Source organism: Niastella sp. OAS944 (genome assembly GCA_024809215.1).
Lineage (GTDB): Bacteria > Bacteroidota > Bacteroidia > Chitinophagales > Chitinophagaceae > Niastella.
In genome coordinates this window covers 692,059-807,401 of the sequence record JANUBW010000002.1, presented here as the reverse complement: position 1 = coordinate 807,401, position 115,343 = coordinate 692,059, and the positions used below count along the sequence as shown (strand labels likewise).

100 protein-coding genes and 1 tRNA gene (2 of these 101 only partly in view) are annotated in these 115,343 nt (G+C 43.3%); 50 read left to right on the top strand and 51 right to left on the bottom strand.

Annotated features, from left to right (window positions below; all coding sequences use genetic code 11):
- Window positions 1-3,332, top strand: the 3' portion of a protein-coding gene (gene smc, locus GGD38_RS13900; protein ID WP_375300230.1) for a chromosome segregation protein SMC. It extends 193 nt beyond the left edge of the window; only the last 3,332 of its 3,525 coding nucleotides appear in the window; the start codon falls outside the window, past its left edge; the stop codon is at window positions 3,330-3,332.
- 72 nt (window positions 3,333-3,404) lie between these two features.
- Window positions 3,405-3,848: a tetratricopeptide repeat protein gene (locus tag GGD38_RS13895; protein WP_375300231.1), complete on the top strand. Its 444-nt coding sequence runs from the start codon at window positions 3,405-3,407 to the stop codon at window positions 3,846-3,848.
- Between the two features lie 281 nt (window positions 3,849-4,129).
- On the opposite strand, the gene GGD38_RS13890 is transcribed toward GGD38_RS13895, so the two are convergent.
- On the bottom strand, window positions 4,130-4,660 hold the full coding sequence (locus tag GGD38_RS13890) for a ferritin (protein ID WP_375300232.1): 531 nt from the start codon (window positions 4,658-4,660) through the stop codon (window positions 4,130-4,132).
- Window positions 4,661-4,735: 75 nt separating this feature from the next.
- On the opposite strand from GGD38_RS13890, the gene GGD38_RS13885 reads away from it, so the two are divergent.
- Window positions 4,736-5,065: a DMT family protein gene (locus GGD38_RS13885; RefSeq protein ID WP_375300233.1), complete on the top strand. Its 330-nt coding sequence runs from the start codon at window positions 4,736-4,738 to the stop codon at window positions 5,063-5,065.
- A 16-nt stretch (window positions 5,066-5,081) separates the two neighbouring features.
- On the opposite strand, the gene GGD38_RS13880 is transcribed toward GGD38_RS13885, so the two are convergent.
- The gene (locus tag GGD38_RS13880; protein ID WP_375300234.1) at window positions 5,082-6,095 is read right to left on the bottom strand and encodes a WD40/YVTN/BNR-like repeat-containing protein; all 1,014 of its coding nucleotides are present in this window, start codon (window positions 6,093-6,095) and stop codon (window positions 5,082-5,084) included.
- Between the two features lie 361 nt (window positions 6,096-6,456).
- Window positions 6,457-7,146 carry a rhodanese-like domain-containing protein gene (locus tag GGD38_RS13875; protein WP_375300235.1) on the bottom strand — a complete coding sequence of 230 codons (690 nt, stop codon included), beginning with the start codon at window positions 7,144-7,146 and terminating at the stop codon, window positions 6,457-6,459.
- A 972-nt stretch (window positions 7,147-8,118) separates the two neighbouring features.
- Between GGD38_RS13875 and GGD38_RS13870 the strand changes: the two genes are divergently transcribed.
- Window positions 8,119-8,820, top strand: coding sequence for a hypothetical protein (locus tag GGD38_RS13870; RefSeq protein WP_375300236.1), 702 nt, complete (start codon window positions 8,119-8,121; stop codon window positions 8,818-8,820).
- 228 nt (window positions 8,821-9,048) lie between these two features.
- On the opposite strand, the gene GGD38_RS13865 is transcribed toward GGD38_RS13870, so the two are convergent.
- Window positions 9,049-9,954, bottom strand: a complete 906-nt coding sequence (locus GGD38_RS13865) for a transglutaminase domain-containing protein (protein ID WP_375300237.1) — start codon at window positions 9,952-9,954, stop codon at window positions 9,049-9,051.
- Between the two features lie 358 nt (window positions 9,955-10,312).
- Window positions 10,313-10,582, bottom strand: a complete 270-nt coding sequence (locus GGD38_RS13860; protein ID WP_375300238.1) for a hypothetical protein — start codon at window positions 10,580-10,582, stop codon at window positions 10,313-10,315.
- Between the two features lie 636 nt (window positions 10,583-11,218).
- Between GGD38_RS13860 and GGD38_RS13855 the strand changes: the two genes are divergently transcribed.
- Window positions 11,219-11,515 carry a DUF6266 family protein gene (locus GGD38_RS13855; protein ID WP_375300239.1) on the top strand — a complete coding sequence of 99 codons (297 nt, stop codon included), beginning with the start codon at window positions 11,219-11,221 and terminating at the stop codon, window positions 11,513-11,515.
- Complete coding sequence (locus tag GGD38_RS13850) at window positions 11,512-11,853, top strand: DUF6266 family protein (RefSeq protein ID WP_375300240.1); 342 nt, start codon at window positions 11,512-11,514, stop codon at window positions 11,851-11,853. Before GGD38_RS13855 ends, GGD38_RS13850 begins: the two co-directional genes overlap by 4 nt.
- Before the next feature lie 61 nt (window positions 11,854-11,914).
- Here GGD38_RS13850 and GGD38_RS13845 read toward each other — a convergent pair whose 3' ends face one another.
- On the bottom strand, window positions 11,915-13,615 hold the full coding sequence (locus tag GGD38_RS13845; RefSeq protein ID WP_375300241.1) for an HAD-IIB family hydrolase: 1,701 nt from the start codon (window positions 13,613-13,615) through the stop codon (window positions 11,915-11,917).
- Window positions 13,616-13,819: 204 nt separating this feature from the next.
- On the opposite strand from GGD38_RS13845, the gene GGD38_RS13840 reads away from it, so the two are divergent.
- A complete protein-coding gene (locus GGD38_RS13840) occupies window positions 13,820-14,608 on the top strand; it encodes a Ku protein (RefSeq protein WP_375300242.1) in 789 nt (262 codons plus the stop codon).
- 174 nt (window positions 14,609-14,782) lie between these two features.
- On the top strand, window positions 14,783-15,283 hold the full coding sequence (locus GGD38_RS13835; protein WP_375300243.1) for a hypothetical protein: 501 nt from the start codon (window positions 14,783-14,785) through the stop codon (window positions 15,281-15,283).
- A 7-nt stretch (window positions 15,284-15,290) separates the two neighbouring features.
- Here GGD38_RS13835 and ligD read toward each other — a convergent pair whose 3' ends face one another.
- The 4 genes from ligD to GGD38_RS13815 form a co-directional block, all read right to left on the bottom strand.
- Window positions 15,291-18,050, bottom strand: a complete 2,760-nt coding sequence (gene ligD / locus GGD38_RS13830; protein WP_375300244.1) for a DNA ligase D — start codon at window positions 18,048-18,050, stop codon at window positions 15,291-15,293.
- A 275-nt stretch (window positions 18,051-18,325) separates the two neighbouring features.
- A complete protein-coding gene (locus GGD38_RS13825) occupies window positions 18,326-19,258 on the bottom strand; it encodes an alpha/beta fold hydrolase (RefSeq protein ID WP_375300245.1) in 933 nt (310 codons plus the stop codon).
- Window positions 19,259-19,375: 117 nt separating this feature from the next.
- A complete protein-coding gene (locus GGD38_RS13820) occupies window positions 19,376-19,642 on the bottom strand; it encodes a hypothetical protein (RefSeq protein WP_375300246.1) in 267 nt (88 codons plus the stop codon).
- A gap of 39 nt (window positions 19,643-19,681) precedes the next feature.
- Window positions 19,682-20,041 carry a hypothetical protein gene (locus GGD38_RS13815; RefSeq protein ID WP_375300247.1) on the bottom strand — a complete coding sequence of 120 codons (360 nt, stop codon included), beginning with the start codon at window positions 20,039-20,041 and terminating at the stop codon, window positions 19,682-19,684.
- 461 nt (window positions 20,042-20,502) lie between these two features.
- On the opposite strand from GGD38_RS13815, the gene GGD38_RS13810 reads away from it, so the two are divergent.
- Together GGD38_RS13810 and GGD38_RS13805 are read left to right on the top strand one after the other, a co-directional pair.
- Window positions 20,503-20,877: a DUF3175 domain-containing protein gene (locus tag GGD38_RS13810; protein WP_375300248.1), complete on the top strand. Its 375-nt coding sequence runs from the start codon at window positions 20,503-20,505 to the stop codon at window positions 20,875-20,877.
- Window positions 20,878-21,270: 393 nt separating this feature from the next.
- Window positions 21,271-22,455 carry an acetyl-CoA C-acyltransferase gene (locus tag GGD38_RS13805; protein ID WP_375300249.1) on the top strand — a complete coding sequence of 395 codons (1,185 nt, stop codon included), beginning with the start codon at window positions 21,271-21,273 and terminating at the stop codon, window positions 22,453-22,455.
- A gap of 50 nt (window positions 22,456-22,505) precedes the next feature.
- Here GGD38_RS13805 and GGD38_RS13800 read toward each other — a convergent pair whose 3' ends face one another.
- Window positions 22,506-23,225, bottom strand: coding sequence for a hypothetical protein (locus GGD38_RS13800; protein WP_375300250.1), 720 nt, complete (start codon window positions 23,223-23,225; stop codon window positions 22,506-22,508).
- A gap of 161 nt (window positions 23,226-23,386) precedes the next feature.
- Here GGD38_RS13800 and GGD38_RS13795 point away from each other — a divergent pair, with 161 nt between their 5' ends.
- Complete coding sequence (locus tag GGD38_RS13795) at window positions 23,387-23,905, top strand: GNAT family N-acetyltransferase (RefSeq protein ID WP_375300251.1); 519 nt, start codon at window positions 23,387-23,389, stop codon at window positions 23,903-23,905.
- Window positions 23,906-24,318: 413 nt separating this feature from the next.
- Here the strand turns inward: GGD38_RS13795 and GGD38_RS13790 are convergent, their stop codons facing one another.
- Window positions 24,319-24,726: a single-stranded DNA-binding protein gene (locus tag GGD38_RS13790; protein ID WP_375300252.1), complete on the bottom strand. Its 408-nt coding sequence runs from the start codon at window positions 24,724-24,726 to the stop codon at window positions 24,319-24,321.
- A 216-nt stretch (window positions 24,727-24,942) separates the two neighbouring features.
- Here GGD38_RS13790 and GGD38_RS13785 point away from each other — a divergent pair, with 216 nt between their 5' ends.
- A complete protein-coding gene (locus tag GGD38_RS13785) occupies window positions 24,943-25,356 on the top strand; it encodes a hypothetical protein (protein ID WP_375300253.1) in 414 nt (137 codons plus the stop codon).
- 239 nt (window positions 25,357-25,595) lie between these two features.
- Here GGD38_RS13785 and GGD38_RS13780 read toward each other — a convergent pair whose 3' ends face one another.
- Genes GGD38_RS13780 through GGD38_RS13770 form a run of 3 tightly spaced genes read right to left on the bottom strand, consistent with a single transcriptional unit; the run spans window position 25,596 to window position 28,541 of the window.
- On the bottom strand, window positions 25,596-26,306 hold the full coding sequence (locus GGD38_RS13780) for a LytR/AlgR family response regulator transcription factor (protein ID WP_375300254.1): 711 nt from the start codon (window positions 26,304-26,306) through the stop codon (window positions 25,596-25,598).
- Entirely contained in the window at window positions 26,303-27,346 is a 1,044-nt protein-coding gene (locus GGD38_RS13775) for a sensor histidine kinase (RefSeq protein WP_375300255.1), read from the bottom strand. The genes GGD38_RS13780 and GGD38_RS13775 overlap by 4 nt, the downstream gene beginning before the upstream one ends.
- Window positions 27,347-27,356: 10 nt before the next feature.
- On the bottom strand, window positions 27,357-28,541 hold the full coding sequence (locus tag GGD38_RS13770) for an acyltransferase family protein (protein WP_375300256.1): 1,185 nt from the start codon (window positions 28,539-28,541) through the stop codon (window positions 27,357-27,359).
- 273 nt (window positions 28,542-28,814) lie between these two features.
- Here GGD38_RS13770 and GGD38_RS13765 point away from each other — a divergent pair, with 273 nt between their 5' ends.
- The 6 genes from GGD38_RS13765 (at window position 28,815) to GGD38_RS13740 (ending at window position 35,831) form a co-directional block, all read left to right on the top strand.
- Complete coding sequence (locus tag GGD38_RS13765; RefSeq protein WP_375300257.1) at window positions 28,815-29,801, top strand: pyruvate dehydrogenase complex E1 component subunit beta; 987 nt, start codon at window positions 28,815-28,817, stop codon at window positions 29,799-29,801.
- Window positions 29,802-29,953: 152 nt separating this feature from the next.
- Window positions 29,954-30,526 carry a TetR/AcrR family transcriptional regulator gene (locus tag GGD38_RS13760; RefSeq protein WP_375300258.1) on the top strand — a complete coding sequence of 191 codons (573 nt, stop codon included), beginning with the start codon at window positions 29,954-29,956 and terminating at the stop codon, window positions 30,524-30,526.
- Between the two features lie 381 nt (window positions 30,527-30,907).
- Window positions 30,908-32,239 (top strand): TolC family protein, encoded by a 1,332-nt coding sequence (locus GGD38_RS13755; protein ID WP_375300259.1) that lies wholly within the window; start codon window positions 30,908-30,910, stop codon window positions 32,237-32,239.
- A 39-nt stretch (window positions 32,240-32,278) separates the two neighbouring features.
- Window positions 32,279-33,385 (top strand): HlyD family secretion protein, encoded by a 1,107-nt coding sequence (locus GGD38_RS13750; RefSeq protein WP_375300260.1) that lies wholly within the window; start codon window positions 32,279-32,281, stop codon window positions 33,383-33,385.
- A 13-nt stretch (window positions 33,386-33,398) separates the two neighbouring features.
- Complete coding sequence (locus GGD38_RS13745) at window positions 33,399-34,979, top strand: DHA2 family efflux MFS transporter permease subunit (protein WP_375300261.1); 1,581 nt, start codon at window positions 33,399-33,401, stop codon at window positions 34,977-34,979.
- A gap of 15 nt (window positions 34,980-34,994) precedes the next feature.
- Window positions 34,995-35,831: a universal stress protein gene (locus tag GGD38_RS13740; protein WP_375300262.1), complete on the top strand. Its 837-nt coding sequence runs from the start codon at window positions 34,995-34,997 to the stop codon at window positions 35,829-35,831.
- Between the two features lie 65 nt (window positions 35,832-35,896).
- Here the strand turns inward: GGD38_RS13740 and GGD38_RS13735 are convergent, their stop codons facing one another.
- Both GGD38_RS13735 and GGD38_RS13730 read right to left on the bottom strand, forming a co-directional pair.
- Window positions 35,897-36,031 carry a hypothetical protein gene (locus GGD38_RS13735; protein WP_375300263.1) on the bottom strand — a complete coding sequence of 45 codons (135 nt, stop codon included), beginning with the start codon at window positions 36,029-36,031 and terminating at the stop codon, window positions 35,897-35,899.
- Window positions 36,032-36,138: 107 nt separating this feature from the next.
- Complete coding sequence (locus tag GGD38_RS13730; protein ID WP_375300264.1) at window positions 36,139-36,951, bottom strand: DUF4846 domain-containing protein; 813 nt, start codon at window positions 36,949-36,951, stop codon at window positions 36,139-36,141.
- 69 nt (window positions 36,952-37,020) lie between these two features.
- On the opposite strand from GGD38_RS13730, the gene GGD38_RS13725 reads away from it, so the two are divergent.
- Window positions 37,021-38,184 (top strand): sigma-54-dependent transcriptional regulator, encoded by a 1,164-nt coding sequence (locus tag GGD38_RS13725; protein WP_375300265.1) that lies wholly within the window; start codon window positions 37,021-37,023, stop codon window positions 38,182-38,184.
- Window positions 38,185-38,233: 49 nt separating this feature from the next.
- On the opposite strand, the gene GGD38_RS13720 is transcribed toward GGD38_RS13725, so the two are convergent.
- Entirely contained in the window at window positions 38,234-39,157 is a 924-nt protein-coding gene (locus tag GGD38_RS13720; RefSeq protein ID WP_375300266.1) for a MerR family transcriptional regulator, read from the bottom strand.
- A 178-nt stretch (window positions 39,158-39,335) separates the two neighbouring features.
- On the opposite strand from GGD38_RS13720, the gene GGD38_RS13715 reads away from it, so the two are divergent.
- The 3 genes from GGD38_RS13715 (at window position 39,336) to GGD38_RS13705 (ending at window position 42,098) form a co-directional block, all read left to right on the top strand.
- On the top strand, window positions 39,336-40,925 hold the full coding sequence (locus GGD38_RS13715; protein ID WP_375300267.1) for a S26 family signal peptidase: 1,590 nt from the start codon (window positions 39,336-39,338) through the stop codon (window positions 40,923-40,925).
- Between the two features lie 91 nt (window positions 40,926-41,016).
- Window positions 41,017-41,502, top strand: a complete 486-nt coding sequence (locus GGD38_RS13710) for a cytidine deaminase (RefSeq protein ID WP_375300268.1) — start codon at window positions 41,017-41,019, stop codon at window positions 41,500-41,502.
- Window positions 41,499-42,098: a suppressor of fused domain protein gene (locus GGD38_RS13705; RefSeq protein WP_375300269.1), complete on the top strand. Its 600-nt coding sequence runs from the start codon at window positions 41,499-41,501 to the stop codon at window positions 42,096-42,098. Before GGD38_RS13710 ends, GGD38_RS13705 begins: the two co-directional genes overlap by 4 nt.
- On the opposite strand, the gene GGD38_RS13700 is transcribed toward GGD38_RS13705, so the two are convergent.
- The 5 genes from GGD38_RS13700 to GGD38_RS13680 form a co-directional block, all read right to left on the bottom strand.
- Window positions 42,099-43,133 carry a flavin reductase family protein gene (locus GGD38_RS13700; RefSeq protein ID WP_375300270.1) on the bottom strand — a complete coding sequence of 345 codons (1,035 nt, stop codon included), beginning with the start codon at window positions 43,131-43,133 and terminating at the stop codon, window positions 42,099-42,101.
- A 2-nt stretch (window positions 43,134-43,135) separates the two neighbouring features.
- Window positions 43,136-44,137 (bottom strand): YhdH/YhfP family quinone oxidoreductase, encoded by a 1,002-nt coding sequence (locus GGD38_RS13695; RefSeq protein ID WP_375300271.1) that lies wholly within the window; start codon window positions 44,135-44,137, stop codon window positions 43,136-43,138.
- A 9-nt stretch (window positions 44,138-44,146) separates the two neighbouring features.
- Entirely contained in the window at window positions 44,147-44,653 is a 507-nt protein-coding gene (locus GGD38_RS13690) for an O-acetyl-ADP-ribose deacetylase (protein WP_375300272.1), read from the bottom strand.
- Window positions 44,654-44,818: 165 nt separating this feature from the next.
- Window positions 44,819-45,319 (bottom strand): methylated-DNA--[protein]-cysteine S-methyltransferase, encoded by a 501-nt coding sequence (locus GGD38_RS13685; protein WP_375300273.1) that lies wholly within the window; start codon window positions 45,317-45,319, stop codon window positions 44,819-44,821.
- A gap of 83 nt (window positions 45,320-45,402) precedes the next feature.
- Entirely contained in the window at window positions 45,403-45,735 is a 333-nt protein-coding gene (locus GGD38_RS13680; protein ID WP_375300274.1) for a tRNA-binding protein, read from the bottom strand.
- Window positions 45,736-45,771: 36 nt separating this feature from the next.
- On the opposite strand from GGD38_RS13680, the gene GGD38_RS13675 reads away from it, so the two are divergent.
- The 3 genes from GGD38_RS13675 to GGD38_RS13665 all read left to right on the top strand — a co-directional run bounded on the left by GGD38_RS13675 (window position 45,772) and on the right by GGD38_RS13665 (window position 49,580).
- Window positions 45,772-46,182, top strand: a complete 411-nt coding sequence (locus GGD38_RS13675; protein WP_375300275.1) for an OsmC family protein — start codon at window positions 45,772-45,774, stop codon at window positions 46,180-46,182.
- Window positions 46,183-46,340: 158 nt separating this feature from the next.
- Window positions 46,341-47,765 (top strand): Gfo/Idh/MocA family protein, encoded by a 1,425-nt coding sequence (locus GGD38_RS13670; RefSeq protein WP_375300276.1) that lies wholly within the window; start codon window positions 46,341-46,343, stop codon window positions 47,763-47,765.
- Between the two features lie 375 nt (window positions 47,766-48,140).
- Window positions 48,141-49,580: a Gfo/Idh/MocA family protein gene (locus tag GGD38_RS13665; RefSeq protein WP_375300277.1), complete on the top strand. Its 1,440-nt coding sequence runs from the start codon at window positions 48,141-48,143 to the stop codon at window positions 49,578-49,580.
- Window positions 49,581-49,658: 78 nt separating this feature from the next.
- Here GGD38_RS13665 and GGD38_RS13660 read toward each other — a convergent pair whose 3' ends face one another.
- The 3 genes from GGD38_RS13660 to topA form a co-directional block, all read right to left on the bottom strand.
- On the bottom strand, window positions 49,659-50,567 hold the full coding sequence (locus tag GGD38_RS13660) for a transglutaminase family protein (RefSeq protein ID WP_375303833.1): 909 nt from the start codon (window positions 50,565-50,567) through the stop codon (window positions 49,659-49,661).
- A 90-nt stretch (window positions 50,568-50,657) separates the two neighbouring features.
- Window positions 50,658-51,206, bottom strand: a complete 549-nt coding sequence (locus tag GGD38_RS13655) for a YcxB family protein (protein WP_375300279.1) — start codon at window positions 51,204-51,206, stop codon at window positions 50,658-50,660.
- A 239-nt stretch (window positions 51,207-51,445) separates the two neighbouring features.
- Window positions 51,446-54,046: a type I DNA topoisomerase gene (topA, locus tag GGD38_RS13650; protein WP_375300280.1), complete on the bottom strand. Its 2,601-nt coding sequence runs from the start codon at window positions 54,044-54,046 to the stop codon at window positions 51,446-51,448.
- A 335-nt stretch (window positions 54,047-54,381) separates the two neighbouring features.
- Between topA and pxpB the strand changes: the two genes are divergently transcribed.
- The 5 genes from pxpB (at window position 54,382) to GGD38_RS13625 (ending at window position 59,929) form a co-directional block, all read left to right on the top strand.
- Window positions 54,382-55,128, top strand: coding sequence for a 5-oxoprolinase subunit PxpB (gene pxpB, locus GGD38_RS13645; RefSeq protein ID WP_375300281.1), 747 nt, complete (start codon window positions 54,382-54,384; stop codon window positions 55,126-55,128).
- Between the two features lie 156 nt (window positions 55,129-55,284).
- Window positions 55,285-56,277, top strand: a complete 993-nt coding sequence (locus tag GGD38_RS13640; protein ID WP_375300282.1) for a biotin-dependent carboxyltransferase family protein — start codon at window positions 55,285-55,287, stop codon at window positions 56,275-56,277.
- Entirely contained in the window at window positions 56,271-57,029 is a 759-nt protein-coding gene (locus tag GGD38_RS13635; protein ID WP_375300283.1) for a 5-oxoprolinase subunit PxpA, read from the top strand. Before GGD38_RS13640 ends, GGD38_RS13635 begins: the two co-directional genes overlap by 7 nt.
- A gap of 171 nt (window positions 57,030-57,200) precedes the next feature.
- Complete coding sequence (locus GGD38_RS13630) at window positions 57,201-58,400, top strand: NRAMP family divalent metal transporter (RefSeq protein ID WP_375300284.1); 1,200 nt, start codon at window positions 57,201-57,203, stop codon at window positions 58,398-58,400.
- Between the two features lie 263 nt (window positions 58,401-58,663).
- Window positions 58,664-59,929 carry a DUF4407 domain-containing protein gene (locus GGD38_RS13625; protein WP_375300285.1) on the top strand — a complete coding sequence of 422 codons (1,266 nt, stop codon included), beginning with the start codon at window positions 58,664-58,666 and terminating at the stop codon, window positions 59,927-59,929.
- Here the strand turns inward: GGD38_RS13625 and GGD38_RS13620 are convergent.
- The 5 genes from GGD38_RS13620 to GGD38_RS13600 all read right to left on the bottom strand — a co-directional run bounded on the left by GGD38_RS13620 (window position 59,921) and on the right by GGD38_RS13600 (window position 65,681).
- Window positions 59,921-60,412: a hypothetical protein gene (locus GGD38_RS13620; RefSeq protein ID WP_375300286.1), complete on the bottom strand. Its 492-nt coding sequence runs from the start codon at window positions 60,410-60,412 to the stop codon at window positions 59,921-59,923. The two genes, GGD38_RS13625 and GGD38_RS13620, sit on opposite strands and share 9 nt — an antisense overlap.
- Before the next feature lie 143 nt (window positions 60,413-60,555).
- Window positions 60,556-61,170 carry an SGNH/GDSL hydrolase family protein gene (locus GGD38_RS13615; protein ID WP_375300287.1) on the bottom strand — a complete coding sequence of 205 codons (615 nt, stop codon included), beginning with the start codon at window positions 61,168-61,170 and terminating at the stop codon, window positions 60,556-60,558.
- Between the two features lie 374 nt (window positions 61,171-61,544).
- Complete coding sequence (locus tag GGD38_RS13610; RefSeq protein ID WP_375300288.1) at window positions 61,545-64,214, bottom strand: outer membrane beta-barrel protein; 2,670 nt, start codon at window positions 64,212-64,214, stop codon at window positions 61,545-61,547.
- Between the two features lie 667 nt (window positions 64,215-64,881).
- Window positions 64,882-65,490: a DUF445 domain-containing protein gene (locus tag GGD38_RS13605; protein ID WP_375300289.1), complete on the bottom strand. Its 609-nt coding sequence runs from the start codon at window positions 65,488-65,490 to the stop codon at window positions 64,882-64,884.
- 117 nt (window positions 65,491-65,607) lie between these two features.
- Window positions 65,608-65,681, bottom strand: a tRNA-His gene (locus GGD38_RS13600).
- 153 nt (window positions 65,682-65,834) lie between these two features.
- On the opposite strand from GGD38_RS13600, the gene GGD38_RS13595 reads away from it, so the two are divergent.
- The 6 genes from GGD38_RS13595 to GGD38_RS13570 all read left to right on the top strand — a co-directional run bounded on the left by GGD38_RS13595 (window position 65,835) and on the right by GGD38_RS13570 (window position 72,871).
- Window positions 65,835-67,991, top strand: a complete 2,157-nt coding sequence (locus GGD38_RS13595) for a carboxy terminal-processing peptidase (RefSeq protein WP_375300290.1) — start codon at window positions 65,835-65,837, stop codon at window positions 67,989-67,991.
- 149 nt (window positions 67,992-68,140) lie between these two features.
- The gene (locus GGD38_RS13590; protein WP_375300291.1) at window positions 68,141-68,662 is read left to right on the top strand and encodes a KdsC family phosphatase; all 522 of its coding nucleotides are present in this window, start codon (window positions 68,141-68,143) and stop codon (window positions 68,660-68,662) included.
- Window positions 68,663-68,887: 225 nt separating this feature from the next.
- Window positions 68,888-69,832 carry a geranylgeranylglycerol-phosphate geranylgeranyltransferase gene (locus GGD38_RS13585; protein WP_375300292.1) on the top strand — a complete coding sequence of 315 codons (945 nt, stop codon included), beginning with the start codon at window positions 68,888-68,890 and terminating at the stop codon, window positions 69,830-69,832.
- Between the two features lie 2 nt (window positions 69,833-69,834).
- Entirely contained in the window at window positions 69,835-70,416 is a 582-nt protein-coding gene (locus tag GGD38_RS13580) for a Maf family protein (protein WP_375300293.1), read from the top strand.
- Between the two features lie 241 nt (window positions 70,417-70,657).
- Window positions 70,658-72,001 (top strand): DUF2851 family protein, encoded by a 1,344-nt coding sequence (locus GGD38_RS13575; protein WP_375300294.1) that lies wholly within the window; start codon window positions 70,658-70,660, stop codon window positions 71,999-72,001.
- Window positions 72,002-72,118: 117 nt separating this feature from the next.
- The gene (locus tag GGD38_RS13570; protein WP_375300295.1) at window positions 72,119-72,871 is read left to right on the top strand and encodes a glycosyltransferase family 2 protein; all 753 of its coding nucleotides are present in this window, start codon (window positions 72,119-72,121) and stop codon (window positions 72,869-72,871) included.
- Between the two features lie 65 nt (window positions 72,872-72,936).
- On the opposite strand, the gene GGD38_RS13565 is transcribed toward GGD38_RS13570, so the two are convergent.
- The 7 genes from GGD38_RS13565 to GGD38_RS13535 all read right to left on the bottom strand — a co-directional run bounded on the left by GGD38_RS13565 (window position 72,937) and on the right by GGD38_RS13535 (window position 81,145).
- The gene (locus tag GGD38_RS13565) at window positions 72,937-74,316 is read right to left on the bottom strand and encodes a glycosyltransferase family 39 protein (RefSeq protein ID WP_375300296.1); all 1,380 of its coding nucleotides are present in this window, start codon (window positions 74,314-74,316) and stop codon (window positions 72,937-72,939) included.
- Complete coding sequence (locus tag GGD38_RS13560; protein WP_375300297.1) at window positions 74,313-74,909, bottom strand: hypothetical protein; 597 nt, start codon at window positions 74,907-74,909, stop codon at window positions 74,313-74,315. Before GGD38_RS13560 ends, GGD38_RS13565 begins: the two co-directional genes overlap by 4 nt.
- Before the next feature lie 814 nt (window positions 74,910-75,723).
- Window positions 75,724-76,443, bottom strand: a complete 720-nt coding sequence (locus GGD38_RS13555; RefSeq protein WP_375300298.1) for an SDR family oxidoreductase — start codon at window positions 76,441-76,443, stop codon at window positions 75,724-75,726.
- A 58-nt stretch (window positions 76,444-76,501) separates the two neighbouring features.
- On the bottom strand, window positions 76,502-77,458 hold the full coding sequence (locus tag GGD38_RS13550) for a helix-turn-helix domain-containing protein (protein ID WP_375300299.1): 957 nt from the start codon (window positions 77,456-77,458) through the stop codon (window positions 76,502-76,504).
- A gap of 122 nt (window positions 77,459-77,580) precedes the next feature.
- The gene (locus GGD38_RS13545) at window positions 77,581-80,025 is read right to left on the bottom strand and encodes a TonB-dependent receptor (protein WP_375300300.1); all 2,445 of its coding nucleotides are present in this window, start codon (window positions 80,023-80,025) and stop codon (window positions 77,581-77,583) included.
- 202 nt (window positions 80,026-80,227) lie between these two features.
- Window positions 80,228-80,551: a hypothetical protein gene (locus GGD38_RS13540; protein WP_375303832.1), complete on the bottom strand. Its 324-nt coding sequence runs from the start codon at window positions 80,549-80,551 to the stop codon at window positions 80,228-80,230.
- Window positions 80,552-80,797: 246 nt separating this feature from the next.
- On the bottom strand, window positions 80,798-81,145 hold the full coding sequence (locus GGD38_RS13535; RefSeq protein ID WP_375300302.1) for a winged helix-turn-helix transcriptional regulator: 348 nt from the start codon (window positions 81,143-81,145) through the stop codon (window positions 80,798-80,800).
- Window positions 81,146-81,237: 92 nt separating this feature from the next.
- On the opposite strand from GGD38_RS13535, the gene GGD38_RS13530 reads away from it, so the two are divergent.
- A complete protein-coding gene (locus GGD38_RS13530; protein ID WP_375300303.1) occupies window positions 81,238-81,978 on the top strand; it encodes an SDR family NAD(P)-dependent oxidoreductase in 741 nt (246 codons plus the stop codon).
- Between the two features lie 293 nt (window positions 81,979-82,271).
- Here GGD38_RS13530 and GGD38_RS13525 read toward each other — a convergent pair whose 3' ends face one another.
- Window positions 82,272-82,694 (bottom strand): hypothetical protein, encoded by a 423-nt coding sequence (locus GGD38_RS13525; RefSeq protein WP_375300304.1) that lies wholly within the window; start codon window positions 82,692-82,694, stop codon window positions 82,272-82,274.
- 688 nt (window positions 82,695-83,382) lie between these two features.
- On the bottom strand, window positions 83,383-85,458 hold the full coding sequence (locus GGD38_RS13520; RefSeq protein ID WP_375300305.1) for a prolyl oligopeptidase family serine peptidase: 2,076 nt from the start codon (window positions 85,456-85,458) through the stop codon (window positions 83,383-83,385).
- A gap of 148 nt (window positions 85,459-85,606) precedes the next feature.
- Here GGD38_RS13520 and GGD38_RS13515 point away from each other — a divergent pair, with 148 nt between their 5' ends.
- Complete coding sequence (locus GGD38_RS13515) at window positions 85,607-86,413, top strand: mechanosensitive ion channel family protein (RefSeq protein ID WP_375300306.1); 807 nt, start codon at window positions 85,607-85,609, stop codon at window positions 86,411-86,413.
- On the opposite strand, the gene GGD38_RS13510 is transcribed toward GGD38_RS13515, so the two are convergent.
- From GGD38_RS13510 to GGD38_RS13500, 3 genes are all read right to left on the bottom strand, one after another.
- On the bottom strand, window positions 86,403-87,263 hold the full coding sequence (locus GGD38_RS13510; RefSeq protein ID WP_375300307.1) for a glucose 1-dehydrogenase: 861 nt from the start codon (window positions 87,261-87,263) through the stop codon (window positions 86,403-86,405). The two genes, GGD38_RS13515 and GGD38_RS13510, sit on opposite strands and share 11 nt — an antisense overlap.
- A 24-nt stretch (window positions 87,264-87,287) precedes the next feature.
- Complete coding sequence (locus GGD38_RS13505; protein ID WP_375300308.1) at window positions 87,288-88,814, bottom strand: FAD-dependent oxidoreductase; 1,527 nt, start codon at window positions 88,812-88,814, stop codon at window positions 87,288-87,290.
- 104 nt (window positions 88,815-88,918) lie between these two features.
- Window positions 88,919-90,118 (bottom strand): NAD(P)/FAD-dependent oxidoreductase, encoded by a 1,200-nt coding sequence (locus GGD38_RS13500; RefSeq protein WP_375300309.1) that lies wholly within the window; start codon window positions 90,116-90,118, stop codon window positions 88,919-88,921.
- A gap of 217 nt (window positions 90,119-90,335) precedes the next feature.
- Between GGD38_RS13500 and GGD38_RS13495 the strand changes: the two genes are divergently transcribed.
- The gene (locus tag GGD38_RS13495; RefSeq protein ID WP_375300310.1) at window positions 90,336-93,350 is read left to right on the top strand and encodes an ATP-binding protein; all 3,015 of its coding nucleotides are present in this window, start codon (window positions 90,336-90,338) and stop codon (window positions 93,348-93,350) included.
- Here GGD38_RS13495 and GGD38_RS13490 read toward each other — a convergent pair.
- A complete protein-coding gene (locus tag GGD38_RS13490) occupies window positions 93,347-94,177 on the bottom strand; it encodes a ThuA domain-containing protein (protein WP_375300311.1) in 831 nt (276 codons plus the stop codon). The two genes, GGD38_RS13495 and GGD38_RS13490, sit on opposite strands and share 4 nt — an antisense overlap.
- Window positions 94,178-94,392: 215 nt before the next feature.
- A complete protein-coding gene (locus GGD38_RS13485; protein WP_375300312.1) occupies window positions 94,393-95,154 on the bottom strand; it encodes a hypothetical protein in 762 nt (253 codons plus the stop codon).
- A 371-nt stretch (window positions 95,155-95,525) separates the two neighbouring features.
- Here GGD38_RS13485 and GGD38_RS13480 point away from each other — a divergent pair, with 371 nt between their 5' ends.
- From GGD38_RS13480 to GGD38_RS13470, 3 genes are all read left to right on the top strand, one after another.
- On the top strand, window positions 95,526-96,788 hold the full coding sequence (locus tag GGD38_RS13480) for a DEAD/DEAH box helicase (RefSeq protein WP_375300313.1): 1,263 nt from the start codon (window positions 95,526-95,528) through the stop codon (window positions 96,786-96,788).
- Between the two features lie 25 nt (window positions 96,789-96,813).
- Entirely contained in the window at window positions 96,814-97,065 is a 252-nt protein-coding gene (locus GGD38_RS13475; RefSeq protein ID WP_375300314.1) for a short-chain dehydrogenase, read from the top strand.
- A gap of 107 nt (window positions 97,066-97,172) precedes the next feature.
- The gene (locus GGD38_RS13470; protein ID WP_375300315.1) at window positions 97,173-97,517 is read left to right on the top strand and encodes an RNA recognition motif domain-containing protein; all 345 of its coding nucleotides are present in this window, start codon (window positions 97,173-97,175) and stop codon (window positions 97,515-97,517) included.
- A 79-nt stretch (window positions 97,518-97,596) separates the two neighbouring features.
- Here the strand turns inward: GGD38_RS13470 and GGD38_RS13465 are convergent, their stop codons facing one another.
- The gene (locus GGD38_RS13465; RefSeq protein WP_375300316.1) at window positions 97,597-98,379 is read right to left on the bottom strand and encodes a S1/P1 nuclease; all 783 of its coding nucleotides are present in this window, start codon (window positions 98,377-98,379) and stop codon (window positions 97,597-97,599) included.
- 86 nt (window positions 98,380-98,465) lie between these two features.
- Between GGD38_RS13465 and GGD38_RS13460 the strand changes: the two genes are divergently transcribed.
- The 5 genes from GGD38_RS13460 to GGD38_RS13440 all read left to right on the top strand — a co-directional run bounded on the left by GGD38_RS13460 (window position 98,466) and on the right by GGD38_RS13440 (window position 102,152).
- The gene (locus tag GGD38_RS13460; RefSeq protein ID WP_375300317.1) at window positions 98,466-98,996 is read left to right on the top strand and encodes a GNAT family N-acetyltransferase; all 531 of its coding nucleotides are present in this window, start codon (window positions 98,466-98,468) and stop codon (window positions 98,994-98,996) included.
- Window positions 98,996-99,934: a hypothetical protein gene (locus tag GGD38_RS13455; protein WP_375300318.1), complete on the top strand. Its 939-nt coding sequence runs from the start codon at window positions 98,996-98,998 to the stop codon at window positions 99,932-99,934. Before GGD38_RS13460 ends, GGD38_RS13455 begins: the two co-directional genes overlap by 1 nt.
- Before the next feature lies 1 nt (window position 99,935).
- Window positions 99,936-100,556: a hypothetical protein gene (locus tag GGD38_RS13450; protein ID WP_375300319.1), complete on the top strand. Its 621-nt coding sequence runs from the start codon at window positions 99,936-99,938 to the stop codon at window positions 100,554-100,556.
- A 302-nt stretch (window positions 100,557-100,858) separates the two neighbouring features.
- Complete coding sequence (locus GGD38_RS13445) at window positions 100,859-101,503, top strand: hypothetical protein (RefSeq protein WP_375300320.1); 645 nt, start codon at window positions 100,859-100,861, stop codon at window positions 101,501-101,503.
- A gap of 241 nt (window positions 101,504-101,744) precedes the next feature.
- A complete protein-coding gene (locus GGD38_RS13440; RefSeq protein ID WP_375300321.1) occupies window positions 101,745-102,152 on the top strand; it encodes a VOC family protein in 408 nt (135 codons plus the stop codon).
- Window positions 102,153-102,409: 257 nt separating this feature from the next.
- Here GGD38_RS13440 and GGD38_RS13435 read toward each other — a convergent pair whose 3' ends face one another.
- Both GGD38_RS13435 and GGD38_RS13430 read right to left on the bottom strand, forming a co-directional pair.
- Complete coding sequence (locus GGD38_RS13435) at window positions 102,410-103,405, bottom strand: T9SS type A sorting domain-containing protein (protein WP_375300322.1); 996 nt, start codon at window positions 103,403-103,405, stop codon at window positions 102,410-102,412.
- A 160-nt stretch (window positions 103,406-103,565) separates the two neighbouring features.
- On the bottom strand, window positions 103,566-104,210 hold the full coding sequence (locus GGD38_RS13430) for an NAD(P)-dependent oxidoreductase (RefSeq protein WP_375300323.1): 645 nt from the start codon (window positions 104,208-104,210) through the stop codon (window positions 103,566-103,568).
- A gap of 320 nt (window positions 104,211-104,530) precedes the next feature.
- On the opposite strand from GGD38_RS13430, the gene GGD38_RS13425 reads away from it, so the two are divergent.
- The gene (locus GGD38_RS13425; protein ID WP_375300324.1) at window positions 104,531-105,748 is read left to right on the top strand and encodes a hypothetical protein; all 1,218 of its coding nucleotides are present in this window, start codon (window positions 104,531-104,533) and stop codon (window positions 105,746-105,748) included.
- 123 nt (window positions 105,749-105,871) lie between these two features.
- Complete coding sequence (locus GGD38_RS13420) at window positions 105,872-108,922, top strand: leucine-rich repeat domain-containing protein (protein WP_375300325.1); 3,051 nt, start codon at window positions 105,872-105,874, stop codon at window positions 108,920-108,922.
- A gap of 118 nt (window positions 108,923-109,040) precedes the next feature.
- Here GGD38_RS13420 and GGD38_RS13415 read toward each other — a convergent pair whose 3' ends face one another.
- The 3 genes from GGD38_RS13415 to GGD38_RS13405 form a co-directional block, all read right to left on the bottom strand.
- Window positions 109,041-109,715, bottom strand: coding sequence for a hypothetical protein (locus GGD38_RS13415; protein ID WP_375300326.1), 675 nt, complete (start codon window positions 109,713-109,715; stop codon window positions 109,041-109,043).
- 172 nt (window positions 109,716-109,887) lie between these two features.
- Window positions 109,888-110,706 carry a DUF4292 domain-containing protein gene (locus GGD38_RS13410; protein WP_375300327.1) on the bottom strand — a complete coding sequence of 273 codons (819 nt, stop codon included), beginning with the start codon at window positions 110,704-110,706 and terminating at the stop codon, window positions 109,888-109,890.
- Window positions 110,707-110,794: 88 nt separating this feature from the next.
- Window positions 110,795-114,322 (bottom strand): S8 family peptidase, encoded by a 3,528-nt coding sequence (locus tag GGD38_RS13405; RefSeq protein ID WP_375300328.1) that lies wholly within the window; start codon window positions 114,320-114,322, stop codon window positions 110,795-110,797.
- A gap of 211 nt (window positions 114,323-114,533) precedes the next feature.
- On the opposite strand from GGD38_RS13405, the gene GGD38_RS13400 reads away from it, so the two are divergent.
- Window positions 114,534-115,343: the 5' end (the start) of a S41 family peptidase gene (locus tag GGD38_RS13400; RefSeq protein WP_375300329.1), read on the top strand. It continues 1,434 nt past the right edge of the window; the window shows 810 of its 2,244 coding nt (coding positions 1-810); its start codon is at window positions 114,534-114,536; its stop codon lies off the right edge, out of view.

Sequence of the window (115,343 nt, the reverse complement as noted above, 5' to 3'; positions counted from 1 at the left end):
TTTTCAACGGTTCAAAAACCCGTTCTGCGAGCGGCCTGGCCGAAGTAAGCCTTACTTTCGAAAACACCCGCAACCTGTTACCCACCGAGTTCAGCACCATCACCGTAACCCGTAAATTCTACAAAAGCGGGGAAAGTGAATATCGCCTGAACGATGTTCAATGCCGTTTGCGCGACATCCAGAACCTGTTCATGGATACCGGGGTGAGCACCGACAGCTACGCCATCATTGAGCTGGGGATGGTTGACGAGATCATTAAAGACAAAGAGAACAGCCGCCGCCGCATGTTGGAACAGGCAGCCGGTATAACCATCTATAAAACCCGTAAAAAGGAAGCCAAGCAAAAACTCGATGCTACCGAGCAGGACCTTGCCCGTATCGAGGACTTGTTGTTTGAAATAAACAACCAGTTAAAAACGCTTGAGAACCAGGCTAAAAAAGCAGAGAAATACTACGAAATAAAGAAAGAGTACCGTGAGCTGAGCATAGAGCTGGCCAAAGCGGCCCTCGAAGGCTTTAACCTTACGTACCGCGAGCTTACCAGCCAGTCTGAAGTTGAGACCGATAAAAAGATCCGTCTCGATGCAGAGGTGGCCAACGGCGAAGCCATCATTGAGCAGGAAAAAGTAGGGTTCATTGAAAAAGAACGCGCCCTGCAAAGTATGCAACACGAGTTTAACGACCTGTTGCAAACCCTGCGTACAAAAGAAAATGAAAAGAACCTGGCTTCGCAACGCCTTAACTTCCTGAAAGAAAAGGAAACCAGTTTAACTGAATTCCTGAACAAAAGTGAAGGAACGCTGAAGTCGATTGAAGATAGTATTGAGCATACCCGCACACAGGTAGAACAGGAGCAGGGCAAACTCGAAGGTTTGGAGCAAATGGTGGAAGAGCATAAAGAAGCCGTTGAAACCAAACGTTCGGTGTTTGATGAAATGCGTGGTAATGTTGATCGCCTGCGTGCCGAGAACCTGAGCCTGCAACGCAACCAGTTTGAAGCAGAAAAGAAAGTGGCCGTTGCCGATACTTCTATCCAAAACGTGCAAAAAGCCATTAACCAGATAGAAGAAGAACGCGAAGCCCGCTACAGCCAAATGAAACAGCTGGAAGAGGAAAAGATGGTGAAGGAGCAGGACCTGGAAAAAAGACAAAGAGACCTGGTACAATTGCAGGAACATCAGGAAAGAACAAAAGAACAGATCTTAATATCACAACGCGAACTGGAAGGCTTACGCCAGCAGTTGGCCGAAGAGGGCAGAAAACTGGATGCCAAAAAGAATGAGCACGACCTGCTGAAAAGTTTGATCGACTCAATGGAAGGCTATCCCGAGAGTGTGAAGTTCCTGCACAACAACCCGGGCTGGAACCATACTGCGCCTATCTTATCGGATATTATTTATGTAAAGGAAGAGTTCCGCGCAGCTGTTGAGAATGTGCTGGAGCCTTACCTGAACTACTATGTAGTTAATAACCTGCAGGAAGGGTTACAAGCCGTACACCTGCTCGATAATAACAAGAAGGGTAAAGCGAATTTCTTCCTGTTAGATAAACTGAACGATCGCAAAGCCGATGAGAATGGTCATGCGCCTGCCAACACCATTGCTGCAATGGATGTAATTGAGGTAGATGCACAGTACCACCACCTGGCCGAATACCTGCTGGGTAATGTATATATTGCCGAAAGCGACGATGCCCTGGCTACCAGCAATGGTTCGGTGGTATTGGAGAAAACCGGTAAATATGTAAAAGGTAAGTTCTCATTAACTGGTGGTAGCGTAGGTTTATTTGAAGGTAAAAAGATCGGTCGCGCCAAGAACCTCGAGAAATTGTATGAAGAGATCATCGGTCTGGAAGAAGTAGTACAGGGCCTGAAAGATGGCATTCAGCAAAAACACAACGAGGTGATCGGCTATAATGAGCAATTGAAAGATACTGCCATTAAACAAGCGCAGGCCGACATCAATACCCTCACCAACCAGGTGTTCTCACTGGAGAACAAAATGGAGAACCTGCATGGTTTACAAAGTTCTTCTCAAAACCGTTTGGAAGAACTGCAAATGAACCTGGAAGAAACTACTTCATCTATCAGCGGCACCCGCCAGCAGTGGATGGAGCTGGTGAATCAGTTGAACGAACTAAAAGAGCAACTGGCTGCTGTAGAAGGTGAATACAAAAGTGCCGAAAGCGAATACAACAACGCACAAAACGTATTTAACGAATATAATCTTCAGTTAACCCGCCAAACAAGTAAGATCAACTCAATGAAACAGGAGTTGGATTACAAGGGCAAACAGCTGATAGAACTTCGTAACCAGGTTGAAAGCAATAGTTCGCAGTTAAAGCAAACATTGGAAAGCATTACGGAAAGCGAAGAACTACTGAGCAGTGCCGAGAATGGATTGCTTGATATGATGCGCCGTAAAGAAGAAGAAGAGAAGAAGTTGAACGAGGCCGACCAGGCATTCTACAATATGCGTAACGCGCTGAGTGAAAAAGAAAGCGAGCTGCGTCATAAGTCGAAAGAAAGAGAGCAGACCGATCATTTGTTGAATGAAATAAAAGACAAACTGAACGAACTGAAACTGCAACTGGCTGGTATGAAAGAGCGTTTGAGTGTTGAGTTCAAGATCAACCTCGATGATATTCTCGATCAGCCCCGTACAGGTGAAGTACCTGTTGAGGAGTTGCAGGAGAAAGGCGATCGTATGAAGAAACGCCTCGAGAACCTGGGTGAAGTAAACCCAACGGCCATTGAAGCGTTCCAGGAAATGAAGAAACGTTATGAGTTCATTCTTGAGCAAAAGAACGACCTCGTTACCGCCAAAGACAGTTTATTACAAACCATACAGGAGGTAGAAGCCACTGCCAACCAGCAGTTCCTCGATACCTTCAACAAAGTGCGTGAGAACTTCCAAAAGGTGTTCAAGGCATTGTTTACCGAAGACGATTCGGCCGACATGATCCTTGAAAACCCTGAGAACCTGGCAGAGACCAGCATTGACATTGTGGCCAAACCTAAGGGTAAACGTCCATCGTCGATCACCCAGCTGAGTGGGGGAGAAAAGACCTTAACAGCAACCGCGTTGTTGTTTGCGATCTACCTCATTAAGCCGGCGCCGTTCTGTATCCTCGATGAGGTGGATGCGCCGCTCGATGATGCCAACGTAGGTAAGTTCACGCAAATGATCCGCAAGTTCAGCCAGGAGAGCCAGTTCATTATTGTAACACACAACAAGCAAACCATGAGCGCCGTGGATGTTATTTACGGGGTTACCATGCAAGAGCCTGGTGTGAGCAAGCTTGTTCCGGTTGACTTCAGAGGTTTGAATTAAGAATTACGGATAGCTTTATAATATTAATCCCGTCGTGGCTTAGCCGCGACGGGATTTTTGCTATATTGGAAAATGCCAAATAGTGACCAACTATCACCTGAGGATGAGCGCATTATTGATCTTTTCTTTTTACTGAAGGAAGGCGAAAAGTTCATGGAAGCATTTGATGTGCTTTATCCATTGGCGGAAAAATATCCCGATAAATTCGTGATCTTCTTTTTGCTGGGAAGTGTTTTGTATGAATGCGGAGAATTTAAAAATGCAGAAGGTTATTTAGAAAAGGCGGTGTCATTAAACCCTGCTCACTGGCTGTCATCCATGACCTTGATACATACATTAAGTAATTTAAAAAAATGGCATACTGCATTTAATGAAATAAGAAGATTTCTATTAGAAAAGAACGGCAATAAGAAGGAGCATATGCTATTACTCCGGGAGTTGCATGAAGGAATTGATAGCTTCTCCACCTCAGAGCGGGCATTGATTAGTGATTTGATTAAAAAATTTAAGATCTGATAAAACGGGTATTTCATTCCTGTTCTTAAAGGTCGGGCTGCACGAATTCTACCCAAAAGTGCACGCTTTTAGTCAAAAACTGCACGAATATCAATTAGCACACCCGTTTAAGGTTACAAGGTTTAATTTTGCTGCACCTTCAGTAACTCTCCAATAATAGCCATGAATCGTAAACTACTGTAAGGTTCCCATTTTCAGAAATTATATTTTTGAAGCAATGGTTGAAAATTAAAAGGGCTGACAGTATCGTCAGCCCTTTGTTATATATAGTTCATTTTGAATTAATGACCATGACCGCCATGTCCTTTTCCTCCGCCCTGTTGGCCGGTTAGCGTAGCCAGGTCGCGATCGAACAGGTACATACCACCTTTATCTTCACCAATCAGGTTCAGTTTGTCAATGACATCACGTGCAAGGCTTTCCTCTTCTATTTGTTCGGTAACATACCACTGCAAAAAGTTATGCGTAGTATAATCTTTTTCCTGAATGCAAAGTTCAACCAGTGCATTGATCTCGTTTGAAACCTTTACTTCATGTGAGTGAACGATATCGAATATCTCGCGAATATTTTTAAAGTCTTTTTGCGGAGCGGCAAAAGGAGGAACAATTGCACGGCCACCACGGTCGTTAATATAACGGAACAATTTCAACATATGCATCCTTTCTTCATCGGAGTGGTGATACAGGAACTGCGCCACGCCTTTATATCCATTTACTTCTGCCCAGGAGCCCATAGCCAGGTAGTACATGGAAGAAAATCCTTCCAGGTCTATTTGTCGGTTTAATGCCTCTTCAATTTTGCTCGAGATCATACGTAAAAAATTTTAATCCAAATTAATGAAATATTATAGTTAAAACATTCTCGTAATGATCTTTATTTTTGGGGCATGCGAACTATTTTACTTCTTATTTGCTCCAATATCTTTATGACAATTGCCTGGTATGGCCACTTAAAACAACAGAACGTTCCTATGTGGAAAGCCATACTGGTGAGTTGGGGAATTGCTTTTTTTGAATATTGTCTTATGGTACCCGCCAACCGTTGGGGCTTTACTAACGGTTTCAACGGTTTTCAGTTAAAAATGACGCAGGAAGTAATAACATTGGTTGTGTTTACCCTCTTTGCTGTGTTTTATTTAAATGAGCCTTTTCATTGGAAGTACCTTGTAAGTTTTGCGTTGCTGTTAGGGGCAGTGTATTTTATGTTTAAGAAGTAGTTGATGAGTTAACAAGTTAAAGAACAAGCTTGGCTATCTTACCATTTCCGCCGGCAAGAAACACAACTTTGCCATTCTTAGCTTTCCGGCAAACATGAAAACCGGTAGTGCTTATAAGGCGCCAGGTGAGGCCGCTATCGGTTGATAGGTCAATGCCCGAAGTGCCACAGCACAACAGTTTTTTATTTGAGATATAGGTAACTGAACTACGATAGCCATGGGGTGGGGTGGTGGGGTGCTGCCAGGTATGTCCGCCATCATTGGTAAGCACGCAATTAAGGGTGGTGTCTTTGTCGTTTGTAAAATCGCCACCAACAATAATAAACGAATTGGTAACACGGGGGCCATCGCTGCGAACGGCAATGGAATTAGCGCCCGTGCTTTCTTTACCCTGAATAATGGGAAGGGGGCGTCCGCCGGCATCATCGTGCAGCCGGCTAACTGTGCCGCCGCTTACAAACAGAAAATCCTTATTACGAAAATAATGTATGTTAGAGCCGCTGCTGGCAAAACAACCTTCACCGCTGGTGGCATTTGATTGCATAACTGCAGGCGTTTTTCGCCAGGTATTTCCACCATCGTTGGTTTTGGCTATATAGAATTTGTTTTCAATGGGGTCGCCAACCACAACGCCATGTTTGTTATCATAAAAATCCATGGCATCGAGGAACATGCCCTTAGTTGAATCGGTAAATACTACCTTCCAGTTCTCACCACCATCTGTGGTCTTAAGTATATACGCCGGTTCGGCAATACCCATAATGATGGCTGTTTGTGCATTAAAAGCCTCTATATCGCGAAAGTCTGTTTTCTCGAAGCCTTTTACCGCCATCCATTGCCACGTTTTACCGCCGTCTAATGACTTACCAACAGTGCCCTTGCTACCGCTTACCCAAATAACCTCATCGTTTACGGGGCAAAGCCCTCTTATTGATATGGCCTGCCCGCTTGTTAAGGTTTCAATGGTTTGGGCAGAAGAGGGAAAGGCGCAACCGATAAAAAGGGATAATAGTATTAAGCGGATGATCATTGGTGAGTGTTATTTTGGGTTAGCATCTGGAAGAAGAAATTCCAAACTCCAAGATACAAGAACCAAAGAAATTCCAAAGGAAAATTCCAAATCTCAAATCTCAAGCTCCAAATAAATTCCAAATACCAAATCTCAATGCCAAAGGCAAATTCCAAATGCCAAATCTCAAATGCCAAAGGCAAATTCCAAATGCCAAATCTCAAGCTTCAAATAAATTCCAAATTTCAAATGAATACAAATTCCAATACCTCCCAACAAATGTCTTCTTTGGATTTTGGTATTTGGTAATTTTTTGGAACTTGGAACTTGGAACTTGTGATTTCAGATTTGTTTTTGCCTCTTGGAACTTGTGATTTGAGATTTATTTTATCTGCTTCTCCAGTTCTGTAAGTTCAACTATACCGGCTTTGCGCCATACTTCCTTACCCTGCTTAAATAAAATGAAGGTAGGCAGTTCGGTGGCATTAAGCTCCGTCATAAGTTTGGTATTAATACCTGCATCAATTTTCAGGAGTTTGTATTTGCCTGTCATACGTTGCTGTAATGATTCCAGTACAACATCCATTTTACGGCAGGGTGGACACCAGGGTGCGCCAATGTCAACCAGAACAGAACCTGTACCCGAAACTTCGGCTTTGAATGTTTCGCTTGAAACCGGTGGTATGTTGGGCATACCTTCAACTGCTTTGCCTTCTTCCTTCCATTTTATAAATCCGCCGGTAAGTTCGTATACCTGCGAATAGCCATTCGAACGCAACCATTGGGCGGCCGACTTGCTTCGCGACCCCGCAGCGCAATAAACATATACGGGTTTCTTTGCATCGAGGTGTAATACACGGGCTTTGAATTGTTCCCGGTTGTTCCAGTCGGCCTGTAAAGAATTGGCAATATGGCCGGCCTTATATTCATCGGCTGTACGCACATCGAGCAACTGATTGTTTGCAGTTACCATACCTTTTTCAAAATCTGCAGGCGAAAGCTGTTGGGCGCCTGCCCTGGAAGAAAAAAAGCTGGTAAGTAAAAATGCGAATAGTGTTTTTAACGGTTTCATATACGAGGCAACAATTAATTAATACTTTGGTTGAACTGCTGTACCGGATAAAAATAAAAAAGTCCCGCAAAAAGCGGGACCTAAATATTTTCAGTCGAACCTTACCAAATTTGAGACTTCTTCAACGGAATTGGATTTTATTTCAAAGGTAAATCACTTTAGTGGACGGGTTTTCAGGATATCGACTGGGTTTTTCAGGGATTCAATTGGACTTTCAATCGGACGGTTTTCAAATCAGGAATTGGACATTAAAAACTTGAACGGTTTTTTAGGATATCAGGATACGATCTACAACGTAATAATTACGTTTAATTTGGAACCAGGTCTTGTCACTTGATATTGGATATTGGTCGTTCTGGATACTTGGATTTTAAAACCTCTAAAAACTTACTGAATCAAAAATATATGTTAAACCTTTGATTTCATAGAGCAAATATGCCCGATTTAAAACCTTCAGTTATTACGTTGGATATAGTATAATCAATATTTTGAAAAAGTAAATAACCAGTTAGTGGCATAGTAGAACTACGAAAGTTGCCCATGGGAAGCCCCATAACTCCTAAGTAATATGGACTTCCGGCTTCGGTGGTTGACCACAGAGCCTGCAAGCAGATTTACTTGTAACAGCTACACAGTTTAAATACGGGTAAAAAGATGTGAATAAAATAGGATCTGGCTTTGATGATGTAATTCTACATACGTGTATGTGCTACTCACTAAGTAAAAATATCGGTTACGTGGTACAGATATAACATGGTTGTTCACACGATATTGCTGCTAAAACGATAATAGAAGTGCAATAGTGCCCATTTGATTCACTTTCCTCAATTCCTGTTATGCAAACGGTTGTTTTGCTGCAGTTTTCGGGACAGTATTTTATGCAGAATGTGGCAAAAGTACAATTACTGAAAATAGCGCCAGATGCAATATTTATTGGAATATTCACGATTTTAGAGCGTAATTCTGATCATCTTGAAAAGTAGTATATACCAGATTGTGGCTATTTTGGCTGTGGGATTGCATTTTGTTCCAGTGCTTGTTGTAATAGGGAAAAAGCTTTGGGCCGCGCTTCCTTACAGGTTGTTTGCCTTATACTGGCTTACAGCTGCAATGGTAAACCTGTTAACACTTATGCCGTTGGCCGTTGATACAATTGAATTGTGCACGGTGGTCTTTAAACTGCTCGATATTCCGCTGATACTATCTGCAATATATTTTTCAACTACATCGGGGGCGGTGCGTAAATTCACCAAACTAATGGCGCCGGCGTTGCTGGCGGCTTCCCTGGTAAATTGTATTATAAGAGGTTTTACGTTGAATGTGCTGGAGTATGTGCTGGGGGTGGGTTTACTTATAGTAACCGCGGTGATCATTTGGGAGATCATTATGAAATTACAAAGCATCAAATTATCGGCTTACGTAAAAGGCCTGCTGTTAATTTACGCTGCGCTATTGTTCATTTATGGCGCCAATGCCGTTATTTATATCTTCGATTATTTACTGCCTGGTAAATCTTCTGCTACCGATAATTTGCTTATGTATCATTTATCGTCGCTGGTTGCGCTTCCTGTGGCCATTGGCGGGTATTTGATCGGGGGCAAAACCACACAGCAAACTATTGAGCGCAGAGAGAGTCAGTTTGGGATGAATACTCCGGATTATGTGAAGATCTAGTTTAGTTGATGAGTTAACGCGTTAACGTGCTTTCTATGCGGCAGGTTAAGTAATAGTTGAGATGTTGATAGAGTTGATAAAGGTTTTTTTGCAGCATGCAAGGTAATAGCAAACAGCAAATAGTTATAGTCACAAGTATAGGATTTCACGTTTCACGTTTGCCGTTTCACGATTCCAAAAAATTGTAACATATAGCTTCCCCAATCTATAGGGTTTATTCCTTTCACATTACAGATTAATGATCGCATAAGCCGTTTCACTCACATACGGGCCGCCGGGATAACGGGCGGTGTAATCTAAGTTGATCCAGTATTGACCATTTTGTTCGTGGTAGTACATATTGTCGATGGCCTCGTTACCAAAAAGATGAATAACGGCCTGTTGCATCATTTCAAACTGTTTTTCATCGCCACATAATAACTCGGGGTACAAGTGCCCGTCGGTTAAGATCATGCGGCAATGAGCGCCTATGGCCTTCATGCAGGTAACCATTAAAATGGTATGATCGTCACAATCGCCGCCAAGCCCGTTCTGAATGGTTTCATTGGCGGTGGCAAAGTATTCATCCCTTTCTGAATCAGATACATACTTAAAGTTGCTGTTAATATGCCTGAACAGTGATAACAATCTTACCTGTGAACCATATTTGGGATAATATTCATCAAACGACTCCAGTGAGTACTTTACCGAATAGTTGCGCACCACAGAATCGGTAGGACGTACTTTCGATTGCAGTGCTTTTACCGTTTTGGTAAGCGGACCGTCGAAAAAGGTAGGACGCAGCACCAGGTCAATTTCCTTTTGTTCTTTTTTACCCCAGTTGTTTTGCACCATGCTTTTGTAATCCCTAAGCATGTTGCCAAAGCCATAGCCATTGGTAAGTTGATTATAAATGAGTACCAATATCAATAAACCAACAGCTGGTAACAGCAAAAAGCGGAACAGCCTGAGGGTGAGAAAAGTTAGTGCAGCAGCAAGTATAATGGAAACCGTAAGATCGAGGTTCCAGTTGCCAAGTACTAATGGCGGAATGTAGCGATTGATCAATGGGGCCAAGGGAATTACCGCCAGTATGCTTAACAAAACCAGCAGCACTTTTCGGGTATGGCCATATTTGTCCTGGGCTTGGTTCATAACGCTCGTAATTTGAAACGGAAGATCAACCCTTTTTTTCGTATGGCAAGTATTATCACTTTCTGAAATTGATTGGTAATGATTTTACCTGATAGCACGGTAAAACTATGCATGGAGTGATATCAGGCGATTACCATCCCTTTTACCAAATTGAATACCAAAAATGCTTGTGAATCAATATGGAAAGCGGGTAAAGCAAACTTACGAAATTAAGGTTAGAAAGTAAAGGGTTTAAACGCCGGGAAAGTATCAGGAAAAAGTTAAAAGCAAAAGGTTTAAAGAGTGACCTTTTTAAATATTATTAATATTCAAAAAAAGCAACTGCTTTAAACCTTTCGTCTTATAATGTTGTTACCAGCTACTCATCATCCTCTTCCTCATAATAGGCATCCTGGCTGTCGTTGTATACAGCATCCCACTCTTTCACTTTGTCATCACTCAACAACTCCAGAATGTCAAAAATCGGATCGTTTTTCTTTTTCCACAACAGCGTTGGCATGTCCTCATACTGAGTAACATACATACACTGATCGGTTTCTACCATAATTTTAATTAGTGTTACAGGTTCGTCTTCTTTTTCCTGTATCAAATAGTAACAGCCGGGCTCTAATAATGAATAAGAATACATACTAATATCCTCCACCTTTTTTAATGTTTCAAAAAAGAAGAATCAACAGGTTGCAAGCCGAACTAAATGGGTAGTGTACGTGCTACGTTCAACAAACAGAATTTAATGAGTTGGTTCCATGTAGTATTATGGGATGTTGTAAGTAGTGTGTCACGGAACGCGTACAATTCAAAATTAGGATAAAAAAACACACCGGCAATATCCCCGGAGCCTGCCAGACCGAATTTATAATTTGTTTAAAGTTGGCTATTGATAATCATCTTGTTATGATTTTTAGCGGTTTTAGCGGGTGGTTAATTATTGATGAAATTTAATTTTTGCGGCAAGCTGTTAAAATAAGGTTTTTGGCACCTAAAAACCCGGCGGCAAGGTGGCAGAAACTGCCTTTTTCTGCCATTATGTAAGCCTCTAAAAAGCGCCGGGCCAAAAGGCTGAATTTCGGCAGATATTTTCTGAAATAACAAGGACCTCACAGGGACATAACAAGGACCTCACAGGGACATAACAGGGACCTCACAGGGACCTGGCAGGGACAAAATCCCTGTCAGGTGCGGGCCAGGCCCCTGGTATATCCTTTTTATTTGCGAATAATGTGATAAATATTTTATATTTATACTCTAATCAAAACCAATTATTATGGCCAAGTTCAATGACGGTATCAATGGCTCTTTCAAGGGCAAGGTTGGTACGGTAGTGGGCGCCACCTGGAAAGGAATTCCATACATGCGCTCCCTGCCCGACCCACGAATAAGCGAACCCACCAAAGGCGAAATGAAAAACCGGAAAAAATGGGCGCTTTCGCAAAGCTGGCTACAACCCATTACCCAATTTGTTCGAATAGGCTGGAAGGGATACAGCCAGAAATCGGAAGGGTTTATCGCCGCGAAATCGTATCTCATGAAGAATGGGTTTGAGGAAGTTGCCGAGAGGTGAAAATTAACCCGGCATTGGTAAAGCTCAGCTCCGGCGATTTGCCTTTACCGGCAAGCATTACGGCTACTCAACTGGAAAACACGGTAGTGCAGTTTGCCTGGGATGTTGCGTTTGATAGTGAAAAGGCAAATAAAGGCGACCAGATCATGATGCTGGCCTATAATGATGAAATGAAAGCAGCCGTGGCAGATGTAATGGGACAGTTAAGAAAGAACGGCCGCGATATGTTAACGTTGAAAGCTGGTACGCCAGGCACTTACCATTTATACGCCGCCTTTATTTCGTATGACCGCATCCGGCAGAGCGATAGTGTTTATTTGGGATCAGTTGTCATATAAGTTTTTTTCCTGCGCCTCTTGTATTTCCATTATCACATTATCAAATTATCACATTAGCTAATTAACCGGTGTACCGTTCATTGATCATTTCCAATATCGTTTGTCGCGATCCTTCATAATGGTTCTCATCATTTTCAACCGCATCAACCAGGTCGGCCAATTCTTTATCGTGCACCGAATTTCGCAACCAGTTTGAATAGTCTTTCCGTTTTAAATGATACAACCAGGTTTCATCATCGATGCCCGAAGCAATTTGAATAAAGATCATCAGGTTGTAAGCCTTCAGATTTAACTTGTCATTGGGCCCTCTGAAATAAAAACTATTATAATCCATATCACCGGCAGCATACTTCTTTTTGTGCCGTTGCTGCACATGCACAGGTGTACCGGTTTTTATCAGCGCCGGTTGAGCGCCGTTTTCTATATCCCATACCCAGGCCTGGCCTTTTTCCAATGGCGTTACGGTGTGTGCGTGTAACTGAATATTTCTGAACCGGCTGAACTGCTGTAAGGCATTGGCGGCGTCATCGCCTGTTGAGATCAATAAAGTGATCTTGTTCAAGATGGCTTCATTCATGCCTTCGGTTGAAACGGTGATGAACATAAAATTCTTGAAGTCATCGGGTATGGCATAAAAGGAGGGGGCTGCAGGCGCCGGTAACATATGATGCGCTTCATCGGCAATGATCCAATGCGGGTGGCCTGTTTCTTTTCGCATTTGCGAAAGGGCCGATAGTAAACTATTGAAGAACCGTGGCCGCTCGTCGAACGGAACGGCCAGTATGCAAACGATAATACTTTGCATTGGGTTTTGCAATAATGATAAAACTTCTTCCGGCACGGGCGGGTGCGTGTTATCGCCAATTCTTACCACACCGGGCAGATCGATATAATCACCTTCAGGATCTATTAAACAAAACTGATAATGCTTTTCGATCATTTGTTCAAGAATGTAAGTGGTCAAAGTGGTTTTACCGCTTTTTGTTGATCCCGAAAGCAAAATGTTAGGGCCAAACGCACTTATGCCATAGCCTTCATTGGATATACGGCGTCCTAAAGGCAAATAATGGCGTATTAGCTGGTTGTTGAGGTGTTGCAGGTCATCTTCAAGTAAGCGGTCTATAAGCTGTATTACGCCTTTTCCGTGATGGTGGTCGGTAACCCAGTCGGCCATGTGTTGAACGGCTGGTAATGCATTTGATACCGCTACCGCACATTCGGCGGCTTGCAGCATAGCGCCATCGTTTTCGGCATCGCCCACAGCCACTACGTTATGCATGGATATGTTCAGGTCTTTCAGTGCTTCTTTCAACCCCTTGGCTTTGTTAATGCCCGCGGGTAGAATCATAACTGCGCCTTTGTTGAAGATCACCTGAAGTTCCAGTCCGGCCTCTTTAATGCTTTCCAGCACAACGGTATGATGCGGTTCCCAGGTGGCAACGATCACTTTGCCAATGGATAAAGGTTGTACGCGGTGATGATGTAAATTGTTGATGAAAGTGGCCGGCGGCAGGTTGCCCAGCAATCTTTCTTCTTTTGTTGCGGGATTGTAGATCAATGCGCCGTTCTCGGCAACTATAAGATCGAATAGTTCGTACCCGGGGAAAACGGCTTTCAGTTCATCCAGTACCCGGCCCGTAACCAAAATGAGTTTGCGGGTTGAAGCCTTTAATCGTTGTAATGCTTCAATAACAGCTGGTTCTACTTTGCCGTGTGTGGCCAGGGTACCGTCATAATCCGCTGCCAAACATAAATATCTCATTAGCGCTAATTTTAAATCATAAAGTGATCAATGTTATTTTTACAATACTTTGGCCAACCCATAACCTTAAACCTGCGCAAAAAAATACCCATTTGCAGCGTTTCGTTGATGACAATGGCCTTATTGGAGTTGATTTTGAAACTACTCATGTAAAAGGGGATTATTTCTGGCATAAAAGTTTAAGCACTAATAAAAATTGCTGTTATGCGAGCTATATGGACCGGAGCGATCGGGTTTGGATTGGTAAATATTCCAATTAAAATATACAGCGCCGTGCAAGGCAGTGAGCTTGACCTCGATATGTTGGATAAGAAAGACCATTCCAATATTAAGTTCAAACGTGTTAATGAAAAAACGGGCAAAGAGGTTGCGTATGAGAACATTGTGCGCGGTTATAACCTCGATGGCCAGTATGTGGTTATCACCGATGAGGATTTTGAAAAAGTAAGACCGGAGAAGAATAAGCTCATCAATATCCAGGAGTTTGTTGATGAAGCGGAGATAGATACCATGTATTACGAAAACCCGTATTACCTGGCGCCTGATAAAAGTGGTGTAAAAGCGTATAACCTGTTGCGTGATGCGTTAATAGAAACGGGCAAAGTGGGATTGGGAACCTATGTGTTACGCAATAAAGAAAGCATTGGGGTTATAAAACCGCATGAAGATGTATTGGTGCTTAATAAGATACGTTTTGGCGAAGAAATACGTGATACTTCAGAACTGGATATTAAAGCCAGCAAGAGCAAGCCGGCCGAATTAAAAATGGCTGTAGCCCTTATTAATCAGCTCTCTGGCGAATTTGATATTTCTCATTTTAAGGATACTTATTCAGCTGACCTGCTAAAGCTGATAAAAGATAAAGCAAAAGGCAAAAAAATACAGATGCCCACTATGCGGGTGGTGCATTCCCGGTCGAAAGACCTTATGGAACAATTGAAAGCCAGCCTTGGAAAAAAAGAAAAAAGTGGCGGCCGCAGAAAGGCCTCATAATTAGTTGGAATATTTCTATTGAAGGTGAAGTGAAGTAGGGAAAATTTTCAGTAAATTAGTAGTGATCCTATGCGTGTTAACCAAACAGCGATTGTTGCCCGTCAGGTGCCATGTAAATGAATCCTGTTAACAGATAAGGAATTATTTTTTCAATATACTTCAAACTTCACGCTTATGGAATATCAACAAATGGCGGAAATTTTAAATGACCTTTCTACAATTAACCGCGAACGGGCTAAGGCTTACGAAGAAGCGTCTTTTTTGAATTTTATCTTCAACCTCGAATTAAGGGGAACTTTTGCATTATTGGCTAACCAAAGCCGGCAAAACAGTTTTGCACTACGTCAGTTTCTTGAGCAATTTCACGACAACCATCCCGCAGTAAAAAAGCCAATTCCCCAGCTCACCTTTGGCGATTTGTACAATCAGTGGAAAGACATGGGTATTTCTTTTTCGGGCCCAAACATTTACGATATGCTGAAGAGCAGCGAACAGGGCGAAGAAGCTATACAAATAATTTACAGCAAAGCCATTGAGCAGGTACCTGCCGGTGACCTGCAGTATTTGTTAGAGAGTCAGTTACGTGGGCTGCATACTTCGCACAGTGTTGTGAAAGGTATTTTAAAACAACCGCAGAAAATGCCGATGCCACAGAAAATGAAGAAGTCTATTTAAGTGAGAACTATTTGTTTTGTAGCGTGCCGATCTTTGTAAGCACCTTTTTCAAATTAATACCTTTTCCCAATACAGGTTTAAATATATCGCCAACTTCTTTGGCCCGGTTATACATATTTTCGATACTGAAATCACTGATCTGCAATCCCTTCTTTACTTCATCCCAATGTAAGGGAGCAGATGCTGTTGCGCCCGGCTTTGGCCGTAACGAATAAGGCGCAGCAATGGTTTGTATTTTCCGGTTCTGCAGGTAATCGAGGTATATTTTATTCTTTCTTTTGGCCGGGCTTCGTTCGAGGCTTGTAAATGATGGCATTTCATTATAGGCCAGGTTTACTATTAGTTCTGCTAACTGGCGGCTTTGGTCATAATCATACGCCGCACCAAGTGGAATGTAAATATGTAAACCGGTTGAACCGGATGTTTTGCAATACGTATCTATCTCAAGGTCATCGGTTATTTGTTTTATAACCTGGGCAGCTTCAATTACTTTTTCAAATGTAATGTTGCCATCGGGATCGAGATCAATAACACACCAGGTTGGGTTTTCAGGCTTTTTGGTGGTGCTGTGCCAGGGATTCATTTCAATACAACCCAGGTTGGCCATGTACAGGAGAGAAGCTTCATCGGTACACACCAGGTATTGTTTTTTCTCACCATCCGAGTCGCTGATATAATTGTGTTTTTCAATCCAGTCGGCAACTTTATCGGTAACGTCTTTTTGATAAAAGCCGGGTTTATTAATTCCATTGGGATGCCGGTTCATCGATTGAGGCCTGTCTTTCATATAAGGTAAAATGAAAGGAGCTATTTGTTGATAATAGTTTAGCAGGTTACGCTTTGTGATCTTTTCTTTTGGCCAGTATATTTTATCGAGATTGGTGAAGGTCAGTTCTTTTTTATTGATGATAACCACCTGCTCTTTGTCGGTGTTGTTTAAAAAGCCTTCAGATGATTTGGACGTTGTTGTTTGTTTGGCAGCTTTCTTAGGGCTTACTTTTTTCACCGGCCGCTTCGCGGTTTTCTTCTTTGCTGTTTTTGTTTTCATATCAGTGGAATTGGTTTGTTGTTGTGTTTCTTCTTCGCCTTCCTGTACCGCCGTTTCGGTATGAACGGCATTTTCTTTATGTACGTCTTTGGCGTTTTTGTCTTCCCGCAGTCCCATAAATATGGGCTGGCGAAGGATGTTGTCATTTGTCCATTCAGAAAACTTTACTTCACACACCAATACTGGTTTTACCCAGGTACAGGGCATATTGGTTTTTGGCTTTTTATCGAATGGCGGTTTTGGCGTAATTAAGGATTTTAGTTTTTTGTAAATTGCTGCCAGTGATTGTTCGGTAAAGCCGGAACCTGTATGGCCAACATACATCAGTTTATTTTTTTCATACACGCCCAATACCAGTGCACCAAAATGGGTGCGGCTGCCACGGCTTTCGGTAAAGCCACCAATCACAACTTCCTGGCGTTGATTGCTTTTTATTTTCAACCATTGTTTGGTGCGAATGGTAGGGGTGTACGGACTTTCCGCAGCTTTGGCAATTATTCCCTCAAGCCCTTGTTGCGTGGCGGCTTCAAAAAATTGAGTGCCGGTTTCTACAACATGATCGCTGTAACGGACCATTGGGTGTTGGGGCAGAATTTGTTCTAAAATAGCTTTTCGTTCAAGCAATGGCAGGTTCATGAGGTTGTAACCGTTAAGCCAAAGAATGTCAAATACATAATAGATCAGTTCACCCTGACCGCTTTTTTGCCATTGCTGCAAGAGCTGAAATTCGCTTTTGCCTTCTTCGTTAAGGGCCACTATTTCGCCATCGAAAACGGCTTGCATATTTAATTCCTGCAATGCTTCAACAACGGCGTAGAACTTATTATTGAATGAAAGATTTTTGCGCGACATGATGTTAACTTCATCGCCATCGAGGTAAGCGACAGCGCGATAGCCATCGTATTTTATTTCATAAAGCCAGTCTTTATCGTCAAACGGTTCATCGGTAAGCGTGGCCAGCATGGGAATAATGCCAGTGGGCATACGACTACGTTCACCCTGTTTTAACAGGTTTGCTACTTCGGCTGTGACTTTTTTTTTAACTGCTTTCTTTTTGGCGGGCGTTTTCTTAGCAGCTGTTTTTGTTTTCGTACTTATTTTTTTTGTGCTGCTTTTTCTATTGCTTTGCCATTCGTTGGTGCTTTCTTTGGCTACCTGTTCCAGCTTCATGCCCGATTGAACAGATTTGGCTTTTTTAGTAACATCTGTTGTGCTGGCGTATTTGTCGCGTTTTTTTATCAGCAGCCAGGCATTGTCTTCCTTACCTTTTATATGTACCAGGGCGAAGGAGCCCTTTAGTTTTTGTCCGTGTAAGGTGATCTTAACATCGCCTTTATGTAACTGGGCAAGCAGGTGTTTCTCTGCTTTTTTAGCATCGCCTTCAAAATCCATTGGTTCGTAGGTGCCTTCGTCCCAAACAATAACGGTACCGGCGCCATAGTTGCCTTCGGGAATAATACCTTCAAAGTCTTTATAATCGAATGGGTGGTCTTCCACCATCATAGCCAGCCGTTTATCGTCGGGGTTCAGGGAAGGGCCTTTGGGAATGGCCCATGATTTCAGCACGCCTTCCATTTCGAGGCGAAAATCATAATGCAAACGGGATGCATCGTGTTTTTGAACAACAAAACGCAGTGTGCCGGAAGCTGCTTTCTTTTTACCTTCCGGCTCAGGCGTTTTTGTAAACGATCTTTTTTGTTTGTACTTGGCAAGGCTCATGTTGAATGATTCAAAAAAGTTATGCCAACGTGAATCGGCAATAGTTTCCGAAACTTTAAGCCTCGCTAATCGTAAAACGTGAAACGGCAAACGTGAAACGCCCTATGTTCGGGCCTCAAAACTAATTTCTAACTCTCTAGTAGGCATCGGCAATCGGCAATCGGTCCCGATAGCCATCGGGAGCAATCGGCAATCGGCTTGAATTTGGGGTCGTAAATAAATCTGATTACCCGCGAGGCTACACCATTCATCACTCACCATTCACGAAAGAAAGATTACTTGAGAAACGACAAAATGATCTGCTTATACTGCCCCGGATCCTGTATATGCGGTATATGCCCGATCCCCGGCATTTCCATTAACAGGGCGTTGGGTATTTGTTCTTGAGTTTTCTTTGCCAGTGCGGGGTATTGACCGTATTTGTTTTTATCATCATCACTCAGCAGCGCTTTCCCAACCACAGTTCGGTCGTCGGTGCCAATCACAAGCAGGGTAGGTGCGTTAATGCGGTCCCACTCGTAGCAAACAGGTTGTTCATATATCATTTGATAGGTGATGGCGTTTATGCGGGCAATTCGGGGGAATTCCGGATTTTTAAGCGCTTCTGCCTGGGCCTCTACATATTGTTCATATTCGGGCTTCCATTGCGGATAATAGCTTTGCTGGTATTTTTTGTACGATTCGTATGAAGCGCTTAATTCCTTTTCATATAACTGATCGGTGGTTTGGTAAGGAACAAAACGTTTATAATCTTCTAACCCAATTGGGTTTTCCAGCACCAGCTTTTCAACTTTGGCCGGGTAAGTCATGGCAAAGCGGGATGCAAGCATACCACCCATTGAGTGGCCAATGAGAGATATTTTTCCTATGTGTAACGAATCGAGCAATTTGTTCATGGCAAAGGAAAGCAAATGAAAGCTATAATGCAGATCGGGTTTATCGCTACGGCCCCAACCGGGTTGATCGGGTACGATCACCCGAAAACCTGCTTTTACTAAAAAGGCCATTACATCTTTCCAGTAATAGCCGTTAAAGTTCTTACCATGAAAAAGCATTACGGTTTTGCTGTTTGCCGAATCGGATTTGGCATCCATATAGGCTATTTGAACCGGTTTGCCTTCCAGGGTAATGTTAAATTTTTGAATGGGGTAAGGATATTCTACCTGCGCCTGTATAAACAGGGTAGCAAACAGGCAGCATACGAACATGAGGTTTTTGAGAAAAAGTTTTTGCAACATGCACATAAAGAATTAATGCATGAAGTTACATGCAATTTGTTACCGTTAGTTCTGTTTAATGTGAAGTTAATTTCTACGGGTTAGGGTTTAGGGGTTATTAGGATCAGATGCAATTTTTTCCTTTACCTGCTCGATGATCTCATTGAGCTGGCGGGGATCCATAACGTCTTCCTGGTTGCTCATTTCGTAATGATTGAACAGCACATCGCTCTTTTGCGTTATGGTGAACAGATAATTGTCTTTGGAGAATACGTCAAAAACGATTAAATCGCCAAAGTCTCTTTCTTTTATTTCGCAGTGAACGGTTTTACCGCCCGCCTGAAATTCTATTGTTTTTGTTTGTAGTTCTTCCATAACAGCAATGTTTAAGTTATTAAATAATCGGACGGGTTTTCAGTGTTGGTCTGCAAATATCAACTGTTCATCACGTTCCTCTACAGGTATTTTTTTAATGAGCTCATCATAGTTGTTAACCTCATCATGGGTAGTATATGCGCCATAGGCGTCCATCGTATAACCCATTATGCCGTCGTTTGCCTGTATAAGGTAAACAATAGAATTATCGCCGGGGTCGCTCACGCCTTCAAAGCGATATGTTTTGATAATGGTGAGGTCCTCGGGTTTGTAGAATTTATCGCTGTTGGTGGTAATGAAACCATCATCTTTAGGCGTAAATTCATTATCGTTATGTTGATGTCTTAATTTTTCTAACACAGCGGTGAGGGTTGTCATTTCTGTAGGCTTAGTTTCCATAAACAAGTTTTTAAATGAAAGAATGAAATCAGTCTAATGTTGAATACCAATCAAATACTATTTACTTGCTGTGATATTATTTCAAAAAGCTGTGCCACCCTGTGTAATTTAATCCAGGCGATTTTTCAGTGCAAAGTTACAAATGCTGGTTGGGGCTCAGCTATTTTGTTGAATCTGTTGCCGTATTGCAGAAATATTTCTACACGCCGGCCCGTTTTGGGTTCATGATTTCTCAACTGTCAGATTTTCAAAATGTAAAAACAGTGATTGTGCTGGCACAGGATTTTTAAATAGTACTGCGAGCGATAATTTTTTCCTTATTCTGGCAGAGACGCTCTCGAGGAGAGAAAGGTAAGTAGGCCAGATAGTTTAAAGTACATGGGAAAAAAATATCACGAGCCCCGGGTAAAACCGGGGTTTTTTATTGGTATCTCCGTTGCAACAGTTTAGGAAAAGTTTGTATGGCAACAGCAGTAAAGAAAAAGAAGAAATTGGCCACTGCCAGGAAAAGGACTACCCGCACAACAGCTACGAAAAAATCTGTAAAAAAGAAAGCAGCGCCAAAAAAGAAATGGTCGCGGCATGTAATGCAAACCAGCGATGCACTGGATCTTGAATCGGGTGTATTCAAATCAAAAGACCCGGCGAAAATTGCCCGCTCGTTAAAGCGTTCTGCAGAAAAAAGTAAAAGAAGAAAGGGAACGCCGTTTCAATCTGCCATGTCGATGCTGAATTTTTATATCAACCGAGCGGGAAAACATTTAACGACTAAAGAAAAGAAACCGTTGGAAGAGGCGAAGGTGGAGTTGAGGAGGGTGTTTGGGAAGGAGAGTTAATGAGTTAACAAGTTGACAAGGAGTTGAAAAGGTGATGGAGTTGATAGTGGTGATAGAGGTAATACATGAAATACAGGTTGACAAGGAGTTTAGAAGGTGAGAATCATGATGGGACTGGTTTTTATTAGTTATTCAGTTGTAAGTTTTCACAGGCTTCGCTTCGATCGCCTTTTGCTAATGGGCTAATGCCAAAGGCGTTACAATTATCCTTCGTTTGCGCTCAAATCTCAGCGTGCCCAGCCATGCAATGCTCCTGGGCAGCCTTTCCCTGGTCTCTTCGGCTGGACGCAGGAACTAAATACAAGGGAATTCGTTAATTGCTGCTAACGATTGTTAGTAAAACCATATCTTTGCTCTGTTTGAACCTTGATCTTACTAAACAGAACTTACTATATGAATAAGAAAGAAGTGTATATCATTTCTGCAGTACGGACACCCATGGGCAGCTTCGGCGGCAGTTTAAAAGACTTTACCGCGACTAAATTGGGCGCTATTGCCATAAAGGCGGCGCTCGAAAAAGCGGGATTGCAACCCAATCAGGTACAGGACGTATTAATGGGTTGTGTTATACAAGCTAACCTTGGACAGGCGCCTGCCCGCCAGGCGGCGAAGTTTGCCGGCCTGCCCGATGAGGTGAATTGCACTACCGTTAATAAAGTTTGCGCCAGTGGTATGAAAGCCATTGCCCAGGCAGCGCAGAGCATTGCGCTGGGTGATGCTGATATTGTAATTGCCGGAGGAATGGAAAGCATGAGCAATGTGCCATTTTATGTAGATAGTATGCGTTGGGGCAACAAATATGGCAATGCCGGACTTATTGATGGTTTGGCAAAAGATGGGTTAACCGATGTGTACAATGGACAAGCGATGGGTAACGCCGCAGAACTGTGTGCCAGGGAATGTGGAATTAGTCGTGACGATCAGGATGCATTTGCCATTGAAAGTTACAAACGTAGTCAGGCTGCCTGGGCCGATGGAAAGTTTACCAATGAGGTGGTGCCTGTTGAAATTCCACAACGCAAAGGCGATCCTATAAAATTCTATAAAGACGAAGAGCCGTTTAATGTAAAGTTTGATAAAATACCTGAGCTGAAGCCTGCTTTCCAAAAAGATGGCACCGTTACGGCCGCCAATGCAAGTACCATGAATGATGGTGCGGCTGCGTTGGTATTGATGAGTAAGGAAAAAGCGGACGAGCTTGGTTTAAAGCCGATAGCTAAAATTGTTTCTTTTGCCGATGCCGAGCAGGCGCCGGAATGGTTTACTACTACGCCTGCATTGGCAGTTCCCAAAGCAGTAGCAAAAGCTGGTTTGAAAATGACCGATATTGATTATTGGGAGCTGAATGAAGCGTTCTCAGTTGTGGGAATAGAAAATACCAAACGAATGAAGCTTGATCCGGCAAAGGTTAACGTACATGGGGGGGCTGTTTCGTTGGGTCATCCGTTAGGCGCCAGCGGGGCGCGCATTGTTGTTACACTTATAAATGTGTTGAAGCATAATAATGCTAAGTACGGTGCTGCGGGAATTTGTAATGGCGGTGGCGGTGCTTCGGCCATGGTGATCGAGAATGTGTAATAATATAAACTTAATAAAGAAGGTCCCGGTTTTAGTCGGGACCTTTTAGTTTATTTAGAGCTCAAGTCGGCCCGGTAGGAAAGTAGTTCAGTCCAGCTTTTTTCAACAAACTGTTGAATGGCAGCCATGTAATCGTTATATCCGCTATCATTGTATTCGGCTTTGTATCTTTCCATAAATGGTTTTCTAAAGCTGGGGTCTCTTTCTTTCCAGCCTGTTTTATAACGGAACACCAGAATGAACTGACTGGGGCCTGATCCTGAAGCCTGAAAAACGGCCACCGGTTCAGTACTTTTTTGCCATACTACTTTTACTTTTTTAATTATTGCTGCAATGGTATCGCTATAACCTTGTTTGGGAAATACATGTGTGACGGCCATTTTTTCTGAAGATTCAAGTAATGGTACTGAGCTAAGATCTTCACGATACACAGCATAGCCTTGCATGCCCTGGCCGGTTGTTAAAGGAGAGATGTTGCTGTTCCAATCGGCCATATGTTCTTTGCTGATGTCTTTACGTTCATCGAGCTGGGCCCAACTGTTTGGGCCTTCGGCAACGTGATAGCCTCCGGCATCGGGGCCGGAGAGAATGTCGAATACGCGCCACTTCCATTCACCGGTATGATACTTTTGCGCATGAGCGGTAAGGGCTTTTTCAAATTCGGTAACCTTATCAGTTTTTGGGAATGCTCTGAATACACTTATTACGTTTTTAGTTTGGCTTATAGCAATGCATGGAAGCAATAGCAAGCAGAGAAAGAACTTTCTCATGTTTAAGCAGTTTTTTGGAGTTAATTAAATAGTAGAAGGGCAGATAGGACGGAGAAAGGCTATAGGTAAAGGGTATAGAAAAGTTACAAAGAATATATGGCAGCAAAAAATGATATAAATCAATACAAGTTTGAATTATAGAACAGCAATACATTTGTAGTATGAATGAGATTATAATAAAAGAAGCAACAGCAGCAGATGCAGCTTTAATAGCAGACTTGAGCCGGCAAACATTTTATGATTCGTTTGCGGCCGATAACACAAAGGCTGATATGGATAAGTTCCTGAATGAAACATTCACCCGGGAAAAGTTAATTGAAGAAGTAGGCGCATCGGGTAATACTTTTTTACTGGCATATGATGGTAATGAAGCAGTAGCCTACGTACGGTTACGCGACGCTACCGACGCTAAGCTGCTTATTTATGGATCAGCCATAGAAATCGCCAGGATATATGCCGTCCAAACAAGTATTGGTAAAGGTGTGGGGAGTGCATTGATGCAACGCTGTATTGACATTGCCCGGCAAAGAGATGCAAAAGTGATATGGTTAGGAGTTTGGGAAAAGAACTATAAGGCCATTTCATTTTATACAAAATGGGGCTTTGAGCAATTCGGCAATCATGTGTTTATGTTAGGTGATGATGCGCAAACCGACCTGCTTATGAAGAAGGTGTTATAGTTTATAAAAACCACCGATAGACATCGGCGGTTTTCCCTACTAAACGTCAGGAACATGGCTTTGGTTGTGGCATGAAATAAGTTTGCATATAAAGGCTTTCAAAGAGGTACGATCCTTAGCAAACTCTCATTGTATATGCATTCTTATACATTAGCCCGCAACCTCACGCCTGTTCGGAGGTTTATACATGGAAACACACAACTACTGTTATTGATTTTTTACAGGGCCTTTTATAGTTCCTGGTTACAAATTATTGGTACTTTGGTTGTTTGGGTTGTAAATTGCCCAACGTGAACATGGTATACGGCATTTGCTGTATTAATATATAAGCTGGATTTTAGGCTCACTATGAGCAATTGTACAACACCATACCGGGGAGTTTTGCAAAGAGTATCTGGTGCCGGTAATTATATTTATGCCTCCATTTCAGCATCAGCTTCGGTAATCACATCTTCTTCCCATACCTGCGGATCAACTTGTGTTTTGTAAGCGCCACCCAACATAAGCAGTTCGTTTAGTACTATTTCGGTAACGTATCGTTTGATACCATTTTTATCGATGTAACTGTGATGAACCAGTTTACCACTTATGGCTACCTGCTTTCCTTTAGTTAGATACCTTTCGGTTATATCGGCGAGTTTGCCCCAGGCTATAACGTTGTGCCAGGTAGTATCTGTAACTCTTACACCTTTACCATTGCGGTAGGTATCATTCGTTGCGATAGAAAACCGGGCAAGTTTTTTACCGTTCTCGGTAACACGTATTTCTGGTTCCTGACCCAAATTGCCAATAAGTTGAACTTTATTTCTAATTGCAGACATAACTTTAGTTTTTAAATTTGATTAATTATTTCAGTCTACCGGGCGCCGTTCGATTGACCACACAAAGATGCGATCCGCGAAAACCGTTGTTCGGTTTTTAAACACTTTACACTCGCTTCGTAACCGCTTAAATCCGCTTTTTAAGCGCTTGCATGTCGGTTACATATTATTTTTTTTGTATTTTTCATTATCAAATAGCCATTCAAACCTTTGATAATGACTGCTAAGAACTGTCTGGCCTGCGAGAGGCCTATTAAAGGCCGCACGGATAAGAAATTCTGCGACGATTCATGCCGGAACAACTACAACAACCGGTTATATAGTTATTCCATTCCGGTGGTGCGAAACATCAATAATATATTACGGAAGAACAGGAGGATTCTGGAAGATATGTTGTCGGGGCTTGAGAAAAAGGTAAGGGTAGTTGAGCGGAAGAAGTTAGTGGAAAAGGGTTTTCAGTTTGAATACTTCACTCAATACTTTACCACCAAAGAAAATGATCCGTATTATTACTGTTATGAATATGGGTATAAGTCCATCGATACTGAAAAGGTGTTAGTTGTAAAAGACACCCGGAAGAAGCATTTTCCGGGGGAGAGGAGGTATCCTGTGGCGAAGGGTAGTGATTAAGGGCGATACAATTTTATGCCGAAGAGGGGCGAGTTATCTTGTTTCAGCTGGAGGAACCATGTGGGTGCCTTATAAAGTAAGCCGGTGCGATAGAACACAGGTTTTCTATCGCGGGTAATGGGTGGGAGATACATATTTGAAAAATCGAAAAAAGAAATTCCCCAAGGCCTTTAAAGAACTCGAACCATACATGCGAAAATATTTAAAAGACAAATGAGGTTATCGCAATTTGCGATAACCTACCTCCTCAACAACTTATTATTCACTATCCTCTCCATCACCTCATCCTTCTGATACTTGGATATAGGTATCTGATACTTGCCGCCAATATGCAATATGTTGCCTTCAATTGACTGTATGCATTGAATGTTCACCAGGTACGATTTATGCGGCTGAATGAACCGGGCGGCTGGCAACTTCTCCTGTAAGGCTTTTAACGTAGAGTGGGTGATAAGCTTTTTATCGGCGGTATATAGCGCTACATAGTTTTCCATGGCCTCTACAAACAGCAATTCATCTAAATTCACTTTCTCCAGTTTGTTATCTGTTTTAATAAACAGGTAACTGGCTTCTTTGGCCGAAGTGCTTGCAAAGAAATCGTAAGCTTTGTTCGCGGCTTTTAAAAAGCGTTCGAAGGAAATGGGTTTCAATAAATAGTCCAGCACATCGAGCTCGTAGCCTTTTATAGCATACTGCTCATAAGCCGTAGTGAAGATCACTTTTGGCGGCTGGGGTGTGTTTTTTAGGAAATCGATACCTGTAACATAGGGCATTTCTATATCGAGAAAGAGCAGGTCGGCCGATTGCTGTTTTAGTAAGGAGTTTAATTGAATGGCATCTTCGCAAACGCCTGTCAATTGTAAAAAGTCGATCTTTTCAATATACCCTTGTAAGCCCTTGCGGGCTAAAGGTTCGTCGTCGGTTATTACACACTTTATGATTACACTCATGTTAACTGTAATTGTATTGCTGCAAAGAAGCTGTTTTCTTTTTTATGGATTGTAAATGTATGTTGGTTGGGGTATAACAATTCCAACCGCCGCTTTAGATTTTCTAAACCAATGCCATTACGGGGTTGCGAACTGGTTTCTTTTATCCAATCGGTGACCAATGGCGTTGAGTTTTCTACGGTAAAACAAATTTGGTCATTTTCTTTGCGGGCTTCAATGGTAATACAATAATCACCGCCCACATATTTAAAGGCATTTTCTGCCAGCGGCAAAAATAGCAAAGGATATACCTGTTGTTCGTTTAACGAACTGTCGAAATGCACTTTCAATTGTAGTTTATCTGAACTTCTTACCTGTTGCAGATCTATATAATTCTGCAAATAATGCAATTCACTGCTTATGGGCACCGTTTGTTGTTGGTCGTACAACTGATAACGCAATAGTTCAGAGAACTTTTCTATGCTTTTCTTGGCTTCGGCTACATTGTCGTCCATTTGAAAATATACCGTATTCAATGCATTGAATAAGAAATGCGGATGGTATTGCGCCTTTAAGAATTTGAGTTCCGTTTGCAGGTGATCGTTGGTTATTTTCTCTAAAAGTAATTTATTGTTTATATAGGCTTTTAGCAATTTATTGCTTCGCGCCACCGCGTAGTATACCAGGCAATACAGCAGCGGAATAATATTTATGTTCGCAAAATCGCCCCAGCTTAAGCCATCGTCAGTTAAGGCTACCATGGGAGTAACAATAACATTGTTGATCACTGCTGTTATTATTACTACCCATAGTAATTCCCTGAGCACGGTTTTGAATGTAATGTTGTGCTGTAGTTTTTTATCGAACCGTTGAAACAGTTTTTCAAATGCATACATGATAATATATCCCGACCCTATTACAAATACCAATTCAATGGCGGTTATCGACCATGCTCGTTTCCATACCTTAAAATGCGACAAGGTATCATTGAGCACCCGCACCGTGAGGTACATCAATAGCCCAAACAAAGCAGGGAATACATATTTCCAAAACCTTTTCATCAATTGTAATTTACGATATTTGAACCGTTGCCTGCATCATCTCATTCGACTTCTCTGCTACCACCTCCTTTGTTTTCTTTTTTTTCGGTTTCATTCCAAACAAAAATCGCATTATGGCATATGGCCTTATAAATAAATGATAAATACACATCACCAGTGCAAAGGAAGTTATAAAAGTGAACAGGAACTTGTTTAATACTGGTTCACTGGTCCTTATTACATAAAATACCACTATTACAATGATCGTTTGGTGCAAAATATAGAACGGGTAAACGGCCTCGTTGATATAATTCTGAATGGGATGTTTTTTATTCAGATATCTTTTGCCGTACCCAATGAATGTGAAGATCCATGCCCAGGCTGTTATTGGATATAATGCGCCATACGCATATGTATTAGGTTCCTGATCATTCCAACGGAAATAATTTATAAGCATTATGCTTAGAAAGGCCAACAGGAACGACGTGCGTCGGTTTCTTTCCAAACTGTTCATCAAAACTGGAAAATTAATACAGGTAAATCCCGTTAGCAGGAAAAATATCCAGTATACATGCCTGGCCCAATCATGTATAAGATCGTGCGTTTCGGGAAAATGAATGTACATGGCTATATAGGCTATTACGCTGGGTACAGGTAAAAGATAGATCCATTTACCATTGGCCAACATATTGAAAAATGCCAGCCGTTCTTTTCCACGTTCACTCATCATCCATTTGAACAAAGGAGCAAATAAAATATCGTACAAAAACAAATAAACAATAAACCACAGGTGATGCCAGCTGAAATTGCCGCTCGGGTAGGTACCTGTGGTAAAAACAGTTGAGTAAAATTCAGCAAAGTTACCTTTGAAGCCTTGTGTCAATCGTTCCATATATACCTGTGGCGGAACAACAACCAGAATACCAAATACCAATGGAATGAATAGCCGACGAAAGCGCAAACCAATAAATGACCCTGTACTTCTGCTTTTCAACATAAAATATGTTACTGTTCCTGAAATGAAAAACAACAGGGGCATTCTGAACCGGCCGAGCCAGAAATTAATTTCCATCAGCAGGTTGCTGGTCTCTTTATTCTTAAGGTGCCATCCCCATTCTTCTACATAGGCCATGGATGAATGAAGAAAGAATACGGTAATGATAGATATAATACGAAGCCAGTCCAAATAAGATTGTCGGGTTGATGTTGGTTGCATAAGGTTAATTTTCTACAAACCTAGCCCGCGGAAAAGCGGCAATGAATTTACTTTGACGTGTGGACGGTTTTCGGGGGTGAAAAGGTGAGGAGGAAATAGATAAATAGAAATTAATATTTTGGCCCCTTGGAGCACGCAAACCCTCCCTGCATCTACATTCTGCCTTTTCGCCTGACTTTCTGTCTTTTAGACATTTAATTTATTATTGCCCGGCAATTTGTTATTATGGCCGCCAACCAATAATTTTGCCGGGTTTTAAAAACTGAATACAGAATGGCAAGATCTATCGCATTTCGCGAAGCGCTCCGCGAAGCTATGAGTGAAGAAATGAGGAGAGACGACCGTGTTTTTCTGATGGGTGAAGAAGTAGCTGAATACAATGGCGCCTATAAAGTTAGCCAGGGTATGCTGGCAGAATTCGGCCCTAAAAGAATTATTGACACCCCTATTGCTGAGCTGGGTTTCACCGGTATAGCGGTAGGTGCTGCTCAAAACGGTTTACGTCCTATCGTTGAGTTCATGACCTGGAACTTTGCCGTACTGGCATTGGATCAGATTTTAAACACAGCTTCAAAAATGCTGGCTATGAGCGGCGGACAAATTGGTTGTCCTATCGTTTTCCGCGGACCCAATGGTTCAGCCGGTCAGCTGGGCGCCCAGCACTCTACAGCTTTTGAAAGCTACTACGCTAACATCCCCGGTATTAAAGTAATTTCTCCTTCAACTCCATATGACGCTAAAGGTTTGATGAAAGCCGCCATCCGTGATGAAGATCCCGTGATGTTCATGGAAAGCGAAGTAATGTATGGCGACAAAGGCGAAGTGCCTGAAGAAGAATACATTATCCAAATCGGTAAAGCCGATGTTAAGAGGCAGGGTACCGATGTTACTATCGTTTCTTACAACAAAATGATGAAGGTTGCCCTGGGCGCCGCTGCTGAACTTGAAAAAGAAGGCATTAGCGCTGAGGTAATTGACTTACGTACTATTCGTCCGCTCGACTGGATGACCATCCTCGAAAGCGTTAAAAAAACCAACCGCCTGGTGATCGTTGAAGAGCAATGGCCAATGTGTTCGGTATCTTCTGAGATTGCTTACCGCATTCAAAAAGAAGGTTTCGATTACCTGGATGCTCCGATCCGTCGTATTACAGCAGCCGATGCGCCGCTGCACTACGCACCAAACCTGGTTGAACTTGCTTTACCTAGCGTTGGCCGTACGGTTAGCCTGGTTAAAGAAGTTATGTACTCAAGAAAGTAAGAAAGGCAACAATCGTTGCTGAACTATATTGAATAGCTACAGAATATCGGCTTTGCCGGGTTCTGTAGCTTTTTTTATGCCCCCAATTTCTTTCCATATAGAAATCTGCTAAAAAGCTTTTAAATGAATAATTATTCATTTAAATTTGTGTCGTGAAACCCAGGGACGAAAATAAGATCAATGAAATATACAAGGCAACGCTTACGCTGGTTAAGGAAAGCGGCCTGGCTGGGTTTACCATGCAATCGGTAGCTAAAGAAGCCGGCATTGCAACCGGTACACTATATATATACTTCAAGAATAAGGAAGCGCTCATCAATAGTTTATTTGTTGAGTGCATTAAGAGCTCGGCCAGTACCTTCTTTATGAACTACAACCCGGCGCAACCTTTTAAGATCGGTTTTCATACAATTTGGTCAAACATAGTACACAGGCGCATTTCGCACTTTAATGAAAGCATTTTTATTGAGCAGTGTTTTCATTCGCCCTTTATTGAGGAAGAAGATAAAATGACCCTGCGCAAAATGTTCGAACCCTTGCTGCAGTTAATTGAACGTGGAAAAAAAGAACATCTGATAAAGGACATGGACACCTTTTGGCTGTTATCATTTATGATAGGCACCATCAACGAAATTGCCAAAAGAGTGATCTATTACAATAAAAAGGTTACGCCTGAAGTACTGGAAAACAATTTTCAGTTGTGCTGGGATGGGATTAAGGCTTAGATTTTTTTTGCCTTTTAAATGAATAATTATTCAGTTAAGAGAAGGGCGAGTGGCGAGTGATGAATGGCGAGCAGGGAAATGCAGGTAATGAACCGTGAGTAACAAATGGGAGTTGGAGATCAGGGAAGACAAAGGGTAATAGCGAGTCTGAAATAAAAGCCCCACTAGCCACTAACTACTTACTACTAGCCGGTTTAGATAAAGCCAGGATCTATCCTCCTGAAAACTGTGAACTAAAAACTAAGAACTGCGAACTAACAGAGGCGTGGCCCACAAATTGAAACCATGTTGTAAGCCAATCTCTTCTTCCATATGAAAGCATAACTATAAAGCCCATCCAGGGCTGCTGAATTATTTACCAATCCTGTTATAAAGTCATTTATGAATAAGATCATTGGCAAGTTCAATATGTTGCTGCTTCTATTTTTTATAGGCTGCTCACTCATAACGGTAGCCCAGGAAAGCAAAACGGTAACATTACAGGAGGCTATTGACCTAAGCCTGAAAAACAGCAAACAACTAAAAGCAAGCAAGGCTAAAATTGATGAGGCTGTAGCCGCCACCCGCGAAGCAAAAGATAACCGGTTACCCGAAGCGTCAGTTAACGCCTCCTATATGCGGGTAAATAAACCGCATATAAATATTAAAACGGCCAGTAGCAGCGGCAGTGACAGCAGCGCCATTTCGCCGGGCAATATTAACCAGGTGATGTTTGGCATGGCCAATGTATCGCTGCCTTTGTATGCAGGGCTTAAGATCAGGTATGGCATCGAGTCGGCCCGGTTTATCGAAAAAGCGGTACAAATGGATGCGGAGAACGACCGGCAGGAAGTTATTTTAAATACCGTTGAAGCTTACATCAATTTGTATAAAGCAGGCCTTGCCGTTAAACTGGTGGAGGAGAACCTGCAGCAAAGCCGCCAGCGCGATACCGATTTTGTAAATATGGAAAGAAATGGCACCCTGGCCAGGAATGAACTTTTAAGAGCGCAACAGGAAACCTCGAATCTTGAGCTTACTTTGCTTGATGCACAGAACAGCAACCAACTGGCTGTTGTAAATATGAACCTGTTGCTGGGATTGCCAGAAAAAACACAACTGAAAACCGATTCGGCCAGCATTACACAGGATGCCCAATTAAAGACCATTGAGGAATATGAGAACCTGGCTTTGGAGAACCGGCAGGACCTGAAGGCGCTCGATTATAGAAAGAAAGCTGCCGAAACCAGTGTAAAAATTGCCAAAGGTGATTACTATCCTTCTATTGCTTTAACCGGTGGTTATGTGGCTGCCAATATTCCCAAATTTTTTACGGTTACCAATGCCCTGAATGCAGGAGTAGGAGTGAAATACAATTTATCGCCGCTTTGGAAAACGGAAGCAAAAGTGCAACAGGCCAAAGCCCGCGAACAACAACTGGCTGCTAATGCTGCACTGCTCGATGACGCCATCAGGCTTTCAATTAACAAAGCTTACCAGAATTATATGCTGGCAACAAAGAAGATTGAAGTGCTTAATAAAGCAGTGGAACAAACCACCGAAAACTACCGTATCAGTAAGAATAAATACGCGAACAGTTTGCTTACGCTTACCGATCTGTTAGATGCTGATGTAGCGCAACTGCAGGCCCGCTTAAATGTAGCCTTTGCAAAGGCCGACCTGGTAATGGCCTATCAATCCTTATTACAAAAAGCAGGTTTGCTGAAACAATAAACGTTGATCAACTCATTTCGAAGGAAATAATAGTATTATATGGCAACAACTCAAAAAACTGGCGCAGACGCCACCCCGAAAAAGAAAAGTCGCACATTTTTAATTGTTCTTATAGCACTGGTGATTGTGGGCGGTGCATTTGGCATCACTAAATACATGCATGCAAAACATCATGAAGAAACAGATGATGCGCAGGTAGAAGCCAACATCAACCCAGTGATACCAAAAATATCGGGTTATGTAACGGAAGTTAGGGTGAAAGACAACCAGCGTGTAAAAAAAGGCGATACCCTGCTGTTGCTCGATGATCGAGATCTGAAATTAAAACTCGAGCAAGCCGAGGCTGCTATGGCCACTGCTAAAAACAACCTGTTATCGGCCAGGGCCACTACCGCAGCTGCGCAGGCAAATATTGGTACTTCTGCAGCCTCTATAAAAACAGTGGATGCTCAAATAGAAGCCGCCAAAGTAAATGTATGGCAAACCACCCAGCAGTATAATCGCTATGCGAATCTTATAAAGGATCATAGCATTACGCAGCAACAATTTGAACAGGTACAGGCTGCCAAAGAAACTGCTGAAAAACAATTGCAGGTATTGCAGGAACAAAAGAACCAGGCATCGCGCCAAACTGCGGCCGTTAGCTCGCAAAGCAATGCCACTGGTACCCAAATAAATGTGGCCAACTCTGCCATTGCACAACGGCAGGTTGATATTGACGATGCCAAACTGAACTTAAGCTATACCGTTGTTACGGCGCCTGCCGATGGGGTGGTATCGCGAGTGAATGTACAGGCCGGTCAGTTTTTGCAGGCTGGTCAGGCTACGTTTAGTGTTATTCAGGATAATGAGGTATGGGTTGTAGGTAATTTTAAAGAAACGCAGTTCAACGATCTGCGTATTGGTCAAAAGGTGATCATCAATGTAGATGCATTCCCGGGTCATGATTTTGAAGCAACCGTAGCTTCTTTTTCACCTGCTACCGGAGCGCGTTTTGCGTTACTGCCCCCCGATAACGCCAGCGGCAATTTTGTAAAAGTAGTACAACGCTTACCCGTACGAATTGAGTTTACCAATAAACAAGATAGCCTGGTGAAACAACTGCGGGCCGGTATGAATGTGAATGTTGATGTGCACCTCGATTAAGTAAAAAACAATTATGGAACAACAAGGCTCCCTGATTGAGTACGGTTCAAGAAGAGTTATTATTACCATCACAGCAGTGTTTTGCGCATTGCTTGAGATAATAGATACTACCATTGTAAACGTAGCCCTTAACACCATGCGTGGTAGTTTGGGCGCTACCCTCAATGAAATAAGCTGGGTAATAACCGCCTACTCAATTGCCAATGTAATTATAGTACCCATGACCAGCTGGCTGTCGCAACAGTTTGGCCGGCGAAATTATTTTGCGGCGTCAGTCATTATATTCACCGTAGCGTCATTTCTGTGTGGTAACTCAACCAATATTGTTGAGCTCATCGTATTCCGTTTTATACAGGGGTTAGGCGGCGGCGCCCTGCTGGTTACTTCGCAAACCATCATTACCGAAAGTTACCCGCCCGAAAAAAGGGCCATGGCCCAAAGTATTTATGTGCTTGGTGTAATTGTTGGCCCTACGTTGGGCCCGCCATTGGGTGGTTATATCGTTGACCATGCTTCGTGGCCGTATATCTTTTACATAAATATTCCCGTTGGTATTATTGCAGCCCTGCTAACCCTGCAATACGTGCGCAGTCCCCGGTATGCCGAGAAGCGGCCGGCCAACCAGGTTGACTGGCTGGGTATCTTTTTGCTAACAGTTTCAGTAGGCGCTTTGCAATACATCCTGGAAAAAGGGCAGGAGGACGACTGGTTCAATAGTTCTTTAATTATTATGCTAACGGTGGTTGCTGTATTAGGCGTTTATTGTTTTATATGGCGGCAATTGGTATATAAGTATCCCATTGTAGAGTTGCGCATTTTGCGCAATGGTAACCTGCGTATGGGCGTCATTCTTTCTTTTATACAGGGCTTTGGATTGTTCGGTTCTACATTTATCATTCCGCTGTATACGCAAACCATACTGGGATGGGATGCTACGCAATCGGGTTTGTTAATGATACCCAGTACGCTGATGGTAGCTTTTATGATGCCTATTGTGGGGCAGGCCATACAACGTGGCGTATCGCAGAAGTACATGATAGCCGCCGGTATGATCGTATTCTTCATTTACAGTTTATTCACTTACAAGGTCATTACTCCGCAAACAAGTGGCGACGATTTCTTTTGGCCCCTGATGGTACGTGGTGTTGGTTTGGGTTTATTATCGGTACCTATTTCAACTATGTCGTTGAGTACATTAAAAGGTGCCGAAATAGGGCAGGGGGCTGCGTTGTCGGGTATGATGCGCCAACTGGGTGGTTCCTTTGGCGTAGCGCTTATCAGTACCTATCTAACACGCGATATTGTGCATCACCGCGCCAACCTGGTTCGTAGTCTCGACATATACGATCCTGCTGTACAGGCAAGGGTACAGGCTATTGCTGCCGGTATGCAGAAGAAGGGCATGGCGCCCAATGTGGCGCTCAAAAGTGCCTATCAGTTACTGGAAGGTTCTGTAACCGTACAAGGCACCATACTTTCCTATATGGATATATTCCTTTACATAGGTTGTATGTTCCTTGTTTGTGTGCCCTTTGTTTTAATATTTATAAAAAAGAGTAAAACCAAAGTGAGCATGGCCGATGCTGCTCACTAATAAGCCGTAAAATATATGTCAACAATTATTGTAGCTACCAACTTTTCAAATGCATCGAGAAATGCGCTCGATTATGCCTGCTCATTGTTGCAAAATGCCACAACGCCCCGGCTGTTGTTATTGAATATTTATGCTTTTCCCGGCGCTATGACGGGCGACGCCATTGCTGTTGCTGCCATGGGTGAAATTATTGAACATGATTCTGCGCTGCTTGAGCAGGAACATGCCTGGGTACGTGAAAATTATCCTACCATAAACATAGACTCCGAAATGGTGACGGGTGTTTTTCAGGATGAATTAACTGCCAAGGTTGTTGAAACAAATGCCGTAATGGTGGTAATGGGCGCCAGTGGTAATTATACCGATCTGCTTTCGTGGGACGCCAATATCATCGATGCATTTGTTGATCTGCCTGTGCCTGTAATGGTAATACCGGCACATGTTCAATACCGTGAAGTAAAAAAGATTGCTTTTGCCTGTAACTATTACCGTAAGAACCTGCACGTGCCGGTTGCAATTATCAGGAAACTGGTGAATTATACAAAAGCTGAATTGTTCATCATTAACGTGGTGGCGCCGCAGGAAGTGATCACCGAAGAAGCATTGCAAAACAAACAGGAGTTACAAGCCAGTTTGGCCGATTTGCACCCTGTATATTTTGAACCGGAATTTAAGAACGTCATTAACGCCATTGACGACTTTACGGCCGGGCAAAATATCGATCTGTTACTTGTAATTCCTACCCGCCATGGTATTTGGTATAATATCTTCCAAAAAACGCATACAAAGGGACTTGTTTACCTCAATCATATACCTGTGTTGTCGTTGAGGCAGCAGGACGAATTTATATAGAAATATAAAAGCCCCGCTTTCACGGGGCTTCATTGCTTGCTTTGGATATTAATAAAAATTCTTAATTATTTTAATGCAAAAGAACATAAGGCCAGCAGACCATACATGCCGCCAAGAATAAATCCACCTAAAAGAATTAAACGGGTAATTACTTTCGCCAAGGGTAAGTGTGCCGGAACATCTACAGCAGATGCCTTCATAAGTAACGGATTTTGGTTTTGAAATGTTTTTTAAAGGATATAATGCTAAAGTAATATGCGTCAACGGATCATGCAAGGTAGTTTTACCAGTTCCTGCTTAGTAAAATTTACCATCGTTTTAACTGTTTTGTCGTGAATGTCCATTCGGGCGTGTAAATGAATGGGTTATCAGTATCGGCCAAGTACCAGGGTGATAAATTTTTATAAACAGGATCTTTTAAAACGTGAATATCTTGTGCCGGCATATAGCTTTGAGCCAGCAGATAGATCTTTTTCCCTTCTTTATTCTTCGCCACATCCATCACTATAACGGCATGGCCGGGTGAACCGCCTTTTATCAACACATCGCCAGGTTGTATAGTAGTAATGTCTGCCACGGGCCGTAATTGTTTTTCCAGCGAAAGCGTGCCGCAATAGGCATACACATTTTCAAGATAGCGTTCAAACCGTGTGCTGTCGATACCTTTGGGACAAACATATTTTTTGCCGTTATTGTCGCTAAACCATATTTCAGCAAAACGTTTCTGACCGTACAGGTATTGGGCACGCAAACGCATTACCGCATCTGCGCACTGTTGCAGGTCTTTTTTACCAACAGGTACATCAAGCACAGCATACTGCGCTTCCTGATTTCTTTTGGGCTGTCCATTGTATAAATAAACTGTATTGTCTTTCTTTATGCCTATGTTTTGCAGCCACCCGGCAAAAGAACCTTTAGCAACTGGTAACCGTTCATAGCCTTCGGGTAAAGGAATGGCGCCTACGCGGGTTATTGTAGCAGGGGCTGGCATGCCTTTTTTAGATGGTGCAGGATTTTTAATTGGGGCTGAAAACAGGGGATGAAAGCAAAATATGGTTATTCCTACGGCTGCTATTAGTAAAAACGGCAGGAAAATTGACGTAAGGAGGTTCCGTTTCATAGTATTACTTTTGAACAACGTAAGATGTACCAATTATATTATTCCATAACAAAGGACTGTTAAACCACTATGTCAAACATTTTAATTATTGATGACGAAAAAGCTATCCGTAAAACCCTCAGTGAAATTCTTTCCTACGAAGGCTATAAGATAGAAGAAGCCGGCGATGGGGAAGAAGGTCTTAAAAAATTCAAGGAGAAAGCCTACGATGTAGTGTTGTGTGATATAAAAATGCCCAAGCTGGATGGTATTGAGTTTCTCGATAAAGCCCGGGAAGCCAATCCCGATGTGCCGGTAATTATGATCTCTGGTCACGGTACTATTGAAACGGCTGTTGAAGCCGTTAAGAAAGGCGCCTATGACTATATTTCAAAACCACCAGACCTGAACCGTTTGCTTATTACCATTCGCAATGCGATGGATAAAAACAACCTGGTTACCGAAACCAAGGTGCTTAAACGTAAGGTAAGCAGGGTAGAAGAAATGATTGGTGAATCGGCGCCCATTGTGAAGATCAAAGAAACTATTGATAAAGTGGCTCCTACCGATGCCCGTATACTGGTAACTGGTGAAAATGGAGTAGGTAAGGAACTGGTGGCCCGCTGGGTGCATGAAAAAAGTAACCGCGTTGCCGGTCCCCTGGTTGAAGTGAATTGTGCAGCCATTCCCAGTGAATTGATCGAAAGTGAATTGTTTGGTCATGAAAAAGGTTCGTTCACCTCTGCTGTAAAACAACGTATAGGTAAGTTTGAACAGGCGCATGGCGGTACGCTTTTCCTCGATGAAATTGGCGATATGAGCCTGAGTGCGCAAGCCAAAGTATTACGTGCATTACAGGAAGGAAAGATCACCCGCGTTGGTGGCGATAAAGATATTAGCGTTGATGTACGCGTAATAGCGGCTACCAATAAAGACCTGTTAAAAGAAGTGGATGATAAGAATTTCCGCCTCGATTTATACCACCGTCTTAGTGTGATCATCATTCACGTGCCTTCGCTCAACGATCGCCGCGAAGACATTCCTTTACTGGTTGATAAATTCCTGGCCGATATCTGCGCCGACTATGGTATTCCTAAAAAAGGGATAGAAAAAGACGCGCTGGAAGCATTAAAACAACATAACTGGACGGGGAACATTCGCGAACTGCGTAACGTGGTTGAGCGTTTGATTATCTTAAGCGGCAAAACCATTATCGCCGATGATGTACATGCGTATGTGATTCCTAAAAGATAGTTAACAAGTTGACAAGTTAACAGGTTGACAAGGTAAACTCGTCAATCTGTTAACTCGCTACTAATTCGATCTTCCCTTCTTTCAGAAAAGCTTTTTTCTCTTCGATCGTTTTCAACAACCGCACATTCTTCAAATCGCAACTGCACTGGCAGGCTTCGGGGCCCGAAAAAACGATCTCTTTATCGGGGAACATGCTGGAGAACTGTTTAAGGTACTCGTGCATGTCGCATTTGTTCAAATTTGGCACTACAAGAAAATACAACTGCGTGCAGGGGTGTTGCGCGCAAATCAATTGCAGCATTTCAAACGGTACATTCTTACCCATATAGATCACCGGTACGCCTTCTTTTTTTAACATATAATGCGTGAAAAGAAGCGGTAATTCCATGCATTCGCCACCCGGTATATCGTGGTGATCGCCTGCCGGGGTGAACAAAAGCACTCGGCGGCCGCCATTGTAAACAGGTTTTTCCAACCCATCTATGGCCACCATCATTTTTTTGATGATGAGCGACCGGGCAAAATGGGCATGTGCCTGTACCACCTGGCCGGTAAGCCACAAAACCCCAATTTTCTTTAAAAATGGAAAAAGCACGTTTACTATGCTTTTTTCAAAACCGGCGTGTAACACCAGGTTGTGCAGTATTTTATCAAAGCGGGGCTGGTCGAGCTCAATGGAAGCCTCGGTAAGCTGATTGATGAAAATTTCGAAATTATCGGCATCCGGCTTGATTTCCAATGCCAGCCGGGCCATTTCTTCAGGTGAGCAGCAAGCAATTTGGCCAATTTTATGACCCTGGTTATAAAGGTACGCTATACGCAAAAGGTGCTTTAGGTCCTCACAATCATAGAAACGGTGGTTACCTTCCCCTCGTTTGGGGCAAAAAAGGTTGTAACGCTGTTCCCAGATACGTAGGGTATGCGCTTTGATGCCTGTTAAGTTTTCAATATCCCGGATAGAAAAGAGATTCATAGTATTGTAACAAAAGGTAAGATATTACAACTAATGGAACTGGAGAAATACTGTTTTTGACAAAAAATGCCCATAGGTTGTAATTATACGTTTTTTAGCAAAATGTTCGTTATTGGCCTGTTTCCATGCAAATTAATATGGTATTTTTGCCCGGATTTTTTTATAAAATAGCCCCATAATGAGTTTACACGATCTGTTGATTATAATATTGATATCCTTACTTATTCTCGAATTGCCTGCCTTTGGACTTTCAAAATTATTTGAAAAAGCCGGAATACCGTCCTGGAAAGCCTGGGTGCCGTTCTATAACACCTGGGAGATCGTAAAGGTTGCCAAAATTAGAAAACACTGGTTTTTCTGGCAATTTATACCCGTTGCCGGTTGGTTTATCAGCATTTGGTTGCTGGTTGAGTTTGTAAAATTGTTCGGAAGGTTCCGTTTTCTCGATCATGTGGGCGCAGCTCTTTTATCGGTTGTGTATTTTCCCTATTTAGCAAGCGATAAAAAAATAAAGTTCCTGGGTACCGATGCAGTAAAGAACCATAAGAAAACCACCGTTCGCGAATGGATCGATGCCGGGGTGTTTGCTGTTGTGGCGGCTACCCTTATTCGTGTTTTTGTTTTTGAGGCCTATACCATTCCCACCGGTTCTATGGAAAAAACGCTGCTGGTGAACGATTTCCTGTTTGTAAGCAAACTGAGCTACGGTCCACGTATTCCCAATACCCCGCTGGCCATTCCGTTTGTGCATCACACATTGCCTATTACCAATTCAAAATCATATACTGAAATAATTCATTTGCCTTATACGCGCTGGTTTGCCAGCCCGGTTAAGCGTAATGATGTTGTGGTATTCAACTTCCCTGCAGGCGATACGCTTACCAAGGAGCGCGATTCGCAAGACCCATATTATGATATGTTGTTACAGGAAGAAATGGTTCAGTACAATATGCTGAAATCACAAATACCAAATGAGGCACAATTAAGGGCGGTGGCCAAAGAAAAAGCCCGCGAAATTGTTTGGGCCGATTTTACGGTGGTTACCCGTCCGGTTGACAAACGCGAGAACTATATTAAACGTTGTGTGGCCATTGCAGGCGATACCATTCAAATTATTGATGGTTATTTATATGTAAATAGTCAGAAGGCTTATATTTCACCAACTTCTGCTGCTGAGTATACAGTAACGGTTGCCAATGGTAAGATGTTGACAGAAGAAGACCTGCGTGCAGCCGGCATTCGCTTAACTTCTGAACCAAACAGTGCACCTGATTTTAATACAAATGGTGTAAATAGCTATGGCATCAATCTTACGGAGGCTGAAGTTTCTATTGTGAAAAAGATGGACGGTGTTACCTCTGTAACCCGCCGGGTTGAAGGTGTGGGCGACCCCCGTATTTTCCCACGTGATACTGCTAATATCCTTTGGAGCGTTGACAACTTCGGTCCATTATGGATCCCGAAAAAAGGCGTTACCATTCAGCTGACCCCTAAAAATGTGGCCTGTTATAAACGTGCCATCAGGGTATATGAGAATAATGATTGGGAAGACCGCGATGGTAAAATTTTCATCAACGGTAAAGAAACCACTACATATACCTTTAAAATGGACTACTACTGGATGATGGGTGATAACCGTCACCGTTCACAGGACAGCCGTTTTTGGGGTTTTGTACCCGAAGATCACGTAGTAGGTGAGGCCTGGTTGATATGGATGAGCTGGGAAAAAGGTGTTCGCTGGGGCCGCATGTTCAGGACAATACATTAATAGGACATAATTCGTTATCTTTAATAATCCTCCCCGCAATGAGCAGGGAGGATTTTTTGTCGGGTTAGGGCATTAACACAAAACAAGCATTATGAAAAAAGATGAATATAAGTTCTCATTTGATATATACGATTCAATAGAGGAGCTTACAGAGGAAGATGCCTGGTTATTAAATGAAGCCCGGGAAGTAACGGAAAATGCATATGCGCCTTATTCAGGTTTTCATGTTGGCGCTGTTGCCAAGCTGGCCAATGGTGAAATTGTGGCCGGCAGTAACCAGGAGAACGCTTCTTTTCCCGTTGGCTTGTGTGCGGAAAGGGTTTTGCTGGCTTCTGCGTCTTCATTATATCCTAACGTGCCCATTGAATCGATGGCAATAAGTTACCAGGCCGACACCGGGGGCAGCGATCATCCTATTTCGCCATGTGGTATTTGCCGCCAATCGTTGCAGGAGTATGAAGGCCGGGTTAAACATCCTATTCGGTTAATATTGGGTGGTATGGAAGGAAAAGTTTATATAATTCCTAAGGCCAGCTCATTGTTACCTTTAGCATTCACCAGTGAAGAGTTGAAATGAAAACTGAAGCCCATACCAATATACTCAAATCGTTTACCCGTCATTTTGGAGCTGCACCCACACTACTTTGGGACCCCAGTGACGAAGCACCGCAGGTAGGTTGTGCTTATTTTTCAGCAGAAAAAACCGGGCGGCCCTGGGGTACACTTGCCACCTTTGGTATGAGCCTTACCCACATGGTTATGGACGATCGGGCCGAAGATACCGATACGCCAAGAGCTGAAATGATAACCTATGTTGATGCAAACGAAACGCAGCTCGATGATGTTGCCAACTGGTTATGCTGGGCCGGTTGTTTGCCTTTTTTGCAGGAACCGCAAACATTCCTTGGCTGGGGCCATACCATTCATATGGACGAGCCTGTTTTTAAAGGCTCTGAACTTACCACTTTACTTACTTTAACATCTATAGTGAAGTCCGACAATGAACCTGTATTTCAGGTACAAGGGGAGGATGTTGGTTTACTGTGGCTCACTTTTCTTACCGATGCAGAATATGCACTTAAAAAAGAGCAGGGTGTAAACGCCGTGCTCGATCTTTTTGGTGAAAACAACCACCCGGTTGCGCTTGACCGTTCGCGCAAAAGTTATGTTTAATTATACTTCCAGTTCAAGATCCGAGGCTGCATAACCGGTACAGGTAAGTACAAGTCCTACCTGCAGGTCGGTATCGGTAAGCACTTCATTATTGCTCATAGTTACCGAGCCTTTACGACAATGGGCCGCGCAGGTGGCGCATCGGCCCGTATTACAACTATAGGGGAGTGTGATGCCATTCTTTTGCGCTGCCTGTAAAATGGTATCGGGCCAGGCAGCTGTAAACTGATGCGTTTGTTGTGCATAATGCAATACCACCGTAAACGGAGTAGAGGGCATGGTAAATGCCGGTTTACGAATTGGTTCAATAACAAAATGTTCTTTTCGTAATTGTTCTTCCCGAAAGCCCATTACTTTTAAAGTGAACTGTACCATGCGCATAAATGGTTCGGGCCCGCAGGTATAAAACAAACTGGGAATGGGAGGCCTGTTATTGGCGTTTACCAATTGTTCCAACAACCAGTTGTTAAGCCTTGCCGGTTTGGTATCGGGGTCAATGGGATTGCTTAACAGATCGATGCGGTTAAAGCGATGTGCGTGCTGTATTGCCAGCTCCTGTAATACCTTGTTGAAAATGATACTACGTTCATCGTGATTTTGATAGATGAGCGTAATATGACTTTCTGGTTCGTTACAAAGCAGTTTTTTTATTAAGGCAAGAACAGGCGTTATGCCGCTGCCGGCTGCAATAAACCAAATATGTCGCTTTTGAGCAGGTCCAGTTTCGATAATAAAACGGCCGGCCGGGGGCAGGCTGGTCACTATAGTTCCCCGTTGCCAGTTACTTAGTATATAACGTGAGATCTCCCCGTTGACTTTCTTTTTTACGGTTATGGCTACGTGTTTATCAATACCGGGGGCCGTACAAATAGAGTAGGAGCGGCGTATTTCGTGCCCATGATGAAAGAACAATAAGGTAATTGACTGGCCGGCATCCCAGGTTACCGGTTGGCCATTTACTTCTTCGAGAACATAACTTACCGTAATAGGTGTTTCGGGTATCACCTGTATCACTTTCCATTGCATCAATTCCATTGTTACAGGTTGTTTAAGTTCACCACTATACGGCCCATAATTTTTCCCTGTAGTATATTATCGAAGTAAGTATTGTTTAATTCATCGAGGGTAACTTCTTTGGCAATGGCGGGTATTTTATCTTTTATATTCCATTCGGTTGCCAGTTTTTCCCAAATGGTAACACGTACTTCCATGGGTGTTCCGGCAGAGCCTACGCCCAGTAAATTAACGCCATTCAAAATAAAGGGATAAACTGTAGCATCGAGTTTAGGTGATGCCACCAGGCCGGTGCAAACCACACAACCTTCGGGCTGGCAGCCTTTCAGTAGGGTAACTAACGTGTTTCCACCAACGGTATCAATAGCGCCTGCCCATTGGGGTTTTAATAATGATTTTTTCGATGTATCGTTCACAAACTCCCTGGTCTCTAACCGGGCGGCGCCCAGGTGTTGTACATATTCCTGTGCATTCGATTTGCCGCTTATTGCAATCACTTCATAACCTGCTTTAGCTAAAATAGAAATGGCCATGCTGCCCACTCCACCGGTGGCGCCGGTAACAACAATGGGTCCGGCATCGGGGCGCATACGCATCAGCTCCATTTTATAAAGCGCATTGGCGGCAGTAAACCCGGCTGTGCCTATTGCCATACATTCTTTGAGCGAAAAACTTTCAGGCTTTTTAACCACCCAGCTGGCCGGTACCCGAATATATTGACCATAACCGCCACAGGTGTTCATACCCAGGTCGTAACCGGTTACCAGTACTTCATCACCAACAGCAAACTGTTCGTTACGGCTTATTTCAACCACACCGGCCGCATCGATACCGGGCGTATGCGGAAATGCACGCGTTATGCCTTTATTGCCAGTGGCCGAAAGCGCGTCTTTGTAATTCAGGGAAGAATAATGCACCCTGATCACGATCTCCCCGGCCGGCAGATCATCGATCAACCTTTCTACGATTGTCCGTTCAAAAGTTCCATTCTCGGTTTCTGTTACCCAAAGCGCTTTAAATGGCATATATTATTACTATAAATTTGTTTTATACAGAGTGAAATTCTCATCATCGAAACACACAAAAAATATCTCGCTCAGGCTATTATCGTTTGCTATAAACCGTTGCACTGTTTCAATGGCAATTTGGGCGGCCTCCTGTTTAGGAAAATGATAAATGCCGGTACTGATATTAGGGAAGGCAATGGTTTTAACTCCATTTGCTACTGCCAGTTGTAATGAATTACGATAACAATTGGCCAGCAGTTCCCGTTCTCCCTTGTTACCACCATTCCAAACCGGGCCTACAGTATGTATAACATATTTTGCGGGAAGTGATCCGCCCGTTGTTATCACGGCCTCGCCGGTTGCACAACCACCCTGTTTGGCACGTATGGCGCGGCATTCATCCAATATGGCCGGGCCGCCTGCACGATGTATTGCGCCATCAACCCCGCCGCCACCAAGGAGGCTTGAATTTGCGGCATTGACAATTGCGTCGGCTTTTATTTTTGTTATGTCACCTTTTATTAAAGAAATCATAGTTAAAATCTCAAATTACAAATCACAAGAACCAAAAAATAAAACTCAAATTATAAATCTCAAGAACCAAATAAATTCCAAATCTCAATTCGTACCCCGAGGATTGGAATTTGGCGTTTGGATTTTGGGATTTATTTGGATCTTGGTGCTTGGCTTTTGGTGCTTTTAAAATAAGGTTTGTACACCATGCGCAATTTTGTTCTCGTGTTGCAGTAACCATTTTTTGCGAGGCAGTCCGCCGGCATAACCTACAAGCTGGCTGTTGGCTCCTATTACCCGGTGGCAGGGAACAATAATGGCTACATTGTTGCGGCCATTGGCAGCTGCTGCAGCTCTTATCACTTTCGGATCACCCAGCCGGTGGCTTAGTTCGAGGTAGCTGATTGTTTTGCCAAAGGGAATGTTCATCAACTCGCTCCAAACCTTTTGCTGAAAAGGCGTGCCTTCCTGCGAAATGGGCAATTCGAAAATGCGGCGATGGCCATGAAAATACTCTATCAGCTGTTCAACCGCCTGTATAGCCATGGGGGGTAAATTACCATCGGTCTTATTAGTAATTTTCTCCGGTTCATCGATGAACAATACTTCACTGATAAACTGGCCTGTACCTGCAATCTGAAGTAATCCTACAGGCGACTGGTAATATGTAATAAACGCGTCCTGCATGACCTGGCTTCAGCATATGGTTATATATACAATCGTTGTACCACCATATGCCTTTGGTCCTATATTAAGAATTTGTAAAATGATCAGCCTATTTTCCAGCCATTTTCAACCGGCCGGTCGGGGGCAAGTAAAACTACCTCTTTTTTATCAGTGTAAACGCCCAGCACCAGGCATTCGCTGAAAAAATTAGCTATCTGTTTAGGCGGAAAGTTAACAACGGCAATAACCTGTTTGCCTACTAACGAACTTTTATCGTATAAACCGGTTATTTGAGCCGATGATCTTTTGATGCCTAATTCACCAAAATCGATGGCGATTTGGTATGCCGGATTTTTAGCTTTAGGAAAATCATTAACTTCCGTGATTGTTCCGACCCGGATATCTATTTTTGCGAAATCATCCCAGGAGATGTGCATTGCTCTTAATTTTTTTCAAAAATAAATTACAATTACATGAAACGTACAGCTACTGCCGTTTGGAACGGCTCAGGAAAAGATGGATCAGGACATTTGACGTCACAAAGCACTACATTGAACAAAACGCAGTATTCGTACAAATCACGTTTTGAAGAAGGCGTTGGAACCAACCCCGAAGAGTTGATCGCTGCTGCTCACGCTGGCTGTTTTGCCATGAAGCTGAGCTTTGTATTGGGCGGTGCAGGCTTTACTCCCGAATCACTTGATGTAACATCTACCGTTACCCTGGATAATGGAGCCATTACAAGTTCTCACCTGGTGCTGAAAGCAAGCATCCCTGGTATCAGCGCAGAAAAATTCAAAGAAGCTGCTGATGATGCTAAAGCTAACTGCCCTGTTAGTAAAGTATTGAATGCTGAAATTACTTTGGATGCTTCTTTAGTTTAATTGAAAAATCAAGGCTGGTAGTAAAGAATTGTGGATAGAGATGCCTGTTGATTTTAAAGTATATGAGGTAAGAAGTATGAAGTAAGAAGTACGAAATACCGGATTTTCTTACATCTTACTTCTTACTTCCTACTTCGGTTTTAAGAAACGATTGCTGTATGCCCTCAAATAAGCGCTCTGTAAGCCGGCGCAATTTTATCAGGAACACCTCCCTTGCCGCCGGTAGTTTCTTCATAGTGCCACGCCATGTTCTTGGCCGTGGTTTTATTGCGCCCAGCGACAAACTCAATATTGCCGGAATTGGAGCAGGCGGAAAAGCCGATGTTAACTTACCATACGCTTATAACAATGGTGCGGAGAATATGACCGCCCTGTGCGACGTTGACGACCGCATGGCCGTTAATGCCCGCAAGCTATGGCCCAAGGCGCCTTATTATCGCGATTACCGCGAAATGCTCGATAAAGAACATAAGAATATCGACGCCGTTATTATTACCACCCCCGATCACATGCACGCCGTACAGGCCCTTGCCGCTATGCAGCTTGGCAAACATGTTTATGTTGAAAAACCGCTTACCCACGATATTTACGAAGCCCGCATTTTAACGCAGGCCGCGCAAAAATATAAAGTGGTTACGCAAATGGGTAACCAGGGTAGCAGTGGCGACGATACCCGCAACGTAGAAACCTGGATACAAGCCGGACTTATTGGCGCCGTACACACCGTACATGTTTGGACGAACCGCCCCGTATGGCCGCAAGGCATTCCAACCCCCACCGGCAAGTTTGATATTCCTAAAGAAGTTGATTGGGAACTATGGCTTGGCACTGCGCCTTTCCGTGAATTCAATCCGGCTTATTTGCCCGCCACCTGGCGTGGCTGGGTCGATTTTGGCGCCGGCGCCCTGGGCGATATGGGTTGCCATTTTATCGATGTGCCCTTTCGCGCTCTTAAATTAGGTTACCCGGTATCGGTAGCATGCAGCGTGGGCTCGGTATACACCGGCTTTTTTAAAGAAGTATTTTATACTGATAGCTATCCGCCTTCCTCCAAGATCAACATACAGTTCCCTGCAAGAGAAAAAATGCCACCGGTTGAACTAATTTGGTACGACGGCGGTATACAACCCGACCGGCCCAATGAACTATTGCCCGACGAAGCATTTGGTGAGTGGGATGGGGGCATTTTGTTCGAAGGAACTAAAGGCAAACTAATGGCCGGGCTGTTTGGACGTAACCCAACATTACTGCCTACCGAAAAAATGAAAGTGGTAAAATTACCCAAGTCGAAATTCCCGTTTGTTGATAAAGGCTCGGAAGGCCACCAAACCCAATGGGTGCAGGCCTGTAAAAAAGGCTTCGGCGCCTATACCAGTTCTTCCTTTGATGTAGCCGGACCGCTAACCGAAACCGTGCTTATGGGCAACCTGGCGGTAAGAAGTTATAATATTAAAGAAGGTAATAATTTCCCGGGTCGTAAGAAGTTGTTGTGGGATGGAGTGAATATGAGGATTACAAATTTTGAAGGGGCGAATAAGTTTGTTAAGAGAGAGTATAGGGATGGTTGGAAACTGAGTTTTTAGTTTTCAGTTCTTGGTTCACAGTTCACAGTTCATAGTTCATAGTTATTCAGTTGTTCAGTTTGTTGGCTCGCTTCACTACGCCTTTCCCTGGGCAACTCGTCAACCCGTTAACTCGTCAACCTGAATCCTCTTTATCAACCTTATCACCTTTTCAACTCCCTTGTCAAGATGTTCCCGAATTGCATCGGGGTTAACCTATCAACCCAAAAATCATCCTGAAAACCGCAAACATTATCTTATCACAAAGCCCCCTAAAATCAATATAGTTGCAAAACTTTTTTTTGCAATCCCCGTATCAAAAGATTAAACTAACTTAACCTGCTAAATCGGTTTAAATCTATACTTTCAGCCTTCTAAAACTCAATGCTTATCAGTATGAAGAAGAACAAAACCAACAACCAATCGTCGCGCCGGGACTTCCTAAAAAACACATCCCTGGCCGCTGCCGGTTTCTTCATTGTTCCCCGGCATGTATTGGGGAGAGGATTTATTGCACCCAGCGATAAATTGAACGTTGCCGGTATTGGAGTGGGTGGAAAAGGCACCAGCGATCTTGCCTCATTTGCCAAAAGTCCAAAAGTGAATATCGTTGCCCTGTGCGATGTAGATGATCGCCAGGCCGTGAAGTCACGCGAAAGCTTTCCCAAAGCACCTTACTACCGCGATTTCCGCGAAATGCTCGACAAGGAAAAGAAAAACATCGATGCCGTAAGTGTATCAACACCCGATAATACGCACGCGGTTGCAGCACTGGCGGCTATGCAATTGGGTAAGCACGTGTATGTTCAAAAACCATTGACCCACGATATTTATGAGGCCCGCATTCTTACCGAAGCTGCCAAAAAATATAAGGTAGTTACCCAAATGGGCAACCAGGGCGGTTCCGACGACGGCGTTCGTAAAATGAAGGAAATGGTTGACGCCGGTTATATTGGCACTGTGCACACCGTTCATTGCTGGACGAACCGTCCCGTATGGCCGCAAGGAATTCCAACGCCATCAGGTTCGTTTACAGTGCCTAAAGAAGTTGATTGGGACCTGTGGCTGGGACCCGCTAAAAAAATAGATTACAATCCCGCATACCTGCCCTTTAACTGGCGCGGCTGGTGGGCATTTGGTACCGGTGCACTGGGCGATATGGCCTGCCATATTATGGACCCTGTGTTCCGTATCCTTCCTATTGATTACCCAAGTTCGGTTGAGTGTAGCGTAGCTACTATTTATAAAGAAATGTGGAACGATTCGGCCAATCCCGATAGCTGTCCGCCGTCTTCCATTATGCACCTGGTGTACCCACGTAAAGATGGAAAAGGGAATATCAAAGTATCGTGGCACGATGGCGGTTTACTGCCCGAGCGCCCCGAAGAGTTATTACCCGAAGAAGCAATGGGTAACTGGGATGGCGGCGTTATTATGGAAGGCACCAAGGGTAAGATCATGTGCGATTGTTATGGCGCCAACCCACGTTTGCTGCCAACCAAATTAATGCAGGAAAAACCAGCGCCTAAAGAAACCATTAAACGGGTCCCTGAGGGCCACTATCTTCAATGGGTGAACGCCTGTATGGAAGGTTATGGTAAAGGGGTAACCAGTTCGCCGTTCGATTATGCAGGACCGTTTACAGAAAGTATTCTAATGGGTAACCTGGCCATTCGCAGCTTCTTCATGAAGAGCGCAGGCACCAATGGCGGCAACAAATATCCGGGCAGAAAACGTTTGTTGTGGGATGCGAAGAATATGAAGATCACCAACTTTGATGAGGCGAACCAGTTTGTGAAGAGAGAGTATAGGGAGGGATGGAAATTAAGTTTATAAGTTAACAAGTTGACGAGTTAACAAGGTCATAATAAGAAGTGCCGCACTTTTAAAGCGCGGCACTTCTTATTTTATTCATTATTCATTTTCAGTATCAGTAGTATCCGGCTTTTCGTTATCCGTTATCAACTCTGCCAGTGTCAGCAATTCCTTTTGCTTGTAACCGTTCTTTTCATCGGTAAAGCATTTGCTGAACTCTTCCATCAAAAATTGTATCACCCGTTTGTTCGACAGCTGTTTGAAGTAGTTGGCCGAAGGTGCTACGTTTATACGTTTGAAGTAGTTCTCAACATCTTTATGGGTGAACACCTGACCGCTCATGGGGTCAATAAAGAATTCCGTTTTGTATAACGGGTTTTCTACATGACGGGTAAAATCGTAATCGGTTTTGAAATAGCCCAACACAAACTGGTGCGGTATGTTGATGGCACGAACCGGCACATCGAGCAGTTCGCACAGTATCAGGTATAAGATACCGTTGGCAATGGTGTTGCCCCGTTTTGATTCCAGTTGTTTATTAATGAGGAACTCTTCCGGGTTCTGATAACCGATCTCTGTGCCCCGTAAATTGAAATAGTTATACAAAATGCTGGTAACTACATTTACCTGCTCCAGTGGAGTGAGGTAGCTGTTGAGTTCGAGCCAGATGTTGCGTCTTAATTTTTCAACTTCCTGGTAAACCTGCGAGGTGGCCAGATCGGGAAATTGAAAGCGGGCAACCAATAGGGCACCAGTAAGCAGGTCCTGGTGAATGTTGCCATTCCATTGCGTAAGTTCGTCGGTGAGGTCGCGATAATGAAGCCGGTGTATCAACATTTCAATACGTTCCTGCACCTCTTCGCTAATGGTATTCTCCCACAGATTTTCGAGATTGGGAATAATGCCCTTTCCGTAATCAATAATGCGGGTTGATACCAGATTGAAGACCTCTTCGTCGGGATCATCAATTAAATGAAACAATGCCGATATCTCTTTGTTCTCTTCCATCTTTAAATGCTTCAGTTCTTGCCGTTTAACCGACTTAAATATCCTAATTGTATAAAAGATATCAATAAAAATCTTATCCACAAAGTTTTATCACTTTGTGGGGAACTCAGAGCTCAGGGGTAAATAAGCGTTAAATAATCGTTCCAGCTCCTGTTTGTCCGAAGGCGTAGCTATTACCCGGCGCGGTATAACAATGGCATGATACGTACTTGTGTATAAATAGTAACAGGCTGGTGTTTCGGCTTTTTTCACAATGGCTTCCCAGGTATACTTGCTTTCTGTGGCGGTGTCTTTGTCTACAATACCTGCATCGGACAACATTACTTCGGCTTCTTCAAGCACATGATGGTTCTCGGGTTTTGCCAAAATACTTCTTACGCGGCGTAGAATTGATCTTTTAATAAGGTAGGGCACCATTAGAAAATAAATGATGGCAATTACGCAAAATATGATGAGATCGATAAACACCTCGTCGCTGCGGCGACTGAAAATGTACAACCCGGCCACGGCAGTGTACAAAATAAAAACCCGCAAATAATACCACATGCGGTAGTTCTTTTTCTCCGGCGCCGCCCAGGACGTATAATAATTATAATCGAAATATTCTTCTTCTGTAAGGTGGTATTTGAGATTGAGCATGGATGGTTTTTCGTGGTTATCAAATGTTACTTTACAAAAAGAAACCCCGTTTAAACGGGGTTGTTCTTTCTGCTAATTTATCGATTATATCTTTTAATCCTTTTCTTACTATTAGGCCTTGTTTTCAATTGGCAATTTGCAATTGGCAAAGGTTGCCGAATTGCGAGGTTCGCTATTAATTGTTCATTGACAATTGTTCGTTGTCAATTGCCTATTGCCTATTGCCCATTGCCTATTGCCTATTTCGACTTCTTCTTAGGCGCCGCTTTTTTTGTAGCGTCTTTTTTCTTCGGCGCTGCCTTTTTACCCGGGGCCTTTTTTGCTGCCGCTTTTTTGGTTGCGAATGCATTGGGTATCTGAAGCTCTATCATTTTCTTTACATCTTCCAACGGCACCGTGGTCAACTCTTCAGCCGTGTACTTACTTTCATCGGCTTTTCTACCCACCTTCAGAATTTTTTTACCAAACTTCAGTACCGGACCCCAACGCGCATTTTCAATCGAGATCTTTTCTTCGGGCCAGTTTTGTATATAGCGGTTCTCTTCTTTTTTGATCTTGGCTTCAATCAGTTCGTCGATGTTGGCCTGACTGAGGTTTTCAAAATCGTACCGGCGGGGAACGTTTATGTACATGTCGTTCCACTTAATGAACGGACCAAAACGGCCAGTACCCTTGGTTACCGGTTTTTCTTCAAAAAAACCAATGGGGGCGTCGGCTTTTGCTTTTTCATCAAGTAGTTCCAGCGCTCTTTCCATATCCACATCGTGCGGGTCAACGCCACGGGGCATGGAAATGTTCTGCTCACCCCATTTTAAGTATGGACCAAACCGGCCCAGGTTCACCGATATCTCCTGGCCTTCATGTACGCCGAGGGTTTTGGGCAGTTCAAAAAGCTTTAACGCCTCATCGAGGGTAATGGTCTCAATACTTTGACCTCTTCTTAAACCGGCAAAACGCGGCTTTTCATCTTCATCGTCACCAATTATTGCCACAACCGGGCCAAACCGGGCCATGCGGGCCACGATCTTTTTACCGGTTTGCGGTTCAACACCCAGTTCGCGTTCACCTTTTATGCGTTCTGCTTTTTCAATGGTATTGTCAACGTCTTTTTTGAAGGGAATATAAAAGTCGTCGATCATGCTGTTCCACTTCAGCTTACCGGCAGCTACTTCGTCAAACTCACCTTCAATACGGGCAGTGAACCCGTAGTCCATAATATCGTCGAAATACTGTTTCAAAAAGTCGGTCACCACCAGGCCCAGGTCGGTAGGGAAGATCTTGGCTTTTTCGGCCCCGGTATTCTCCTGATCTGTAACCTTGGTAATTGTATCCTTCTTTAAAGTAAGGATGCGAAAATCGCGTCTGATGGGATCTTTATCGCGTTTTTCAACATAGCCACGGGTAAGAATGGTGTTGATGGTAGGCGCGTAAGTAGAAGGTCGGCCAATGCCCAGTTCTTCCAGTTTTTTTACCAGCGAAGCTTCCGTATATCTTGGTGAAGGACGGCTGAAGCGTTCAATGGCCTTCATTTCATTTAAAGGGAGTTGCTGGTTAACGGTCAACGGGGGCAGCATACCTTCCTGTTGTTCGTCCTCATTAATATCCTCATCGTCGCGGTCTTCGCGATAAGCTTTTAAAAAGCCATCGAATTTCAATACTTCACCGCTGGCGGTAAGTTCTTCTTTATTGGTTGATATTTCAATTTTAGCTGTGGTCCTTTCCAGCTCAGCATCAGCCATTTGGCTTGCCATAGTACGCTTCCATATAAGCTCGTACAAACGGCGTAATTCAGGATCTTCCACCGTGGTGTTTTCCATATAGGTGGGCCTGATGGCTTCGTGCGCTTCCTGCGCGCTTTCGTTCTTGTTCTTGTATTTGCGGGGCTGATAATAATTATTACCATACTGACCAACTACCTGGTTGCGGATATCGGCCATTGCGGTATCGCTGAGGTTTACACTGTCGGTACGCATGTAGGTGATATTACCGCTTTCGTACAAGCGCTGCGCCAGCTGCATGGTGCGTTTAACACCATAACCCAGCTTACGCGAAGCTTCCTGTTGCAGGGTAGAAGTGGTAAAAGGCGCCGCCGGCGATTTCTTTCCGGGCCTAACCTGTATGTCGTTTACCTTATACTTAGCACCGATACAGGTTTGCAGGAATTTTTCTGCATTCTCGGCCGTATCGTACTTTTTGCCTTCGGCAACAAAGGTTACGTTCTTACCGGTAATATCTGGTGTGGTAAATAATGCTTCGATCTTAAATGTGCTGGTAGCAGTGAAGGCGTTGATCTCGCGTTCACGCTCGGCAATAAGGCGAACCGCCACACTTTGTACGCGGCCTGCGCTAAGGTTGTTGCGGGTGCTGATCTTACGCCATAATACCGGGCTCAGTTCAAAACCCACAATCCTGTCGAGCACCCGGCGGGCCTGCTGGGCGTTTACCAGGTTCATATCCAATAAGCGTGGAGTAGTTACAGCTTTTTGGATGGCAGGCTTTGTAATTTCATGAAAAACAATACGTTTTGTTGTAGATGGATCAAGGCCTAACACCTCGCACAAATGCCAGCTAATGGCTTCCCCTTCACGGTCCTCATCCGTTGCCAGCCAAACTTCGTCCGATTTCTTGGCGAGGCTTTTAAGTTCTTTAACTACTTTTTCTTTTTCGTCGGGAATTTTATAACGAGGTTGATAACCATTTTTTATATCAATACCCATTTCTTCCTTTTCCAGGTCGCGGATATGTCCATAACAACTCTTTACCTCGAAATCTTTCCCCAGGATCTTTTCGATGGTTTTGGCTTTCGCAGGAGACTCAACAATCAATAAATTCTTGGCCATAGGTTCAATAAATGGTTTTATGCCGGCCCGCGGCAGGCAATCAACTAGCTAAATCATTCAAATTCAATATTCTTTAATATTAAATTTTTACATCACTGGTTACAGAAATGGAATGGTGCTGGCGTGCAAGTTTAATGTATAACTACGAAAACAACAAATTGGTACTGTGAAGGCAAAAGCGTAAGTGCCGAAATGGCGGTTATTTTTTATATCTAAAGGAGTACAATTTGAACCTGAACAAGAATGTGGTCCTAACATTCCATAAGAGAAAACCCGTACAGATCAGCATAATAAAAATATAATACCGTGATATTTATGACAGAATGCACGGTTATGTGGTAAAAAAATTAACTTCAGTCCTTTCTTATTCCAAAGTGACCAACCAGTACAAAATATTTCCGCTAGGGGATGCTGCTATTACGCTCGACATGGGCAATTCAATTAATGAGGCGCTGAACCAAAAGGCATTGGCCATGCAACTTTGGTTGCTCAACCATCCGTTTGAGGGTATGAAGGATTGCCTCATCGCATATAGCTCGCTTACGGTACAATACAACCCGGTAATTGTAAAAAAGCATTACAATCTAAGTACAACCGTATTTGCCTGGGTTTCTGATTATTTGAAAAGAGCATTTGAAAAATCGGTTCAAACCGGGCACAAAGAAAAAGAGGTAATAAGAATACCGGTTTGTTATGAAGGCAACTATGCGCCCGACCTTGCTGCCATGGCGCAACAAAAACAACTGACCGAACAGGAGGTAGTGAATATTCATACCGACACTATTTATAATGTGTACATGATCGGGTTCCTGCCTGGATTTTCTTACATGGGTGAAGTAAATGAAAGAATTGCCGTTCCGCGAAAACAACATCCCACACAGGTATTGGCCGGAAGTGTTGGAATAGCCGGTTCCCAAACCGGAATATATCCATTAAATAGTCCCGGTGGCTGGCAGATCATAGGCCGCACTCCGCTCAGGTTATTTGATCCCTTTGTTCCCGAACCGGTAAAATTACAGGCTGGGGATAAGGTTCAGTTTTATGCGATAAGTAAACAGGAGTTTGAGGAATATCATTCTTGATTAACAGGTTACCGGTTACCAGATACCGGTTTCCAGGCCCTTATTGCGGAGTTCGCGATTGGTATTGTATTCCCGGCAACTGGTACCTGGTACCCGGGAACAGATTCTAAGAACCGATAACTGAAATCTTCTAACCAAGTACCTTATAACCAAAGAATGTCACTAACAATCATCAAACCCGGACTTCTCGACACATTACAGGACCTTGGAAGAACTGGCTATAGCCGGCTGGGCATTAATCCCGGTGGGGTTATGGACCGGTATGCCGCGCAGGTAGCCAATATGCTGGTAGGCAACGAAACCAGGGAAGCCGTTATGGAAATTCATTTTCCCGGCGCCCAGATATTGTTTGAACAAAATACCCTCATTAGCATTACCGGCGGCGATTTTCAGGCAACCATCAATGATGAACCGGTCCCATTATGGCATGCCATAGTAGTACGCAAAAATGCCGTGTTACATTTTCCCAAACTACACCATGGCGGCCGTTGTTACCTGGCCGTGCATGGCGGTTTTTGTGTAAACAAATGGCTTAACAGTTACAGTACCCATTTAAAAGCCGGCGCCGGTGGTTTTCATGGCCGCAAACTTGAAAAAGGCGACGAACTTCCTTTTAAAGAAAGCAGTATTTATTTTGCCGGTCTGCTTAAACCGGGTAAAGAAGTGGAAGTACTGAAATGGAGTGTTGATACGGGCTCCACCTACCAACACCCAAACGAGATCTTTATTATTAAAGGCAACGAATGGGACCAGCTAACCGAACTGTCGCAACAGCATATGCTCGAAGATAATTTTACCATCCACCCCTTCTCAGACAGAATGGGCTACCAGTTAAAAGGCGCCGATCTAAAGCGCGAACAAAATACCGAGCTGGTTTCATCGGGCGTTAGCTTTGGCACTATCCAATTATTACCCAATGGGCAATTGATCGTTCTGATGGCCGATCACCAAACCACAGGCGGTTACCCACGGATAGGTCATGTTATTTCGGCCCACCTGCCCAAATTGGCGCAATTACGGCCCAGCGATTGTATTCATTTTAAAATAACCGATATTGCCACTGCAGAAAACCTGTTGATAGCCCAACAACAGGAATTAAACATTTTACAACGCGCCTGTACAGAGCGCCTGAACCACACAGTATGTTAAGCATAGATATTAATTGCGACATGGGTGAAAGCACCCATTTGTGGCCTTATGATATTGAGAAGGACCTAAAGCTGTTACGATACGTAAGCAGCATTAACATAGCCTGCGGTATGCATGCCGGTGATTCATATACCATGCATGAGTTGGTAAATGCTGCCTGTATTGAAGGCATTGCCATTGGCGCACACCCCGGCTTTGCCGACCGTGATAATTTTGGCAGAACCAACCACGATCTGTCCACAGAACAGATCTACGACCTGATAGTTTACCAGATGGGCGCCCTGGAGGGGTTTTTGCGAATCATGGATGAACCTTTACACCATGTAAAACCACATGGCGCATTGTATAATATGGCGGCAAAGGATGCCCGCATTGCCGAGGCCATTTGCAATGCGGTATATGATTACAACCCAAAACTTATAGTGTATGGTTTAAGTGGCAGCAAACTTATTGAGGCAGCCACTGCTACCGGACTTAAAACCTATAGCGAAGTATTTGCCGACCGCACTTACCAGGATGATGGTCATTTAACACCACGTACCGAAGCCAATGCGTTGATAGAAGATCAGCAACAATCGTTAGATCAGGTGCTGCAAATGGTTATGCAAAGGACCGTTACCAGCGTGAATGAAAAGGAAGTGCCTATTGTGGCAGATACGGTTTGTGTGCATAGCGATGGCGCGCATGCGCTTCAGTTTGCCAGGGAGATAAAGGGAGTGTTGTTGATGAATGGAGTTGAGTTGAAGAGTTGACGAGTTGACGAGTTAACAAGGAGTTGAAAAGTTGATAGAGGTGATGGAGTTGATAAAGGGTTTATGTGCAGCAGATTTATTAATAGTTGACTGATTAAAGCGCAAACAAAAACTTCGAACTGAATAACTGAACAACTCAATAACCAAGAAGCAATACTATAAACTGCATTGATGCAACCAAATACTAAATCTGCTTTGTTAGGAGCGGCTTTTCTAATGGCCACCTCAGCCATTGGCCCTGGCTTTATTACCCAAACTACGATATTCACCCAACAACTGCTCACCAGTTTTGGATTTGTAATATTGGTTTCCATCATACTTGATATTGCTGCGCAGCTGAACGTATGGCGCATTATTGCCGTTACCGAAATGCGCGCGCAGGACCTTGCCAATTCATTATTACCCGGCATGGGTTATTTTCTTGCCATACTTATTGTATTGGGCGGACTGGTATTCAACATTGGGAATGTTGCCGGCGCAGGGTTAGGGATGAATGTTGTATTCCCTTTTGATACCGATCTAAAACACCCGGTCATTGGCGCAGGTATTAGTGCCGCCATTGCATTGTTCATATTCTGGTTTAAAGAAGCCGGCGTAGCTATGGACTGGTTTGCAAAGATCCTGGGTTTTGTAATGATAGGGTTAACATTATATGTAGCCATCAGCTCACACCCACCGGTAGGGCAGGCCGTTTTGCATTCGTTTATTCCGGTTACCACCAATACCACCGCCATTGTAACCCTTGTTGGCGGAACAGTAGGCGGATACATTAGTTTTGCCGGCGCACATCGTTTACTCGATGCAGGTATAAAGGGGCAGCAACAACTACCTCAGGTAACCCGCAGCAGCGTGAATGCAATTTTGCTTGCTTCAGCTATGCGTATTCTGTTATTCCTTGCCGCATTGGGAGTGGTTATGGCGGGTGGTGTATTGCTTAAAGACAACCCCGCCGCATCGGTATTTAAAATAGCTGCCGGCGATGTTGGTTACAAGATCTTTGGCATAGTATTATGGAGTGCTGCCATTACATCGGTAGTGGGGTCTGCCTATACATCGGTTTCATTTTTACGTACCCTGCACCCGGTGTTTGAAAAGAACCAGCGACTGATCACTTCATTGTTCATCCTTATCTCCATGGGCATCTTCGCCTTTTTGCAACAGGGAGCAGTGCAATTACTTGTAATAGCAGGCGCTCTGAACGGATTGATATTACCAGTATCACTTGCCTTGTTATTAGTGGCCGCCAATAAAAAGCGGCTGGTGGGCGATTACAAACATCCCATTTGGCTAACAGGCGTTGGTATTATAGTTGTGGTGATTATGAGTGTCATGTGCGTTAATGCTATTGTATCGCTTATGAGCAATGGATAGCATTCAATGTTGTTGCTATTAATATAATTACCGTGTTGCATGCGTAATTCTTCCTTTTTTATGCAGTTTTTACCAATGATATATTGAATAAATATCAATTGTTTTCCGGCACGATTTTAACATTGTTAATTGCGTTTCTTTTTACGTTTCATTTATACACATACCGATTTTTTTATCGTTATTTGTAATATTCCAACCCACTCAACCCACCTATAAGAGATTTAGTTTCTTAACAATTATCCATTAATTAAACCGTAACGGTTATGGCTGACAATCAGCAAGGTCCTGATACAGGCTTGTATACCTATGACTCATTTACCGGACGAGGCCCCGGAAAAAAGGCCGACACTAATTTTTTATGGTGGTGTTCCGGTGCTCACCAGGAACTCTTAAAACAATTTCCCTCTGAACACAGTAAATACTGGGGATTAGGCGGTGTTATTCTGGCCACCTTTGTGCTAGCCGCATTATCATCTGGTTACGCCATTTACAGCGTGTTTGGCAATTGGGGCTGGACGCTCTGTTTTGCCGTAGTTTGGGGATTGATCATCTTTAATTTCGACCGCTTTCTGGTTTCTACCATGCGCAAGTATGGTGTTAGCCCCCGCAAACAATTGTCGATGGCAATACCCCGTATGGCGCTGGCGGTGCTTATTGGTTTTACCATTGCACGGCCGCTTGAACTGAAGATCTTTGAAAAGGAGATCAACACAAAAGTGATTGAGAACACCCACAAGAAAATTCAGTTGAACGACAGTTTACTGCAGGCCGAGAATACCGCGTTGATGCAAACTACCGAAGCAGAACGCGCCCGGTTGTACGAACGCAAAAAGAACATTGAAGATGACCTGGCGCGTTTGCAACAATCTTATGTAGCGGAAGCCGATGGTACCGGCGGTTCACAAATTCGGGGCGTGCAAAAGATTGCCAAACTGAAATTAGATGCCTACAATTCATCTACATTACAGGCAACGCCCGAGCTACAGTCGTTAAGTAACAGCATTCATGTGCAGGACAGCATACTGGCCAATGCAAAAAGTAATATGGAAGCCAAACGGGCGAAGTATGAATTGAGCGCATTGGAGAACGTTGGTTTTTTGGAACGCAACAAAGCGCTTACCGACCTCGCTTCTGAAGAAAACAGCGTTTTCTGGACAAGCTTCTTATTATCGCTGCTCATCATTTTGATAGAAGTGGGGCCCATTATTTCAAAACTCATTATGCCGGTTGGCCCATATGATATTGCGCTGGCAAAAGAAGAACTGACCAGCATGGCTGCTGCGGAAGAAGAGATGCGCCGCAACAAAGAAATGCTGGTGAATAAAAAAGACACCTGGTACAAGAAACAAAAAGAAGTTTCGGACCAGCTGGTTGAAAAAATGACAACGCTACAGCAAAAACACATCGACGAAGAACTCGACAAATGGGAGCGGGGCGATTGGAACCCACGCGATCACCGGGCGAGCATGGACGAAGTAATGCGCAAAATAAAGGAGCGTTACCAGTTCAACGGGGAAGACCTATTGTAAGTAAATATAAGCGCCGCCAAGGCCTGCAAATAACAACAGGGTTAGTAGGAATACCATCTTATTAACCCTGTATCTTTGTCGGGCTGCAGGTAATAATAGAAATATAACTGCCAGCAATACCAGCAAAATAGCCACGCCAAAACCGATCATTGAGTTGTCGAACTTTTTTACTTTCATTACCTTTTCGGTGGTCATTATGCTGGCAAGGGTCATGGTGAAAAGTAAAATGGGAAGGCCCAGCATAAATCCCAGGCGTTTGCCTTTCAATAAACACCAGCCTGCAATAATACCTGCAAGTGCCACTGAGTATGTTCTAAGATCAGAGAAGAATTCGTTTTTATTGATAATAAAAGATCCGTTCTGAACAGAGTAGGATTTGGAAGTTTCGCCAAACGATCCCATCACCTGCATTAGCAGGAAAACGATACTGATGAATAACACCAGAATGCCGGCATATTTTTCTTTCCAGGATAACTTTTGCATAGGGAGTTTCTTTGGTAAATAGAAGGTCTGCTGGTTTTAAGTCGCAAGTTACAGGTTTCAGGGTACAGGTTGCAGGGCCTTCATTTAACAGTTCGCTAAATTTGTATTCCCCTGAAACTTGACATCCTGTAACCTGCAACTGTTTATTTAGAAATCGTTTGCTGAATTTTTTGTGAAAGCTTTTCTGCCCAAATCGCATGTTCCTTTCCTGAATAATGTAATTGATCACCGGCCAGTAATGAGGTGTCGTTGGCTGCCAGCCGGGTGCCTGCAGTTATATCAATATAATGTACATTATATTTTTCTGCAAACAGTTTGTTCACTGCATTAAACGAATCAATTTCATGGGCAATGGTATCGCTGTTGCGGTCTTTGGCAAAAGGCGTTACGCCCCAGTCGGGTATACTTAAAATAAAAACATGTTTTTCGTTTTTGCCGGCAAACTCAATTGCCTGTCTTAATAATGCTTCAAATTGTTGGGTATACTCCTGCAGGCTTCGGGCGCGGTACTGATTATTTACGCCTATAAGCAGGGAAACAATATCGTACCGGGGAAGCAATTTGTTGTTTGCAATGCCGGCCTGTAACTCGTCTGTCGTCCAGCCGGTTTTAGCTACTATTTCAGGGGCATAAAACGAATACCCGGCTTTACGCAGCAATTGTACCGTTTGATAGGGAAAGCTGTCATAAATGGGCACATTTTCACCAATGGTATAGGAGTCGCCCAGCGCCAGGTAAGAATATGTTGTTACAGACATACGTGCAAAATACGAATTCCTTTTAAAGAGGAAAGATCCCACTATTATGATCAATATAAATTCCAAATCCCAAGATCCAAGAACCAAAAAAATCCCAAATCTCAAAATCCCAAAATCAAAAAACAAATTCCAATCCTTCTAACTGGACCTTAAGATTTGGAAATTGAAATTTGTTTGGAACTTACGATTTGAGATTTGAGTTTTTATTATTTGGATCTTGGAATTTGTGATTTGGAACTTCAATAAAAAGGGGCTGATTACTCAGCCCCCGCAACATAATCATGTAGTTAACCTTAATGTTGCTTTATAAATCCTGTATTTGCATTTCCATTAGCACATTAGCAAATTATCACATTATCACATTATCACATTGCCTACTGTCCCATTCCCTGCATTCCATTCTGCATACCTTCCTGCTCGCCTTTCATGTTTTTGCGTTTGAACAGGGCCACATCAAATTTACCAAAGCGGTAGCTGAAGTTCACGCGAACCAATTGCGGATCTCTTCGGCGCCAGTCGTCCTGTACAAAACCGCTTGCTTCGGAGTGAACGAAATATTTGCGCGTTCTGAAAATATCGCTCCAGTTTACCGATACGGTAGCTGTATTCTTTTTTATCTGGAAGTCTTTACGTACACCCATATCAACACCATAATAAGGATTTACATATCCTTGTGTAGTTGTTGTGGGGCCACCGCCAAAACCACCGCCACCGCCGCCACGGCCACCACGACCGCCGCCGCCACCGCCACCACCGCCATCACCACTGTTGCTGGTGCTTACAGGTAATGCGCTTTTTGCCTGGTAATCGCCACTGAGCTGAAAGCTCCATCCTTTATTGAATTTAAAGTTGTGGTTCATTTTGGCCGTCCAGCTGGTGCGTTCATTTTTCAGGGTAGATATTACGTTGCTGCCGTTGATCTTTGAGTAGTAGACGTTGGCGCTTGTGGTAACATCCCACCATTTGGTAAGGGTATTACGTGAAATGAGTTCCAAACCGCTTGCATAAGCAGTGGAGGCGTTTACATAAGTAGAAATCCAAACAATACTATCAGGATAGGCTTCTACTGAACCCTGGTACTGGTAACGGGCTATCAGGTCTGTTGTATATTTTCCAAATAGGGTAGCCAGGAATGTATTGCTTTTACTACCATAGGTTTTCTGGTAACTCAATTCAAGTGAATGCGTGAACTCGGGTTTCAGGCCAGGGTTACCGGTTTGATAGTTCAGGATATCGGTATAATCGGTATTGGGCATTAACTGAAAGAAGTTAGGCCGGTTAATGCGGCGTGTATAGTTCAACTGCAGATCTTGCTTATGCTCCAGCTGTTTGCTTAAAAACACACTGGGGAACAGGCTGATGGGGAAATCGTTGGTATAGGTGTCTTTACCAATTTGTTTTCCTTCATAGCCACTGCTTTCGGCACGTAAACCTAACTGGTAGCTAAAGCTTTCTTTTATCTTTTGCGAGTAGGTTACATAACCTGCGTACACATGGTCGGTATATTCGAAATTATTACCAAATGGCGTGTTGCTGTTGTTGAGGTAGTTAGATTGGAAACTTTCAAACTTACGCACCTGTGCACGTAAACCGGCTTCCCATTTTATTTTCTCTGTAACGGGGTTCACATAATCTGTTTGTACAGTAAGGAACTTGTTTTTTCCACCGGCATCAACCCGTTGCAGGTTTTCGAAAGCATCGATGGGTTTTACCATTTCCAGGTCGCTGAACGACATGTAGCGGATATCGCTGTAGTTGGTATTCTTACTTTGGTTAAAATTTATATCGGCTGTCCACTCTTTGTTTGGTTTGGCAAACAGGTGTTTAAAGCTGAGCTGTGTGCCATAGTTGCGGAAATTGTTTTTCCCCGTTGTATTACGATACTGGGTATAGAAGTCTACTATTGAATCGTAAATATAATTGGTACGGTTATCGGGTTTGAAATCGCCGTTCACTATTGATTGAGAAATAGAAATAGTATTACGGTTGTCAACGAAATAATCGAGCCCGAACCGGCCAAAGGCAAAGGCGCCATCAAATACGCTCTTACTGGTTTGGGTTGTGTACAGGTCTTTAATACCTGGTGCAAAGCTCAACCGGTCTGTTTCGCCCCAGCCTTTTGATTTACGCTGGTTGTACATGGCGTTGGCAAAAAAATTAACCTTACCCTGGCGGATGTTGATGTCACCACCGCCATTGAATTTTCCGCGTGAGTCAACGCCGGCACGTACGCTACCGTTATAACCTGCTTTACGGTTCTTCTTTAATATAATATTTAAAATGCCCGACTGGCCGCCGCTGGCATCATACTTGGCCGATGGGTTGGTAATGATCTCCACGCTTTGAATGGCGTCGGCAGGTATCTGGTCCATAGAAAGGGTAGTGGGGCGCCCATCTACAAAGATCTGTGGGGCCGCATTACGCAGCGAAACATTACCATCAATATCAACGTTGAGTGATGGTACATTACGCATAACGTCTATGGCGGTACCACCGGCTGAGGTTATGCTTTTTTCCACGTTGAAGATCTTACGGTCAACTCCCATTTGGATCATGGGTTTTGTGCCGGTAACTGTTACATCCTGCAGCACCGAGGCATCCTGCTCCATTTTTAGGTTGCCCAGGTCTTTATCAACCTGCGATAACATTTGCGAGCGGTCTACCCCGGGCCCCATTTTAATATCGAAACCAATTTTTTGTTCAATGGGTTTGTAACCGATGGCGGTAATAACCAGTTTGAATTGTCCGAATACGGGCAGGTTTTCGAGGCTAAAATCGCCGTTACGGCTGGTAAGCATACCGCCCACAACTACATCGGCTCTTTTTTTTGTGGCGGTATCGAATTTGTTTTGGAATAGTTGAACTGAGGCGGCATCCAATCCCTTATTGGTTGCTTTGTCGACAATACGCCCATAAAAGTGACCAATATTCATTTGTTGGCCACCGCCTTGCCTTTGTGCGCCTGGAGCCATGCCGCCAGGGATTTGGGCATGTGCAGTTTGGAAAATGGCAAAGAGAGCAATGATCCATCCGGTAAATTTCATATGTTAGGTGCTATGGTTGAGAACAATTTGACGCAAAAATGACGTAGAACTTGTGATGTGGACATTATTTGTGATGAACGGCTTTTAAGTTGTTTAGTTCTGAGTTCTTAGTTCAAAGTTGTTTTATTTCGGGGCTCGTTATTGAGTTTCAGGTTTCAAGTCTCAGGTTTCAGGTTGTTCAATTTCCAACTCGCTATAAGTTTAACCTGTTCAACTTCACAATGCTTAGTTCATCATTTACAGTTATATACTTATTAAGTTTAGTTTATTTCGCTTTTAGTTGCAGGAAATGCGATTTGCTCGCAGAAAACCAAAAAAACTTGCAGAAAATAGGAATCGCTCGCAAGATTTTTGATTCGCTCGCAGAAAATTTGATTTGCTCGCGGAATTTTGAATTTCATCGCATAAAATGAGAAACGCTCGCGAAATTTTAGATTATCTCGCAGGAAATGAGAATCGCTCGCGGAAATTTAGATTATTTCGCAGAAAATGGGAATCGCTCGCAGAAATTTCGATTTGCTCGCAGGAAATGAGAATCGCTCGTAGAATTTTTGAATATCTCGCAGAAAAATTGAACCGCCCGCAGATATTTCGTTTTGCTCGCAGAAAATAGTAATTTCTTGCAGAATTTCTGATTTTCTCGCAGAAAATGAGAATCGCTCGCAGATTATTGCAGCAGGTAAACTATTCCAACCTGAATTAAGCCAATCAAAAAGCCAATTAAACCAAAAAAGAATCCGGCGGCGCGTAATTCCTTTTTCAAACTACTATACATGGCTGTTTCAAGTTTATTGGAAGACAGTTTTGCAATTTTTGAGGCTGCCATTTGTTCAAGGTCGAGGTCTTGTTGCAGGTTTTGAACATAACCTTTAATGATCACCGGAAAAATTGTTTCCAGTTCTTTCATAAAAATGCCTTTGAGCGTTTCGATGGTCTTTTCGCCAATGAGCATACCGATCATTGGAAAAGCTTCTTTAAGCTTGTTACGCAAAAAATCATCAACATGCACTTCGGCCACAGGCATGATCTTTTTTATATTCTCTTCGTTGGTGAGTTTTGACTCAATTTTATTGAACGAAACCAATTCCTTACTAACCAGTGCGCCTATTTGTTGGGCAAACTGAGGCTGCCGTTTAGGGAATATACCCTGAATGGTGATGCCGAATACCCGTACAGGTTGCTGGGGCCTGAACAGCATTATTACCGCTAACCGGTTGGTTACCCAGCCAATAAATGCAGATGTAACAGGAATAATGATCATCAACCACCAGTTCATAAAAAGCATTTTTAAGAATAAAACCTTGCATTTGTGCCGGGGAAATTATACATTTCCGAAGCCGGTAAGGGCTATAAATAAAAATCCTCCCGACTGGTGTCGGGAGGAGTCTCTGAGGGAGGATGAAGGGTTTCGAACCCTCGACCTCTAGAACCACAATCTAGCGCTCTAACCAACTGAGCTACAACCTCCGTGTTGAGGGTGCAAATGTAGGAAAAAAAATGATTTAGTAACAAATAATTCTAAAAACCTTTCATCAAAATGGCTTGTTAATTATACTATTAGTGCAACAACCCATCTTTTTTATCGTTATTTTTGAATTGATGCCTAAAGTTTTAAAATATATGCTACAACGAAAAAATTTACCCATTGTCTTGCTATTATTCGGTGCTGGTCTGATCCTGGCGTTCCGTTCGCTGGGTTTTGGGTTGGGTAATGGTAATCCGCCAACGAAATATGAAAAAATACTTCATAATGTGGGGGAGATGCTTTCTGAGATCCATTACAGTCCAAAAAAGATCGACGATAATTTTTCAAGGGAGATCTTTAAGAAATTCCTGGGGGAGAAGATCGACGATCAGAAAAATGTGCTGCTGCAATCGGATATTCAACAGTTGAAAAAATACGAAACTAAAATAGATGATGAGATCCTGGGCGGGGCGGTAGCTTTTGTTCCGGCCGTAGCCGAGATCTATAAAAAGCGTTTACCGGAAACTGAGGCTATCTATAAAGAGATACTGGCCAAACCTTTCGATTTCACAAAAGATGAATCGGCCAACTTCAATGATGAAAAGTTAGATTATCCTAAAACTGAAGCCGACAGAAAAGAGGCCTGGCGCAAACGGTTAAAATACCTGACGCTTGAGCGCTATTACGACCTCATGGAAGATCGTGATAAGAATAAAGGCAAGGAAAACTTTGTAGCAAAAACTGATGAGCAACTGGAACAGGAAGCCCGTGACCGGGTTTTAAAAATATTGGACCGTAATTACAATCGCCTGAAATTTAAAGTAAGCGACGACGACCGGTTTAACGAATTTGTAAAAACCATCACCGAGTCAATGGACCCGCATACCACCTTTATGCCGCCTGTTGACAAACGGTATTTCGATGAAGAAATGAGTGGTCGCTTTTATGGCATTGGCGCCTCACTTCGTGAAGAAGATGGTTTGATCAAGATCGGTTCTGTATTGGCTGGCAGCCCTGCCTTAAAATCGGGCGAAATTGGTGTTGGCGATGCCATCATTAAAGTAGCACAGGGCCCCGCTGAACCTGTTGACCTTACCGGTTATACTGTTCAGGATGCCGTGAAACTGATCCGTGGTAAAAAAGGAACTGAAGTACGTTTAGGAATCAGAAAAACGGATGGTTCGGTTAGAACCGTAACCCTCATCCGCGATGAAATTATACAGGACGAAACTTTTGCCCGCAGCGCAGTGATCAACACGCCTAAAGGTAAACTTGGGTTTATTTATCTGCCTGAGTTCTACGCCGATTTTGATAATCCAAAGGGCGCCCGTTGCTCGGAAGATGTTCGCAAAGAGATCGTAAAATTAAAAGAACAAAAAGTAGACGGCATCATTATGGACCTTCGCAACAACGGTGGTGGTTCATTATACGATGTAGTGCAAATGGTTGGTTTGTTCATTGAAGGCGGCCCCATTGTACAGGTTAAAGACCGTGAAGGCAAACCACAGGTTTACTACGATCGCGATAAATCGGTTTTATATGATGGTCCACTGGCTGTAATGGTTAATGAGTTCAGCGCTTCGGCTTCTGAGATCTTTGCTGCAGCTATTCAGGACTACGACCGTGGCGTTATCATCGGTAGCACTTCTACTTATGGTAAGGGTACCGTTCAACGTAACATTGGTTTAGATAAAACAATGGGTTTCCTTGATCCTAACAGCGAACTGGGAACCATTAAACTCACCCTGCAGAAGTTCTATCGTATCAATGGCGGTTCTACCCAATTGCGCGGCGTAGCGTCTGATGTGAACATCCCCGATATTTTTGAGTACACCAAGATCAGGGAGAAAGACAATCCGGATGCTTTGGCATGGGATGAAATTCAAAAGGCCGATTACAACCGCTGGAAATTTGGTTTGGACCTGAATCCGATTAGAAAGGCCAGCGCAGAACGTCTTAAAAATAATGGACTGTTCACCACCATTCACAACAACGCTGAATGGCTGGCTAAACAAAGCGATAAACAGGTTTCATTAAGCCTGAAAAAATACGTAGAAGAGCAGAAAAAGAACAAGGCCATTGCTAAACAAATTGAAACCCAGAACAAATTACCGCATGAACTGGCTGTTGAGCCCCTGGCCGACGACATGAAGCGTGTAGAAGGTGCTGGCGATGCTGCTAAGCTGGAACGTTTCAAGAACTGGCTGAAGATCCTGCGTAATGATCCTTACCTCGACGAGGCAACCAATGTGTTAAACGACATGGTTACCCAAACCAACTTGGTTTATGCCGATGTAAATAAAAAGCAGTAAATACATTCGATTCTTTGTATATAAATAAAAGAGTGGGTCACTTTTTAAAGGTGGCCCACTCTTTTTTATTTTAAGGCTACCCGATTTCTTCATTTCATCTCTGGCATAACAGGGATTTTCGACTTATTTTTGCAGCCATTCAAATAAGCATGAGCATTTTAGACAAATTTAAGCAGGTCACCACTTTCGTCTTTGATGTAGACGGCGTACTGACTGATGGTACGCTGTTTGTTTTTGATGACGGACAGTTTGTACGACGCATGAATATTAAAGATGGATTTGCCCTACAGCTGGCCGTGAAAAAGGGCTACCGGGTTGTTATTATTTCGGGCGGGGCAAGTGATGCCGTTACGCAGCGGTTAAACCGGCTGGGTATAAACGATGTTTTTATGCAGGTAACCGATAAAAAGGGCAAACTTTCGGAATATGTAACACAGCATAACCTGAACTGGAACGAAGTAATGTTTATGGGTGATGATATTCCGGATTATGAAGTAATGCAACAGGTAGGGGTAGCCTGTGCACCATCAGACGCCGCAACCGAAATAAAACAGATAGCCAATTATATTTCGTTATTGCCCGGTGGCCAGGGCTGTGCCCGCGACGTGATTGAAAAAGTGCTGAAGCTGAACAATAACTGGGAACTACATACTGATGTACGTAGTCGGTAAATCCCAAAAATCAAATTCCAAGATCCAAATAAATTCCAATACCCAAATTCTAAAAAACAATAACAAATTTTAAAACCCTAACATTAGCCCTAAAACCAAATTCAGTAACCGGAGAAGTGTTTGGAACTTGTTGTGTAAGATTTGGGTTTTTATTCTTTGGATCTTGAGATTTGTATTTTGAGTTTTTTATTTGGGTCTTGAGATTTGTGAGTTGAGATTTTTATTATGAAACTACTGGCAGCATTTATACGCCTTATACGTTCAGTGAACCTATTGTTCATTGCCATAACCCAATTGCTGTTTCAGTATTGTATAGTAAGGCCCATCTTCGAAAAAGTACAGGCGCCGCCGGTGCTTACAACACCCCTCTTTTTTATTCTTATAGCCGCCTCGGTGTTAATAGCAGCGGCCGGTTATATTATCAATGATTATTTCGATTTGAACATAGACCTGGTGAACAAGCCCAATAAACTGGTGGTTGAAAAGATCATCAAACGCCGCTGGGCCATCATCTGGCACCTGGTGTTATCGGGGGCTGGCGTAGTGCTTAGCGCATATGTTGCCTGGAAAACACGGGTGTGGTGGCTGATACCAGCCAATATGGGTTGCGTAGCCGCCCTTTGGTTTTACAGCACCATATTCAAAAAGAAATTACTAAGCGGCAATGTGATCATTTCATTGCTTACCGCCTGGGTTATATTAGTGATAGGCTTTATAACACATTATGTGGTTATAAAGAAACCTGAGCTATATGCGCAAATAGAAGCGTCGAAACTGATGCGCCGTACTTTCCTGTATGCAGGTTTTGCCTTTATTATTTCTCTTATAAGGGAAGTGGTAAAAGATATGGAAGATATAAATGGCGACGCCCGTTATGGTTGCCGTACCATGCCTATTGTATGGGGCATCAATGCCGCTAAAATATTTTCGGCCACCTGGCTTATAGTACTCCTTACCGCCGTTGTTATTATGACGGCATATATACTACCTTTTGAATGGTGGTGGGCGGCTGCCTATTGTGTTTTGTTTATCATTATTCCCTTAATATTATTGTTGCGAAAACTGATAAAAGCCATAACACCGGCTAATTTTCATTCAATAAGCACCTGGTTAAAGTTGATCATGCTGAGCGGTATTTTATCGATGCTGTTCTTTAAACTCTACTCATAAATATGAAGGGCTCCCGCATTATACTGGCATCCCAATCGCCCCGCCGCAAGCAATTGCTTGAATGGGCTGAAATTAAGTTTGAGATAGTGGTGCAGTCTACCGATGAAACCTACCCGCCCCATATGCCGGTGCCCGATGTACCGGTACACATAGCCCGGGAAAAAGCCCTTGCGGTAAAACAAAAGTATGAATCGCTTAACCATGCCGATAATATCATTATTGCTGCCGATACGGTAGTGGTGTTTGGAAATACCATTATAGGTAAACCGAAGGACAGGGAAGATGCGTTGGATATACTTGCCCGTTTAAGTGGCCACAAACACCAGGTAATTACCGGGGTGGTAATTGTAAAAGGAGAACAGGAAATTGCCTTTGCCGATGTTACCGATGTATGGTTTCACCCGCTTACCAGCGAACAGATAGCTTTTTATGTTGACAAATATCAACCCTACGACAAAGCCGGCGCTTATGCCATACAGGAATGGATAGGTGTGGTGGGTATAAAATCAATTCAGGGAGATTTTTATAACGTAATGGGGCTGCCCGTTAGCAGGGTAGTGTCGGCGTTGGAAAAGATAATGTGAAAATGAGTAAAATAGAGAATGTGTAAAAGAAATGGAATGCGAAATATTTTAGTAAAGGAAAAAGTTGTAAGTTTGGTGTAGGCAGGTCTTATTTGTAACTCGCTCTCTTGGTATTTTCATTTAATAATTCAATTAGTAGCCACTCTGTACAGTAGCAAATTGTGCAAGTCATAGGATCTAAACGGTTCTAAGGCATTTGCATATTTCCTCATTTTTTTATTTTCTTATTTGCTAATTTTTTATGACAGAAAGGCTTTTACAATACCTCTGGCAGTTCCAGTATTTTAATAAAGACAGGCTGGTGCTCGATAACGGCGATACCTTTCAGGTAATTCATGCCGGTCGTTATAATACCAATCAGGGTCCCGATTTTCTTGAAGCAAAGATCAAAATTGAAAATACATTGTGGGTGGGGCATGTTGAAATACATGTAAAAACCTCCGATTGGTACAAGCATGCCCATCATTTCGATCGTAATTACGATAATGTGGTGCTGCATGTGGTATGGGATAACGATTTACCCGATAGGGATACCCGCATTCCGGTATTTTCGTTACAATCGAAAGTGCCGGTTATGTTATTAAGCCAATATGAGCATTGGATGCGTAATAAAGCCGGCTTTATTGCCTGCGGCAGCCAGGTAGGCGATGTGTCGCGCATTATTTGGATCTCATGGCGCGAAAGGTTACTTGCAGAGCGGATGCAACGAAAATCAGCTACCGTTTTTTCGTTTTTGCTACAAACCAATCAGCATTGGGAAGAAACCTTTTGGTGGCTGCTGGCCCGCAACTTTGGGGCTGCCTTAAATTTTGAGCCATTCGAGGCCCTGGCCAAAAGTTTGCCCATAACCCTGCTTGCCCGCTACAAGAACCAATTACCAATGCTGGAGGCTTTGTTGTTTGGCCAGTGTGGTTTGCTCGAAGGCGAGTATGAAGATGAATACCCAATCATGTTGCAACGTGAATACCGGCATTTAAAAACAAAGTATAAACTGCAACCCATTAGGCAGGCTGTGCATTTTCTGCGAATGCGGCCGGTGAATTTTCCAACGGTGCGCCTTGCTCAGTTGGCCATGTTAGTACACCAGTCGAGCCATTTGTTTGCTTACATTAAGGATACCACTCAACTTAGCGATATAAGAAAATGGCTTTCAATAACCCCCAGCGGTTTTTGGGATAACCACTATACCTTTCAAAAAGATTCGGTAAACAAGCCCAAAAAGATGGGTAGCCAAATGATAGATACACTCATTATCAATACGGTGGTGCCGGTTTTATTCGCCTATGGGTTGTTACACAATGAAGAACCGTACAAGAACAGGGCGCTGAACTGGCTCGATGAGCTGGAACCGGAAAATAACTCCATCACCAACGGCTATTCCCAATTGGGTATTGTAAATAAAAGCGCCTGTGATTCGCAAGCGTTGCTCGAGCTTAAAACCCACTATTGCGACCCTAAAAAATGCCTCGATTGTGCGGTGGGCAATGCATTGCTAAAAAGATCGGCAGCAGTAATGGCCGTACCGGCCGCCGAAGCGCCGTATGAGGCAGTACCCCACAAATTAACCATAGCGGCAGAGCCATAATAAACAAGGAACCAAAAGCAATAGATATTTTGGCTGAAAAATGCTGTAAATGCTTTATTATTGCCGGATTATCCCGTCTGGGATACGCTTATATTTGACTGATCGTTATTACTAAGTATGATTAAAGGAAAAAAAGTAGTAGTAGTGCTGCCGGCATATAATGCAGCCAAAACTCTCCGGCCAACCTATGATGAAATCGACAGATCTGTTGTTGATGATGTGATCCTCGTTGATGATGCCAGTAAAGATGATACCATTACTGTTGCCCGCGAAATTGGTATTCAGCATATTGTAAGGCACGAGAAAAACAAGGGTTATGGTGGAAACCAGAAATCCTGCTATAATAAAGCCCTGGAAATTGGCGCCGATATTATCGTAATGCTTCACCCCGATTATCAATATACGCCCGCATTGATAACCCCCATGGTTTCACTGATTGCCAATAATGTGTACCCGGTTGTACTGGGATCCCGTATTTTGGGCAAAGGCGCATTAAAAGGTGGCATGCCGTTGTACAAATACTTTTTCAACCGCATGCTTACTATGACACAGAATATTCTGATGGGACAGAAATTGTCTGAGTACCACACCGGCTACCGGGCATATTCGAAAGAAGTGCTGCTGTCGATCCCGTTCCAGGATAATTCCGATGACTTTGTTTTCGATAATGAACTGCTTGGACAGATCTTTTTCAAAGGTTATGAAATAGCCGAGATCACTTGTCCTACCAAGTATTTTGATGAAGCCTCTTCTATCAACTTCAAACGCAGCTCAATTTATGGATTGGGTGTTTTGCGGGTAAGTATGCAGTATTTCTTACAGAAAGCGGGATTAGGTAGTTTTAAAATCTTCAAAGGATTAAAGAAATAAAGTTGACAAGTATATAAGTTAACAGGTTGACAAGGTAACTCGTCAACCTGTTTTTTCGTTTATACCTATTTAGTTTCCCACTTCAGTATCTTTTGCGACCAGCTTACCAGCAGGCTGTTATTGGCCATATACAAAAGCATTAATGGAAATAATTTAAACAAACCTCTTTTGGTTGAATTATTAAGATCGAGCAGGGGCAATAAATAACCCAGCAACGGAAAGCCTAAGTAAATAACCAGCACGGCATACAGCCAGTTACGGGTGGCAGGTGTTAGTTTTCGTTTTACCACCAGCTCCAGCGCCAACAGCAAAATGAAGAAGTAAATAAAGTATCCATAGTACCCTACACCCATATCGCTAAAGATGAGCTGGCTGTTTATTTCTGAAAAACGGTTAAACAGCGGCGACAGATCGAACAGGTTATTGTTCACCAATTGGCCAATGTTATATTGCACCGGCAGGTAGCGGTTTATGAAAATGGTGATTGAGATAATATAGGCCAGTACCGATGGCGCCACAAAAAATGCACTGCTCACCAATCCCTTTACAATTCCCGTCTTATTTTTCCAATGATGCCATAGTATTGCCGGTATCATTAAACAGGCAAGTATCAGGGTCTCTGACCTTATGTAGGTAGCAATAGCCATCAGCAAACCGGCAAAAGCCAGGTAACTACGTTGCTGGTTCTCATAAAACCGGTACAGGTACCAAATGGCCAGGCAAAAGAATACGGCATTGCTATAATCAAACAGCACCATAAAGGTGTACGCAAACATTTCGGGAATGGCCATAAAGAACAACACCAGTAACCCGGCAAAGATCCTGTGCACCGTAAGTGTAAGGGCCTGGTACAAGAAGATGATAAAGCAGGCTACGATAGTGCTTAACCATACCTGGCCGAACTCAAATCCGGCATATTTATATATGATCTGTAAGCAGGTTATAAAAGGCGGTTTGAAAACGTTGTTGGTGGTTTCGAGGTTTACACTGAAAACCGAATTGATCATGGTCTTTTCGCGAATGGCATATTCGGCAATCACTTCGGCTCCTGAGGTAAGGTCGCGGGGAGTGGGCGGAAAATAAAAACAACGCCAGGCGCTTACGAAAATGATGAACGCGATCATGATCACAAACGGCAGTTCATACAATTTAGGTTTAAACCTGATATTGGACTTAAGTTCGTTTAAGCGGGCAATACCCGATTTGAACTTTATGTTCAATAAAACACAGGCTATTATTATTGAAATGAATACGTTAGTTGACGTAAGCGGAATGTAGGCCAGCTGTAATACAAACGGCATTACAGAAAAAACAGCCACTCCTAATAAGATGGCCAGGGGTATGAACAGGCCTGGTTTTCCGTCAATTTTAAACAGGTTCAGGATGCCAAAACCTGCAATGAATTGGATGATCGTTAAGAGTACAATGATCATTATGCCGCTCATAAAGTGATTTTGAATTTTTTAAATGCTGCGATGGTGTCCTGCAAAACCTGTTTATTGATGACGCTGTCAAAGCCCAGTCCGCCATTTTTAGCGGTAAGCACCCAGTTGGCCTTATTTGCTTCGGGGCTGTTGGCCCAAATAGTTTTCAAACCCGTCATGTAATAAAAAACGGCTGGTTCGGGAACGTGGATCTGCAGGCCGTTTGCTGCGAAATAGTCGGTAGGCGGCAGCAGCAGCAATACTTTATTGGCATTGCCTCTTTTTTCAAAAAAGCTGGTAACGTTTTTGGCAAACAGGTAATCGGTTTGGTACCGTGCCAGTTTACGTTCTTCGAGGTCGAGGTTCAGCTTTTGTTCTTTATAATCTTCCCAATAGGGTAAAATCCGCTGGTTGAGCCAGAGTTTATTGGGTTCAATACCAAAGAATATCAACATAGAAATAACCGCCGCCACCAGTAAGATAAATGCCTTGAAACCATTGGTGGTGGCCGTGGGAGCTTGTTTTGGTTGAGTGGCCGCTGGTGATGGTTGAACCGGTTGAGAGCTGCTGGTTGAAGCAGTGCCGCCCTGCGAGACGGTTTTCTTTTTTTTCATCTAAACGGTTTTATATTTTCGATGGCGTACGTTGTTAACGCCTTGATTTTGCAAATATTATATCTTTTTCCCGGGCTTTCGCCAGGCTGCCAAATAATTTTTGGGCAATGTTAGGGAAAAATAGATATAAACAATAAAAAAGAGTCATACGCCAATTGGCGGATGACTCTTTACCAGTGGATCATAGACATTGGGCGGGTTCTTCCAGGATATTCATTTTCTTACATTATCCGCTACGGCAGATAAATAATGAGTTCCTTCATCAACATAATAATGCCCTGTAACCAATAGGGAGTGAAACATTTTTATGTATTGATCAGGAACCCCATTCATGGTTTTCCAAAGTGTATTTCTGAACTTAAAACAAAAACAAGCTAAGTTCCGTGCATATGCACAGAGTTTCAATTTCTTCACCAACATGTATTGGAACTGCTTTTTATGGGCGGTAGCACTTGACCTCAATTAACCAGTTACCTCAGGAAAAGGTCGCACGTTTGAATTTCGCTTTATCGCAACTAAAATCATTCCTATCTTTTTATTTCAATAAAAAAATGTAAATGATCAATTTATTTGGTTGCTTTAAATCACAAGCATTATGCCATCATTATTTCCCATTACGAGATGTTCGCATATTCAAACGGTTGAAATTTATAAGTTTAATTTTTCAATACCTGATGCAGGGCCTGAAATACCCAATACGGTAATTTAATAATGTGATAATGTGATAATTCGATAATGTGATAATGCCTCTGCGCTGCCTTCTGAATAGTCGCGAGCCTGTATTTCATTATCACATTATCTCATTAGCTAATTATCACATTAAACTAAAGCCACCATCGCAATGGATCACAGAGCCGGTCATATAGTTATTAGAAAGTGTAAAAATTACAGCTTCGGCTATTTCGGTTGCTGTGGCCGCACGGCCTGCGGGTATGTTGCCAGTAAACTGTTTGAAGGTTTCCTGTTTAGCTTCTTCAGGTACAAAGTTCCACCAGGGCGTATCTACTACGCCGGGAGAAACGGCATTGATGCGAATGGGTTGCAGTTCCCTGGCAAGAACAGGTACCATTAACTCCAGCGATCCATTAATGGCCGCAAGCCCCGATGTGCCGGGCTTTTTAGCGATTGATGAAATGGCCGTAATGAGGGTAATACTGCCGGTTTTATTAATATAGGGAAGGGCCGCCTGCAAGGTGTTGAGCTGGGGCCAGAATTTTCCTTCAAACCCTTCGCGCAGGTCCTGCAACGATAGTTCGGCAAAATTACCCATGCCTTTGGCGCCACTTACTGAAATTACCAGGTGATCGATAGGGCCGGTTTGTTTAAAGAAGGCATCGAGCGCCTCACGGCTGGTGCTATCAACTGCCTGCGTTTGTAAGGCAGTGGTTTGTTGTAGCTGTTTTAGTTTATTTGGGTCGCGACCAGTAATGGTCACTATTGCCTTGCTGTTTGCTAAAATTTGGGCTGTTGCCAAACCAATACCTGAGGACCCGCCTACTACTACTGCCTTTTTGTTTTCGAATATTGTATTCATTTTGTTCTGTTTTGTAGAACAAATGTCCTGCGAAAACTGCCTTGCAAAATTGACCAAATCATGCATTGTATTGACCCGATACATTCTTACGATATGCCATAGTTGTATCGCCGGTCATTTTTTTAAAGAAGCGATTAAAGGCCGCCGGTTCACTAAAGTTGAGTTGATAAGCTATTTCAGAAATAGTTGCCGTGGTATATTTCAAAACCGCTTTGGCTTCCTGTACAAGCATTTCCGATATAGCCTCCGATGCGGTTTTGCCGGTAATATCTTTTACCATGCGGTTTAAATGATTGGCGCTTACCGCAAGCAGACTGGCATAATCGGTAACCTTTCTTTTTGATAAAAAATGCCTGCTCACCAGTTTTTGAAAATGGGAAACCAGGTAAGTATTGTCGGCGTTGGTGGCATGAGCGTGTAATTGCTGACGTTCGTAACTTCTTTTTGCTTCCAGTAAAAGCAGATAAAGGTAGAGCCTGATGGCTTTTTCCCTGCCGGGCCGGTTGCCTTTCAGCTCTTCATTCATATGGAGAATGAATTGTTCAACCCGTTCAATTTCGTCGGGTGATAGTTGAAAGAAAGGCGTGCCCGTTACATCAAAGAAAGGGAACTCCTGTGGAATGCTGCCTGTAGTAATGAGCTCCTGAATAAATCCTGAATTGAACAACAGGTAATAGCCAAATGTATCGGCCCTGATATTGCTTTTGGAAAACACCTGGTTGGGCCAGGTAAAACTTACTGTGCGTTGCTGGTGTTTAAAATGTTCGAGACCTATTTGTATATCTACACCACCGGTAATGGTTATGCTTATACGATAAAAGGCCGATTTAAGCGGACCTAACGATGGTTTTAACCCACGACTGCTGTACAATTCAAAACCTTCAACCGGTTGCATAGTATCGAGCCGGTTATAGCCGAAATCAGATGTATCGTCTTCCTGCCGGTGTAAGGGCCGGAAGCCTTTCAAAACATACTGTGGTATTTCGGGTAAGGCGCTGGTTGATCTTTTGCCCATGGCGCAAAGATAAATAAGCCTGATTTCTGATTTTGAGATTTAGGGATTTTGAGATTTGTCAGCGGGCAAGCCTCTGATGAAATCTCAAAATCCCCAAATTCCGAAATCTCAAAATTGCTTTATTAATTCCATTTAAAATCGAGCGGTATATTTAGCTTGATGCCAAAATTGCGGCCCATATTAAAAACGCCCGTTCTGCCGGTTACATTGTTAACGGCTGCATATTTTAACCGGCTTAAATGATTTTGATACGCTACATCGCCCAGGTTATAGGCAGTGAAACGCAGACTGAACAAGGTTTTTCCTTTGCTTACGAAATCGCCGCCGATACCGGCGTTGATCAACCAGTAATCAGGTGTGGCAGTCTCTGTATCGAAACCGGTAAATGGGTTATCCTGTTTAAAAGTATAATCGCTTTCGAGGTTGATGTGCAGGTTGCGTAAAGCTTTTCCTTTTGGTAAAAGGCTTACTGCCAAATCGGTGAACAGCCGTGCTGCAGGAATGAATGGAATGTTCTTAATGCCATCCACTTCTTCAGTGAATTGAGCGCGGGTATACGAAAATGCATTTCTGAAGTGTAACCAGTCGAGCGGGTGGGGGTGAATATCAAGTGCCAGTTCGGCGCCATATAAATTGGCATCCTTTTGATCAAAGCGATATACTTTCAATTCATCACCGGTTTCATCGTCGATCATTACAGAATCATCGCCGGTGCTGCCCAACACTTTTTCATAAAAGATGAAATCTTTAATATGATTATAGAATATGCTGGTCTCCAGTGACACGTGCTCTGAGTTTAATTCAAACCCGCCGTCAATTTGTAAGCTGGTTTCCGATTTAAGATCATTATCGCCCAGTTCGTAGCGGTTGGTGCCTTCATGTGCGCCATTGCTTGCTAGTTCGGCCAGGTTGGGCGCCCTGAAACCACGGGCTACATTGGCTTTGAGTGTTACAAGATCGCTGGCGGCATAGCTAACTCCTACGCTACCCGAAATATTGCTGAAGTTACGTGAGAAGGCGGCAAACTTCAGATCGTTATCAATAGTCATTTGTTTGCCATCAACGTGGCGGGTGTCGAAACGCAGGCCACCACTGAGCGACCATTTATTTTTATTGTAATGGGTATATACAAAACCACCAATATCGAAAAGATCATAATCGGGTATGATCACTTCTTCGCCTTTATTGGTATTGTTTTGCGACATGCCGTTTACACCAATGGTTGTTTTCCAGTTTTGCGTGGAAGGAAGGTGCCAGCGAAGGGCGTAGTTCACGGTCTTTAGATTAAACCAGGCATCGGGTGTTTCGGTTTCATCGGGATTGCCAAATTCCTGCCGTTGGTTTTGCTGATAACCTACTACTACATCGAGGCTGTTTTTACCCAATGCAAAGTTGTTCTCCGATGAAACCTTGAAATGTTTGATATGCTGATAAGGAACGGCCGGTGATATTTTTTTGAAATCATCGCTGGTGGCAATGCCTTCATCACCCCCTGGTAATGCTTTAAGAAATTGTCCGCTGGCGCTGTCACGTTCGCCCTCTACCATGCCTATACGTTGATCGAAATTGCTAACGAGCAGGTGGCTGTAACCCCAGGCGCCGCTGTAGCCCAGCATTCCACCTAAATTCTGGTTATAAAATTTTGAGTTGAAAACACGGCCATCGTATTTGTTCTTATAATCCTGTGCGCCTTTGTATGAGCCGTAGGCGTTCCAGCTAAAGCCATTTTTTGTACCGGCCACGTCGCCATAAAAGCCACGCAGGGCATTGTTGGTTTGGTATTCTCCTAATATATTGGCGTTAATATGACCATCAGCTACGGGCCGTTGTGAAATGATATTAATAACACCGGCCAGGGCATCGCTGCCATACATAAGAGAGGCGGGGCCTTTCAACACCTCAACACGCTGAATACTGTAATCGTCGATTTCAATACCATGCTCATCGCCCCATTGCTGGCCTTCCTGTCGAATACCATCGTTAATGGTAACAACCCGGTTATAACCCAAACCGCGAATAAAAGGTTTGGTAATGGCCGGCCCTGTGCTTAGCCCGTTTACCCCGGGTACTGTTTTGCTTAATGCGTCAATTGCGTTGGTTGAAGAAACATTAAAGAGTTGTTCTTTCTTTAATACATCTACTGGTTGTGGCGATTGCCTGATGCGGGTTGCGGAAGAAACGCCGGTTACGGTAACTTCTTCATTTTCTACCACCGCTTCTTTTAATTCAAAGTCTTTTTGGGTATCGCCGTTTATGGCAACTGTTTCTATTATAGAAGAATATCCGCGGTAAGTGATCTCAATAAGGTATTTTCCGGCATTTAAATTCGCAATACGGTACTGGCCTTTATCATCCGACATGGTGCCTTTCTTCAGGTCATGTAAATATATGCTGGCTCCGGGTAAGGTTTCGCCGGTTTTAGCATCTGTTATTTTTCCTGAGAGAACACCGGCTGGTGTTGCTGTTACAGGTGTGTGATGATTGCTTGTGGTAAGATTTTGCTGGCTATAGGAAAATAAACTAAACAGGCAATATATAAATGTAAGAATTGCATTTATTGCTTTCATAAATGAATAGTATGATAATTAGCTAATGTGCTAATTTGATAATGTGCTAATGAATACAGGATTATGTTATAATGTGATAATTGGATAATGAGATAATTCGATAATGAAATACAGCTTATAGGGCGGAACGCTGAATATTGTCAGGCACTCCGAAATTCAGGCATTATCACATTATCATATTAGCTAATTATCACATTGGCATTTAACTTACCGGGGGAGCGCGAAGGGAGCGGAAGTACTTAGTAACGGCCGGGAAAGAATAAACAGGTTCGGTGTGCGGTTTATGCATTATGATCACCGGCACCTGTAATTCAGGTACTATAGTTTCAGTAAACGGCAGGTTGAAATCATTGATACAACCGCAGGCAAACTGAATTTCCTGGCTTGAAATGGGTTTTGAAGAAGATGTGTGCTGTGGGGATGCGTGTAACCAATTGTGCAGGTACAAACTCATCCCCATTTTCTGGCTGAACACCAGAATAAGCACCAGGGTGGTGAGCTTTGTTATAATGCGGTTACCTGTCATCGGGTACAAAAATAGGAGAAATTTGCAACAATGGTACAAAAAAGTATGCTGGCTAAGGTGTCGGCAATCGGCAATATCGGCAATCGGCAATAGCCGACGGGTCAAACTGCTGATAATTATCAGGAACTCCGAAATTCAGGCATTATCACATTAGCAGATTATCACATTATCACATTAGCAGATTATCACATTATCTCATTAGGATATTAGCCCATTAGCATATTAGCACATTAGCCCATTATCTCATTAGCCCATTCTGTTTTCGTCTCCCCAGTCGCTCAGGCTTTGTAAGATGGGTACCAGGGAAATGCCTTTGGGGGTGAGCTCATATTCAACCCGGGGCGGAACTTCGGCATATACAAGCCTTTTTATCAGTCCATCCTTTTCCAGCTCACGTAATTGTAAAACCAGCATTCGCTCCGTTACAATGGAAATGGAATCGCGTAATTCGCTGTACCTCATTTTGCCATGGGTGAGCCGCCACAGGATAGCAGGTTTCCATCTGCCGCCAACAACACTGAGGGTATAGAACATACCGCATACCTGTTCATTTCTTTGTTTGTTGATGGTATTGGTTGAATTCTCCTTTCGCATTACTTACATTTTTGATAGTACCTAACAACGTTATATGTACCGGCAAATGTACTATGCGGCCGATAGTTTTGCAATTAATAAAAATGTAAATCATGAAGAGATTAACGAACAAGGTTGTATTTATTACGGGTGGAAGCCGCGGCATTGGTGCGGGTATAGCTAAACGTGTGGCTGCCGAAGGCGCCGATGTAGTGTTCACTTATGTAAATGCAGCCGGCAAAGCGCAAGAAGTAACAGATGAGATCAAAAAGACAGGACAGCAGGCATTGGCCATTCAGGTTGACAATGCATCGCCCGATGGTATTACAAATGCAATTGAAAAAGCAGTTGCCAAATTTGGCCGCATCGATATTTTGGTGAATAATGCCGGGGTATACACTGCCAAACCATTGGCCGATTATACATTGGAAGACTTCGACAGCAACATGGCCGTGAATGTGCGTGCTGTGTTCCTCGCTTCACAAAAAGCGGCTGCGAATATGCCGAATGGCGGCCGCATCATTACCATTGGCAGTAATATGGCTGAGCGGGTTGCCTTCCCAACAGGTACTTTGTATTCAATGACCAAAACTGCGTTGATTGGCTTAACAAAGGGTCTGGCGCGCGATCTGGGGTCAAAAGGTATTACGGTAAACCTGGTTCAACCAGGGCCCATTGATACCGATATGAACCCGGCGGATGCGCCCCATGCCGATATGTTGCGCAATGCAATGGCCATACAACATTATGGCACACCTGAAGATATAGCTCAGCTGGTAGTTTACCTGGCTGCCAATGAAAGCCGTTTTATGACGGGTGCTGCATTGACAATCGATGGTGGTTTTAGTATATAACTACGTATGGTTATCTTTTGTGCAATACGGGGTTAAAATACCCCCTAAAAAAATATATGCTTTTGCTGCTGCAATAATGTTTTACAAGCAAGTTTTGCCAATAAAAAAACCCTCCTGATCTGAAACCGGGAGGGTTTTATATTTCGACATGTTTGGTGAGGCAGAAATAATAATGAAACATTTGCAGACGAGGGATTACAAAGACGAAAATGTACCTGCATCCTGCACTCTGTTGGCTTCACATAAAATTTACTCTTACTCCATTGGACACCCTTTTATACCATTGATGCATACTAAACACTTTCCCACATGGTATTTTCGGTAGCTATTACCTGCATGGTTCCGTTAGAGGATAAAGTTACATTTTTTAATGTGTACAAGCCGGGTTTGCAGTTTCCTGGAACTGTTAGCCCATCAATAATTGCTTCAGCCGGTAAGCTGCCTCCGTCACCGGCATTCACCTTCTCAGTTATCTCAATTGATTGCATTGGACAGAAGTAAAGAACCATTTTACCGAAATTGCTTTCCAATCTAACCGGTGAAATGTTAGCAGTCACTGTTTCACCATGTGACAGCTTTTCTTCCTTCATTCTTTGTTGCAATACATGCGGCTGAGAGTAAGAAGTGATAACAACTGGTGTTGATCTTTCAGACTCTGCAGGTTTGCCCTTTGCACCAAAGAGATTGCTGAAAAGGGAGGTGTGTTCTTTTTTCATATCTCTTAAATTTTTAGTGACAAAAAAAACAATACAAAAGAGGTCATCGTCTTATACGAAGCGTATAAACTGGCTTAATAACTTATAGTTCCGATCTAAAACAGTAAATAGGATACAGTGTTGTACAATTCGTCTTTCTTCGGATTCGTTAGCGGTGTTAAAAAGGTTCGGTCACATACTATCGGCTCAATAGGGTGGAGCTAAAAAGAGGATAATATGATTCAATAATTCTACTTTGTTAGACAGCGAATACCTGTATTTTGCTGCATGTATCAGGTATGCTCAAGCAAGCAATGCTTTCAGTAAGAGGTTCCCAAAATGGTGGAGATAGAATTGTGTTTCGTCAATCGATCTGGTACCTGTGTGAAGTTCTGTGTAATGCTTCCCCCACTTTGCAAACACACTGTTTATGTTAATACTTCCAATGATAAAAGATCAAAAATTATGCCGGTCAAATATTATTTTTTTCATTAGAGAACGCTTCATGCCCAAAGTGATACAATGTATCCTTTCAACTAATAGCAATTGGAAGTTTTTTTAATCTGCTATCCTAATTTAATCATTTTTTCTGGTATAAAAATGCAAAGGCGCACATTAAAATTTCAGTTTAACACAAAGAAGAAGTTGAGATTTTGTTAATGCATCTTTGGCGTTTTTGTCTTTTCGCTTTTTAGCAAAAACACTTCGTTTATTCTGTAGGAATAGCTTCTTCTTTGTCGCCAAACACGTATTTGTTAAACCACTGCCAATTATGCCATATAGCTGCCAAACGTTCCTTGGGTTTGTTAATACCATGACCAAATCCTTTGTAAACGATCAGTCGCGATGGCACTTTTCTATCTTGCAGCCCGCGATATAATTCATAGGCGTTGGGAATGGGCACCCGTTTGTCGAATTCGCCATGTTGTATGAGTGTGGGAGTGGTGGCCTGGTTAATATTGGTCATGGGCGATGTTTTAAGATAGATATCCATATCGTTCCAGGGCGTGTTTTGCAAATATTGACGGGTGAACGGTGTTATATCGGTGTTCACATAGTATGTGACCCAGTTTGAAATACCGGCGCCTACCGAAATGGCTTTAAAAATATGGGTGTTGGTTGTTAAGAATGCTGAAATATAACCACCCTGGCTCCAGCCCATGGCGCCCATTTTCGAGGTATCGATCATTCCTTTGCTGTTTAAGTAATCGATACCGCTCACCACATCCCACATGTCGCCTACACCGAGGTTGCGCACATTGAGCGAGCGGAACTTTTCGCCATATCCGGCGCTGCCGCGGTAATTTACCCGTAACACCAGGGCACCTTTTTCAACCCATTGCATCAGGGGATATACATAAATAGCAGCAGGGTCGGGGAGATCGGTGCCTGTTGGGCCGCCATGTATTACAACCAGCAATGGATATTTTTTTTGCGCATTGTAATTGGCGGGCTTTAACAAAATACCTTCGATAACAGTGCTGTCTTTGCTTTTCCATTGTATAATTTCATTTACAGGCGTATTCCAGCCTGTTATTTGGCCGGTGCTATTGGTTACCTTTTTTAAGGGCTGTTTAAAACTGCCCATGTAAATTTCGCTTAGGCCGGTATGATTGCGGGCCGATAGGGCAATTTTATCGGTGTTGCGGCTAAAAGAAATGTTGTTGATCAAATCGTAGGGAAGAGTCACCAATTGGGTTTTGCCGGTCTTTATATCAACTGTATAGAGTTTGTTCCTGGTTTTTTCCTGCGCCGCAACAAACAAGCCATGTTGGTTCCAACCCATAACCGAACGGTATTCGTCGATATCAGTGGCTATTTCGCGGCTTGTTTTCGTAGCTATATCATATATGAATACGCGATTGTTTTTGTAATATTCTGAAATACTGTCATTAAGACTACTTTCATAGGTAAAAGACCTTCCATCGGGGCTCCACCGGTTGAGAAAATCCCCGGTTGGGTTCGATACCAGTGTTTCCATCTTTTTCGTATCTACCGTTAATAATGCAATGTCTGACGTAATACCCGACAAGATCAGTGGATTGGCTACCTTGTTTAAAAGAACCTGTTTTCCATCGGGGCTCCAGGCAAAATTGGATACGGTGAAATTGCCTTCTGTCAATCGTTTGGGTACCGGTAATGTAAAACAATCTTTTTTGCCGGTGGTTACTGAGTCTTTTTGGGTAGAGTCTTTTTTACTGTCGTAACAGGGAAGCTGACCGGCCAATACAATAGAGTCGTAATTGAAATTGAGTAACCATAAATGCCGGTGTTTGTATTCTTCGCCCTCAACGCCAAAAGCGCCATATCTGTCTTTTAACGTTTTATCCTGTTTGCTGTCCGGCTCGGTTTTCGAAAGAACGATCTGTGTGCCTGCCAAATTCCACTCGTATGCATTAATACCGTCTTCTTCTTTGGTGACAGGCAGGGCTTCGCCACCCGATACTGAAATAATAAACAGCTGGGTTTTATCGCCACGGTCGGCCAAAAAGCTTACAAAGCGGCTATCGGGTGTAAAACGGGCGGCAAAACTGCTTCCTTTAGCCGTACGCGTGAGTTGTACGGCGGCCTCTCCATCGCGGCTCATCCAAAGCTCGGCATCGTAGGCATTGTTTGCCCAGTCGGTAGTGTTTACTGTATATACCAACGTTCTGCCATCGGGCGATATCAACGGGCTTGATACCTGTTTCAGGCTTAACCATTTTTCAAATGATACCGTTGCGCCTTTTTGTGCCTGTACAGCAGTAGATGAAAGTAAAGCCAGCATGAAGAGGATGCGGTTCATACAAGTAATGTTTCTTTAAATGTACAAAGAAAGAAAAGCAGCTATTTAAAAAAGTGATAAGTGGGGTGGGGTTTCCCCATTACAGGGTAACCGTGCAGTTGGCACTGATTTACTAGCCGAAACAGTTATGCAACAAATGTTATCTGTTATGGAAAAGTGGTTTGTGTTAGTGCGTGATAAGTTGGCGAGGTGGTTAGAGGCTTTAATTAAAATGCTTCCCAACCTGGTTTTGGCTATCCTTATTTTTACCGTTTTCTTTTTTCTGGCAAAATTCCTGCGAAAAATTATTTATAACCTTTTACTCAGGATCTCGCATAAGCCTGCCATCAGCGGACTTTTTTCAAGTATATTCTTTATCCTTATTTTGTTTGTAGGGCTGTTTATAAGTCTGCAGTTGTTACATCTTGATAAAACCATCTCTTCATTGCTGGCCGGGGCCGGTATCATTGGCCTGGCATTGGGGTTTGCGTTCCAGGACCTGACGGCCAATTTTATCTCAGGCGTATTTATCATTTTCAAAAAGCCATTCGATGTAGGCAATATTATCAATACAAATGGCTTTACGGGAATAGTAGAAGATATACAGTTGCGGTCAACAACCATTCGCACATTCGACGGGCTGCATATAATGGTGCCTAATAAAGAGATCTTTCAAAAACCGATCACCAATTATTCGCTTAGTGGCAAACGCCGTATTGATGTGGCGCTTACGCTGCCGGCAAAATCGAACATTATAGATATTGAGGACCGTGTAAGAAAGGCGCTGGAGCCCATACCCGAAGTAAAGGACGATAAAGTTCAGGTACTGCTTACCGATTACAATGGCGATACCATAAAAATGGAAATACATTGTTATATCGATAACTCTATTGATAACGGGTATAACAATACCCGCGATAAAATTATAAGAAAGGTGCATGAAGCTATTATGCCGCCGCCCGAACCTAGCCATTGATGATAGAGCCACCGTTGGGATGAAGCACCTGTCCGGTCATATATGATGCATCTTTTGAGGCCAGGAACAAATAACTGGGCGCCACCTCAGCGGGTTCGCCAGCTCTTTGTAAAGGGGTATCTTCGCCATGGTGTTTATTGCTTTCTTTATCAAAACTGCTCATGGCAAGCGGTGTCCAAATAGGGCCGGGGGCCACCCCATTCACCCTTATCTCTTTATGGGCCAAACTGGCCGAAAGGCTTCGGGTAAATGCGACAATAGCGCCTTTGGTAGCGGAATAGTCGAGTAATTGCCCATGGCCCTGATAGGCGGTTACCGAGGTGGTATTAATGATCGAACTACCTTTAGGCATATGTGGTATTGCGCTCTGGGTTATCCATATCATGGCAAAAACATTCACCTGGAAGGTACGTATGAGGTCTTCGGTCTTTATATCTTCAATGCTTTCGGTATGGTGCTGAGTGCCGGCATTATTAACCAGTATGTCTATTCGGCCAAAATGCTGAATGGTTTGCTCAACCAGTTGCCGGCAAAATGCTTCTTCGCTTATATCACCCTGTATCAATAACGATTCACCGCCATATTTTTTGATCAATGCTTCCGCGTCCTTTGCATCCTCGTCGCCCTTGTAATAGTTAATGACTACTTTGGCGCCTTCTTTTGCAAACAAAATGGCTACCGCTTTTCCAATACCGCTACCACCCCCGGTGATAAGCGCAATTTTACCTTTTAACTTGCCACTGGGTTTATGGTTTACATCATCAACAACCGGCGTATGCTCCATTTGTTTTTCGCTGGTAACAGCAGGTTGTTGTTGTTCTTTTGTATCGGTGGTTTGGTTCGGTTTCATATTTACAGGTTAATAATTTAATAGTTATGGTTTTTGCAAATTGATCTTTTCAAGGTCCATGTCGGCCGGGCCCGTTAATACTTCGCCATTGGCATTATAGCGGGCGCCATGACAGGGGCAATCCCAGGTTTTTTCGGTAAGGTTCCAGCTTACTGTACATTTTAAATGGGGGCACCGGGGATTAATGGCATGCACCTGGCCTGCTTCATCTTTATATAAAGCGAGTGTATGGCCATCATGTTTAACTATTTTTCCCTCACCGGGTGCTATATCGGCCAACTCGTGGATCTTTTCTTTTGAAAAGAACCCGGTTATTAATTGTTTGGCTACATCAACATTTTCTTTTACAAAATTGGTGAAGCCGGCAATGGGTTTTATGCGGTTGGGATCGAACAGTTTTATATAGGGGCTTTCTATATTCAGTACAATACTGCTTAGCAATCGCGCTGCAACATGACTATAGGTAATGCCATTGCCGCCATAACCGGTTGCCACCAGTATTTTACCTGGTTTGCCCGGCATATGGCCAATATAAGGCAGCCCGTCGGCGGGTTCAAAGTATTGTGACGACCATCGGTTGGTGATCTCTTTTACATTGAAGAATTTGCGAATGTGGCTTTCGAGTTTTGCAAAAGGCGTATTGGTGTTTTCTTCATGAGCGGTTTTATGATCTTCACCACCGGCAATAAGATAGGGCGTACCATCTATCAACTGTGTTCGGTAATAATGGTAGGGATCGTACATATCGTAGGCAAGCCCTGCAGGATAGTTTTCGTCTGCAAGCCGTACTGCCATTGCATATGACCGGTAAGGCGCACACCGCAGATGCACCAGGTTTACACCGGGTGGTATATGCGTAGCATATATAAGCCATGATGTTTGAATATCGCCCTGGTTTGTTTTAATAACCAGTGGGTCGGCATTATCGGTTGCCGTTACACGACAATTCTCTATAATAGTACCGCCGGCTTCTTCAAATGCTTTGGCCAACGCCATTACATACCTGGTGGGATGGAATTTTGCCTGGTTCTTTATTTCAAGCGCTTTTTCAAATGGTATAGGCACCGGTATAGTACTGGTATACGCTGTGGCAACACCTGCTTCTACAGTTGCTTCGCGTATTGATTCCAGTTCCTTTGTTTGATCTTCGTCCTGTGAAAAGAGATAAGCAGTGGCTTCTTCATAATTACAATCTATCTGATACCGCTCGATGTTGGCTTTTACTGTATTCAGCGATTCCCGTACCGCCTGTGCCACCAGCGATGCACCTTCCTTTCCAAAATTACCGGCAATGGTATTGTAAGGCGTATCGAGCAAGGTATTAAGGTGGGCCGTGGTGCCACCAGTTGTACCAAAGCACAGGCTATGCGCTTCAAGTACTATACAGCGCAGGCCTGCCTGTTGTAATTGCAAAGCGGTGCTAATACCGGTAATGCCACCGCCGGCTATTACTACATCGTAATTTTTAGAGATATCTATTTGTGTTGTAGGAATATATGCTTGTGAAGTATTTTGCCAAAGGCTTTCGTTTGCCCCATCTCTTGCTATCATAATACTCATTTATATAAGTACTGCAAATTTCATCCTGCAATCAATGGATTATTGATGTAGAAAAAATAAGATATACAGGGAAAAAATTCCCCGCATGGTGAACATCAGCGATTGAAATTGAACAATCTGGCATCATCATCCTGCAAACCCAGGGCCATATTGGTGATCATTTGAGCTGCCAGCACACTGAACGTGATGCCATTACCGCCAAAGCCAAGTGCAAAATAGGTGTGGGGTTTACCAGGTAAATGGCCAATGTAAGGAAGTCCGTCTTTTGTGGAAGCAAAGGTGCCGGCCCATTTAAAATCGGTGCGGAAGTGAATATTAGGAAAAAGTTTTTTAAAAGCCTGTTCCAAAGCTTTTGCTTTAACGGGCAGGGCTTTATCGCGTTTACGCGGGTCAGAAAAATCGTCGTCCTTGCCGCCAATTACAATACGATTGTCGTCGGTGGTGCGCAGGTATAAATAGGGGCGGGCCGTTTCCCAAATCAAGGCATTGCGGTACCAATGATGGTCTGTAGTAGCGGGCTCGCTTACGATGGCATAGGTTGATTGCAGGGTTTGTATCTTTTTCGGTACGTATTGGGCCGATTCATAACCGCAGGCAATGACCAGCTTGCGGGCTTTTATCTTTTTGCCATCTTCGGTTTTCAGTTCAACGCCGTTTTTGTGCTCACTGAAATGTGTAATGGCAGTATGATCATAAACTTCTACCCCTAATGACCGGCACTTATGCAGTAATGCATGGGTTAAACTATATGCTTTTACTTCGGCCGCGTCGCGAGAGAGAATGCCTGCATCTTTTTCAAAACCAAACTTGTTCTTAATATCATTGTCATTGAGCCATTGTACGGCAATGCCATGTTGTTTCCGCAGTTCATATTCTTTTTTTAATAAGGCAACATCTTTTTTATAACTGGCGTATTGCAGGCTGGGCCGCCTGGTAAATGCGGCTTCCTTCCAGTTGCCACAAATTGCTTCAAGATCATCTATCGCTTTTAAACAAAGCAGGTAGCTTCTTACCGCATCGCGTTCACCGCGTTTGATTATAAGTTCGCTTAGCGGCGTATCTATTTCATATTGCAACAGGGCTGTGCTGGCGGCGGTGCTGCCCATGCCTACATGCCGTTTATCTACGATCACCGTTTTAAACCCGGCATGGCGCAGGTGCCAGGCGGCCAATGCTCCGCTAATGCCGGCGCCCATAATGGCCACATCGGTTTTAATATCGTTTAATAGTGAAGGATAGGTATACAGAATGCCTTTATCAAGTAACCAAAAGGGATAATCTGATCGTAGGTCCATTTTATTAATTATTATTGGATTTTATCCTTCGTTACCAATAAGAAATATGCCACAGCCCAATGGCATATGGTTTGAAACTGAATCAATGGTAAAACTGTGGGTTTGACTATTAAAACGCAGTTGGGTAACATATTGCCCAGTCTGTGGTGGAATATTATTTATTTTATTATAATTAACAATAATACTTGTAGCTGACAATAAACAAATTTTGAAGAACATGATCACCATATCAAACCCCTTGAATTTTTTATCGGGTGGCGGCGAAATGGGCGAACGCATTCGCAAATTCGACTGGACCACCACTCCGCTTGGTGATCCTGAAAGCTGGGACCATGGTTTAAGGACCTGTGTACGCATTATTCTTACTTCGGCCCAGCCTATGTTCGTTTGGTGGGGCCCTTCTCTCATCAGCATATACAATGACAGCTACGCGCAATTTCTGGGAATAAAGCACCCGTCTGCATTGGGTGCAAAAGCTGAAGATATCTGGAAAGAAATTTGGGAATTACTGGTGCCTAAAATAAAAAGCGTTGAGCGGAATGAAGGTACTTATGATGAATCGATGCTTTTTATTATGGAACGAAAGGGCTACCAGGAAGAAGTATATGTAAATTTTTGTTATTGCCCCGCACCCGGTGATGATGGAACAGTGAAAGGTGTTTTTTGCGTTTGTGCAGACAATACCGAACGAATAATAAATGAAAGGGCATTACAAACATTGCGCGACCTTGGGGCTGTTGTTTATGATGAAGATGCAAGCGAGGTAAATTATGGAGTTGTAACAGAAGCCCTCAGTAAGAATAACAAGGATTTTCCTTTCGCATACATTTATAAAATTGATGAAGCTGGCAAAAAAGCTGTTGTTGCGGCCTCAACCGGTACAGAAAACAAACAATATATTTTACCTGCTGAAATAGATCTGGCAAACCTAACGGCCATCACCGGTGATCTTTGCCATGCATACCACTCTAATAAAGTAGTTGTAACAGGAATAAAGAAGAGCCAGGACGATCTGCCAAAAGGAGCCTGGGATAAAGCAGCCACGAAATTTGTTTTTATACCAATATGTGCCACGGGCAGTAATACACCTTATGCTATTCTTTTTGCGGCGCTTAATCCATACCGGCAATTTGATGGCGCGTATCACCAGTTTTGTGAATTGATAGGTGAACGCATTTCTTTGGAGATAAATAAAATGCTGGCCTGGAAAGAAGAAAGAAAACGTGCAGAAGCGCTGGAACAAATAGATAAGGCAAAAACAGTTTTCTTTAGTAATATCAGCCACGAATTCAGAACGCCGCTTACGCTTATATTAAGCCCGCTGGAAGAAATGATAAACCAGCATAACGGCAGTTTACCTGTTGCTGATAAACAAAACCTCGAAACTGCGCACCGCAATGCGTTGAGATTATTAAAACTGGTAAATACGCTGCTCGATTTCAGCAGAATTGAATCGGGCCGGCAACATGCAAGTTATGTGCTTACTGATATAGTGGAGTTCACTAAAAAGCTGGCTTCCAACTTTAGATCGGTTATTGAAAAAGCCGGGTTGCAATTGGTGATACATGCCGATGCGTTTATACAACCGGTATATATCGACCGCTCAATGTGGGAGAAAATAGTGTTCAACTTATTATCGAACGCGTTTAAATATACGCTTAAAGGAAGTATTACTGTTGAGCTGGGTAACGCAGATGGATTTGCCGTATTAAAAGTTAAAGATACCGGCGTAGGGATACCGGCTGAGGAACTGCCCCGCATGTTCGAACGGTTTCACCGGGTGCAACAGGTATACGGAAGAACGCATGAAGGTACCGGTATTGGTCTATCGCTGATAAAAGAACTGGTGCAGTTGCATAGTGGCGAAATCAATGTAGAAAGTGAACTGCATGTGGGAAGTATTTTTACAGTAAAGATCCCATTAGGTAAGGAACACCTGCCAGCGCAACAGGTATCTGTTCAAACTGATGAGGAAGAAAGCCTTACTTCCAGTATGTATGTTGAAGAAGCTGGCACATTACTGGTTAAGGACAATAATGCTGACATGCATGTAAACGGCACTGAGCAAAACCTGCCATTGGTGCTGGTTGCCGATGACAATGGCGATATGCGCGAGCATATTCAGACCATATTATCAAACTGCTTTAATGTAATTACAGCCGTTAACGGGCAGGATGCTTTACAAAAAGTGTTCGAGCTAAAGCCGGCACTTGTATTGAGCGACATTATGATGCCGGTGATGGATGGTATTGAGCTTTTAAAAGAAATAAAAGAGAACAAGGCCACAGTTCATATACCGGTGATCCTGCTTACCGCCCGTGCGGGGGAAGAATCCCGGATCGTAGGCTGGGAAACCGGCGCTGATGATTATCTCACCAAACCCTTTTCGTCAAAAGAATTGATTGCACGGATCTCTTCACAAATAAAGACGCATCAAATAAGGACCGATGCGTTGGTAGATGTAGCCGAGCAAAAAAAATATGCAAAGCAACTGGAAGATATGAACCGCGAACTGGAAAAAATGAATGAAGAGCTTACTTCATTTGCTTATGTAAGCAGCCACGATTTGCAGGAGCCTTTGCGTAAGATCCAAATGTTTAGTAAACGCATTCTCGAAAAGGAGTTTAATTCCCTGAGCGATGAGGGAAAAGGTTTCTTTCAGCGTATGGACAATGCCGCCAACAGAATGCAGCTGTTGATAAATGATTTGCTTACTTACTCCCGTACCAATACATCTCAAAAGCATTTTGAAAAAGCAAACCTTGGTAACCTGGTAATGGATGTAAAACAGGAGTTGTATGAAAGAATTACTTCCACAGGTGCGGTAATAGCCTGTGAAACGCTTCCTGAATTAGCAGTTATTCCGTTTCAGATCAAACAACTGTTCACTAATCTTATTGCAAACTCCATAAAATTTGCCCGGCCAGGTGTAAAGCCCTACATTCAGGTTGGCAGTAGCCAGGTAGACGGCAGTGCGCTCGATTTTGTAAACGTTAACAAAGACAAGAAGTACTGGCATATTACCGTTACCGATAATGGCGCCGGTTTTGATCCCAGGTACAATGAACAAATATTCGGACTGTTCCAACGCCTGCATGGCCGAAGAGATTATGAAGGCACGGGTATTGGGTTAGCCATTGCCAAAAAAGTGGTGGAAAACCATAATGGTTTTATTACTGCCGAAGGCCGTGAGAACGAAGGCGCCACCATACATATTTACCTGCCTGTTTAACGGCGGCTGCCGGTAAGCCAAAACAATCCATCGATGATCAATGTGCCTTGCTCTTTATTGTTGAAGGTGAAGGATAATTCTTTATTGGTTTTGTTTTCGTAGTCAATATCATTATGCCCCATGTTCAGGTAAAGCATTTTGTACTTTTTGTTCGTCCACACAACGGGGTAATAACCACTATGCCATATCTCATGCTGTTTGGGGCCTGTTCCCAGCGGAAAACTGGTTGAGTCAATAGATAACAGGATCTCTATATCGGAGTTTTGCCGCAGGTCTTTCTCCCATTTATACCATTCGTTGGGCGCCGATTTAAATGTTACCGGTAAGTGACGGGTAACAGGGTGCTTTTTGTGTTCTATCCGTAATACGGCAGACGTTGGCCGCCAGGTATTGCTTACATATTGTCCCGAGCCAAGGAATTCATTATGGTACCAGTCCCAGTTTTGCGGATAGGTTGAAGGTGTTAAAGCAAATGCGGAAAAATGAAAACCCATCCATGCGCCGCCATTGCGCATATAGGTTTCAAAGGCGGTGCGTTGTGCCGCATCGTTGGGCCGGGTATCTAAAAACACCACCACCTGGTATTTTGAAAGGTTGCCGGTATTTAACAAGCTCCAGTCATTGGTTGAATCGTATTGAAAATGGTATTGTGCAGCCTGCTGTACAAACCACCGGTTGGCTTCATGTACAAAGCTGATGTGGGCCTGGTCGTGTTTGGCAGTATAAAAAGCCAGTACCCTGAATTTTGCTTTTTGCTGGCCGGCTGCATGGGAAATTATAAAAGCGTTAAGGAATAATACTATGATGAGGTAACGGGTAAATGGCATGCTCGAAGTTAACAGAAAAACCATGCATAAAAAGAGGGTAACGTACCATGATGTGGTTTTGTAGTGGTGGAAAAGATTGAAGTCGGAGGTCAGAAGTCAGAGGTCGGAAGTCAGAAGTTGGAGGTCGGAAGTAAGAAGTAGGAAGTATAACGAGCCTGAAATTTGGAGATCAAGAGCAATTGCGAACCTCGAAATTAAACATCTTCTTACAATCTTCAATATCCCGTTACCAACAAGTTCCTTGCTGCTTTCTCGCTACATCGCTGATACTTTGCGTATGCTTTGGCGGCCTTGCTGCGAACGCTTTCTGCCGGTTCATTTTGAATGTACCCTGTTAATGCATCATGCAGAGTATAGGCTTCGGGACACATTAAACCGGTTGTCCATACAAGCGGATTGCTGCGGGTAGCCGCCAGGTGTGGGGTAAAGAATTTTTTGCTTTTGCATGCTAGTATAATGGCGTCGCGTTTAAGGCTGTCGGTATTTCGATAACTTTCCTGCAGCGTGAAGTCCATCAGTCCATCGTGACCAATATACGCAATAAGTTTACCATTGCCATTGAGGCCAATAGTCACTCCGTTTATATGCAGGGTATCTTTTAGCTGGCCGCTGCAGCTTTTTAAAAAATCAATTGTGCATTGTTTTATATACTGGCCGTCATAAGCGTCGGCCACCAGGTAGTACTTTTTTGTTCTATGTTTAAAGACCAGTCGTTCCAGCCTGATATTATCCAGCTTTTGACGTTTTACAAGTGTCCATTCTTTACTGTTTTTAAAATAGGTGCGAATGCCGGCGCTGCAGCCCCAGTATAAATTGCTGTTGGGGTCCTGACCATTACCAATAGCGGCCGGAACGGGTACAATACCCTGGTATTTATTATCGCATAGTGCTACAAATACATGAACTGTTCTTATTGCTGAATCATATGTGGTTATGGGAGTAAACCGGCTGTTTGCAACTGGTTTTGATTGTGGCATGGTTTTGCGTGACTGGGAGCGCGATTCGCAACCAATAAACGGCAGGCACAACACGATAAAAAGGATCAGGCGGTTCAAAGCAGGCGACTTTAAGTGTAGTAATTATTATAGGATACTAGGACGGGCAAAATCCATAAAACGGGATTTAATAAAGTTGATAATTATTTGTAACTTGCTTATAATGAAATAATTAAAACTGTGACTAAATCAGATTTCGTTAGGAGTTTTTTTATACGTACTTTTGCACAACTTATTTCCTCCTGCACCTATCTTGATTTTCTCGCTGTTCAACATTTGTGAAGGTAAGATCGTAAGCCTGGTATGTGTCACAGAAGGCAACTTACCATCATTGTTAATTAAAATTTCAAAAATTGTCATTCGAAAAGTTAAAAGTTATTGAGCCCATCTTAAAAGCGCTTAAGAACGAAGGATATTCAAATCCTACCCCTATTCAGGAGCAATCTATACCTATTATTCTTCAACATAAAGACCTGTTTGGCTGTGCCCAAACTGGTACTGGTAAAACCGCTGCTTTTGCTATCCCTGTTTTACAGTTGTTGCATGAGCAAAGACAATCTGAAAAGCAACACAATAATGCCATTAAAGCGTTGGTTTTAACGCCAACACGTGAACTGGCCATTCAAATTCAGGAAAGCTTTGAAACCTACGGTAAATTTACCGGTTTAAGGCAAACCGTTATATTCGGCGGTGTATCGCAATGGTCACAAGTGAACGCATTAAGAAGAGGTGTTGATATTTTGATAGCCACCCCAGGTCGTTTAATGGACCTCATGAATCAGAATATTGTAAGACTTAACGATATAAAGTTACTGGTGCTTGATGAAGCCGATCGTATGTTGGATATGGGTTTTGTGAACGATGTTAAAAAGATCATCGCCAAAACACCCAACCAAAGGCAAACCCTGTTCTTTTCTGCAACCATGGCGCCGGCCATTCGTAAGCTGGCAGATGGCTTATTGAAAAACCCGGTAAAAGTAGAGGTTACCCCGGTTGCCACTACTGCCGAAACCATTAAGCAAGCCGTATGTTTTGTTGAAAAGAAAAGCAAACCCGGTTTATTGTTGCATCTGTTAACCAATACACCCATTTCAATGGCATTGGTGTTTACCCGCACAAAACATGGGGCCGACAGAGTAGCTAGGGATTTAAACCGGTCGGGCATTAGAGCCGAAGCCATACATGGTAATAAAAGCCAGCAGGCAAGGCAAAGATCGTTAGACCAGTTCAGGAACAAACAAATAAAAGTGCTGGTTGCTACCGATATTGCAGCCAGAGGTATTGATATAGATGAGTTAACGCATGTTATCAACTATGAATTACCCAATGTGCCCGAAACCTATGTTCACCGTATAGGCCGAACAGGGCGTGCTGGCGCACTAGGTACTGCGCTTTCCTTCTGCGATCAGGAAGAAAGAGCTTATCTGAAGGATATTCAAAAAACGATAAACATTCAAATACCGGTAGAGAATGACCATCCATTTAAGGAGGTTACTGCCAATAATGGTGCACGTAAGCCAATGACACCATTTGAAGCGGCCAAAACAGGGAACCGCTTTACGCCAAGGAACAACAACAAACGTAGACCCAGTTACAATAAAAGGGTGGTGCAATAAAAATTTTATATGTAAATGTTTAACTATGACAAACGTTCAAATTGAGAAATTCCTGACGCAGGACCAACTTGATAATACACCTGTAAAGGTTAGTTTTAAGGACAGGAAGCCGATTGTAGGCATATTTATAACATCTGCCGATTATGGTGAATTAAAGGCAAAGAATTTTTGGCGCATTGTTAGTGAGTTGAATATTGAGAGTTACCGGAAATCGAAAGACATGAGCCTTGCCAGAATGTTCAACGGTTCAGAATTTACCAGATTATCTACCCCATAATGGGGCTTGGGTAACAATTTAATTGGCATACTCTTTTTAAAGGGTTATCTTTATTAACGACAATTGATTTTTGCATTATAAGGTTTTAACATTTTAATTTTACAGTAATGAATTTGTATGTCTCAAACTTAGGGTTTCATGTTAATGATGACGACCTAATAAATTTATTTTCGCCTTATGGTACAGTTACCTCGGCCAAAGTAATTACAGACAGAGAAACTGGCAGATCACGCGGTTTTGCCTTTGTTGAAATGGCTTCTGAAGAAGAAGGAAAAAAAGCTATCCAGGGCCTGGAAGGAAAAGACGTTGAAGGCAGAAACATCTCTGTTTCTGTTGCAAGACCCAAAACCGACCGTGGTAACAGCTTCGGCGGCGGCGGTGGCGGTGGCTATCGCGGCGGCGGCGGCGGTCGCGGTGGTAACAACAACCGCGGTGGCGGTAACAGATGGTAGTTTGAATAGAATAAAACAGATTTACCATAGTAAAAGGAGTTCCAACGGTAACGTCGGAACTCCTTTTCGTTTTATAAGATCATGCGTAGATCGCATTAAGAATATTGGCAAGTAAACATCCGCCCCGGGTCAACAGCTCTTTTAATTCGGGCGAAAAATTGTAATAGTACCCGTATGCGTTCCTGCCGTCATAAGGGTAATTGTATACCCTGCGGCTTAGTAAATAAGACCTTTTAAAGGCGCTTCTCACATCTGTACTTTCTGACCTCAATTGTTTATAATTGCCCGCATCGGAAAGATAGGTGGCATACTCGGTATAGCTTAGTTGCTCCATGTTTACCATATAAGTATCCCATAACATATGCAGGTTAATGGAGTCGTTAAACCATTTTATCCTGATGCGGTTACCGCCGAGGTCTGCCTCTTTACCTAAATGCAATGGCTGATGCAGGTCGCCTATTAGGTGCACCAGGAACCGCAACGCCAATGTATCTTTTTTGTTCTTTTTAAGCGTGCTAGTCAAGCTGTCTATAGCGAATAAAAGGTTATTCTTTGTTGACAGCGCCCTGCTATATTCCAAGTTCAGCTCATCTGTAGTCAGGTCTTTATCGATATTATAAAAGTGCCACCGTGTGGTATAGTTATAGGCCGGGTTACTTCTTATTTCATCGGGCCAGTTGGCATAATTCACCAGGCCATTTCTACCAAGCAGTTTTTCAATTTCGGTACGTGCTTTGGGCGTCAGGTTCATTGACGCAATTTGCGCAACAATGCGATGGCCGGTCTTGTCATAGGCTTTTACGGGTTGGCATACCAGTGAACAGAAAATGCCCAGAAAAAATAGTGCGTTTGCGTATTTCATTATAGCTGTTTTAATAATGTTTTCGACTCATTGATTTTGTATATTTTTTACACCAGGAGGATGGCTGATATTGGCTAAAATTGCATATGGAACAACAGGTAGAAATTACTGGCCGGCATGGCATCGCTTTGAGGTCTTTGACGCCGGCCGATGCAGCGGCCCTTGCTGCTATTGCCAACGATGCTTCTATTGTGGCGTTTTTGCGGGATGTTTTCCCGCACCCGTATACGCTTGCTCATGCGCAGGAATTCATACAAATTACGTTAAAAGATACGCATTTACAAAGTTGGGGTATTTTTGAAAATAATATCCTGACGGGCGTTATTAGTTTAACCCTTCAAAATGATATTTACCGGCATTCTGCCGAAATAGGATTTTGGCTGGGCACGGCCTTTCGCCAGCGCGGTATTATGACCGAAGCCATAGCGCTTACCTGCCAGTATGCATTTAGCCAGCTGCCGGTAGTTCGAATATTCGCACATGTATTTGCCCATAACCAGGCATCTCAAAAAGCCTTGCTGAAAAATGGTTTTATAATAGAAGGCATACGAAAAAAAGGGGCTGTCAAGAATAAGGTATTCATAGATGATATATTAATGGCAAAAATAAAAAGCTGATGGCGGAAAAGATCGGAAACAAAATAGCACAACGTGCAGGTAATGCGCAGTTGATCGATCAGTTAGCGGCATTGTCGGGCGCTGATTGTAATTCACTGTTGCTTGAAGTGTTTGAGCGCCGGGCAAAGCAATTAACGGCACCAGAACTGTTAAAGCAATATGAGCAGAACCGCTTTGTACAACCGGCCGAAACCGATTGTATACACCTGTTACAGCAATCGCTGGCAACACTTACCTGTTTGCAGGGGCATGGGTTTGTTCCTTTGCAATTATCGCCGCTTAGCCAGCTGGGCGCCAGTTCGGTAGTGGCAACGGTAAGCCAGCATAAAGTGGTTTCGGCCCTGCGCAACTGTGAGGTGTTATCAGATGCTACCAATGCACTGGCGCTGTATATCAGTAGCCAGAAAAAGAAACAAAAGAGCCAGCCTTCAACTGAACATATCAGGTACTGCACCGTGCAACGGCATGTACGGGCGCAGGAGTTCATTATAAAAGGCTTCTCGCCGCATTTTACCATCGGTTGTATGGTTTCGTCGGGTGTAGATACAGGTAATTTTCAATTTGAAAAAGAGGCGCTGGGCGATCATTTTAAAGCGATTGGCGATCTGTTGACAAATGTATTCAACACCGGTAAAGTGCGCTTCAGATTGCAACAGCGGGAGGGGTATGCCGCCCATTTTATTCCTGCCGTTTTAAATCATCTTCATAACAGCTTCCCCAACCTTGAAGTAACAGAAGACGATAACCCCGGAAAGAATAATTATTACAAGGGTCTTCAGTTCAAGGCTGATATAACAGTGAAGCAGGGCCATTTTGAAATTGCCGATGGAGGCTTTGTAGACTGGACCCAGCAACTGCTCAACAATAAAAAAGAGCGGTTCTTTATTGCGGGGTTCGGACTTGAACTACTGAATAAAATGGAAGAAGGTTTGTTGTAATATGAGCAAAGTTGTATTTGAAAATGATTGCACTTCCTTTTTGCGTATTGCCTGGCCACAACCAGCGCTGGCAAAACTCATTGCCTATTATTTTGAAGTTGACGCCACCTGCTCATCTGCCCCTGTAAGTATAACTGGTTTACCTGCCGTTAACACACTAATAGCTATCGATCTTATGGCTGGTAAAGACATCCGGCTACTGGGACATCTTACCCAATGTATTACTGGTTCCTATTCGCCCGGCAGTAAACGATTCTATGCCAAACTACACCCCGGCGGTTTTACGCAGCTGTTCCCTTTTTCACCCCAAAGTATTCAGGATAACCAGGTGCCCCTCGATAGGGATTTTCACCGGTTTTCAGTTGCTCAGTTTGTGACACTGCCTTCATTCCGGCAAAGGGTCGGTTATTTTGAAGCATACCTGATAAAACAATTTTATCCATTTACTGCAGGGTACAGGCAACAGTATGTTGACCTGTTCATACATGTTTTTTCGAATGCACAATACTGTCAGCCTGAAGGCCTTCAGGCATTATGCAGCAAACATCATATAACCTATGCTTCGTTGCGGCGGTATTTTATTGAACAAACAGGTGTTTCGCCAAGTATTGTCAAAAGGTAATCAGGTTTAAAGGGGCCTTACAGGCTTACCGAACTTTTGGTTACGACTTCAACTACGCCGATCATGGTTATACCGATTTCTCTCATTTTTGTAAAGATGCCCGCAGTTTAACGGGTAAGGCGCCACTGGAAATATAAGTGCTGGTTTTACCTGCCCTTTATGAATTGTTGCGTATGTTTATTCATGCGCCACCTTTGTTTCCCCCTGCTAAAAAATATTTCTTGCCCTGTACTATAGACGGACTAATTACGTTTTTACAGAATGTTAAACGCGAGTAACCGAGTAAAATACCCAAATCCCCTATGACAGGCAATGCTACGATAGACCTTCCTTACAGCGATGAATCGGCCAATATAATTTATAACCTGGTTTTTTGCGACAATGCTGGTTTGTTTCAGGAGCTTACTGAAAAACCATATACTTATCCGTTCGATATTTTATTAGCGCCTGCCATTGCGGAATCGGACCTGCAAAAGATTGCCGGCGGAGAAGGGATCGATCCGCGGGTGAAATTACTTGCCTGTAACAGATTACTTGCTGCGGGTATATTACCACAGAAAAAAGAATTGATGGCGGTTATTGTTGAAGTGCATCTGGAAGAAGGGTTGGATGTGCTGGCCTCGTTTGTTGATGGAACAGCACGTTATATAAACCATAGTGCTAAAATGGTAATTTGGGAAACAACGGATGATGAACAGGCTATTGACCTCACTAACAAACTTTTTGAACATAGTTTAAAGATAGTCAACCGCATTGGGCCCTGGGATAAACCAAGGGAACCACACCCGGTAAAAGGGAATACCAGGGTTACCTTCCTGGTGTCTGACGGTTTGTATTTTGGCGAAGCAAGATCAAATATATTATTTAGTGATCCTATGGCCGGTCCGGCATTAAATGTGGCAACCAAGCTCATGAACCATATTACCAGTAAGGCTGGCAAACAGTAAGTTTTTCTACCCTGATAGTTTTCATAAATGGTTAAGGCTTGATTAATCAAATAGCAATGGCCCCCGATGAGTCGGGGGCCCTATTTGTTGTTGCTTTCTCTATTTAAACGTCCCTATTTATTTTCGATTGATAGCTGTGCAAACATAAGTGTCTTACAGGCTGTAAGAACTCCTTTGTATGTGAATGACTACCTTTTGTATGTGAACAACCAGTACATTTGTTTTAAACAGATCTATTACCATGTACCAACGCATTGCTCACATTGCACTTGTAGTTAAAGACTATGATGAAGCTATTCAGTTTTATACCGAAAAGCTTGGCTTTACATTGCTGGAAGATACCTGGCAATCGGAAGTAAAAAGATGGGTATTGGTGGCGCCGCCCGGCGCTAAAGAATGTTGCCTGTTACTGGCTAAAGCCGCCAATGATCAACAACTGGCCAGTGTAGGAAATCAAACCGGCGGCCGGGTGTTTCTTTTCCTGTTCACCGATGATTTCTGGCGCGATTATAATAAACTACTTGAAAAGGAAGTGCATTTCGTTCGCCCGCCTAAAGAAGAAGAGTATGGCATCGTAGCTGTTTTTGCAGACCTATATGGCAACCAGTGGGACCTGGTTCAATCCAACAATATAAAGGGGAATTTGTAAAACAACAACAGTGAGTCCAGGGAAACTCACTGTTGCGTATTCTTGGTTTTTCTATAGGTGTCAAAGCAATGAGATATGTTCACATTGTTTGAACAATGTTTTTCTGTTGTGTTGCCCCGATTGAGCAATTATATCATCAAAAGGCCGGAGTAAATGAATTTCCTAAGGAGTTTTATTGACGGATGTCATAAGTTAATACCTTTATACGGACCAGGTATCTACAGATAATATATTACGATCAAAAAAAATGCCATCGCCTATTGCTTTATCAGCTTTTGCTGGCGGGTGGTATTATTTTGTGTAATGATGGCGATGTAATTGCCTGTGGGAATATTGCCCCAATTGTGGATAGTGAATTTATTGTTGCCTGCGTCTACAGTAAGCGACTGCTGTTTTACAATAAAACCTGCGTAGTTAACCAGTCGCACATGCGCAATACCCGATGTTTGTGCGTTGTAGTTTAGTCTTACTGTATTGTTGAAGATGGTTGGGTAAACTTTAAAGGTGGGCGTATTAGTGATACTGTTATTGTTCCCTGCAGGCGTTGTAACAGGCATGTCGAGCACGCTGTTGGGGTAAATGAATTTTTGAAAATAAATGCTTCTCAATCTGTCCTGCGATTGGCCCGATGGATTATTAGCTCCCACGCGAAGAACAACAGCGCTTACATTGGCATTTACTACCGAGAACATAACCTGTCTGGCACTGGTGTCAATTCCGTTATAGGTGATGCCGGCTGTATTGATACCTTGCACCAGGTTGGTGGAAAGATAATTTAATTGGAGGGCGTTGCCGAGCAAATTGTAATCAACATATCCACTGCTTGAAAGGAATATTTCATCAAACTCGTATACTTTATTTAATTCGCCATCTACATCTATTGGTGTTATGGGTACTTCTGCCTGCAGGGCTGGTGTTGTAGTGCCGGCAGTAACAAATGTAATAGTGAATTCAACATATCCGTTTGAGTGGGCCGGGATGGAGATCTCTGGTTGAAGCGCTTCATCGAAACCTGAAGAAGTGCCATCTAATTTGGTGAGGGTTATGCCGCCGGTAATGGCTGTAATACTTACAAGGGCATCTGTATTGGTGCGAACATTGGGAAAACGGTATAGAGCGCCCACTTTACGATCGGTGCCGGAGATCTTTGTGCTGTTGCGAAATACATATCGCACCTGTGCACTGGCAGTGAATGCTGTCATACATAGCAGCACAAAAACAAACACTATTATATGGGTACCGGTCGTTCTCATGGTCAGCCTCTACATTTCATAATTCAGATTAAGTATACGGTAAATTTAACGCGTCTGGCAAAGAGTAGGGCGGCTGTGTGTAGTGAAAAATGTTGTTTTATTGGTTAATACTTAGTTTGTATAGATAGGTGTGCCCTGGCAGAGGGCACACCTGTAAATATTAACCATTAGCAATGAACGGGCTCTTTCGCAACCAGCTTTCTGCGGAAAGCTGTTCTATAAGAAAGTGCGCCAGGCTGGTAGCGCTGATGGCCGTGCCGGGGCAATCTGTTTCATTAACCAGTATGGGCCGCAGTTCATCGGTTTGCTCAATTAATGGCAAACGCACCAACGTCCAGTTAATATTACTGTTTACCAACAGTTCATATTCCTGTTGTTTATTGGCTGTTGATACCGGGTAGGTGTTTTTCATCCACTCGGTTGCCATAGTAGTTTGTGCGCCTTTACGATCAAAGGGCGTATCTACATTTAAACCGGTGGTGACAATATACCTGCTTATGCCGCAGGCTTTCATGGCTTTTATAATATGCCTGGTTGACTGGCTGAAAATAGTGGGCTCGCTGGCCGGTATGCCCAGCCCCAGCGTACTTATCACGGCCGTACATTCTTCAATAAGGGTATGCACCGCATATTCATCGGTGACATTGCCTTTGATCACTTCAACTTGTTTATGATGTAATGCAAACTTATCAGGATTGCGTAAGAGAAGTTTAAATGAAAATCCCTGTGCTATTAATTGTTTAATGAGGTATTGACCCGATTTGCCGGTACCGCCTATTATGGCGATTGGGTATTGTGTGTGCATATGATCTCTTTATAAAATTTCATAATAGAATAAAATGCCGTGCTCAGTGATGATGAAGCCCGGAGACACAAAAGCCCTGAAAGCTTTGCCTGTGAAGTAACTGGTATTTTATAAAGAGATTTTAATACTGCAAATGTAATTACCTGATTGAAATTTGCAAGCCATCAAGTGTCAAAGTTTTTGTTATCAAATGCTTTATAAAGTATGAAAGTCTGAAGTAAAACAATATTTTGTGTGGCATTATGCTAAGCGAGAATATAAAGTCCTTTAAGCGCCTGTATGCATTCGAACCAGGGCAACTGGATGTAAATTGAATAAAGATGAAAAGAAATAAATTGTCTGAGCATACATTTCCTATGAAGACCTTTTTACAGGTACAGCAGGAAATGTCGGAAGAAATAAGGAGATTAAATAGAGACAAGGCGGCATGGCAACTTGTAAGAAATGCAGTTCCCGAAAAAGATCACTTTGAGCTTGACGAAGAATTCAGGGCTGTTTTTCAAAGCATCGGACATATAATGTTGAGTAATGGTCCCAAAGAGCTGGCACCAATAAAGCGATCGCTGAAAACGCTTATTGATCAGGGGGCATCGGCCGCTACACTTGATCCCTATGAGTTAGGCCCTTACAACATTGCCATGTTGATTGATAATATCAGCTTTGTTACCGATGACACGGCGCTTGATGATGTTGCCGAAATAATACGCATGACTGTTGTGGCGGGGGCAAACCTGGCAACCAATAAAACATATGCTGGTAATGGTGGTGCTGTTAGCAGTGACTGGTTATGCCGTTACCTGGGAATGGGATTAACTGTCGATTGGAGGCTTAAATACCGGCAACAATATGAATGTTGTTATAGAATATTTCCCTGGATAGTGAGTACACCGGTTGAACGGAGTAACCCGCTTAACGATTTTCTAATATGCTTAAAGGTAAGCGACGAAGTAACCGATCTGCAGGAAAAAGTAATGTTGGCTATGATCGGTTTTGGATTTTCACCTTACCTGAAAGATGAAGAGTGGCAGTACGATCGCTTTTTCGCCCATTTGTGGGATCTTGGTGAGCGATGGAGCACCCTGTTGTACCCCTATGAGGAAGAGGCGTTGAAACCTTATATTAATGCATTCGTACCAAATATAACTGCCGAATTAGCCGGTAAGATCATCAATTCGTTTACGAGTGATAATAAGAGCAGGAAATTTTTCAGGAATTACTTTTCGCTGCGGCCGCATTGGTTGTTGCAGCGCATTGTTGGGTCAACGCCCGAATTGATCTTCAACCTGGTTAAACGAAATGAGCAGGAGATGCTGGTGCCATTCCTTAAGAATTACAAACAGACGCTGATAGCATTAAGGGATGAAAAAGGAAACTCTTTACTGCACCAGGCTGCTATGAGCAGGGGGCCTATGGAGAACACCATTCAATTATTACGCAATGCCGGCTGCTCACTGCAGGCAGTTAACGGTGATGGACTAACGCCAAGGGAGCTTGCCGAAAAGTACAGGCAAACAGGATTGATAAAGTGGTTGAATTAAGGTTTTTTGACAGGTGTAGCATCCTTCAAAAGTGTGGCACACCTCTTGTGTATTTCAGCCGTTTTATACTATTTAAGCGCTATTTCCGTTTAAGGCGCTGATATAATCTCAACCCTGTAAAAAATGTCGAAACACAACCTGATCACAGAACAGGAAGCCAGCGATCGTTTTCAGCTTTTTACCTGCATCCGGGGCAAGTTTGGCAAAACCGCCAAATATTTGTTATATGAAGGTGATGTAGAAATGGAAGGAAGCGTAGATCTGCAGGTACTTTGCGCCAATGCGAAAGCCAATGGCGTAATTGTAGCTGGTAATTTAACGGTTACCGGTGTACTGTATCAACCCGACATAGATCATGGAGAAACTTTATTTGTTACCGGTAACCTGAACGCCAAAAGCATCAATAAAGGCGGCGCCGAATTTTACATAAAAGGCAACCTGGTGGTTGAACAAACCATTTATGGTTATTACAATCATGGCAGCCTGGTAGTAGAAGGCGATACCGAAGCCGTTACCATTTTTGCCGAAGATCATTACTTTAAATTTGGCGGCGATGTACAGGGTCTGGTGATCGATACCGGTAAAATAGAAGGGGTAGAAGCCGATTATAACACTACCGAACCATTGTTAGATGAATTGATCAAGAATGATCATTACAGCGACAGTGGAACGCTTAATAAATACATAAATGAAGGCCGGCATATTATCAATGCCGAATATATTTCCGCACTAAAACGAAATTGGAGCTTTGATGTGCAAAAAGATACTGCTGTAGCACCACAGCTTATCACTTTGCCCGAAATGAAGTACCGGTTCGACCTGAATAAATATCCGCCATTTGACCAATTTGAATTTGACAAGATCATTTTCTTCGATGGCAATGCGTTTATCGATGGCGATCTGAACCAGCAATGGGCCGAAAAAACGGTGCACGAACTGGGAGCAGATCCCGACCTTGATAGCGCACTCATTCTTGTGAACGGCAACCTTACTGTAGCCGGCGCTATTCATCCTTCTGATGAATGTTTCCCTTTTTTACTAGTATTTGGTAATGTACAATGCGACGTGTTACTTAGCGACGATGAATGTATTCATATAACCGGCGACGCCGATATTACCTATGCCTTTGATGGAAATTACAACGATGGCAGTATAGTAATTGAAGGAAAAACAAGGGTGCCCTATGTGCTAAATTCAAATCACAGTTCAAGGATAGATGCGCAAGGCGCCATTTTGATCAATTACTATAGCGATGCCGATGATTTTTTTGACTACGATTATACGGTGAAAGATTTTGAACGCGTAATTGTGTCGTCGGCCCTTGATACCGATGGTGGCTTAAAACCCGCTGTATTTATTAAATTATTGATGGCCGGAAAATCGCCGCTGAAGAAAGGGGCACGTCCGGCACGGCTGATAGTGGAGGAAGAAATAAAACAGTTGAGTGCAGCGCAGAGCGAGATCACTGAGTTAGACCTTACCGGAAAAAAGCTGAAAGAATTTCCTGTTGCGCTAACAAAGCTCACCTCGCTGAAGAAACTTATATTGAATGATAACTACATCGATAGCATACCCGTAGGCATAAAAGACCTGGTGAACCTTGAGGAACTGGAAATGGAAAGATGCGGGTTGAAAAGTATGCCCGATGAAATAGGATTGTTGCCTAATTTAAAACAGTTGAATGTTTCCCATAACAGCGGATTGGTATTGCCTGAAGGCCTTAACAACCTGGGCTCTCTTCAGGTACTGAACATCTCTTATAACACAGGGTTTGGCCTGCCGGCAAAACTCAATGGGTTAAAGAACCTACAGGAACTGAATTGTTATCAGTGCAGCACGGCAGCCCCTATTGAATTTCCGGTAACAATAACACAATTAACAGGGTTGAAGCGGTTGCTGATTGGCAGCAATTCTTTCCTTACCATTCCCGATAGCATCCTCAACCTGCAAAACCTCGAAGAGTTGAATCTGAATGCGAGCCTGTGTTATTTGAATTCATTGCCCGATCTGTTGCAATTAAAGAATTTGAAAACCCTGCATGCAAACGGGTTGATCTCCTATACCACAAGGCCAACGCCAAAGCAAACTTTGTTGAAGTCGTTCTTTTCAATCGCAGGTTTAGAAGTATTACACCTTGACCGGCATGGTGAGCGAAAGGAAAAGTTCATTAAGATGAACGATTTTGAGGAAATGGAAAAGAACCTGGCGCATGATCCTGAGCGGTTGGCAGAACTGGCCTCAAAAGTAGGCAGGGCGCCGAACATCGTACATGGCGATGGCAAAAAGGGTACGTTACGCGAAGCCCTGAAACCTGAGCATTTGGAAGGTATTTCCCAATTGCAAAACCTGAAAATGCTCGACCTTTCATTTAACGGTCTTACCAGTTTACCTGAGGAGATCTTTGCATTGAAGGGTCTGCAATTCCTGAACCTTCAATACAATGCACTGCCCATCAGTGAGCGATTAAAGATCGGTAAGCAGTTGCCGGGTTGTACCATCGACTTCAGGGATAACCGTACCGATGATACAGCCGATGCTGAAGATGCAAAGCAATGGCAGGCCATGAACACCGCCATAAAAGAGGCCAATGCGCTCATGGGCGCCAAAAGCGACAAAGAGAAACTACAGCAATCGTTAAAGAAATACGATGAAGTGCTGGCGTTTTTCAGCTCGGGCAAAGTGGTTGATGAATACAATTTACTGTATGCCCATTATGGAAAGGCATATGCATACTATCACCTTGCTGCCAATCATACAGGCAGTATTTCGGCTGAAGATATGCTGGCGCTAAACCAGGCTGCCATTCAACATGGATTGCGCACGCTTGAGTTAGTACCTGCCATGATATGGCATTTTACCGACCTGGGTAAATTCCATGAAGAGGTAAGCCGCTTTGCAGCTAATATGGTAGCATGGAAAATGCATTTACTTGCAAGCGATAAAAGCGAACTGGAAAAAGCATTGGCCATCGTTCAAAAAGGGATAGACCATATTCAACGCGAAGAACACTATTACATTTACGATACGCAGGTACGTATACTTCTAAAACTTGAACGTAAAGAAGAGGCATACCAGATCGTAAAGAGAATACTGGCCCTATCGCCCAATTTTGGCGATTTTCAGGATCTGAAGCAGCATGCGGATTATAATGACTGGGTTGCTAAGAAACAATAAGTATCATTTCCCGACAATTCTAAAGAAAAAGTAACGGGTACGGATAATGAAAAACTCCGCAAACAGCTATCATACTATAAGTATGACTTATAAGTACAGTGATATTTTCAGTAACGCCTTATAGCATGCCCAGCATTGGTTTGCAGCTCACAAATTTGTCGATCATACTTGATGGATTGGTGCCGTCGAACTCATCAAAGCCAAGTATAAAGGCTGGAGCAGGCATAAAAAACCGGATAGCGTTGGTTACCTCTTCAAGATATTCCGTTGCGTATCCGTTCGTTATTTTGCTTGTTTTGATGGCTGTGTCCCAGTTGGTCGATTGTTCCGATTTCAGTGCCAGGAAGGGGATGATGAAAGGAACGTACTTGCTAAAGCCGGGATTTTCTTCGAAAGATAACCTTGAATCGGGCCAAACGTGCATCTCCTTAAAAGCCGATGAAGCGCCCATTGTGTAAACTGCCCGTTCGTTCTTGATGTTGCTGAACATTTCCTCCTTGTTCTTATTGACCGCCATTTTAATGAAGCTGTCGGTCCACACGCTTAATCCCTTGCTGTTAATAGTAAAATACGGGTGAAGAGCATTTGCGATACATACGCCACCTACACGACCAATTACCATTTGGTAAAGATTGTTGAAGGCCTGAACATCGCCCGAAGTTCGATTGGGATTGTTTGAAATGCCGTACAGGTAAAAAAAACGGAAATCTTCTAACTCGAGGTTGGTCTCACTTGCAAAAGAAGAAGACACTGCCTCTTCTTGCGTTCTTTTGAATAGACTTAACAAAGCCATGGTTCTTATTGGATTGGATTTTAACTAATAAGTAAATATATATCATATATCGTATTCTTGCAAATTATAATCGTTAAAACCACATATAATTACGGTAAAAGGGCCAGAACGGTCGTTCGTTGGCTGACAAATAGTGATTAAATGTAATGCATAGGTGTAAAAGTGACGTGTATTACAGCCTGCGATAGCCGCGGGGAATCCTAAATGGCATGCTTACCGGTTTGTTGAAGTCGAACTGTTTATACTCTATTTCTATATCAAGTTTCGTTCTTTCTGAAGTAGTGATGCGGCGGTAAGTGGCAAAATGGAACCCGTTCTTGATCTGGTAATCGCCATAAGTAATATCGGCTGTGCGGGCCCGGCCTGGTTCTATATCGTCCAGTTTACTGTGCTGAAGTATGTAGTTGCCTTTGCTTACGGTAAGAAAATGTTTGAAGATGTAGCCCATGCCTATGAGTGAAACCGATTTTTCGTCCATTATAAACGACGTGAAATTACTATCGAGGTACACCGGGTTGCCGATAAGCAGATTTTGCAAATGGATAAAGGTCATTGGCAGGTGCAATTTGCTTTGCAGGAATTCAATTGACCACAGGCTTACGGTATTTTCAATTTTATCGAGCACCTTAACACTGTCGGGGGTTATATAGGCGCGCATAAGGTCAACCCCAAACGGCCCCGAAATATTGATCCAAAGTACGCTGTCTTTTTTCATATTGATATTGGCCGTAAAATCATATTTCTTGCCGTCGCTGCTGCTTTCGTAATGCACTTTCAGTTTGGCAGTAAAGGTTTGGAAGTCGATGTGGTTTTTGTTGAGGGTGTCAAGCACTTCCCTTATAAGTTGAGCGCTATCGAAACGGGGAGTTACCACCGGCGCTGTTACTACGGTATCTTTTTTAGTGATGGCGGTTTGAATGGTCTTTACCGAACGGCAACTGGTTGTTGCTGCCAGAACTATAATAAATAATACTCCCTGAAAATATTTCATGAAATAGGATTTGCCGAATATAATATAAAAGTGCCATCCCGCACCTGCGGAATGGCACTTTTAGCTTTTTACTGTGAAAAAATATTATTTATTGAACGATCAGTTTACCGGTAATTAACTTGCCCTGGTGGTTTTGAATGTTATAGAAATAAGCACCACCTTCTTTTATAGGCAGTGTTATGCTTTGAGCCCCTTTGGTAAGGATCTGGCTAATTATTAACCTGCCGGTGGCATCCATAACCCGTAAGGTGCCTTCTGTTTCAACCAGGCTCACCTGAATGCTTTCTCCTTTGTTGATCACATTGGGGGCAATGGTTGTTACCAGCGCTTTATCCATTTGCAATAAGATAGACCGGGTATAATGTTCTGTACCATGATCGCTTATCTTAATGCGATAGTAATTATTGCCGGACAACGGTTGTTTGTCTTTATAATTAAAGGTCGTGTTACAACCGTTTGTTGCAGTGGTAGAACCGATGCTGCTGTAATTAACACCGTTGCTGCTTCTTTGAATATCGAATACCGGCTCGCTGTTCTGGCAGCTGATCTTCCAGTTAAGCACGTTGGCTGCATCCTTTTGATAACCACTAAAGCTTTCAACATACAGGGGTAGAGCGATAATGTCGGTTTGAACGAAAAATCCGCTAAACCCGCTTACTGTGAAACTAACTTCCCATCTATTGGCGGTTGTGTTCCATACAATGTCGTTATCATCGGGATTTATAGTAATGGGAGTGCCACTATACGAGGCCGGTAAGCCGCTGCCATCGCTGCTGCTGCCTGCATATTTTGTTATAAACAGGTTGGCCTTGCCTGCATTATCGGCGGGGCCGGTGGGCAGGTTAAGGGTGCTGTTGGGGTCTGCATTAAAGGCGTCGAACTCGGCCTGGGTAAAGTATAAGGTTACTCTGCCTGTGGCTGTTGTTGCATCAACTTTCGGCGTTAACTGGTAATGCCGGGCCACAAAGGGTTTGCCACCCACTTGTGGTACGCTCGATTCAATCCATACATTAGCAGTAGCCGAATCACTGATGGGGTTGGCGCCGGCAGGAGATAGTTGTGCTATCAACTGACAGGTGTTATCAACAAACAGGTTGGTGGCCGATATTCTTATTTTGTCCTCTGTATTGTTCATAGCAAGGCCCGCGGCCAGCTGGTCGTTGGTATATACTACAGAGCGTATTTTATAGTCCTGTGCAGCGGTTCCCCAGCTGGCTCCGCCATTGGTTGAAATAAGAGTGCGCAGATCAACATTGACCGCATCATAGCGGAAGCTCCAGTTGACAGCGCTTGATGGATTGCGGTAAATTACCATAAAATAATCAACGCCGCTGGTAACGGGGATATTCAAACTGCTAAGGTCAATATAGTTCCATGTATATAATGAAAGGGCTGTGTCGGCCACATTCATGGAGCCCAGCAGGGCGCCGGGCGTACCGCTGTTATTGGCGCGCACTTCCACAACTATTGGCGCTTTTGTAAACGAAGGGTGATAATAGGCGCCAGCCACTTTGCCACTTATATCAGGGGTAATGCGAACCGCCACGCGTTGCGTGTTCAATGTTACAGATAGGTCCTGGTTCGTTATCGTGGAAGCATCGTATTGATAGGTTTTACGGTCAACCGGGGCGCAGGTAAACGTTGAACTGGCAGCTTTGAAAATATCCAGCTTGCCATAGCCATACGTAGTGTTAGGGGTAGCGCCTGGTTGCGCGGTCATTACATCGGTTGCGGTATTTGAGAAAAGCGCATTGCGCAATTGTGAAACCGTGGCCGCCGGGTTGGCTTGTAACAGGAGCGCCACAGCGCCGGTAACAACGGGACAGCTCATACTGGTGCCCTGGTTCTTACGGTACCTGCCCGGATAAATAATATCGTTTGGAGGCGGTACGCTGTTCGATGAAAGGGCTGAGATAACATATTGCCCGGTGGCGGTGATCTCAGGTTTCAATACGCCATCGCGCCGGGGACCATGACTGCTGAAGCTGGCAATAGAATCCATTCTGGCTACCGTTCCATAAGAGCCGCCATTGCCCTGGTAGGTGAACCAGCTGGGACGGGCTACATACGCGCCAACGGTAATGGCGGAATTGGCGTTCCCCGGTGAACCAACCAAATATTCATTGTCGGCGCCGGATACAGTTGTGGCAGCAAAGTCTGGATTCTTATAGTACAACCAGCCATGCAGAGGCTGGTTGATAGCAGTATTATTAGTGAGGGTCAACGTCCATATACCGCCGGGGCTAACGGTAGTTCCGGCAACCCGCTTTACATAAACATCTATATAACGGTCGCCATTACCCGGGTCTGTTACATTGTAAACATAAATGGAAAAACCGTTGCTCAACACGTTGGCTGTAACCGACTGCCCGGCGTTGGCTACTAATGCACCAGTGCCCGGTGCACTAAATGCGGCCGATACATTGCTGTTATCATTCAAATAAACCCGGTATTCAAATACATCGGTACCTGTAGTTACTGCAGGCACATTAAATGTTATTGCTTGCGAACCGGAAGCGGGAAGAATAAGCTGCGTATGAATGTTAGCGCCATTATCATTACCAGCTGAGATCACCACGGCCCGGCCCGCTGCTGAAGAGGTGAAATTATCAACCGCTATTTCATAATCACGGGTGCCGTCGTGGGGGCCATACTGGCCACCCAGGCTCATATTCATTACAACCGGTTTGCCCAGTGCTGTAGCCAGGTTCTTTAAATAGGTCATTCCATTGATAATATTGGTAGTACTGAATGAACCGTCGCCGCCTTTAATAACAACGATGTCGGCTTCAGGCGCCATGCCCGCATGTTTGCGGGTGAGCGGTATGGCCATGCCGTTACCGGCGGCTGTACCGGCAACGTGAGTACCATGCCCGTTTATATCTGCTTCGCGAACATAATTGGCAGGTGTGCCGTCCAGTTCATCATTGATCTGCGCCTGGGTGTATTCAACGCCGTAACCCATGCCGGCAGGTGACGATTCACCGGCAATTGGTGTAATGGTTTGGTCCCAAATGCGCAGGATGCGGCTTTTGGTTTGGTCATCCGGATCGCGAAAATCGGGGTGTTTCCAGTCGATGCCCGAATCAAAGATGGCGACAATTACGCCTTTGCCTTTGTAAACGGTATTGTTCAGTTTGCCCTGGTGTAACAGTGATGCGCCGGTACTGGCCACGGCAATGTCATTGTGCAACTGATCTACCGATGGCGCTGCTATATAGTTAACGGTAGGCAGTTTTGAAAGTTGTTCTATTTGATCGGGGGTAACCCAGGCTGTTACAAAATGCGGCAGCACTGAATTAATTACTACACCCTTGCTCTTAAGGGTGGCCACATCTTTCGTATAAATGATGCAGTCATACCGGTCTTCTGCCGGGCGGCCGGCAGTTACCACCACTTTGGTGGGCGTTAATTTATAAGCTGGTGAAAAGGTTTTCGGCTCCTGGCGCGCGCCCGGCGCCGTGGGCGCAAATGTAAACCGGAAAGCGGGATCTATCTTGTCTTCCGGCGCTTTGTTTTGCGCATAACCCGAAGCGTAGATCAAAAAACTAAGCATACAAATAAGGGCCGGGCGAAGGCCCGCAGGCATAGCCCCATTAGGGGTAGAATTTCTCATGAAACCAAGGTTTTATTGTTATTGGTATAAGGCGAAAGGAAATTAAAGAAAACTTCGTTTATACGAGCGTTATTTTTTGGTATGTTAGTTAATTGCTATGTGTTGGTTTCATGATAGGATAAATTAAAAATATATTTCCATATCCATTCTGCTTATTCCTAATTCGCTTAATATTATGCATAATTGTTTGCCTAAATCCCCGCTTACATATATGAAAAGCTTTCCTATTCTAACAATGCTTTGCGCATTCGCTGCCATGGCCTATGGCCAGGCCACCAACCAACAAACTGAATATAATTTAGGGTTTGAAAAAATAAATAGTGCCAGTGGTTTTGCCGAAATGTGGAGCAGAGCCGGGGTTGGCTATAACGTAACCATTGATACAGTTGAAAAACATGGTGGCACTGCCTCGCTTATGATGGAGCTAAAAGGCGCCCGGGTTGGCAATTCGTTTGGTTTTTGCGGTTATACCTTACCAACCATGTATGAAGGGAAAGAAATTGAACTGCGGGGCTGGTTGAAACTGCAGGATGTAAAGGATGGCCAGGTGGGGCTTATGCTTCGCATAAACGGAGAAGATGGTAAAACCTTACAGTTCGATAATATGCAGGGCCGGAATATACAGGGTACCCGCGACTGGGCAATGTATTCGGTAAAATTGCCCCTGCCCGCAGATGGTAAAAAGATCAGCATTGCAGGTTTGTTAATAGGAACAGGTAAAGTTTGGGCCGACGATCTTGAATTGCTTATTGACGGAAAAGATATTTCCCAGGCAAAAATTAAAATTATTAAACCATTCAAAGCAGACGAGGATAAGGAGTTTGATAAGGGTTCTAAGATCGCCTCCATTCCGCTCGATGCCCGCCGCATAAACGACCTGGCTGTATTGGGCAAAGTATGGGGTTATGTAAAATATTATCACCCTGCGGTGTACAAAGGCGAGCACAACATGGATTATGAGTTGTTCCGGGTATTGCCAAAGATCATGGAATGCAAAAATGATAAGGAAAGAAATGAGGTC

Excerpts from the sequence above, each read along its gene's own strand:
- GGD38_RS13440 (WP_375300321.1), top strand. The coding sequence starts at position 101,745 with ATGTACCAACGCATTGCTCACATTGCACTTGTAGTTAAAGACTATGAT.
- GGD38_RS13835 (WP_375300243.1), top strand. The coding sequence starts at position 14,783 with ATGGAATATCAACAAATGGCGGAAATTTTAAATGACCTTTCTACAATT.
- GGD38_RS13470 (WP_375300315.1), top strand. The coding sequence starts at position 97,173 with ATGAATTTGTATGTCTCAAACTTAGGGTTTCATGTTAATGATGACGAC.
- GGD38_RS13820 (WP_375300246.1), bottom strand. The coding sequence starts at position 19,642 with ATGGAAGAACTACAAACAAAAACAATAGAATTTCAGGCGGGCGGTAAA.
- GGD38_RS13710 (WP_375300268.1), top strand. The coding sequence starts at position 41,017 with ATGAAAAAAGATGAATATAAGTTCTCATTTGATATATACGATTCAATA.
- GGD38_RS13880 (WP_375300234.1), bottom strand. The coding sequence starts at position 6,095 with ATGATCATCCGCTTAATACTATTATCCCTTTTTATCGGTTGCGCCTTT.
- GGD38_RS13865 (WP_375300237.1), bottom strand. The coding sequence starts at position 9,954 with ATGAACCAAGCCCAGGACAAATATGGCCATACCCGAAAAGTGCTGCTG.
- GGD38_RS13815 (WP_375300247.1), bottom strand. The coding sequence starts at position 20,041 with ATGGAAACTAAGCCTACAGAAATGACAACCCTCACCGCTGTGTTAGAA.
- GGD38_RS13475 (WP_375300314.1), top strand. The coding sequence starts at position 96,814 with ATGACAAACGTTCAAATTGAGAAATTCCTGACGCAGGACCAACTTGAT.
- GGD38_RS13780 (WP_375300254.1), bottom strand. The coding sequence starts at position 26,306 with ATGAGTGTAATCATAAAGTGTGTAATAACCGACGACGAACCTTTAGCC.
- GGD38_RS13420 (WP_375300325.1), top strand. The coding sequence starts at position 105,872 with ATGTCGAAACACAACCTGATCACAGAACAGGAAGCCAGCGATCGTTTT.
- GGD38_RS13715 (WP_375300267.1), top strand. The coding sequence starts at position 39,336 with ATGAGTTTACACGATCTGTTGATTATAATATTGATATCCTTACTTATT.
- GGD38_RS13490 (WP_375300311.1), bottom strand. The coding sequence starts at position 94,177 with ATGCCATTTACCCGTTACCTCATCATAGTATTATTCCTTAACGCTTTT.
- GGD38_RS13610 (WP_375300288.1), bottom strand. The coding sequence starts at position 64,214 with ATGAAATTTACCGGATGGATCATTGCTCTCTTTGCCATTTTCCAAACT.
- GGD38_RS13635 (WP_375300283.1), top strand. The coding sequence starts at position 56,271 with ATGTTAAGCATAGATATTAATTGCGACATGGGTGAAAGCACCCATTTG.
- GGD38_RS13795 (WP_375300251.1), top strand. The coding sequence starts at position 23,387 with ATGAATGAGATTATAATAAAAGAAGCAACAGCAGCAGATGCAGCTTTA.
- GGD38_RS13700 (WP_375300270.1), bottom strand. The coding sequence starts at position 43,133 with ATGGAATTGATGCAATGGAAAGTGATACAGGTGATACCCGAAACACCT.
- GGD38_RS13455 (WP_375300318.1), top strand. The coding sequence starts at position 98,996 with ATGGCGGAAAAGATCGGAAACAAAATAGCACAACGTGCAGGTAATGCG.
- GGD38_RS13785 (WP_375300253.1), top strand. The coding sequence starts at position 24,943 with ATGACTGCTAAGAACTGTCTGGCCTGCGAGAGGCCTATTAAAGGCCGC.
- GGD38_RS13570 (WP_375300295.1), top strand. The coding sequence starts at position 72,119 with ATGATTAAAGGAAAAAAAGTAGTAGTAGTGCTGCCGGCATATAATGCA.
- GGD38_RS13485 (WP_375300312.1), bottom strand. The coding sequence starts at position 95,154 with ATGCCACAATCAAAACCAGTTGCAAACAGCCGGTTTACTCCCATAACC.
- GGD38_RS13595 (WP_375300290.1), top strand. The coding sequence starts at position 65,835 with ATGCTACAACGAAAAAATTTACCCATTGTCTTGCTATTATTCGGTGCT.
- GGD38_RS13755 (WP_375300259.1), top strand. The coding sequence starts at position 30,908 with ATGAATAAGATCATTGGCAAGTTCAATATGTTGCTGCTTCTATTTTTT.
- GGD38_RS13730 (WP_375300264.1), bottom strand. The coding sequence starts at position 36,951 with ATGAAACGGAACCTCCTTACGTCAATTTTCCTGCCGTTTTTACTAATA.
- GGD38_RS13675 (WP_375300275.1), top strand. The coding sequence starts at position 45,772 with ATGAAACGTACAGCTACTGCCGTTTGGAACGGCTCAGGAAAAGATGGA.
- GGD38_RS13435 (WP_375300322.1), bottom strand. The coding sequence starts at position 103,405 with ATGAGAACGACCGGTACCCATATAATAGTGTTTGTTTTTGTGCTGCTA.
- GGD38_RS13745 (WP_375300261.1), top strand. The coding sequence starts at position 33,399 with ATGGAACAACAAGGCTCCCTGATTGAGTACGGTTCAAGAAGAGTTATT.
- GGD38_RS13805 (WP_375300249.1), top strand. The coding sequence starts at position 21,271 with ATGAATAAGAAAGAAGTGTATATCATTTCTGCAGTACGGACACCCATG.
- GGD38_RS13875 (WP_375300235.1), bottom strand. The coding sequence starts at position 7,146 with ATGAAACCGTTAAAAACACTATTCGCATTTTTACTTACCAGCTTTTTT.
- GGD38_RS13535 (WP_375300302.1), bottom strand. The coding sequence starts at position 81,145 with ATGCGAAAGGAGAATTCAACCAATACCATCAACAAACAAAGAAATGAA.
- GGD38_RS13750 (WP_375300260.1), top strand. The coding sequence starts at position 32,279 with ATGGCAACAACTCAAAAAACTGGCGCAGACGCCACCCCGAAAAAGAAA.
- GGD38_RS13740 (WP_375300262.1), top strand. The coding sequence starts at position 34,995 with ATGTCAACAATTATTGTAGCTACCAACTTTTCAAATGCATCGAGAAAT.
- GGD38_RS13770 (WP_375300256.1), bottom strand. The coding sequence starts at position 28,541 with ATGCAACCAACATCAACCCGACAATCTTATTTGGACTGGCTTCGTATT.
- GGD38_RS13665 (WP_375300277.1), top strand. The coding sequence starts at position 48,141 with ATGAAGAAGAACAAAACCAACAACCAATCGTCGCGCCGGGACTTCCTA.
- GGD38_RS13450 (WP_375300319.1), top strand. The coding sequence starts at position 99,936 with ATGAGCAAAGTTGTATTTGAAAATGATTGCACTTCCTTTTTGCGTATT.
- GGD38_RS13520 (WP_375300305.1), bottom strand. The coding sequence starts at position 85,458 with ATGAACCGCATCCTCTTCATGCTGGCTTTACTTTCATCTACTGCTGTA.
- GGD38_RS13685 (WP_375300273.1), bottom strand. The coding sequence starts at position 45,319 with ATGCAGGACGCGTTTATTACATATTACCAGTCGCCTGTAGGATTACTT.
- GGD38_RS13895 (WP_375300231.1), top strand. The coding sequence starts at position 3,405 with ATGCCAAATAGTGACCAACTATCACCTGAGGATGAGCGCATTATTGAT.
- GGD38_RS13660 (WP_375303833.1), bottom strand. The coding sequence starts at position 50,567 with ATGGAAGAGAACAAAGAGATATCGGCATTGTTTCATTTAATTGATGAT.
- GGD38_RS13565 (WP_375300296.1), bottom strand. The coding sequence starts at position 74,316 with ATGAGCGGCATAATGATCATTGTACTCTTAACGATCATCCAATTCATT.
- GGD38_RS13590 (WP_375300291.1), top strand. The coding sequence starts at position 68,141 with ATGAGCATTTTAGACAAATTTAAGCAGGTCACCACTTTCGTCTTTGAT.
- GGD38_RS13825 (WP_375300245.1), bottom strand. The coding sequence starts at position 19,258 with ATGTTCGTATGCTGCCTGTTTGCTACCCTGTTTATACAGGCGCAGGTA.
- GGD38_RS13460 (WP_375300317.1), top strand. The coding sequence starts at position 98,466 with ATGGAACAACAGGTAGAAATTACTGGCCGGCATGGCATCGCTTTGAGG.
- GGD38_RS13555 (WP_375300298.1), bottom strand. The coding sequence starts at position 76,443 with ATGAATACAATATTCGAAAACAAAAAGGCAGTAGTAGTAGGCGGGTCC.
- GGD38_RS13680 (WP_375300274.1), bottom strand. The coding sequence starts at position 45,735 with ATGCACATCTCCTGGGATGATTTCGCAAAAATAGATATCCGGGTCGGA.
- ligD (WP_375300244.1), bottom strand. The coding sequence starts at position 18,050 with ATGAGCCTTGCCAAGTACAAACAAAAAAGATCGTTTACAAAAACGCCT.
- GGD38_RS13800 (WP_375300250.1), bottom strand. The coding sequence starts at position 23,225 with ATGAGAAAGTTCTTTCTCTGCTTGCTATTGCTTCCATGCATTGCTATA.
- GGD38_RS13445 (WP_375300320.1), top strand. The coding sequence starts at position 100,859 with ATGACAGGCAATGCTACGATAGACCTTCCTTACAGCGATGAATCGGCC.
- GGD38_RS13530 (WP_375300303.1), top strand. The coding sequence starts at position 81,238 with ATGAAGAGATTAACGAACAAGGTTGTATTTATTACGGGTGGAAGCCGC.
- GGD38_RS13560 (WP_375300297.1), bottom strand. The coding sequence starts at position 74,909 with ATGAAAAAAAAGAAAACCGTCTCGCAGGGCGGCACTGCTTCAACCAGC.
- GGD38_RS13425 (WP_375300324.1), top strand. The coding sequence starts at position 104,531 with ATGAAAAGAAATAAATTGTCTGAGCATACATTTCCTATGAAGACCTTT.
- GGD38_RS13695 (WP_375300271.1), bottom strand. The coding sequence starts at position 44,137 with ATGCCATTTAAAGCGCTTTGGGTAACAGAAACCGAGAATGGAACTTTT.
- GGD38_RS13495 (WP_375300310.1), top strand. The coding sequence starts at position 90,336 with ATGATCACCATATCAAACCCCTTGAATTTTTTATCGGGTGGCGGCGAA.
- GGD38_RS13525 (WP_375300304.1), bottom strand. The coding sequence starts at position 82,694 with ATGAAAAAAGAACACACCTCCCTTTTCAGCAATCTCTTTGGTGCAAAG.
- GGD38_RS13630 (WP_375300284.1), top strand. The coding sequence starts at position 57,201 with ATGCAACCAAATACTAAATCTGCTTTGTTAGGAGCGGCTTTTCTAATG.
- GGD38_RS13670 (WP_375300276.1), top strand. The coding sequence starts at position 46,341 with ATGCCCTCAAATAAGCGCTCTGTAAGCCGGCGCAATTTTATCAGGAAC.
- topA (WP_375300280.1), bottom strand. The coding sequence starts at position 54,046 with ATGGCCAAGAATTTATTGATTGTTGAGTCTCCTGCGAAAGCCAAAACC.
- GGD38_RS13465 (WP_375300316.1), bottom strand. The coding sequence starts at position 98,379 with ATGAAATACGCAAACGCACTATTTTTTCTGGGCATTTTCTGTTCACTG.
- GGD38_RS13410 (WP_375300327.1), bottom strand. The coding sequence starts at position 110,706 with ATGAAATATTTTCAGGGAGTATTATTTATTATAGTTCTGGCAGCAACA.
- GGD38_RS13615 (WP_375300287.1), bottom strand. The coding sequence starts at position 61,170 with ATGTCTGTAACAACATATTCTTACCTGGCGCTGGGCGACTCCTATACC.
- GGD38_RS13405 (WP_375300328.1), bottom strand. The coding sequence starts at position 114,322 with ATGAGAAATTCTACCCCTAATGGGGCTATGCCTGCGGGCCTTCGCCCG.
- GGD38_RS13720 (WP_375300266.1), bottom strand. The coding sequence starts at position 39,157 with ATGAATCTCTTTTCTATCCGGGATATTGAAAACTTAACAGGCATCAAA.
- GGD38_RS13550 (WP_375300299.1), bottom strand. The coding sequence starts at position 77,458 with ATGGGCAAAAGATCAACCAGCGCCTTACCCGAAATACCACAGTATGTT.
- GGD38_RS13840 (WP_375300242.1), top strand. The coding sequence starts at position 13,820 with ATGCGAGCTATATGGACCGGAGCGATCGGGTTTGGATTGGTAAATATT.
- GGD38_RS13605 (WP_375300289.1), bottom strand. The coding sequence starts at position 65,490 with ATGAACTGGTGGTTGATGATCATTATTCCTGTTACATCTGCATTTATT.
- GGD38_RS13775 (WP_375300255.1), bottom strand. The coding sequence starts at position 27,346 with ATGAAAAGGTTTTGGAAATATGTATTCCCTGCTTTGTTTGGGCTATTG.
- GGD38_RS13890 (WP_375300232.1), bottom strand. The coding sequence starts at position 4,660 with ATGATCTCGAGCAAAATTGAAGAGGCATTAAACCGACAAATAGACCTG.
- GGD38_RS13575 (WP_375300294.1), top strand. The coding sequence starts at position 70,658 with ATGACAGAAAGGCTTTTACAATACCTCTGGCAGTTCCAGTATTTTAAT.
- GGD38_RS13430 (WP_375300323.1), bottom strand. The coding sequence starts at position 104,210 with ATGCACACACAATACCCAATCGCCATAATAGGCGGTACCGGCAAATCG.
- GGD38_RS13855 (WP_375300239.1), top strand. The coding sequence starts at position 11,219 with ATGGCCAAGTTCAATGACGGTATCAATGGCTCTTTCAAGGGCAAGGTT.
- GGD38_RS13690 (WP_375300272.1), bottom strand. The coding sequence starts at position 44,653 with ATGATTTCTTTAATAAAAGGTGACATAACAAAAATAAAAGCCGACGCA.
- GGD38_RS13705 (WP_375300269.1), top strand. The coding sequence starts at position 41,499 with ATGAAAACTGAAGCCCATACCAATATACTCAAATCGTTTACCCGTCAT.
- GGD38_RS13640 (WP_375300282.1), top strand. The coding sequence starts at position 55,285 with ATGTCACTAACAATCATCAAACCCGGACTTCTCGACACATTACAGGAC.
- GGD38_RS13585 (WP_375300292.1), top strand. The coding sequence starts at position 68,888 with ATGAAACTACTGGCAGCATTTATACGCCTTATACGTTCAGTGAACCTA.
- GGD38_RS13415 (WP_375300326.1), bottom strand. The coding sequence starts at position 109,715 with ATGGCTTTGTTAAGTCTATTCAAAAGAACGCAAGAAGAGGCAGTGTCT.
- GGD38_RS13515 (WP_375300306.1), top strand. The coding sequence starts at position 85,607 with ATGGAAAAGTGGTTTGTGTTAGTGCGTGATAAGTTGGCGAGGTGGTTA.
- GGD38_RS13860 (WP_375300238.1), bottom strand. The coding sequence starts at position 10,582 with ATGTATTCTTATTCATTATTAGAGCCCGGCTGTTACTATTTGATACAG.
- GGD38_RS13810 (WP_375300248.1), top strand. The coding sequence starts at position 20,503 with ATGGCAACAGCAGTAAAGAAAAAGAAGAAATTGGCCACTGCCAGGAAA.
- GGD38_RS13540 (WP_375303832.1), bottom strand. The coding sequence starts at position 80,551 with ATGACAGGTAACCGCATTATAACAAAGCTCACCACCCTGGTGCTTATT.
- GGD38_RS13885 (WP_375300233.1), top strand. The coding sequence starts at position 4,736 with ATGCGAACTATTTTACTTCTTATTTGCTCCAATATCTTTATGACAATT.
- GGD38_RS13505 (WP_375300308.1), bottom strand. The coding sequence starts at position 88,814 with ATGATAGCAAGAGATGGGGCAAACGAAAGCCTTTGGCAAAATACTTCA.
- GGD38_RS13845 (WP_375300241.1), bottom strand. The coding sequence starts at position 13,615 with ATGAGATATTTATGTTTGGCAGCGGATTATGACGGTACCCTGGCCACA.
- GGD38_RS13580 (WP_375300293.1), top strand. The coding sequence starts at position 69,835 with ATGAAGGGCTCCCGCATTATACTGGCATCCCAATCGCCCCGCCGCAAG.
- GGD38_RS13510 (WP_375300307.1), bottom strand. The coding sequence starts at position 87,263 with ATGAAACCGAACCAAACCACCGATACAAAAGAACAACAACAACCTGCT.
- GGD38_RS13545 (WP_375300300.1), bottom strand. The coding sequence starts at position 80,025 with ATGAAAGCAATAAATGCAATTCTTACATTTATATATTGCCTGTTTAGT.
- GGD38_RS13790 (WP_375300252.1), bottom strand. The coding sequence starts at position 24,726 with ATGTCTGCAATTAGAAATAAAGTTCAACTTATTGGCAATTTGGGTCAG.
- GGD38_RS13655 (WP_375300279.1), bottom strand. The coding sequence starts at position 51,206 with ATGCTCAATCTCAAATACCACCTTACAGAAGAAGAATATTTCGATTAT.
- GGD38_RS13765 (WP_375300257.1), top strand. The coding sequence starts at position 28,815 with ATGGCAAGATCTATCGCATTTCGCGAAGCGCTCCGCGAAGCTATGAGT.
- GGD38_RS13625 (WP_375300285.1), top strand. The coding sequence starts at position 58,664 with ATGGCTGACAATCAGCAAGGTCCTGATACAGGCTTGTATACCTATGAC.
- GGD38_RS13735 (WP_375300263.1), bottom strand. The coding sequence starts at position 36,031 with ATGAAGGCATCTGCTGTAGATGTTCCGGCACACTTACCCTTGGCGAAA.
- GGD38_RS13500 (WP_375300309.1), bottom strand. The coding sequence starts at position 90,118 with ATGGACCTACGATCAGATTATCCCTTTTGGTTACTTGATAAAGGCATT.
- GGD38_RS13725 (WP_375300265.1), top strand. The coding sequence starts at position 37,021 with ATGTCAAACATTTTAATTATTGATGACGAAAAAGCTATCCGTAAAACC.
- GGD38_RS13620 (WP_375300286.1), bottom strand. The coding sequence starts at position 60,412 with ATGCAAAAGTTATCCTGGAAAGAAAAATATGCCGGCATTCTGGTGTTA.